This window comes from Pseudomonas sp. AC255 (assembly GCF_979258175.1).
Genome location: NZ_OZ409841.1, coordinates 4,342,011 through 4,457,353 on the forward strand (window position 1 = coordinate 4,342,011; position 115,343 = coordinate 4,457,353).

General features: G+C 59.4%; 90 protein-coding genes, 3 tRNA genes, 1 other RNA gene and 5 pseudogenes (2 of these 99 cut by a window edge). 39 read left to right on the forward strand and 60 right to left on the reverse strand.

Translation table 11 applies throughout. The annotated features are described in order from the left end of the window. From garD to kdgD, 4 genes are all read right to left on the reverse strand, one after another. A protein-coding gene (gene garD / locus ACZZ0K_RS19765; protein WP_252885367.1) for a galactarate dehydratase crosses the window boundary here: on the reverse strand, positions 1–1,125 show its 5' portion. The gene continues 429 nt to the left of window position 1, outside the view; the window shows 1,125 of its 1,554 coding nt (coding positions 1–1,125); it begins with the start codon at positions 1,123–1,125; its stop codon lies beyond the left edge, outside the window. An 11-nt stretch (positions 1,126–1,136) separates the two neighbouring features. Next, on the reverse strand, positions 1,137–2,498 hold the full coding sequence (locus tag ACZZ0K_RS19770) for an MFS transporter (protein ID WP_041477964.1): 1,362 nt from the start codon (positions 2,496–2,498) through the stop codon (positions 1,137–1,139). Between the two features lie 153 nt (positions 2,499–2,651). After that, on the reverse strand, positions 2,652–4,097 hold the full coding sequence (locus ACZZ0K_RS19775) for an aldehyde dehydrogenase family protein (RefSeq protein WP_258707601.1): 1,446 nt from the start codon (positions 4,095–4,097) through the stop codon (positions 2,652–2,654). Between the two features lie 71 nt (positions 4,098–4,168). Then, on the reverse strand, positions 4,169–5,080 hold the full coding sequence (gene kdgD / locus ACZZ0K_RS19780) for a 5-dehydro-4-deoxyglucarate dehydratase (protein ID WP_039759443.1): 912 nt from the start codon (positions 5,078–5,080) through the stop codon (positions 4,169–4,171). A gap of 297 nt (positions 5,081–5,377) precedes the next feature. Between kdgD and ACZZ0K_RS19785 the strand changes: the two genes are divergently transcribed. After that, complete coding sequence (locus tag ACZZ0K_RS19785; protein WP_463559269.1) at positions 5,378–5,758, forward strand: hypothetical protein; 381 nt, start codon at positions 5,378–5,380, stop codon at positions 5,756–5,758. A 3-nt stretch (positions 5,759–5,761) separates the two neighbouring features. On the opposite strand, the gene ACZZ0K_RS19790 is transcribed toward ACZZ0K_RS19785, so the two are convergent. The 4 genes from ACZZ0K_RS19790 to ACZZ0K_RS19805 form a co-directional block, all read right to left on the reverse strand. Then, a complete protein-coding gene (locus ACZZ0K_RS19790; RefSeq protein WP_177327011.1) occupies positions 5,762–6,511 on the reverse strand; it encodes a FadR/GntR family transcriptional regulator in 750 nt (249 codons plus the stop codon). 186 nt (positions 6,512–6,697) lie between these two features. Then, complete coding sequence (locus ACZZ0K_RS19795) at positions 6,698–8,425, reverse strand: ABC transporter ATP-binding protein/permease (protein WP_056782917.1); 1,728 nt, start codon at positions 8,423–8,425, stop codon at positions 6,698–6,700. 96 nt (positions 8,426–8,521) lie between these two features. Further along, positions 8,522–9,082 (reverse strand): response regulator transcription factor, encoded by a 561-nt coding sequence (locus ACZZ0K_RS19800; protein WP_003221630.1) that lies wholly within the window; start codon positions 9,080–9,082, stop codon positions 8,522–8,524. Beyond that, on the reverse strand, positions 9,075–10,337 hold the full coding sequence (locus tag ACZZ0K_RS19805; protein ID WP_016771713.1) for an ATP-binding protein: 1,263 nt from the start codon (positions 10,335–10,337) through the stop codon (positions 9,075–9,077). The genes ACZZ0K_RS19800 and ACZZ0K_RS19805 overlap by 8 nt, the downstream gene beginning before the upstream one ends. A gap of 409 nt (positions 10,338–10,746) precedes the next feature. On the opposite strand from ACZZ0K_RS19805, the gene ACZZ0K_RS19810 reads away from it, so the two are divergent. Continuing rightward, entirely contained in the window at positions 10,747–11,463 is a 717-nt protein-coding gene (locus tag ACZZ0K_RS19810; protein WP_016771714.1) for an SIMPL domain-containing protein, read from the forward strand. A 169-nt stretch (positions 11,464–11,632) separates the two neighbouring features. On the opposite strand, the pseudogene ACZZ0K_RS19815 reads toward ACZZ0K_RS19810, so the two are convergent. After that, a pseudogene (locus tag ACZZ0K_RS19815) lies at positions 11,633–11,994 on the reverse strand (DUF6124 family protein). Positions 11,995–13,259: 1,265 nt separating this feature from the next. On the opposite strand from ACZZ0K_RS19815, the gene ACZZ0K_RS19820 reads away from it, so the two are divergent. The 8 genes from ACZZ0K_RS19820 to ACZZ0K_RS19855 all read left to right on the forward strand — a co-directional run bounded on the left by ACZZ0K_RS19820 (position 13,260) and on the right by ACZZ0K_RS19855 (position 24,019). Continuing rightward, on the forward strand, positions 13,260–14,885 hold the full coding sequence (locus ACZZ0K_RS19820) for an ABC transporter substrate-binding protein (protein ID WP_252868797.1): 1,626 nt from the start codon (positions 13,260–13,262) through the stop codon (positions 14,883–14,885). A 302-nt stretch (positions 14,886–15,187) separates the two neighbouring features. Continuing rightward, complete coding sequence (locus ACZZ0K_RS19825; RefSeq protein WP_463559270.1) at positions 15,188–16,771, forward strand: ABC transporter substrate-binding protein; 1,584 nt, start codon at positions 15,188–15,190, stop codon at positions 16,769–16,771. A gap of 175 nt (positions 16,772–16,946) precedes the next feature. Next, positions 16,947–18,365, forward strand: a complete 1,419-nt coding sequence (locus ACZZ0K_RS19830) for an OprD family porin (protein WP_041477955.1) — start codon at positions 16,947–16,949, stop codon at positions 18,363–18,365. A 77-nt stretch (positions 18,366–18,442) separates the two neighbouring features. Beyond that, positions 18,443–20,038, forward strand: a complete 1,596-nt coding sequence (locus ACZZ0K_RS19835) for an ABC transporter substrate-binding protein (protein WP_024011590.1) — start codon at positions 18,443–18,445, stop codon at positions 20,036–20,038. Between the two features lie 73 nt (positions 20,039–20,111). Next, complete coding sequence (locus tag ACZZ0K_RS19840; RefSeq protein ID WP_016771720.1) at positions 20,112–21,122, forward strand: ABC transporter permease subunit; 1,011 nt, start codon at positions 20,112–20,114, stop codon at positions 21,120–21,122. 11 nt (positions 21,123–21,133) lie between these two features. Then, positions 21,134–22,060 carry an ABC transporter permease subunit gene (locus ACZZ0K_RS19845; RefSeq protein WP_258707600.1) on the forward strand — a complete coding sequence of 309 codons (927 nt, stop codon included), beginning with the start codon at positions 21,134–21,136 and terminating at the stop codon, positions 22,058–22,060. A gap of 10 nt (positions 22,061–22,070) precedes the next feature. Then, complete coding sequence (locus tag ACZZ0K_RS19850; protein WP_016771722.1) at positions 22,071–23,039, forward strand: ABC transporter ATP-binding protein; 969 nt, start codon at positions 22,071–22,073, stop codon at positions 23,037–23,039. Then, positions 23,039–24,019, forward strand: coding sequence for a peptide ABC transporter ATP-binding protein (locus tag ACZZ0K_RS19855; protein WP_071174376.1), 981 nt, complete (start codon positions 23,039–23,041; stop codon positions 24,017–24,019). Before ACZZ0K_RS19850 ends, ACZZ0K_RS19855 begins: the two co-directional genes overlap by 1 nt. A 191-nt stretch (positions 24,020–24,210) precedes the next feature. Here the strand turns inward: ACZZ0K_RS19855 and ACZZ0K_RS19860 are convergent, their stop codons facing one another. From ACZZ0K_RS19860 to ACZZ0K_RS19870, 3 genes are all read right to left on the reverse strand, one after another. Then, positions 24,211–24,474 carry a hypothetical protein gene (locus ACZZ0K_RS19860; protein ID WP_056782908.1) on the reverse strand — a complete coding sequence of 88 codons (264 nt, stop codon included), beginning with the start codon at positions 24,472–24,474 and terminating at the stop codon, positions 24,211–24,213. Positions 24,475–24,633: 159 nt separating this feature from the next. After that, on the reverse strand, positions 24,634–25,815 hold the full coding sequence (locus tag ACZZ0K_RS19865) for an MFS transporter (RefSeq protein WP_463559271.1): 1,182 nt from the start codon (positions 25,813–25,815) through the stop codon (positions 24,634–24,636). Positions 25,816–26,641: 826 nt separating this feature from the next. Then, the gene (locus ACZZ0K_RS19870) at positions 26,642–28,225 is read right to left on the reverse strand and encodes a peptide chain release factor 3 (RefSeq protein WP_039759481.1); all 1,584 of its coding nucleotides are present in this window, start codon (positions 28,223–28,225) and stop codon (positions 26,642–26,644) included. A 448-nt stretch (positions 28,226–28,673) separates the two neighbouring features. Here ACZZ0K_RS19870 and ACZZ0K_RS19875 point away from each other — a divergent pair, with 448 nt between their 5' ends. The 5 genes from ACZZ0K_RS19875 to ACZZ0K_RS19895 all read left to right on the forward strand — a co-directional run bounded on the left by ACZZ0K_RS19875 (position 28,674) and on the right by ACZZ0K_RS19895 (position 33,915). After that, complete coding sequence (locus ACZZ0K_RS19875) at positions 28,674–29,363, forward strand: ABC transporter permease (RefSeq protein WP_172667905.1); 690 nt, start codon at positions 28,674–28,676, stop codon at positions 29,361–29,363. A 20-nt stretch (positions 29,364–29,383) separates the two neighbouring features. After that, positions 29,384–30,277 (forward strand): glycine betaine ABC transporter substrate-binding protein, encoded by an 894-nt coding sequence (locus ACZZ0K_RS19880; RefSeq protein WP_258707598.1) that lies wholly within the window; start codon positions 29,384–29,386, stop codon positions 30,275–30,277. Between the two features lie 13 nt (positions 30,278–30,290). Further along, entirely contained in the window at positions 30,291–30,944 is a 654-nt protein-coding gene (locus ACZZ0K_RS19885) for an ABC transporter permease (RefSeq protein WP_463559272.1), read from the forward strand. Continuing rightward, complete coding sequence (locus ACZZ0K_RS19890; RefSeq protein WP_016771732.1) at positions 30,941–32,098, forward strand: osmoprotectant ABC transporter ATP-binding protein OsmV; 1,158 nt, start codon at positions 30,941–30,943, stop codon at positions 32,096–32,098. Before ACZZ0K_RS19885 ends, ACZZ0K_RS19890 begins: the two co-directional genes overlap by 4 nt. A gap of 653 nt (positions 32,099–32,751) precedes the next feature. After that, the gene (locus ACZZ0K_RS19895) at positions 32,752–33,915 is read left to right on the forward strand and encodes a type III PLP-dependent enzyme (protein ID WP_258707597.1); all 1,164 of its coding nucleotides are present in this window, start codon (positions 32,752–32,754) and stop codon (positions 33,913–33,915) included. A gap of 294 nt (positions 33,916–34,209) precedes the next feature. Here ACZZ0K_RS19895 and ACZZ0K_RS19900 read toward each other — a convergent pair whose 3' ends face one another. Next, entirely contained in the window at positions 34,210–34,965 is a 756-nt protein-coding gene (locus tag ACZZ0K_RS19900) for a tetratricopeptide repeat protein (protein WP_258707596.1), read from the reverse strand. Further along, a complete protein-coding gene (locus tag ACZZ0K_RS19905; RefSeq protein ID WP_024011586.1) occupies positions 34,962–35,642 on the reverse strand; it encodes a Fe2+-dependent dioxygenase in 681 nt (226 codons plus the stop codon). The genes ACZZ0K_RS19900 and ACZZ0K_RS19905 overlap by 4 nt, the downstream gene beginning before the upstream one ends. A 207-nt stretch (positions 35,643–35,849) precedes the next feature. Between ACZZ0K_RS19905 and ACZZ0K_RS19910 the strand changes: the two genes are divergently transcribed. From ACZZ0K_RS19910 to ACZZ0K_RS19920, 3 genes are all read left to right on the forward strand, one after another. Next, positions 35,850–38,165, forward strand: a complete 2,316-nt coding sequence (locus ACZZ0K_RS19910) for a TonB-dependent receptor (protein WP_122508207.1) — start codon at positions 35,850–35,852, stop codon at positions 38,163–38,165. A 235-nt stretch (positions 38,166–38,400) separates the two neighbouring features. Next, positions 38,401–40,929, forward strand: a complete 2,529-nt coding sequence (locus tag ACZZ0K_RS19915) for a sulfite reductase flavoprotein subunit alpha (protein WP_258708186.1) — start codon at positions 38,401–38,403, stop codon at positions 40,927–40,929. Between the two features lie 225 nt (positions 40,930–41,154). Beyond that, the gene (locus tag ACZZ0K_RS19920) at positions 41,155–41,523 is read left to right on the forward strand and encodes an endonuclease domain-containing protein (protein ID WP_258707595.1); all 369 of its coding nucleotides are present in this window, start codon (positions 41,155–41,157) and stop codon (positions 41,521–41,523) included. A 466-nt stretch (positions 41,524–41,989) separates the two neighbouring features. Here the strand turns inward: ACZZ0K_RS19920 and ACZZ0K_RS19925 are convergent, their stop codons facing one another. The 4 genes from ACZZ0K_RS19925 to ptsP form a co-directional block, all read right to left on the reverse strand. Beyond that, positions 41,990–43,531, reverse strand: a complete 1,542-nt coding sequence (locus tag ACZZ0K_RS19925; RefSeq protein WP_258707594.1) for an alkaline phosphatase D family protein — start codon at positions 43,529–43,531, stop codon at positions 41,990–41,992. 114 nt (positions 43,532–43,645) lie between these two features. Next, positions 43,646–45,379, reverse strand: a complete 1,734-nt coding sequence (locus tag ACZZ0K_RS19930) for a PTS fructose-like transporter subunit IIB (protein WP_258707593.1) — start codon at positions 45,377–45,379, stop codon at positions 43,646–43,648. A gap of 11 nt (positions 45,380–45,390) precedes the next feature. After that, a complete protein-coding gene (gene pfkB / locus ACZZ0K_RS19935) occupies positions 45,391–46,332 on the reverse strand; it encodes a 1-phosphofructokinase (RefSeq protein ID WP_150743380.1) in 942 nt (313 codons plus the stop codon). Beyond that, a complete protein-coding gene (gene ptsP, locus ACZZ0K_RS19940; protein WP_150743381.1) occupies positions 46,332–49,193 on the reverse strand; it encodes a phosphoenolpyruvate--protein phosphotransferase in 2,862 nt (953 codons plus the stop codon). The genes pfkB and ptsP overlap by 1 nt, the downstream gene beginning before the upstream one ends. 305 nt (positions 49,194–49,498) lie before the next feature. Here ptsP and cra point away from each other — a divergent pair, with 305 nt between their 5' ends. Both cra and ACZZ0K_RS19950 read left to right on the forward strand, forming a co-directional pair. Then, positions 49,499–50,494, forward strand: coding sequence for a catabolite repressor/activator (cra, locus tag ACZZ0K_RS19945; RefSeq protein ID WP_016771742.1), 996 nt, complete (start codon positions 49,499–49,501; stop codon positions 50,492–50,494). Positions 50,495–50,497: 3 nt separating this feature from the next. Next, complete coding sequence (locus ACZZ0K_RS19950; protein ID WP_258707592.1) at positions 50,498–51,274, forward strand: TatD family hydrolase; 777 nt, start codon at positions 50,498–50,500, stop codon at positions 51,272–51,274. 272 nt (positions 51,275–51,546) lie between these two features. Here ACZZ0K_RS19950 and ACZZ0K_RS19955 read toward each other — a convergent pair whose 3' ends face one another. Then, on the reverse strand, positions 51,547–52,020 hold the full coding sequence (locus ACZZ0K_RS19955; RefSeq protein ID WP_258707591.1) for a hypothetical protein: 474 nt from the start codon (positions 52,018–52,020) through the stop codon (positions 51,547–51,549). 196 nt (positions 52,021–52,216) lie between these two features. Here ACZZ0K_RS19955 and ACZZ0K_RS19960 point away from each other — a divergent pair. Further along, positions 52,217–52,488 (forward strand): annotated as a pseudogene (locus ACZZ0K_RS19960) (TatD family hydrolase); the annotation flags it as partial. Between the two features lie 122 nt (positions 52,489–52,610). Here the strand turns inward: ACZZ0K_RS19960 and ACZZ0K_RS19965 are convergent. From ACZZ0K_RS19965 to ACZZ0K_RS19985, 5 genes and pseudogenes are all read right to left on the reverse strand, one after another. Beyond that, complete coding sequence (locus tag ACZZ0K_RS19965) at positions 52,611–53,540, reverse strand: methyl-accepting chemotaxis protein (protein WP_371915159.1); 930 nt, start codon at positions 53,538–53,540, stop codon at positions 52,611–52,613. Beyond that, positions 53,517–54,608, reverse strand: a pseudogene (locus ACZZ0K_RS19970) (methyl-accepting chemotaxis protein); the annotation flags it as partial. The gene ACZZ0K_RS19965 and the pseudogene ACZZ0K_RS19970, both read right to left, overlap by 24 nt. 275 nt (positions 54,609–54,883) lie before the next feature. Continuing rightward, the gene (gene ampE / locus ACZZ0K_RS19975; RefSeq protein ID WP_041477938.1) at positions 54,884–55,723 is read right to left on the reverse strand and encodes a regulatory signaling modulator protein AmpE; all 840 of its coding nucleotides are present in this window, start codon (positions 55,721–55,723) and stop codon (positions 54,884–54,886) included. Continuing rightward, positions 55,720–56,280, reverse strand: a complete 561-nt coding sequence (gene ampD, locus ACZZ0K_RS19980; RefSeq protein ID WP_122747368.1) for a 1,6-anhydro-N-acetylmuramyl-L-alanine amidase AmpD — start codon at positions 56,278–56,280, stop codon at positions 55,720–55,722. Before ampD ends, ampE begins: the two co-directional genes overlap by 4 nt. Positions 56,281–56,344: 64 nt before the next feature. Beyond that, positions 56,345–58,522 carry a DUF1631 domain-containing protein gene (locus tag ACZZ0K_RS19985; protein ID WP_258707589.1) on the reverse strand — a complete coding sequence of 726 codons (2,178 nt, stop codon included), beginning with the start codon at positions 58,520–58,522 and terminating at the stop codon, positions 56,345–56,347. A 266-nt stretch (positions 58,523–58,788) separates the two neighbouring features. Here ACZZ0K_RS19985 and nadC point away from each other — a divergent pair, with 266 nt between their 5' ends. After that, the gene (gene nadC, locus ACZZ0K_RS19990; RefSeq protein ID WP_056782879.1) at positions 58,789–59,637 is read left to right on the forward strand and encodes a carboxylating nicotinate-nucleotide diphosphorylase; all 849 of its coding nucleotides are present in this window, start codon (positions 58,789–58,791) and stop codon (positions 59,635–59,637) included. An 80-nt stretch (positions 59,638–59,717) separates the two neighbouring features. Here the strand turns inward: nadC and ACZZ0K_RS19995 are convergent, their stop codons facing one another. From ACZZ0K_RS19995 to rlmE, 17 genes are all read right to left on the reverse strand, one after another. Beyond that, positions 59,718–60,017 (reverse strand): DUF6388 family protein, encoded by a 300-nt coding sequence (locus ACZZ0K_RS19995; protein WP_076565788.1) that lies wholly within the window; start codon positions 60,015–60,017, stop codon positions 59,718–59,720. Between the two features lie 232 nt (positions 60,018–60,249). Beyond that, positions 60,250–60,322, reverse strand: a tRNA-Thr gene (locus tag ACZZ0K_RS20000). A gap of 188 nt (positions 60,323–60,510) precedes the next feature. Continuing rightward, positions 60,511–62,616 carry a polyribonucleotide nucleotidyltransferase gene (gene pnp, locus ACZZ0K_RS20005; RefSeq protein WP_024011572.1) on the reverse strand — a complete coding sequence of 702 codons (2,106 nt, stop codon included), beginning with the start codon at positions 62,614–62,616 and terminating at the stop codon, positions 60,511–60,513. 204 nt (positions 62,617–62,820) lie between these two features. Further along, positions 62,821–63,090 carry a 30S ribosomal protein S15 gene (gene rpsO / locus ACZZ0K_RS20010; protein ID WP_016771751.1) on the reverse strand — a complete coding sequence of 90 codons (270 nt, stop codon included), beginning with the start codon at positions 63,088–63,090 and terminating at the stop codon, positions 62,821–62,823. 143 nt (positions 63,091–63,233) lie between these two features. Next, a complete protein-coding gene (gene truB / locus ACZZ0K_RS20015) occupies positions 63,234–64,151 on the reverse strand; it encodes a tRNA pseudouridine(55) synthase TruB (RefSeq protein WP_024011571.1) in 918 nt (305 codons plus the stop codon). Between the two features lie 4 nt (positions 64,152–64,155). Further along, on the reverse strand, positions 64,156–64,557 hold the full coding sequence (gene rbfA, locus ACZZ0K_RS20020; protein WP_258707588.1) for a 30S ribosome-binding factor RbfA: 402 nt from the start codon (positions 64,555–64,557) through the stop codon (positions 64,156–64,158). A gap of 159 nt (positions 64,558–64,716) precedes the next feature. Continuing rightward, on the reverse strand, positions 64,717–67,242 hold the full coding sequence (infB, locus tag ACZZ0K_RS20025; protein ID WP_041477933.1) for a translation initiation factor IF-2: 2,526 nt from the start codon (positions 67,240–67,242) through the stop codon (positions 64,717–64,719). A gap of 27 nt (positions 67,243–67,269) precedes the next feature. Further along, positions 67,270–68,751 carry a transcription termination factor NusA gene (gene nusA, locus ACZZ0K_RS20030; RefSeq protein ID WP_024011569.1) on the reverse strand — a complete coding sequence of 494 codons (1,482 nt, stop codon included), beginning with the start codon at positions 68,749–68,751 and terminating at the stop codon, positions 67,270–67,272. 47 nt (positions 68,752–68,798) lie between these two features. Then, positions 68,799–69,257 (reverse strand): ribosome maturation factor RimP, encoded by a 459-nt coding sequence (gene rimP, locus ACZZ0K_RS20035; RefSeq protein WP_007973115.1) that lies wholly within the window; start codon positions 69,255–69,257, stop codon positions 68,799–68,801. 139 nt (positions 69,258–69,396) lie between these two features. Beyond that, positions 69,397–69,473: transfer RNA gene (locus tag ACZZ0K_RS20040), tRNA-Met, on the reverse strand. 97 nt (positions 69,474–69,570) lie between these two features. Then, positions 69,571–69,656, reverse strand: a tRNA-Leu gene (locus tag ACZZ0K_RS20045). 22 nt (positions 69,657–69,678) lie between these two features. Further along, positions 69,679–70,062 carry a preprotein translocase subunit SecG gene (gene secG, locus ACZZ0K_RS20050; protein ID WP_016771756.1) on the reverse strand — a complete coding sequence of 128 codons (384 nt, stop codon included), beginning with the start codon at positions 70,060–70,062 and terminating at the stop codon, positions 69,679–69,681. Between the two features lie 4 nt (positions 70,063–70,066). Continuing rightward, a complete protein-coding gene (gene tpiA, locus ACZZ0K_RS20055) occupies positions 70,067–70,822 on the reverse strand; it encodes a triose-phosphate isomerase (protein ID WP_041477932.1) in 756 nt (251 codons plus the stop codon). A gap of 65 nt (positions 70,823–70,887) precedes the next feature. Then, complete coding sequence (gene glmM / locus ACZZ0K_RS20060) at positions 70,888–72,225, reverse strand: phosphoglucosamine mutase (RefSeq protein ID WP_041477931.1); 1,338 nt, start codon at positions 72,223–72,225, stop codon at positions 70,888–70,890. 16 nt (positions 72,226–72,241) lie between these two features. Beyond that, positions 72,242–73,093: a dihydropteroate synthase gene (folP, locus tag ACZZ0K_RS20065; protein ID WP_150743386.1), complete on the reverse strand. Its 852-nt coding sequence runs from the start codon at positions 73,091–73,093 to the stop codon at positions 72,242–72,244. 8 nt (positions 73,094–73,101) lie between these two features. Next, positions 73,102–75,009: an ATP-dependent zinc metalloprotease FtsH gene (gene ftsH, locus ACZZ0K_RS20070; RefSeq protein ID WP_016771759.1), complete on the reverse strand. Its 1,908-nt coding sequence runs from the start codon at positions 75,007–75,009 to the stop codon at positions 73,102–73,104. A 202-nt stretch (positions 75,010–75,211) separates the two neighbouring features. Continuing rightward, the gene (rlmE, locus tag ACZZ0K_RS20075) at positions 75,212–75,841 is read right to left on the reverse strand and encodes a 23S rRNA (uridine(2552)-2'-O)-methyltransferase RlmE (protein WP_463559273.1); all 630 of its coding nucleotides are present in this window, start codon (positions 75,839–75,841) and stop codon (positions 75,212–75,214) included. A gap of 101 nt (positions 75,842–75,942) precedes the next feature. Between rlmE and ACZZ0K_RS20080 the strand changes: the two genes are divergently transcribed. Beyond that, a complete protein-coding gene (locus ACZZ0K_RS20080) occupies positions 75,943–76,251 on the forward strand; it encodes a YhbY family RNA-binding protein (protein ID WP_016771761.1) in 309 nt (102 codons plus the stop codon). Between the two features lie 9 nt (positions 76,252–76,260). Here the strand turns inward: ACZZ0K_RS20080 and ACZZ0K_RS20085 are convergent, their stop codons facing one another. The 8 genes from ACZZ0K_RS20085 to grpE all read right to left on the reverse strand — a co-directional run bounded on the left by ACZZ0K_RS20085 (position 76,261) and on the right by grpE (position 86,734). Continuing rightward, entirely contained in the window at positions 76,261–76,665 is a 405-nt protein-coding gene (locus ACZZ0K_RS20085; protein ID WP_463559274.1) for an MFS transporter, read from the reverse strand. Positions 76,666–76,693: 28 nt separating this feature from the next. Continuing rightward, positions 76,694–77,170: a transcription elongation factor GreA gene (greA, locus tag ACZZ0K_RS20090; protein WP_038861135.1), complete on the reverse strand. Its 477-nt coding sequence runs from the start codon at positions 77,168–77,170 to the stop codon at positions 76,694–76,696. Between the two features lie 2 nt (positions 77,171–77,172). Continuing rightward, on the reverse strand, positions 77,173–80,394 hold the full coding sequence (gene carB / locus ACZZ0K_RS20095; RefSeq protein WP_016771764.1) for a carbamoyl-phosphate synthase large subunit: 3,222 nt from the start codon (positions 80,392–80,394) through the stop codon (positions 77,173–77,175). A 124-nt stretch (positions 80,395–80,518) separates the two neighbouring features. Continuing rightward, positions 80,519–81,655: a glutamine-hydrolyzing carbamoyl-phosphate synthase small subunit gene (gene carA, locus ACZZ0K_RS20100; RefSeq protein ID WP_016771765.1), complete on the reverse strand. Its 1,137-nt coding sequence runs from the start codon at positions 81,653–81,655 to the stop codon at positions 80,519–80,521. Between the two features lie 258 nt (positions 81,656–81,913). Further along, positions 81,914–82,717, reverse strand: a complete 804-nt coding sequence (gene dapB / locus ACZZ0K_RS20105) for a 4-hydroxy-tetrahydrodipicolinate reductase (RefSeq protein WP_041477928.1) — start codon at positions 82,715–82,717, stop codon at positions 81,914–81,916. Positions 82,718–82,726: 9 nt separating this feature from the next. Then, positions 82,727–83,851, reverse strand: coding sequence for a molecular chaperone DnaJ (gene dnaJ / locus ACZZ0K_RS20110; protein WP_016771767.1), 1,125 nt, complete (start codon positions 83,849–83,851; stop codon positions 82,727–82,729). Between the two features lie 297 nt (positions 83,852–84,148). Next, positions 84,149–86,065, reverse strand: a complete 1,917-nt coding sequence (gene dnaK / locus ACZZ0K_RS20115) for a molecular chaperone DnaK (protein ID WP_024011565.1) — start codon at positions 86,063–86,065, stop codon at positions 84,149–84,151. Between the two features lie 102 nt (positions 86,066–86,167). Beyond that, positions 86,168–86,734: a nucleotide exchange factor GrpE gene (gene grpE, locus ACZZ0K_RS20120; protein WP_258707586.1), complete on the reverse strand. Its 567-nt coding sequence runs from the start codon at positions 86,732–86,734 to the stop codon at positions 86,168–86,170. A gap of 240 nt (positions 86,735–86,974) precedes the next feature. Here grpE and recN point away from each other — a divergent pair, with 240 nt between their 5' ends. After that, positions 86,975–88,648, forward strand: coding sequence for a DNA repair protein RecN (gene recN, locus ACZZ0K_RS20125; RefSeq protein WP_463559275.1), 1,674 nt, complete (start codon positions 86,975–86,977; stop codon positions 88,646–88,648). Between the two features lie 76 nt (positions 88,649–88,724). Here recN and fur read toward each other — a convergent pair whose 3' ends face one another. After that, positions 88,725–89,129, reverse strand: coding sequence for a ferric iron uptake transcriptional regulator (gene fur, locus ACZZ0K_RS20130; protein ID WP_016771770.1), 405 nt, complete (start codon positions 89,127–89,129; stop codon positions 88,725–88,727). Positions 89,130–89,226: 97 nt separating this feature from the next. On the opposite strand from fur, the gene ACZZ0K_RS20135 reads away from it, so the two are divergent. Beyond that, entirely contained in the window at positions 89,227–89,754 is a 528-nt protein-coding gene (locus ACZZ0K_RS20135) for an outer membrane protein assembly factor BamE (protein ID WP_016771771.1), read from the forward strand. Between the two features lie 61 nt (positions 89,755–89,815). Here ACZZ0K_RS20135 and ACZZ0K_RS20140 read toward each other — a convergent pair whose 3' ends face one another. The 3 genes from ACZZ0K_RS20140 to ACZZ0K_RS20150 are packed head-to-tail and all read right to left on the reverse strand — an operon-like array spanning position 89,816 to position 91,968. After that, positions 89,816–90,130, reverse strand: a complete 315-nt coding sequence (locus tag ACZZ0K_RS20140) for an RnfH family protein (protein ID WP_150636053.1) — start codon at positions 90,128–90,130, stop codon at positions 89,816–89,818. Next, positions 90,123–90,557: a type II toxin-antitoxin system RatA family toxin gene (locus tag ACZZ0K_RS20145; RefSeq protein ID WP_016771773.1), complete on the reverse strand. Its 435-nt coding sequence runs from the start codon at positions 90,555–90,557 to the stop codon at positions 90,123–90,125. The genes ACZZ0K_RS20140 and ACZZ0K_RS20145 overlap by 8 nt, the downstream gene beginning before the upstream one ends. 7 nt (positions 90,558–90,564) lie before the next feature. Further along, on the reverse strand, positions 90,565–91,968 hold the full coding sequence (locus ACZZ0K_RS20150) for a sodium-dependent transporter (RefSeq protein ID WP_016771774.1): 1,404 nt from the start codon (positions 91,966–91,968) through the stop codon (positions 90,565–90,567). A gap of 119 nt (positions 91,969–92,087) precedes the next feature. Between ACZZ0K_RS20150 and smpB the strand changes: the two genes are divergently transcribed. After that, positions 92,088–92,570, forward strand: coding sequence for an SsrA-binding protein SmpB (gene smpB / locus ACZZ0K_RS20155; RefSeq protein WP_007953781.1), 483 nt, complete (start codon positions 92,088–92,090; stop codon positions 92,568–92,570). 117 nt (positions 92,571–92,687) lie between these two features. Here the strand turns inward: smpB and ACZZ0K_RS20160 are convergent, their stop codons facing one another. Next, positions 92,688–93,455: an FCD domain-containing protein gene (locus tag ACZZ0K_RS20160; protein ID WP_016771775.1), complete on the reverse strand. Its 768-nt coding sequence runs from the start codon at positions 93,453–93,455 to the stop codon at positions 92,688–92,690. 263 nt (positions 93,456–93,718) lie between these two features. Here ACZZ0K_RS20160 and ACZZ0K_RS20165 point away from each other — a divergent pair, with 263 nt between their 5' ends. The 8 genes and pseudogenes from ACZZ0K_RS20165 (at position 93,719) to ACZZ0K_RS20200 (ending at position 103,648) form a co-directional block, all read left to right on the forward strand. Further along, positions 93,719–95,413, forward strand: coding sequence for a lactate permease LctP family transporter (locus tag ACZZ0K_RS20165; RefSeq protein ID WP_016771776.1), 1,695 nt, complete (start codon positions 93,719–93,721; stop codon positions 95,411–95,413). Positions 95,414–95,562: 149 nt separating this feature from the next. Next, positions 95,563–96,387, forward strand: a complete 825-nt coding sequence (locus ACZZ0K_RS20170; RefSeq protein WP_463559276.1) for a (Fe-S)-binding protein — start codon at positions 95,563–95,565, stop codon at positions 96,385–96,387. Beyond that, positions 96,384–97,826: pseudogene (locus ACZZ0K_RS20175) on the forward strand (LutB/LldF family L-lactate oxidation iron-sulfur protein); the annotation flags it as partial. The gene ACZZ0K_RS20170 and the pseudogene ACZZ0K_RS20175, both read left to right, overlap by 4 nt. 10 nt (positions 97,827–97,836) lie before the next feature. Beyond that, entirely contained in the window at positions 97,837–98,508 is a 672-nt protein-coding gene (locus ACZZ0K_RS20180) for a LutC/YkgG family protein (protein WP_258707582.1), read from the forward strand. Next, the gene (locus tag ACZZ0K_RS20185) at positions 98,505–101,315 is read left to right on the forward strand and encodes an FAD-binding and (Fe-S)-binding domain-containing protein (protein WP_258707581.1); all 2,811 of its coding nucleotides are present in this window, start codon (positions 98,505–98,507) and stop codon (positions 101,313–101,315) included. Before ACZZ0K_RS20180 ends, ACZZ0K_RS20185 begins: the two co-directional genes overlap by 4 nt. Positions 101,316–101,443: 128 nt before the next feature. Continuing rightward, positions 101,444–101,722 carry a hypothetical protein gene (locus tag ACZZ0K_RS20190; protein ID WP_150743395.1) on the forward strand — a complete coding sequence of 93 codons (279 nt, stop codon included), beginning with the start codon at positions 101,444–101,446 and terminating at the stop codon, positions 101,720–101,722. Positions 101,723–101,820: 98 nt separating this feature from the next. Next, positions 101,821–102,208: a transfer-messenger RNA gene (gene ssrA / locus ACZZ0K_RS20195) on the forward strand. Positions 102,209–102,392: 184 nt separating this feature from the next. Then, positions 102,393–103,648: pseudogene (locus ACZZ0K_RS20200) on the forward strand (integrase domain-containing protein). Between the two features lie 384 nt (positions 103,649–104,032). Here the strand turns inward: ACZZ0K_RS20200 and ACZZ0K_RS20205 are convergent. Both ACZZ0K_RS20205 and ACZZ0K_RS20210 read right to left on the reverse strand, forming a co-directional pair. Beyond that, positions 104,033–105,175: a serine/threonine-protein kinase gene (locus ACZZ0K_RS20205; RefSeq protein ID WP_463559277.1), complete on the reverse strand. Its 1,143-nt coding sequence runs from the start codon at positions 105,173–105,175 to the stop codon at positions 104,033–104,035. Then, positions 105,057–105,608: a hypothetical protein gene (locus ACZZ0K_RS20210; RefSeq protein WP_463559278.1), complete on the reverse strand. Its 552-nt coding sequence runs from the start codon at positions 105,606–105,608 to the stop codon at positions 105,057–105,059. Before ACZZ0K_RS20210 ends, ACZZ0K_RS20205 begins: the two co-directional genes overlap by 119 nt. A gap of 193 nt (positions 105,609–105,801) precedes the next feature. On the opposite strand from ACZZ0K_RS20210, the gene ACZZ0K_RS20215 reads away from it, so the two are divergent. From ACZZ0K_RS20215 to radC, 5 genes are all read left to right on the forward strand, one after another. After that, a complete protein-coding gene (locus ACZZ0K_RS20215; RefSeq protein ID WP_463559279.1) occupies positions 105,802–106,131 on the forward strand; it encodes a hypothetical protein in 330 nt (109 codons plus the stop codon). Between the two features lie 92 nt (positions 106,132–106,223). Beyond that, entirely contained in the window at positions 106,224–107,192 is a 969-nt protein-coding gene (locus ACZZ0K_RS20220) for a DUF932 domain-containing protein (protein WP_463559280.1), read from the forward strand. A 68-nt stretch (positions 107,193–107,260) separates the two neighbouring features. After that, positions 107,261–108,265 (forward strand): YqaJ viral recombinase family nuclease, encoded by a 1,005-nt coding sequence (locus tag ACZZ0K_RS20225; protein ID WP_463559281.1) that lies wholly within the window; start codon positions 107,261–107,263, stop codon positions 108,263–108,265. A gap of 91 nt (positions 108,266–108,356) precedes the next feature. Continuing rightward, positions 108,357–109,289 carry a recombination directionality factor gene (locus ACZZ0K_RS20230; RefSeq protein WP_463559282.1) on the forward strand — a complete coding sequence of 311 codons (933 nt, stop codon included), beginning with the start codon at positions 108,357–108,359 and terminating at the stop codon, positions 109,287–109,289. Between the two features lie 2 nt (positions 109,290–109,291). Then, the gene (gene radC, locus ACZZ0K_RS20235) at positions 109,292–109,789 is read left to right on the forward strand and encodes a RadC family protein (protein WP_460089843.1); all 498 of its coding nucleotides are present in this window, start codon (positions 109,292–109,294) and stop codon (positions 109,787–109,789) included. A 268-nt stretch (positions 109,790–110,057) separates the two neighbouring features. On the opposite strand, the gene ACZZ0K_RS20240 is transcribed toward radC, so the two are convergent. The 4 genes in view from ACZZ0K_RS20240 to ACZZ0K_RS20255 are tightly spaced (at most 4 nt apart) and all read right to left on the reverse strand, a layout consistent with a single transcriptional unit that may run on beyond the window. Next, positions 110,058–111,386, reverse strand: coding sequence for an McrC family protein (locus ACZZ0K_RS20240; RefSeq protein WP_463559283.1), 1,329 nt, complete (start codon positions 111,384–111,386; stop codon positions 110,058–110,060). Beyond that, positions 111,383–113,377 carry an McrB family protein gene (locus tag ACZZ0K_RS20245; RefSeq protein ID WP_463559284.1) on the reverse strand — a complete coding sequence of 665 codons (1,995 nt, stop codon included), beginning with the start codon at positions 113,375–113,377 and terminating at the stop codon, positions 111,383–111,385. Before ACZZ0K_RS20245 ends, ACZZ0K_RS20240 begins: the two co-directional genes overlap by 4 nt. A gap of 4 nt (positions 113,378–113,381) precedes the next feature. Next, positions 113,382–114,077 (reverse strand): M48 family metallopeptidase, encoded by a 696-nt coding sequence (locus ACZZ0K_RS20250; protein WP_272603697.1) that lies wholly within the window; start codon positions 114,075–114,077, stop codon positions 113,382–113,384. Beyond that, positions 114,074–115,343, reverse strand: the final stretch of a protein-coding gene (locus tag ACZZ0K_RS20255; RefSeq protein WP_463559285.1) for a type I restriction endonuclease subunit R. 2,069 nt of this gene lie beyond the right edge of the window; only the last 1,270 of its 3,339 coding nucleotides appear in the window; its start codon lies beyond the right edge, outside the window; it ends in the stop codon at positions 114,074–114,076. The genes ACZZ0K_RS20250 and ACZZ0K_RS20255 overlap by 4 nt, the downstream gene beginning before the upstream one ends.

Below are 115,343 nucleotides of genomic sequence, written 5' to 3' on the forward strand. Positions count from 1 at the left end.
CTCGACAATGTTCGACAACCCGCCCTTCTTGTTGCCCGGCGTGGTGTTGGCACTGCGATCGGCCTCGCCCTTGGCCAGGTAACGGTCGTACCAGTCCATCTCGCGCACCAGCTCTTCGGCAACGGTTTGCGTCTGCGCGCGGGAGGTGAGCAGGTAGATCGCATCGCGCACTTCGGTGACTTCGGAAAACATCACCGTCGCCCCCGCACGCAACAGCAAGTCTGAGGCATAACCCAGCGCCGGGTTGGCGGTGATGCCGGAGAACGCGTCGCTGCCGCCGCACTGCATACCGAGAATAAGCTCGGAGGCCGGCACGGTTTCGCGGCGGCGCTGGTCGAGTTTCTTCAAACGCACTTCGGCCAGGTCCATGATCTGCTCGATCATTTCGGTAAAACCGTGACTGGAATCCTGCAAGCGGTACAGCCACGGATCGCTGAGATCCACCGAGGCATCGTCCTCGTGCATCACCTGCCCGGCCTGCAATTTCTCGCAGCCCAGACCGATCACCAGCGCCTCGCCCCCCAGGTTCGGGTTGCGCGCCAGATTGCGCACGGTACGAATCGGGATGTAGGCGTCGGTCGCGGTAATCGCCACACCGCAGCCATAACTGTGGGTCAGCGCCACCACGTCATCGACGTGCGGGTACTTCGGCAGCAGCTCTTCCTTGATGCGCTTGACCGCATGATCGAGCACGCCGGTGACGCACTGCACGGTGGTGGTGATGCCGAGAATGTTGCGCGTGCCGACAGTGCCGTCGGCGTTGCGATAACCCTCGAACGTGAAGCCTTCCAGCGGTGCCTGCGCATCCGGCACGTCGGTGGACAGCGGCAAGCTGTCCAGCGGCGGCGCGGTCGGCATGCGCAGTTGATCTTCCTTGACCCAACTGCCGCGACGGATCGGCTGCAACGCATAGCCGATAATCTGCCCGTAACGAATCACCGGGCCGCCCTCAGGAATATCCTCCAGGGTGACCTTGTGGCTCTGCGGTACGAAATCCAGCGTGACCAGGCCATCGGCAAACTCGGTACCGGCCGGTACGCCCTGATCGTTGACCACCACTACAACGTTGTCCCGCTCGTGCAGGCGGATGTAGCGCGGCGAGTCGGAATGTTCAATCAACTGCATGACGCCGCTCCTCAGGAATGCGCTTGAGACAAATTGCCGGTGGCTTCATTGCCGCCCTTGGCTGGCGGCTCTTTCAAGACCACACGCTTGATCGGGCCGACGATTACCAGATAGCTGAACACCGCGACCAGTGCGTTGGCGCCGACAAACACCAGCGCCCATTTGAACGAGCCGGTGGAGCTGATGATGTAGCCGATGACGATCGGCGTGGTGATCGAAGCGATGTTGCCGAAGGTGTTGAACAGGCCGCCGCTCAGACCGGCGATCTGTTTCGGCGAGGTGTCGGAGACCACCGCCCAGCCCAGTGCGCCAACGCCTTTGCCGAAGAATGCCAGAGCCATGAAGCCCACCACCATCCATTCCACGTCAACATAGTTGCACGCGACGATGCTGCTCGACACCAGCAGGCCGGCGATGATCGGCGCCTTGCGAGCAAAAGTCAGCGAATGGCCCTTGCGCAGCAGGTAGTCGGAAATCACCCCTCCGAGCACGCCGCCGATAAAGCCGCAAATGGCCGGCAACGAAGCGATGAAACCGGCCTTGAGAATGGTCATGCCACGCTCTTGCACCAGATACACCGGGAACCAGGTCAGGAAGAAGTAGGTGATGCCGTTGATGCAGTACTGGCCCAGATACACGCCGAGCATCATGCGGTTGGTCAGCAACTGACGGATGTAATCCCACTTCGGACCGTCGGACTTCTTGCCCTTCTGATCCATGTCGACCATGCCGCCGTTGTCAGCGATGTGCTTGAACTCGGCCTCGTTGACGCGTGGGTGTTCGCGCGGGCTGTAGATGACTTTCAGCCACACCAGCGAGAACACGATACCGAGGATACCCATGACGATGAACACGTGCTCCCAGCCGAAGCTGTAGACGATCCAGCCCATCAACGGCGCGAACAGCACGGTGGCAAAGTATTGCGCCGAGTTGAAGATCGCCGAAGCGGTTCCGCGTTCAGCGGTCGGGAACCACGCCGCCACGATGCGCGCGTTGCCAGGGAACGATGGCGCTTCGGCCAGGCCCACCAGGAAACGCAGCATGAACAGCGCAACCACTGCCGTGGACATGCCGAATTCTCCGACAAAGCCTTGCAGCACGGTGAACAGCGACCAGGTGAAAATGCTCAGGGCATAGACTTTTTTCGAGCCGAAGCGATCGAGCAGCCAGCCACCGGGAATTTGCCCGGCGACGTAGGCCCAACCGAATGCGGAGAAGATGTAGCCGAGGGTGACGGCGTCAATGCCAAGGTCCTTTTGCAGGCTGGAGCCGGCAATGGCGATCGTGGCACGGTCGGCGTAGTTGATCGTGGTCACCAGAAACAGCATGAGCAGGATCAAATAGCGGACGTGAGTCGGCTTGGAGGATTGCATGCAGATGTACTCCCACTGATTATTTTTATGCGGGTAAAACATTCTTTGGTCTTTGTGGGAGCTGGCTTGCCAGCGATGGCATCAGCGCGGCGTGCCTGCAGCACCGCGTTGCCTGAATCGCTGGCAAGCCAGCTCCCACAGGTATTGCATGTATCAGGAACCGATGTAGGCAGTCTTCACGACCGTGTAGAACTCTTGTGCATAGCGGCCCTGCTCACGGGAGCCGTAGGACGAGCCTTTACGCCCGCCGAACGGTACGTGGTAATCCACACCGGCGGTCGGCAGGTTGACCATCACCATCCCGGCCTGGGAGTAGCGCTTGAAGTGGTTGGCGTACTTCAGCGAGGTGGTGGCGATGCCGGCCGACAAGCCGAATTCGGTGTCGTTGGCCATTGCCAGCGCAGCTTCGTAATCGGCCACACGGACAATGTTGGCCACCGGGCCGAAGATCTCTTCGCGGCTGATGCGCATCGACGCTTCGCTGTCGGCGAACAGCGTTGGCGCGAGGAAGTAGCCCTCGGTGTCGCAAGTCACCACACCGCCGCCGCTGACCAGACGTGCACCTTCGGACTGGCCGATGTCGATGTACTTCATGTCCTGTTCCAGCTGCGCCTGGGAGACCACCGGACCGATGTCGGTGCCGGCCTTCAGCGCGTGGCCGACCTTGATCGACTTCATGCGCTCGGCCATCGCTTCAACGAACTTGTCGTGAATGCCGGCGGTGACGATCAGACGGCTCGATGCTGTGCAGCGCTGGCCGGTGGAGTAGAACGCGCTCTGCACCGACAGCTCGACCGCTTGCTTGAGGTCGGCGTCGTCGAGAATGATCTGCGGGTTCTTGCCGCCCATTTCCAGCTGCACCTTGGCCTGGCGCGAAACGCAGTTGACGGCGATCTGGCGGCCAACGCCCACCGAACCGGTGAAGCTGATGCCGTCGACTTTCGGGCTGTTGACCAACGCCTCGCCAACCACGCGACCGCTGCCCATTACCAGGTTGAACACACCGGCCGGGAAGCCCGCGCGGGAGATGATTTCGGCCAGCGCCCAGGCGCAGCCCGGCACCAGATCGGCAGGTTTGAGCACGACGCAGTTGCCGTAGGCCAGGGCCGGAGCAATTTTCCACGCCGGGATGGCGATCGGGAAGTTCCACGGAGTGATCAGACCGACCACGCCCAGCGCTTCGCGAGTGACTTCGACGTTGACGCCCGGGCGTACCGACGGCACGTAGTCACCGGACAGACGCAGGCATTCACCGGCGAAGAACTTGAAAATGTTGCCGGCGCGGGTCACTTCACCGATCGCCTCCGGCAGGGTCTTGCCTTCTTCACGGGCCAGCAGGGTGCCAAGCTCTTCGCGACGGGCGAGAATTTCCGTGCCGACTTTATCCAGCGAATCGTGACGAGCCTGGATGCCCGACGTGGAGTACGCCGGGAACGCAGCGCGGGCAGCGTCGATTGCGGCGTTGACCTGGGTCAGGTCAGCCTTGGCGTAGTCGCCGATGGTGTCGCTGAGTTCGGACGGGTTGATGTTGGCCGAGTAATCGGCACCGGCGACCCATTCGCCATTGATGTAGTTGTCGTAGCGTTTTGCAGTTGTCACAGGGCAGCCCTCAACTCTAAAAGCCTTCACGCAAAAAGCCGCTGATTGCTCAGCGGCCTCGCTTTTCTCGCTTATTGCGCGCCTTGCTTGTCGATCAGCGCGGCGAGCATTTCGTACTCTTCGCCGGTCAGGTCGGTCAGCGGCGCACGCACCGGACCTGCGTCATAGCCAGCGATTTTTGCACCTGCCTTGACGATACTCACGGCGTAACCGGCCTTGCGGTTGCGGATGTCCAGGTACGGCAGGAAGAAGTCGTCGATGATCTTGCCGACGGTGGCGTGATCTTCGCGAGCGATCGCGTGGTAGAAGTCCATCGCGGTTTTCGGGATGAAGTTGAACACCGCCGAGGAGTACACCGGCACGCCCAACGCCTTGTAGGCAGCGGCGTAGACTTCGGCGGTCGGCAGACCACCCAGGTAGCTGAAGCGATCACCGAGGCGGCGACGGATCGACACCATCAACTCGATATCGCCCAGGCCATCCTTGTAGCCGATCAGGTTCGGGCAGCGCTCGGCCAGACGTTCCAGCAGCGGCGCGGTGAGACGGCAAACGTTGCGGTTGTAGACGACCACGCCGATCTTCACCGATTTGCACACGGCTTCAACGTGGGCGGCAACACCGTCCTGGCTCGCTTCGGTCAGGTAGTGCGGCAGCAGCAGCAGACCTTTGGCGCCCAGACGCTCGGCTTCCTGAGCGTATTCGATGGCCTGGCGGGTCGAACCACCGACGCCGGCGAGGATTGGCACGCTGGTCGCGCAGGTATCGACGGCAGTCTTGATGATTTCCGAGTATTCGCTGGCGGCCAGGGAGAAGAACTCACCGGTGCCACCGGCGGCGAACAGAGCCGAAGCGCCATACGGAGCCAGCCATTCCAGGCGTTTGATGTAGCCCGCGCGGTTGAAATCGCCCTGCGCGTTGAAATCGGTCACCGGGAAAGACAGCAGGCCGGCAGAGAGGATGGACTTCAGTTCTTGTGGATTCATTATTCGAACACCCTGGTAGCAACGTTTTATTGTGAGTGGACCGTTCAGCCTTAGCCGAAGTTGTAGGTCATCGTACAACTTAAAAATAACCGTCAACTGCATTTCATCGTTGGCAGGGCTTTTTTGTCGGACAAGATTGGCTTTTGCGCTTTATGAAATGGCTAAAAGGCTCGCGCTTGACGCGTTCGAGGGCTGAAATATCTGGTCTGGATTCGTTTAATTCTGAGGCGACCTGCGGCTCGTAAAGTACGTCGACTGCCACGAAGGATCGTGGCGGACCACACAAAGGAAGCCGCTATGTCGATGCATTTTGCCGCCCCCACCCTCACCCACGTCGCCCCTGCGCAAGACGATTGCGTGACGCTTCAGCTCTCGCAATTGCCGGACATCCTCACCGTGCAGGTCCCGGATTCCAGCGATTTCGCCGCGAACTGGAGCGTCTACGCGGTCCTCGGCAGCGATGCCGAGGAACCTGAATGGGAAGGTGATGAGGTGGACACTGGCGCCTGGGACGACGCCGAGGATGAAATGGAAAAGTTGCTCGACATCGAGGTGCAGCTGCCGAAAGAGGCATTGCAAACGTACCTGAACCGCGAGGTGGAGCTGCGTTACAAGTTTCGCGATGAGTCGAGCATGGAGCCGTATTCGCTGCCGCTGCGATTGCGCATAGAGGCGTAAGACTCAGCTTCGCTGCGCCTGCGCCTCTTCATGGGCCTGGCGCAGTCTTTCACGGCTATTGGTCAGGTGCAGACGCATCGCCGCACGCGCGGCATCGGAGTCCTGACGGGCAATCGCGTCGTAGATTTCCTCGTGCTCGCGGCTCAGGCGGCTCATGTAGTGCTGTTGATCATCGTGGGCCAGCCGCGCCGAGTTCAGCCGGGTACGCGGAATGATGCTGGTGCCCAGGTGCGTCATGATGTCGGTGAAGTAGCGGTTGCCGGTGGACAGGGCAATTTCCAGGTGGAAAGCGAAGTCCGACGACACCGCATCGCTGGCATGGGAGGCGCTTTCGTTCAAGGCGTCGAGGGCGGCGCGCATGGTTGCCAGTTGCTCGGGACTGCGGCGTTGCGCGGCTAGGCCGGCGGACTCGACTTCGAGGCTGATGCGCAATTCGAGAATCGCCAGCACGTCACGCAGGGTGACAACGGTGGCCGGATCAATGCGGAAACCGCTCGGGCTCGGCGTATCGAGAACAAAGGTGCCGATGCCATGGCGGGTTTCTACCTGGCCGGCGGCCTGCAGACGGGAAATTGCCTCGCGGACCACGGTGCGGCTGACGCCATGGGCTTCCATGATCGCCGACTCGGTGGGCAACTTGTCGCCACGCTTGAGCAGGCCATCGCGGATCTGCTCGCTCAACACCGTCACCAATTCCTGGGCGAGGCTGCGGCGCTTGCGGGGGAGGCGCGGGGTGTCGATCAGCTTTTCCATGGTCTGCATCTTGTCTCGAAAGTTCGGCTTGGCGCCATCATAGCTCAAGCGGGTTGTACGATCACCGGGCAGATCACATTGCCCCACTGTGGGAGCGAGCCTGCTCGCGAAAGCGGTGGTTCAGACGACAGATTCGTCGACCGATATGACCCCTTCGCGAGCAGGCTCGCTCCCACAGGTGGGTGTTCAGACAGTTATGGCCTGTTCGACCAGACGACCGCTGTCGATCCGCACGTGCCGTGGATGGAATCGTTTCAAACTGCTTCGGTGACCGACGCTGACAATGCTCAGCCCCGGAATCTCATCGATCAACGCCTGATACAAGGTCGCCTCGTCCTCTTCATCCATCGCCGATGTAGCCTCGTCCATGTACAGCCATTGCGGTGCGTAGAGAAGCGCGCGGGCGAAGGCCAGGCGTTGCTGCTCACCCGGCGAGAGCATGCGTTGCCAGTGATTGGCTTCATCCAGCCGCCCGACCAGGTGTGGCAGACGGCAAGTTTCCAGCACCTGTGCATAACGTTCCGGCGCGTAGGTGTCGCCCGGTTGTGGATAACTCAACGCTTCACGCAATGTGCCGATCGGCAGATAAGGCTTCTGCGGCAGGAACAGATAACGCGCCGCCGGCAAACGAATATTGCCGTGCCCCGCCGGCCACAAATGCCCCATCGCTCGCAGCAGTGTCGACTTGCCGCTGCCGGACCGCCCGCTGAGCATAACGCGCTCACCCGGTTCAACGGTCATGTCGGCGTCGGTCAGCAGGTGACGACCATCGGCCAGATCGAGGCCGAGGTTGTGCACCTGCAACTCACTGCCCTGGTTCTGCACGTCGATGGCCGGGGTGCGTTGTTCGTTGTCGCTCATGGCCTGACGGAAACTCAGCAAACGATCACAGGTGGCGCGCCACGCGGCGAGATCCGAGTAGGCGGTGATGAACCAGCTGAAATTCTCCTGCACGTTGCCGAACGCCGAGTTGATTTGCATCAGCTCGCCCAGTTCGATCTTGCCGGACAGATAGCGCGGTGCGGCGACGACAAACGGGAAAATGATTGCGATCTGCCCGTAGCCGGAGGTGAAGAACGTCAGGCGCTTGGACACGCGCATGATGTCCCAGAAATTGTGCCAGACCAGTCCGAAGCGATTGCTCAAGCGGCGGTTTTCATTCGGTTCGCCGTTGTACAAGGCGATGCTTTCCGCATTCTCACGCACGCGCACCATGGAAAAACGCAGGTCTGCTTCGAAGCGTTGTTGCTTGTTGTTCAGACCGATCAGACGGCGACCGATCAAATGCGTCAGCCAACTGCCGACCGCCGCGTACAACAGTGCGCACCAGAACATGTAGCCGGGAATCTCGATGCCGAACACTTCGATACTGCCCGACACGCCCCACAAAATGATCGAGAACGACACCAGACTGACAATCGTGCGCAGCAGCCCGAGGCCCAGGCTCAGGGTGTTGGCGGTGTAAGTGTTGAGGTCTTCGGAAATCCGCTGGTCGGGGTTATCGGTATAACCGCCCTGCTCCAGCTGGTAGTAATTCTTGTGGTCCAGCCAGCGCTTGAAGTGCTTTTCGGTCAGCCACGCCCGCCAGCGGATCGTCAGCATCTGCGTCAGATACAACCGATACACCGCGCCGAGAATCGCCACGGTCGCGATGCCGCAGAAATACAGGATCAACTGCCAGAACGCGGCTTCATCCTTTCTCTGCAAAGCGTTGTAGAAATCCTTGTACCAACTGTTGATCCACACCGAGATGGCTACGCTGAACAGCGTCAGCGCAATTACGGCAATCAGCAACGTCCAGGCCTTGCCCTTCTCTTCGCTGCGCCAGTAAGGCGTGGTCATCGCCCAGACCTTGCGAAAAAACTGCCCGCGCACAGCATCGTTGACCGCGGAATATTCAGCGTTCTGATTCATGGATAAGGCTCGATAGTAAAAAGAACGGACACGCGCCGATCATAGATGATCGGCGCGATTCATCGCGAGGGCTGGCGATAGTCGTTCAGCGCAGGTTCAGCGACGCACCGGGCGCTTCTGCAGTTTGCGCTGCAGGGTGCGGCGGTGCATGCCCAGCGCGCGGGCCGTGGCGGAAATATTGCCTTCGTGCTCGGTGAGCACGCGCTGGATGTGCTCCCATTGCAGACGATCGACCGACATCGGGTTTTCCGGCACCAGACTGTCGAGATCGGCGTGCTCAGACAGCAGCGCGGCCAGCACGTCGTCGGCATCGGCGGGTTTGCACAGGTAGTTGCAGGCGCCACGCTTGATCGCCTCGACTGCCGTGGCAATGCTCGAATAACCGGTGAGGATCACCACGCGCATTTCCGGATCGAGTTCCAGCAGCTTGGGCAGCAGGACCAGACCGGAGTCGCCGTCCATTTTCAGGTCCAGCGCAGCGTAATCAGGCAGATCGGCCTGGGCGATGGTCAGGCCTTCTTCAGCGGAACCGGCAGTGCTGACGCGAAAGCCACGACGGGCCATGGCGCGGGCCATGACGCGGGTGAAGGTCGCGTCGTCGTCGACCAGCAGCAGATGCGGCAGTTCTTCGCCTTCGACTTGGATTTCGTCACTCATGTTGGTCTCCTCGGGCGCCGTGGGGCAGGCGCAGCTCGGTGAGCGTGCCGCCTTCCTCATGACTATAGAGTTTCACTGAGCCGCCGGCGCGTGTCACGCTGGCCTTGCTCAAAAACAGGCCCAGGCCGAAACCTTTGCCCTTGGTGGTAAAAAACGGCTTGCCGATCTGCTCGGCGATGGCCAGCGGCACACCGGCGCCGTGGTCGCGAATGCTGATCGTCAAAGTCTCTGCGTCCCAGTCGAGGGTCACCTGGAGATTTTCCGGGCAGGCGTCGGCTGCATTGTTGAGCAGATTCAGCAATGCCTGGGTCAGATCCGGCGGCGGCGCCATGCGCGGCACCGCCCCCTGACCGAGACGCTGGAAGCGATAACTGGCTTCCGGGCGCATCAGGTGCCAGCGGTTCAGCGCTTCGTCGAGCCAGTCGGTAACGTCCTGCATCTCCACCGCCAGACGCCGATTGGCCTCGGCGGCACGGACCAGTTGCTGCAAGGTTTCCTTGCACAGCTTGACCTGATCCTGCAGCACTTTCAGATCGTCCTGCAGCAGTGCATCGGGGTGATCCTGCTGCATTTCCTTGAGCAACACGCTCATGGTCGCCAGCGGTGTGCCCAATTCATGCGCCGCACCGGCGGCCTGGGTCGCAACGGCGAGCAGCTGCTGATCACGCAGCCCTTCCTCCCGGCGGATCGCGCGCAATTCTTCCTGCCGGCGCAGCTCTTCAGCCATACGCGCGGCGAAGAACGTGATGACCGCAGCAGCCAGGGCAAAGCTCAGCCACATGCCGTAGATCTGCAGATTCTCACGGGCGACCGGCAGGGTTTCCAGCGGATAGAAACGCGTCAGCATCAGCGTGTACAGCGCCAGCGCGATACCGGACAGAATCACCGAATAACGCCACGGCAAGGTCACCGCCGCGATGGTCAGCGGCACCAGATAATAGGAAACGAAGGGGTTGGTCGAACCGCCGGAGAAATACAGCAGCGCACTGTGAATCACCAGATCGCAAGCCAGTTGCAGCGCGTATTCGAGCTCGGTCACCGGCCACGATGTGCGCAGGCGCACGGCAGTGAACACGCAGAGCAGAATCGAGCAGCCGAGGGTCATCGCCAGTTGCACCCACGGCAACGGCAACAATTGCAGCCAGTAGGCCAAGCCAACGGAGCCGGCCTGCGCGGCGAGCACCAGGGTGCGGATGAAAGTCAGCCGCCAGAGGTTCTGGCGAGTGGCGGAAGTCAGTTGTACGGGGGCGAGCATGAGCTCTCCTGATGAGCGCTCCAGGCGGATCGCACGGAGTATAACCAACGCGCGGGGTTCAGAGGCGAAAGTGCGGCAAACGACCACATGGCGACGATGGAGAACTCATCTGAGTTGAAGAAAATTCCGAAGGCTATTGGAGATCATTGTGGCGAGGGGATTTATCCCCGCTGGGTGGCGGAGCCGCCCCAAATCATGCGACCTCATTTAACCAGACATACCGCATCAGCCGGATTTGCGCCTGCTGCGCAGCCGATCGGGGATAAATCCCCTCGCCACAGAAGCACTCCCGACTGCGCGCAGGTATCTGTATAGAAGTTGTAACTGGGCGAACCGGATCATAGAAGTTAGAGTCTGATGGTTCACGCAGGCCGCGACCCATCACCTGCGCCTCATTCAAGGAGCCTTCATGCACACATTTCGCCGCAGCGCCGCCCTCCTCGCCCTGACCGTCGGCAGCGTCGCCAGCCTCCCGGCGCTGGCCGCCGATGAGCTGCACTACAACCAGATTTCCCTGCGCGCCGAAGTCAGCCAGGAAGTGGCCCGCGACCAGATGATCGTGACGCTCTACACCGAAGAGCAGAACACCGACCCGGCCAAACTCGCCGCCGCCATCAGCACCACCATGAACAAGGCCACCGCCCAGGCCAAACAAGTCAAAGACATCACCCTGCGCACGGGCAGCCGCAACAGCTATCCGATCTACGACACCAAAGGCCAGAAGATCACCGGCTGGCGCGAACGCGCCGAACTGCGCCTGGAAAGCACCGACTTCGCCGCCCTGTCAAAACTCACCGGCGAGCTGCTGACCGACCTGAAAATGGGCGGCATGGACTTCGCCATCGCCGACCCGACCCGCAAGGCCAGCGAAGACCAGTTGCTCAAAGAAGCCGTCACCGCCTTCAAGACCCGCGCCCAACTGGCCACCGACGCCCTGGGCGGCAAGGGCTACAAAATCGTCAACCTGAACCTCAACAGCAACGGTTATCCACAACCGTACCTGCGCGCGCCGATGATGATGAAAGCCGCGGCCATGGATTCCGCGCCGGTGACGCCTGAAGTTGAAGCCGGCACCAGCCAGGTCAGCATGACCGCCGATGGCTCGATTGAAGTGTTGATGCAGTGATTTGAGCTTGGCTGAATGAAGGACCGGCAATCAGTAAATGGTTGCCGGTTTTTTTGTGCCCGGGTTTTGTAGTGAATGATCCACCGCTTTCGCGAGCAGGCTCGCTCCCACAGATTGAACGCATTTGAATGTGGGAGCGAGCCTGCTCGCGAAGAACGATGACGCGATCTCAAGCGTGCGGATCAACCCGATCCAGCGCCCGATTCACCGCCAGCTCCGCCAGCATGATGATCTGCTGAATCGCCAGCGCCGTATTGCGCTGCGGCCTACCAAGCTGATCGGCGAAATCGCTGGCCAGCGTATTGGCTGAAGCAAGGGACTCACAGGCGTGAGCCAGCAGGCTTTCAGTGTCGATGTCGGGCCGGATCAAAAACATCGTGCTGGGTGGATGGGGTTTGCCGGGTGGCGGGCAGAGATAGAAATCGAGGGCACGCTTGATGGCTTCGCGGTTCTTCGCGAGATCGTCGGCACGCAGCGCGGCTTCAAGGGGGTTGAGGTTTCTTCGGGTGGGTCGGGGACTGGTTTGCTCATGCGCTTCACCTATGAGGTTGAGCCATCTCGATGCCGTTTCTCACACGACGAAGAGGTGGCAGCTTTGTGCGGGGTGAGAAAACCGGTCATAGGCACCCGGCCGGACATAGGCCCGCCCGCACAGAGCCGCCATAACGCACTTGCAGGCAGCAAACTTGCTGGCGGCAATTATGCGGATCTGGGCACTGAATGACTATGAATGTCGGGTTCTCACACCCGATCGCTGAACAACCAGCGACGACCCAAGCCTAGAGAGCGGACGTCCGACGGACAACCTGAAAACCTTGTGGGAAGGTTCTGGCTGTTTCGCAGCGGATTTAAACAGCCAAAAAGCAAACCCTCACCCTAACCCTCTCCCAGAGGGAGAGGGGACTGACCGAGGTGTTTGGGGGAGATACGCCAACGTGAAACTCCGAGTTGAACTCAGGATTTGAAAAACACACAAATCAGCCCCTTCTCCTCGGGGAGAGGGCTGGGGTGCGGGGCAAATCCACAACAAAAATAACGCCGAACACCCGCTCTTCACCACTCAATAGGCCGAGTGTCAGCTTGCCTGCTCTTGATCTTGATCCACCGGCGACGTCGGAAGGCTGAGTGGAGGGATTGATCCGGGCGTGGGAGCGCAGCGACCGTACGACGCAGTCGTACACAGCGAGTGTAGGTGCAGCGAAGCAAACCGGAGCCGCTGCGCCCGGATCAGTCCCGCAGCGAAGGAACCCGAGCCTGCGAGGGCCGAACGCAGGAGCAAGCCTTTTCGGTTACCTTTTTGGCGTTTGAAAAAGGTGACCCGCCGTAAGGGCGGAACCGCAATCCGCAACACCCGCAGAAACGGATATACACCCAAAACCCAAGAGCCTGGTCGGCCCAAAGGCCGCCAAGGTGCCACCAATCGAAACACCCAGTTGCACCAAGTAAAACTCCCCAATCCCTGCCCCAATCCACCCCACCAAAGCCCACCGCGAAAACCCCTCAACCCCGCCCATCCCCAAGGGTATAAATAAGTAACACCAAGCCCCACCCAAGCGCACCCGACACCTCCACCGCACCATTTCAGTGCCCCGAATGCACCGCAAAAACCACCCGCAAACGGTCAAATGCGTCAAAAGTTATACGGATGCGACATTAAGGTACGTTCGTGCCACCGTTTAACGCCGCCGACCGCTCTGGATCTTGCATTGGGTATGGGGCCTGCATAAGTATCCGCAGGCACGACTCACGAGGTCGTACCTCACAACTAAAAAATGACAACAAATCATGAGGCCAACATGCTTAAACACGCGGTCATTCCGTTTCTAGTCGGCGCAGGCTTGTTAGCCTCCGCACCTTTCGCCACCGCTGCGACTAACCTGGTGTTCTGCTCCGAAGGGAGCCCGGCCGGTTTTGATCCAGGCCAGTACACCACCGGAACCGACTTCGACGCCTCAGCCGAAACCATGTTCAACCGCCTGACCCAGTTCGAGCGCGGCGGCACCGCCGTGATTCCTGGCCTGGCGACCAAATGGGACATTTCCGACGATGGCCTGACCTACACCTTCCACCTGCGTGAAGGCGTCAAGTTCCATACCACCCCGTATTTCAAGCCGACTCGTGAATTCAACGCCGACGACGTGCTGTTTACGTTCAACCGCATGATCAACAAGGACGACCCGTTCCGTAAGGCGTACCCGACCGAATTCCCGTACTTCACCGACATGGGGATGGACACCAACATCACCAAGATCGATAAAGTCGACGACCACACCGTCAAGTTCACCCTGAAAGAAGTCGACGCTGCGTTCATCCAGAACATGGCCATGAGCTTCGCCTCGGTGCAGTCCGCCGAATACGCAGCGCAACTGTTGAAAGAAGGCAAGCCTGCCGACATCAACCAGAAGCCGGTCGGCACTGGTCCGTTCGTGTTCAAGAGCTACCAGAAAGACTCGAACATCCGTTACACCGGCAACAAGGATTACTGGAAACCTGAAGACGTGAAGATCGACAACCTGATCTTCGCCATCACCACCGACCCGTCGGTGCGTATCCAGAAGCTGAAAAAGAACGAGTGCCAGGTCACCCTGTTCCCGCGTCCGGCCGATCTGAAAGCGCTGAAAGAAGACAAGTCGCTGAAGATGCCGGATCAGGCCGGCTTCAACCTGGGCTACATCGCCTACAACGTGATGGACAAGGTCAAGGGCAGCAACGAGGCCAACCCGCTGGCTGACCTGCGCGTGCGTCAGGCGCTGGACATGGCCGTGAACAAGCCGCAGATCATCGATTCGGTTTACCAGGGCGCGGGCCAACTGGCCGTCAACGCCATGCCGCCGACCCAGTGGTCCTACGACACCACCATCAAGGATGCCAAGTACGACCCTGAGAAAGCCAAACAGCTGCTCAAGGAAGCCGGCGTCAAGGAAGGTACCGAGATCGTCCTGTGGGCGATGCCGGTGCAGCGTCCGTACAACCCGAACGCCAAACTGATGGCTGAAATGCTCCAGTCCGACTGGGCCAAGATCGGCTTGAAAGTGAAGATCACCAGCTACGAGTGGGGCGAGTACATCAAGCGCTCCAAAGGTGGCGAGAACCAGGCCATGATCATTGGCTGGAGCGGTGACAATGGTGATCCGGACAACTGGCTCAACGTTCTGTTCGGCTGCGACTCGCTGAGCGGCAACAACTTCTCCAAGTGGTGCGACAAGAAGTTCGACGGCCTGGTGAAAGAAGCCAAACGCACTACCGACCAGGGCAAGCGCACCGAGCTGTACAAACAGGCGCAACACGTCCTCAAAGATGCAGTTCCAATGACACCTATCGCTCACTCGACGGTGTATCAACCCATGCGCGCCAACGTGCAGGATTTCAAGATCAGCCCATTTGGCCTGAATTCCTTCTACGGCGTCAGCGTCAGCAAGTAAGACATTGCAACGGCGGCGTTTCTGACGTCGCCGTTGCTTTATCTACCGGGAAAAAAGGAAAAGGCCTACACCCAAATCCGCCGCAGATGATTGCTTCGGTATAGGCGCGTCGACTTTTCCTACGAGCATTAAGGCAATTACGTATTTACTGCCAGAGGCACGGTGCCTACCGTCGCGTACTGACCAGTGTCTGCGTGGGCCACCGGTTTTGCCGTACGTATTTGGATTGAGCTCAATGCGACCAGAAAGTCCCGGGATCGGGATCCAGGTGCATTGCATAACACTAAAAAAGAGGGAGCGTCATGCGCCATACCTTGGTTTTTTCCGCACTGTTGGCCGCCACGTCTGCAAGCTACGCCGCCAGCGACAGCCTGGTGTTCTGCTCGGAAGGCAGCCCGGCGGGTTTCGATACCGCGCAATACACGACGGCCACCGACAACGACGCCGCCGAGCCGCTGTACAACCGCCTGGTGGAGTTCGAAAAAGGCGCGACCAATGTCGTACCCGGTCTGGCAACCAAGTGGGACATTTCCGAAGATGGCCTGAAATACACCTTTCACCTGCGTGAAGGCGTGAAATTTCACACAACCCCTTACTTCAAGCCGAGCCGCGATTTTAACGCCGACGACGTGCTGTTCACGTTCAATCGCATGCTCGATGCGCAACAGCCGTTCCGCAAGGCCTATCCCACCGAGTTTCCGTACTTCAACGGGATGAGCCTGAACAAGAACATCGCCAAGGTCGAGAAGACCGGGCCGCTGACCGTGGAGTTCACGCTCAACAGTGTTGACGCAGCGTTCATCCAGAACATCGCCATGAGCTTCGCCGCCATTCTGTCTGCCGAATACGCCGACAAGCTGCTGGCCGACGGCAAGCCGAGCGACATCAATCAGAAGCCGATCGGCACCGGGCCGTTCGTGTTCAAGAGCTACCAGAAAGACTCGAATATCCGTTACACCGGTAACCCGCAGTACTGGGATCCGAGCCGGGTCAAGCTGAAGAACCTGATTTTCGCGATCAACACCGACGCTTCGGTACGTGTGCAGAAGCTCAAGGCCAACGAGTGCCAGATCACCCTGCACCCGCGTCCTGCCGATGTTGAAGCGCTGAAGGCCGACCCGAAACTGCAACTGATTTCCAAGCCGGGCTTCAACCTCGGCTACATCGCCTACAACGTCCGCCACAAGCCGTTCGATCAACTGGAAGTGCGTCAGGCGCTGGACATGGCGGTGAATAAACAGGGAATTCTCAACGCTGTTTATCAAGGCGCCGGCCAACTGGCCGTCAACGCCATGCCACCGACCCAGTGGTCCTACGACGACACCATCAAGGACGCCGCCTACAACCCGGAAAAAGCCAAGGAACTGCTCAAGGCTGCCGGCGTGAAAGAAGGCACCGAGATCACCCTGTGGGCAATGCCGGTGCAGCGTCCGTACAACCCGAACGCCAAACTGATGGCCGAAATGCTCCAGTCCGACTGGGCCAAGATCGGTCTGAAAGTGAAGATCGTCAGTTACGAATGGGGCGAGTACATCAAGCGCACCAAGAACGGCGAGCACGACGTCAGCCTGATCGGCTGGACCGGTGACAACGGGGACCCGGACAACTGGCTGGGCACGCTGTACAGCTGCGACGCCATCGGCGGCAACAACTACTCCATGTGGTGCGACCCGGCTTACGACAAGCTGATCAAACAGGCCAAGGTCGTCACCGACCGCGACCAGCGCACCGTGCTTTATAAACAGGCCCAGCAATTGCTTAAACAGCAAGTGCCGATCACGCCTGTCGCCCACTCGACGGTCAACCAGCCGTTAAGCACCCGGGTCGAAGGGTTCAAAGTCAGCCCGTTCGGCCGCAACGTGTTCTCGGGTGTCAGTATCGATTAAACCAACCGATTAGCCGCAATGCTGAGGGGAGCCGTCTACTCCCCTCACGCAAGCGCTTTGCCGAAATTCGCCAATCCGGCTTTTTGCAAACGTTTGCGATGTGTGAACGAGTTCTAAACCAATAACCGGCATACCAAAAAAGCCGGGATAAAAAGAAAGTAAAGGAGCTTCACCCATGAAACTGAGCAGCACCGCGATACTGGCCTTGGCCATCAGCAGCATCACCGCTACGGCTTATGCGGAAACCCAGAGCCAGGCGTTCACCCCGGTGACCGTCAACACCAAAAGCGCCCAGGCTGAGGCCACCGGCTTTCTGGAAGGTCAGTCGATTACTGGATCGACGCGTAACTGGTACGCCAACGAAGAACTCAAGCGTGGCGCCAAATTCCGCTATAAACATAACGACACGCTGCAAACCACTGATCGCCGCATCAACTGGGTACAGGGGACCATCATCAAGTACAACTCCGGGTTCACCGAAGGTACTGTCGGTATCAGCACCGAAGTTGCGCTGTACAACGCCATTGCGCTGGAGCGTGATCGCAAAAACCTTGCATCCGGCAACGGCGGCGCTCCGGAAGCCGGTCTCGAGCGCCCAGGCAACAACCGTACACTGACCCGTAACGGCGGTGACGCTGAAGGCCAATGGAGCAAACTGGGCTTGGCTAACGTCAAAGCTCGGGTTTCCAATACCACCCTGACCGCTGGCCGCCAGAACTTCAGCAGCCCGATGGTTGACGTGATCGGCAACCGTCCCCTGCCTTCGAGCTTTCAAGGCGTCAGCCTGCACAGTGAAGAGCTGGAAAACCTGACCTTCGACATCGCGACGTTCGATCAGAACTCGCCGCGTACAGAAGAAAGCCAGCGCAAGTTCCGTTCCGAATACGCTGATTCGATCATTGAAATTGATCACGTCAACACCGCTGGTATTTCCTATCAGCCGTTTGCCAGCCTGAAAACCAGCTTGTGGGCCACTCAAGCTGAAGACATGTGGAAACAGTACTACTTCGGCGCCACCCACGAACTGGGCGACAGCCAGATTCTGAGCCTGACCACCGGCCTGAACTACTACAAGACCGTGGATGAAGGTAAAGCCAAGCTGGGTGACATCGACAACGATACGTACTCGCTGTCCCTGGGTCTGACTCACCAGGCCCATAGCCTGACGTTCTCGTACCAGGAAATTAACGGCAACGAGTACTTCGACTACCTGCACGAAACCAACGGTATTTACCTGGCCAACTCCCTGCTCTCGGACTTCAACGGCCCGAACGAGAAATCCTTCCAAGTCGCTTACGGTCTGAACATGGCTGAATATGGCGTGCCTGGCTTGAAGTTCAACGTCTACAGCGCACGTGGCTGGGGCATCGACGGTACCCACTATAAAGGCGGCGCTTATGACAGCGTGCTGGCGATGGACGGCGAACACCACTACGAATACGGAATCGGTGCTGCTTACGCGGTTCAAAGTGGTCCGCTCAAAGCCACGGCCATCCGCGCCACCTACACTGCGCACCGTGCCAGTGATAATCAGCTGGATGGCAGCATCAACGAGTTCCGTCTCGTAACCACCATCCCGTTCAACATTCTGTAAAAACGCCAACCGACGGCTGACTCATGATGAGTCGGCCGTTCGGTTTTCTGTCTTCAACCGATTGCAGAGGGTTATCGATGAAAATGCTTCCCCTACGTGCGGCCATCGCGGCTGCGTTGCTGAGTGTCGCTGTCGGCGCCTCGGCCAAACCCTTGGTGGTCTGCACCGAAGCCAGCCCGGAAGGCTTCGATATGGTCCAGTACACAACTGCAGTCACGGCGGACGCTGTGGCCGAAACCATCTTCAATCGCCTGGCCGATTTCAAGCCCGGCACCACCGAAGTGATCCCGGCGCTCGCCGAGTCCTGGGACATCAGCGAAGATGGCCTGACCTACACCTTCCACCTGCGCAAAGGCGTCAAGTTTCACACCACCGAATATTTCAAGCCGACCCGCGACATGAATGCCGACGACGTGGTCTGGAGCTTCCAGCGTCAGCTGGACCCGAATCACCCGTGGCACAAACTGTCCAGCGTGGGCTTCCCGTACTTTGAAAGCATGGGCTTCAAGGAACTGCTCAAAAGCGTAGAAAAAGTCGACGACAACACGGTCAAGTTCACCCTGACCCGTCGCGAAGCGCCGTTCCTGGCCGACATCGCCATGGCGTTCTCGTCGATCTACCCGGCCGAATACGCCGACCAGTTGCTCAAGGCCAACAAGACCGGCGATCTGAACAACAAGCCAATCGGCACCGGCCCGTTCATCTTCCAGCGTTACGCCAAGGATGCGCAGGTGCGCTTCAAGGCCAACCCGGATTACTTCCGTGGCAAGCCGCCGGCCGACGCGTTGATTTTGGCGATCGCCACCGACAACAACGTGCGCCTGCAAAAGCTCAAGGCCAACGAGTGTCAGGTCGCGCTGTATCCGAAACCGGATGACATCCCGAGCATCAAGAAAGACAGCAAGCTGAAAGTCGACGAGCTGGACGCGATGACCGTTTCGTACATCGCCATGAACACCCAGCACAAGTACATGAGCGACGTACGCGTGCGCAAAGCCATCGACATCGCGTTCGACAAGGAAGCCTACGTCAACGCGCTGTTCGGCAAGGGCAACGCGTCGGTGGCGGTCAACCCGTACCCGCCGACCCTGCTCGGCTACAACCATGATCTGAAAAACCCGCCACGCGACCTCGACAAGGCGCGCGCGCTGCTCAAGGAAGCCGGGGTTCCGGAAGGCACCACCTTCACCCTGTTCACCCGCAACGGCGGCGGTCCGACCAACCCCAACCCGATGCTCGGTGCGCAGATGATGCAGGCTGACCTGGCGAAAGTCGGGATCAAGATCGACATCCGCGTGATGGAATGGGGCGAAATGCTCAAGCGCGCCAAGGCCGGCGAGCACGACATGGTCTCGGCCGGATGGGCGGGCGACAACGGCGACCCGGATAACTTCCTGACGCCTATGCTCAGTTGCGAGGCCGCCAAGAACGGCGAAAACTACGCACGCTGGTGCAACGAGAAATTCCAGGCACTGCTGGATGAAGCGCGGGCTAAAGTAGATCCGGCCGAACGCGCCGCGCTCTACGAACAGGCCCAAGTGCTGTTTAATCAGGACCAGCCATGGATCAGCATGGCCCATACTCGGATGTTCACTGCAATGCGCAACAATGTAGAGGGCTACCACATCAGCCCTCTCACCACTAATAACTTCGCCACCACCCAGGTGAAGTAGATAAGAAACGCCCGGTGCTCCTGACCTATGGAACACCGGGCACGCCTAACCGGCTGATGAGGTACCACACAAGATGTTTAGTTTTATTGCCCGCCGACTGGGGTTGTTGATCCCCACGTTTTTCGGCATCACCTTGCTGACTTTCGCGTTGATTCGCATGATTCCGGGCGACCCCGTGGAAGTGATGATGGGCGAACGTCGGGTCGACCCCGAAATGCACGCTCAGGCAATGGAACGCCTGGGGCTGAACAAGCCGCTGTATGCCCAGTATCTGGACTACATCGGCAAACTGGCCCAGGGCGATCTCGGTGAGTCGTTGCGTACCCGTGAAAGCGTGTGGACCGAGTTCACCTCTCTTTTCCCGGCGACCCTGGAACTGTCCATGGCCGCCCTGCTGTTCGCTGGCATCCTCGGGCTTCTGGCCGGGGTGATCGCGGCACTCAAACGAGGATCGCTGTTCGACCACGGGGTGATGGGCATCTCCCTCGCGGGCTATTCGATGCCGATCTTCTGGTGGGGCCTGATCCTGATCATGTTCTTCTCGGTGAGCCTGGGCTGGACCCCGGTGTCTGGGCGCATCGACCTGCTGTATGACATCGAGCCGAAGACCGGCTTCATGCTGATCGACACGCTGCTGGCCGATGACGTCGGCGCGTTCTTCGACGCCCTGCATCACCTGATCCTGCCGGCCATCGTGCTCGGCACCATTCCGCTGGCGGTAATCGCGCGGATGACCCGTTCGTCGATGCTCGAAGTGCTGCGCGAAGACTACATCCGCACCGCCAAGGCCAAAGGCCTGTCGCCGTCGCGCGTGGTGTTCGTGCACGGTCTGCGCAATGCGCTGATTCCGGTGCTGACCGTGGTCGGCCTGCAGGTCGGCACGCTGCTGGCCGGTGCGGTCCTGACCGAAACCATCTTCTCCTGGCCCGGCATCGGTAAATGGCTGATCGAAGCCATCGGCGCCCGGGACTATCCGGTGGTGCAAAACGGCATCCTGTTAATCGCCTGCCTGGTGATTCTGGTCAACTTCGTGGTGGACATCCTCTACGGCTTTGCCAACCCACGCATCCGTCATCAGCGCTGAGGTCAATACCCATGAGCACTCCAACATCCTCAGTAGCCGCCGCCACGTCCGCCGTGGATCAAAGCCTGCTGTACCCGTCGCCTTACAAAGAATTCTGGCAAGCGTTCTCAAAGAACAAGGGCGCCGTTGCCGGCCTGCTGTTCATGCTGCTGATCATCTTCTGCGCGATCTTCGCGCCGTGGGTCGCGCCGCATAATCCGAGCGAGCAATACCGTGACTTCCTGCTGACGCCGCCGGCGTGGCTCGAAGGCGGGCAGATGCAGTTCCTGCTCGGCACCGATGAACTCGGTCGTGACCTGCTGTCGCGTCTGATCCAGGGTTCGCGCCTGTCGCTGCTGATCGGCTTGTCGTCGGTGGTAATGTCGCTGATTCCGGGGATCCTGCTGGGTCTGTTTGCCGGTTTCTTCCCGAAAGTGGTCGGCCCGACCATCATGCGTCTGATGGACATCATGCTGGCCCTGCCGTCGCTGCTGCTGGCCGTGGCAATCGTCGCCATCCTCGGCCCTGGCCTGATCAACACCGTGATCGCGATTGCCGTGGTTTCCCTGCCGTCCTACGTGCGTCTGACCCGTGCCGCCGTCATGGGCGAACTGAACCGCGACTACGTCACCGCCGCGCGTCTCGCCGGTGCCGGTCTGCCGCGCCTGATGTTCATCACCGTGCTGCCCAACTGCATGGCGCCGCTGATCGTACAGGCAACCCTGAGCTTTTCTTCGGCGATTCTCGATGCCGCCGCACTGGGCTTCCTCGGCCTCGGCGTACAACCGCCAACCCCTGAGTGGGGCACCATGCTGGCCTCGGCCCGCGACTACATCGAACGCGCCTGGTGGGTAGTAAGTCTGCCTGGTCTGACCATTTTGCTCAGCGTGCTGGCAATCAACTTGATGGGCGACGGCCTGCGCGATGCGCTGGACCCGAAACTCAAGAACGCCGCCTGAGGAGATTCAAATGTCACTGCTAGAAATCAAGAATCTCAACGTCCGCTTCGGCGACAAGACCGCGACCCCGGTGGTCGACGGCCTCGACCTGAAAGTCGACAAAGGCGAAGTATTGGCCATCGTTGGCGAGTCGGGTTCGGGTAAATCCGTGACCATGATGGCGCTGATGGGCCTGATCGAGCATCCCGGCATCGTCACCGCTGACTCGCTCAGCTTCGACGGCAAGGACATGCTCAAACTGAGCAACCGTCAGCGTCGGCAGATCGTCGGCAAAGACCTGTCGATGGTCTTCCAGGATCCGATGACCGCGCTGAACCCGAGCTACACCGTCGGTTTCCAGATCGAGGAAGTGCTGCGCCTGCACCTGAAAATGTCCGGCAAGCAAGCGCGCAAGCGTGCCATCGAACTGCTGGAAAAGGTCGAGATCCCGGGCGCCGCCAGCCGTATGGACGCCTACCCGCATCAACTGTCTGGCGGTATGAGCCAGCGTGTTGCGATCGCCATGGCGATTGCCGGCGAGCCGAAACTGTTGATCGCCGACGAACCGACCACCGCGCTGGACGTGACGATTCAGGCGCAGATCATGGATCTGCTGCTGGCGTTGCAGAAAGAACAGAACATGGGCCTGGTGCTGATCACTCACGACCTCGCGGTCGTGGCGGAAACTGCCCAGCGCGTCTGCGTGATGTACGCCGGTCAAGCCGTGGAAGTCGGTCAGGTGCCGCAACTGTTCGACATCCCGGCGCACCCGTACAGCGAAGCGCTGCTCAAGGCGATTCCCGAGCACAGCCTCGGCGCCTCACGCCTGTCGACCCTGCCGGGCATCGTCCCGGGCCGTTATGACCGTCCGCAGGGGTGCCTGCTGTCGCCGCGCTGCCCGTACGTGCAGGACAACTGCCGCACCCAGCGTCCGGGCCTTGATCCGAAAGCCAACAGCCTCGCCCGCTGCTTCTACCCGCTGAATCAGGAGGTGGCGTAATGGCCGTCGTACTCACCGCCCGCGACCTGACCCGTCACTACGAAGTCTCCCGTGGCCTGTTCAAGGGCCACGCCACCGTGCGCGCGCTCAACGGCGTGTCGTTCGAACTGGAAGCCGGCAAGACCCTCGCCGTAGTGGGTGAGTCGGGCTGCGGCAAATCCACTCTCGCCCGCGCCCTGACGCTGATTGAGGAGCCGTCATCGGGTTCGCTGCAGATCGCCGGCCAGGAAGTCGCCGGCGCCGACAAGGCCGAGCGCAAGCAACTGCGCAAAGACGTGCAGATGGTGTTTCAGAGCCCGTATGCGTCGTTGAACCCACGGCAGAAAATCGGTGATCAACTGGCAGAACCGCTGTTGATCAACACCAAGCTGTCGGCTACCGAACGTCGCGAGAAAGTCCAGGCGATGATGAAGCAGGTCGGCTTGCGCCCTGAGCATTACCAGCGCTATCCGCACATGTTCTCCGGCGGTCAGCGCCAGCGTATCGCTCTGGCGCGGGCAATGATGCTGCAACCGAAAGTGCTGGTCGCGGACGAACCGACTTCGGCGCTGGACGTTTCGATTCAGGCCCAGGTGCTGAACCTGTTCATGGATTTGCAGCAGGAGTTCAACACCGCCTACGTGTTCATCTCGCACAACCTGGCGGTGGTGCAGCACGTGGCCGATGACGTGATGGTGATGTACCTCGGCCGCCCGGTGGAACTGGGTCCGAAGAACGACATCTACGAGCGCCCGCTGCACCCGTACACCCAGGCCCTGCTGTCGGCGACCCCGACCATTCACCCGGACCCGAACAAGCCGAAAATCAAAATCGTCGGCGAACTGCCCAACCCGCTGAACCCGCCACCGGGCTGCGCTTTCCACAAGCGCTGCCCGTACGCGACCGAACGCTGCAGCACGGAAGAACCGCTGTTGCGTGAGCTGGATAATCGGCAGGTGGCTTGCCACTACGCCGAGCAGTTTCTCGACGGCGCGGCATAAGCCACGGCAAAACCCGTAGGAGCTGACGAGTGCAACGAGGCTGCGATCTTTTGATTTTCAGGAGCAAGCTCAAAAGATCGCAGCGTTCCGCAGCTCCTACAGGGAATTGGCGTTGAACCAGAGTTAACCAACCCCCTCCACCTCGATTGCGCATCAGTCGAGGCAGAAGGGGTTTTTCTTTGGCCGGCGATCTATGTCTGGCTATCGCCTTCGTCACCCGGATCATCGGTGTCCGGCTCGTCGGTCGTCGAGTCATCATCTTCGGCGCTGCCACCCTGATTCATATCCCCCGGCTCCGACTCGGATTTGGCAAGCATCAGCCCGCTATGCCCGACCTGCCCATTGAACGCCTGAGATTCGTGATCCTCGCACTCGGCCCACGCCGTTGCGGTGCCGAGGGATAGCATCACCATCACTTTCAACAACATCAAAACCCGTAGCAATCTGCTTTTCATGGCCGACTCCATCCTGTTGCGCTAAGACATGCTTGCCGGACTGGCTCCGAGTGAAATCTAGTTGCGATCCGACCGGCTCACCACTTAGGACGCGACCGCGCAGGCAGAAATGCCATCGACCGCCAGATTGCTTTCGAATAACCCCGATAACCGAAACAGCTAAGCGCCTCGCGTGGCCTGCCAGGTCAGTGGAATGGAGATCAACACCAGCAGCGCGCTCATCTGCCACACACTGTGCCCGCCAAACTGGCCATACAGCTGACCGCTGAGCACCGGCGACAACAGCGCGCTGGCACTCCAGCTCATGAAGAACAGCCCGAAGTACTGACCGCTCTTGCCGCTCTGCGCAAAGTGCATCGCCAGCACATTCAGTGGCGGCATGAACAGCGCCTCGCCCAGCGTCCAGATCAGCGTCGACAGACAGACAAAAGCCAAGCCGGAACCGAACGGCAACATGCCCAGCCCACAGGCCAACAGGACACTGCCAACGAGCATCTGCCAACGCGAGCCCCAACGCTCGACCGCGTGCGATAGCGGGATTTGTAAAGCGATCACCAACAGCGCATTGAGCCCGAACTGCCAGCCGATCGCCTCTGTGCTCAGGTGGTAGTAATCACGCAGATAATTGCCCAGCGTGCTGTAGACCGTGTCGAACGCGATGCCGAGCACGGCCGTCGCCGCCAGCAACCAGAGGAACGGCTTGTCGCGAAGCGGCACGCTCGAGCCATCGGCGGATTCGTCTCCAACCACCAGCACCGGCCGCCGCCACGTTGTGCGCACGAACCACAGCAACGCCAGCATCGTCATCGCCGCACTGGCAAAAAACACCCAACGAAAAGCCGCTTGCGCCAACACCCCACCCGCCACCCCGGCAGCGGCCATGCCGAGATTACGCGCGACCCGACTCAGGGCCTGCGCACGCGAGCGTTGCGCGACTTCGCAATACTCCATGATCAGCCGCTGATGCAACGTCCGAATCGCGCCGTCGATGACACCGCTGAGCAACAACAAAGCGGCCAGCCACGGCACCTGCGTCACCAGCCCCAACAGCATCAGCACCCACACCGAAACGAAAAACAGCGCCGCCGTCAGCCGCGCCGTGCGCACGTGATCACTGAGCCAGCCACCGAGCATCGAACCGACCAGCAACCCAGCGCCATAGGCCGACAGCAACCAGCCGACGGTTTCAATCGCCAGCCCCAGCTCCTGACGCAGGTACAGCGCCATGAACAACTTGACCATGGCGCTGAGGCGGTTGATGAACAACAGAGCCGCGAGGACCCAGGCCATGGGGGTGAAATAGCCGTTGGGGCGCAGGAGTTGGGTCAGTCCTTTGAGCATGTAACGTCCGATGGGCGCGAGGGTTTGATGAACAGTAGACGGCTTGGATTGGAATGTCGTGGGGGTGAGGTCAGCGGAAGTAAAAGCAGAGTATGGCTACGACGTAGAGGGAAAACGCCTTACGGAAAAATCGCCGCGCCCGGATTCAACTTGATTTTTCACGCGGCGTTAAAGATCAAAAGCCCCTCACCCTAACCCTCTCCCGGAGGGAGAGGGGACTGACCGGGTCGCTTGGGCAAGGTACGCCGACCTGAAATACCGAGCCGAACTCGGGATTTGGACAGATCATCAATCGGCCCCCTCTCCCTCGGGAGAGGGCTGGGCGGGCGGCGTTCCGATGAGGGGCGAATCCAACACAGATCCAAAGCAGACCACACGCTTCTCACCACTCAAAACAATGAGCGCAAGCTCGAGTGCCTTTGATCTTGCTTTTGATCCACGGGCGACGTCGGAAGGCTGAGTGGAGGGATTGATCCGGGCGTGGGAGCGTAGCGACCGTTCGACGAAGTCGAACACAGCGGAAGGAGGTGCAGCGAAGCAAACCGTAGCCGCTGCGCCCGGATCAGTCCCGGAGCGAAGGTACCCCGAGCCCCAGCGAGCGGGCCGAACGTAGGAGCTAGCGTTTTTTGCTTACTTTTTTAGGCGCTTGTAAAAAGTAAGTCGCCGTAAGGGCGAAACCGCCAGCCGCAGCCCCCGCAGCAACGGATATTCACCCAAAACCCCAACAGCCTGGTCGGCCCAACGGCCGCCAAGACCAAAAGCGGCAGCCCATAAAAAAGCCCCCAAGGCCTACACCTCAGGGGCTTTCAGAAAAACACCTCAAACCTCAATGATGCTCCCGCGTCGCGCGGAATTTCACATCCGGCCAGCGCTCTTCCATCAACGCCAGATTCACCCGCGTCGGCGCCAGGTAAGTCAGGTGACCACCGCCATCCAGCGCGAGGTTCTCCACCGCTTTGTTGGAGAATTCCTCAAGCTTCTTCTTGTCGTCGCATTCGATCCAGCGCGCCGAATACACAGTGATCGGCTCATACGAACACTCGACCTTGTATTCCTCTTTCAAACGGCTGGCGACCACATCGAACTGCAGTACACCGACGGCGCCAAGAATGATGTCGTTGCTGCGCTCCGGGAAGAACACCTGCGTCGCGCCCTCTTCCGCCAACTGCTGCAGGCCCTGACGCAACTGCTTGGACTTCAGCGGATCACGCAGACGCACGCGACGGAACAGTTCCGGGGCGAAGTGCGGAATACCGGTGAAACCAAGGACTTCGCCTTCGCTGAAGGTGTCGCCGATCTGGATCGTACCGTGGTTGTGCAGACCGATGATGTCGCCAGCGTAGGCTTCTTCGAGCTGTTCACGCTCGGAAGAGAAGAACGTCAGGGCGTCGCCGATGCGCACGTCCTTGCCGGTACGCACGTGGCGCATCTTCATGCCTTTTTCGTACTTGCCGGAGCAGATACGCATGAAGGCGATGCGGTCGCGGTGTTTCGGGTCCATGTTCGCCTGGATCTTGAAGATGAAGCCCGAGAACTTCTCTTCCACCGGCTCGACAGTACGCTCATTGGCCACACGGGCCAGCGGACGCGGCGCCCAATCGACGACAGCATCGAGCACGTGGTCGACACCGAAGTTGCCCAATGCGGTACCGAAGAACACCGGGGTCAGTTGGCCGTCGAGGAATTCCTGCTGGTTGAATTCGTGACAGGCGCCCTGCACCAGTTCCAGCTGCTCGATGAAACGATCGTACTCGTCGCCCAGATGCGCGCGCGCCTCATCGGAGTCGAGTTTCTCGATGATCTTGGTTTCGGTGCGTTCGTGACCGTGACCGGCGGTGTAGACAATGATGTAGTCGTCGGCCAGGTGATACACGCCCTTGAAGTCGCGGTAGCAACCGATTGGCCAGGTGATCGGCGCAGCCTTGATCTTCAGGACCGCTTCGATTTCGTCGAGCAGTTCGATCGGGTCGCGAATGTCACGGTCGAGTTTGTTGATGAAACTGACGATCGGCGTGTCACGCAGACGGCAGACGTCCATCAGCGCAATGGTCCGTGGCTCTACACCCTTACCGCCGTCGAGCACCATCAAGGCCGAGTCCACCGCTGTCAGGGTGCGGTAGGTGTCTTCGGAGAAGTCTTCGTGGCCCGGGGTGTCGAGCAGGTTGATCATGTGTTCGCGATAGGGGAACTGCATGACCGACGTGGTAATGGAAATACCCCGCTGCTTCTCCATCTCCATCCAGTCGGATGTCGCATGGCGATCGGATTTACGGGATTTCACCGTACCGGCCACTGCAATCGCCTTGCCCATCAACAGGAGCTTTTCGGTGATCGTGGTTTTACCGGCATCGGGGTGGGAAATAATGGCGAAAGTGCGGCGTTTCGCGACTTCGGCGGCCTGTTGGGTCATGGGAAATCGCCTGGCGGTGATTCAAAAAAGGGCGGCGAGTATAGCTTAAAAAGTGATCGCCAAACCACCGTCCCTCGGCCGCGCAAAACCCCGTAGGAGCTGCCGAAGGCTGCGATCTTTTGATCTTTTTTCAGCAGCAAAGTCAAAAGATCGCAGCCTTCGGCAGCTCCAACAGGGTGGCCAAATAGTGTCTAACGTGGGAACCTTTTAAAGCACGGAGACGTCCATCCCCTGTTACGAACTTTCGTCAGGGGCTGAAAAATCAGCAAGTTAGCCTGACGAGGCTGCGCTCATGGCTCGCTTTCAGACCGCTTTGCCGGCTCTGAAAAACGGCTACTTTTCGCGAACGACGCTCCCGGCAGCCAAGGCTTGGCATGCCACACGGGACTGCGCTCGCCGACTACAAAAAAGGAGTCCGCCTGTGGCTATCCGCTATGGCAAAGGGCTGATGGGAGGTGCGGTGGTGATCGCGCTCCTGGCCCTGCTGGTCCACTGGATCGGCATCAACACGATCGAACACTACCGCGACGATTTGTTGTTTTACCTGCAAGCTCATCTGATTCTCGTCCTCGCTTCCATGCTGGCCGCCCTTGTCGTGGGCATTCCCGCCGGTATCTTCCTCAGCCGCCCGACCATGGTCGGCCGCGCCGAACGCTTCATGCAAATCTTCAATATCGGCAATACCGTGCCACCGCTGGCCGTGCTCGCGATTGCGCTGGGCATCCTCGGCATCGGCAGTGGCCCGGCAATCTTCGCGCTGTTCCTCGCCTCGCTGTTGCCGATTGTGCGCAACACCTATGAAGGCCTGAAAAATGTGCAGGGCTCGCTGAAAGAAGCCGCTGTCGGCATCGGCATGACGCCGCGCCAAGTGCTGTGGAAAGTCGAATTGCCCAACGCCGTGCCGATCATCGTCGGTGGCGTGCGGGTCGCACTGGCGATCAACGTCGGCACTGCGCCGCTGGCGTTCCTGATCGGCGCCAACAGCCTCGGCAGCCTGATCTTCCCCGGCATCGCCCTGAACAATCAGCCGCAACTGCTGCTCGGCGCCGCGTGCACCGCGCTGTTGGCGCTGTTGCTCGATGGCGTGGTCACCCTCGCCAGCCGTCTCTGGCTGGAACGCGGTTTGCGCCCGTCTTAAGGCTTTGCGAAGGAATATTTATGAAACGACTTAGCTTGATCTTAGGCTGCGTCCTGATGTTCGCAGGAATCGCGCAAGCCGCTGAAAAACCGGTCATCCGCCTCGGCGCCCGGGTCTTCACCGAGCAGACCCTGCTCGCCGAAATCACCGCGCAATACCTGCGCAGCAAAGGCTACGACGCGCAAATCACCGGCGGTCTGGGCAGCAACCTCGCGCGCAGCGCCCACGAAAGTGGCCAATTGGACCTGCTCTGGGAATACACCGGCGTGTCGCTGGTGGCCTATAACCACGTCACTGAAAAACTCGACAGCGCGCAGTCCTACGCCCGGGTCAGAGAGCTCGACGCGAAGAAAGGCCTGATCTGGCTGACGCCGTCGAAATTCAGCAACACCTACGCCCTCGCCCTGCCGAAAAAGGTCGCCGAGGAGTACCCGCAGATCGGCAACATCAGCCAGCTCAACAAAGTGCTGCGCGCCGAGGCCAAGACCAACCACCTGGTGGCGCTGGATACCGAGTTCGCCAACCGCTCCGACGGTCTCGACGGCATGGTCAAGCTCTACGACATGAACCTGACCCGCAAGAACATCCGCCAGATGGACGCCGGCCTGGTCTACACCGCGCTACGCAACGGTCAGGTGTTTGCCGGTCTGGTCTACACCACCGATGGCCGTCTCAACGCCTTCGGCCTGAAATTGCTGGAAGACGACAAGCATTACTTCCCCGACTACACCGCCGCTCCCGTGGTGCGTCAGGCCACGCTGGATGCCAACCCGAAACTGGCCGAACAACTCAAGCCGCTGGCCGAACTGTTCGACGACGAAACCATGCGCCAGCTCAACGCGCGGGTCGACGTCGACCACGAGAGCCCTTCGTCCGTTGCCGCCGATTTCCTGCGCCAGCATCCACTGAATTAAGAGAGGAGAAGTCATGGAATTTCTGAACGCCTTTTCCCATCTCGACTGGCAGCAGGTGATGCACCTGACCTGGCAGCACATCACTCTGGTCGGCATCGCCGTGACCCTGGCGATCGTCATCGGCGTGCCGCTGGGCATCCTGATGACACGCTTTCCCACCCTCGCCGGCCCGCTGCAAGCCGGTGCCACGGTGCTGCTGACCGTGCCGTCGATCGCCCTGTTCGGTCTGCTGCTGCCGTTCTATTCCAAGTTCGGCCAGGGCCTGGGGCCGCTGCCGGCGATCACCGCCGTGTTCCTTTATTCGCTGCTGCCGATCATGCGCAACACCTACCTCGCCCTGACCGGCGTTGAACCGGGCATCCGCGAAGCTGCGCGCGGCATCGGCATGACCTTCGGCCAGCGCCTGCGCATGGTCGAACTGCCGATTGCGGTGCCAGTGATCCTCGCTGGCGTGCGCACCGCCGTGGTGATGAACATCGGCGTGATGACCATTGCCGCGACCATCGGCGCCGGCGGCCTCGGTGTGTTGATCCTCGCCTCCATCAGCCGCAGTGACATGTCGATGCTTATCGTCGGCGCGCTGCTGGTCAGTCTTCTGGCGATCTTCGCCGACCTGTTTCTCCAATGGCTGCAACGCTCGTTGACTCCAAAAGGACTCCTGAAATGATCGAACTTCAAAACCTCAGCAAAACTTTCCAAAGCAACGGCAAAGATGTCAAAGCCGTGGACTCGGTAAGCCTGACCGTCAATGAAGGCGAGATCTGCGTGTTCCTCGGGCCATCGGGTTGCGGCAAAAGCACCACGCTGAAAATGATCAACCGCCTGATCAAACCGACCTCGGGCAAGATCCTCATCAACGGCGAAGACACCACCGATCTCGACGAAGTGACGCTGCGCCGCAACATCGGCTACGTGATCCAGCAGATCGGCCTGTTCCCGAACATGACCATCGAAGAAAACATCGTCGTCGTGCCGAAACTGCTCGGCTGGGACAAACAGAAATGCCACGACCGCGCCCGCGAACTGATGAGCATGATCAAGCTCGAGCCCAAGCAGTATCTGCATCGCTACCCGCGTGAACTGTCCGGTGGTCAGCAACAGCGTATCGGCGTGATTCGTGCGCTTGCAGCTGACGCCCCACTGCTGTTGATGGACGAACCGTTTGGCGCGGTCGACCCGATCAACCGCGAGATGATCCAGAACGAATTCTTCGAGATGCAACGCGCGCTGAACAAGACCGTAATCATGGTCAGCCACGACATCGACGAAGCCATCAAACTGGGCGACAAGATCGCCATTTTCCGCGCCGGCAAACTGCTGCAGATCGACCATCCGGACACCCTGCTCGCGCATCCGGCGGATGATTTCGTCAGCAATTTCGTCGGTCAGGACAGCACGCTCAAACGCCTGCTGTTGGTGAAAGCCGAAGACGCGGCGGACAACGCGCCGTCGGTAAGTCCGGAGACGCCAGTGGCCGATGCGCTGGAATTGATGGACGAGCACGACCGTCGCTACGTGGTGGTCACCTGCGCCGAGAACAAGGCGCTGGGGTACGTGCGCCGTCGCGACCTGCATCGCCAGACCGGCACCTGCGCGCAATTCCTGCGCGAGTTCAACGCCACCGCAGCGTACGACGAGCACCTGCGCATCCTGTTGTCGCGCATGTACGAGTTCAACCGCGCCTGGCTGCCGGTGATGGATGCCGAACGGGTATTCCTCGGTGAGGTGACGCAGGAGTCGATTGCGGCATACCTGAGTTCGGGACGCTCACGGGGGATGAAGACCAGTATCGTCTCGCCGGCTGAGACCGTGGTCGCGTAAACCATCTACGCGGTTGAAACCCGATCCCTGTGGGAGCGAGCCTGCTCGAGAAAGCGCAATATCAGTCGACGCTGATGGCGGCTGTGAAAATGCCTTCGCGAGCAGGCTCGCTCCCACAGGATCTACTTAATTTTGTTGATCTTCACTGGGTGACAAAGAATCTCAACAGCCTCTCCTGCAAGAGCGTCGTCAATTCAGCTTCTTCAAGGTCCAAATCCCCCTTCAACACCCTCTCTCGACGCCAACGTCGCCGATGTTGCCGCTATCATACTTACCTGTGATCTAGCCGACAAAAGCCACGAACGTGCAGATATGTTTAACACTCGAAAATTCGCCGGGAACATCTGCCCGTCATCTCGGTCGGGTAGAAGGAGTGATGAACGCGACGCACGTCAGAAGCGTGCAAAAACGCGACATTTTTAGTTGATCTCGCGCCCCTCACGCCCTAAAGTTCGCGCCGAACGTCCATGCTGGAAACGATCCATCCGGCTCAAGTACTGACGACGAGACAGCGAGGCCAAGGGACAGCTGCACATCCCCAGGCCTTTTTGCTTTCGGCGACATGCCTTGGGAAGTAGGCGAACCAAAGTGGGGATACGGAGGGCGTTCATGCACCCATTGATTAACTTAGTTTGCCAGCAGGAGTCCCCAGCATGTCGATCCAGGTCGAAGACTATTTCGCGCGCGCTACATTCGACAAAATGAAGGCGTTCGCCGACAAACAGGAAACCCCGTTCGTGGTGATCGACACCGCGATGATCGCCCAGGCCTACGATGACCTGCGCGCCGGTTTCGAATTCGCCAAGGTCTACTACGCGGTCAAGGCCAACCCGGCCGTCGAGATCATCGACCTGCTCAAAGACAAGGGTTCGAGCTTCGATATCGCCTCGATCTACGAGCTGGACAAAGTCATAGATCGCGGCGTCAGCCCGGACCGTATCAGCTACGGCAACACCATCAAGAAATCCAAGGACATCCGCTACTTCTATGAGAAGGGCGTGCGTCTGTTCTCCACCGACTCCGAAGCCGACCTGCGCAACATCGCCAAGGCTGCACCGGGTTCGAAAGTCTATGTGCGCATCCTCACTGAAGGCTCGACCACTGCTGACTGGCCGCTGTCGCGCAAGTTCGGCTGCCAGACCGACATGGCCATGGACCTGCTGATCCTCGCTCGCGACCTCGGCCTGGTGCCGTACGGCATCTCCTTCCACGTTGGTTCGCAGCAGCGCGACATCAGCGTCTGGGACGCGGCGATCGCCAAGGTCAAAGTGATCTTCGAACGCCTGAAAGAAGAAGACGGCATTCACCTGAAGCTGATCAACATGGGCGGCGGCTTCCCGGCCAACTACATCACCCGCACCAACAGCCTGGAAACCTACGCCGAAGAGATCATCCGCTTCCTGAAAGAAGACTTCGGTGATGACCTGCCGGAAATCATTCTGGAGCCGGGCCGCTCGCTGATCGCCAACGCCGGTATTCTGGTCAGCGAAGTGGTGCTGGTTGCGCGCAAGTCGCGCACTGCTGTCGAGCGTTGGGTGTATACCGATGTGGGCAAGTTCTCCGGCCTGATCGAAACCATGGACGAAGCGATCAAGTTCCCGATCTGGACCGAGAAGAAAGGCGAGATGGAAGAAGTCGTCATCGCCGGCCCGACCTGCGACAGCGCCGACATCATGTATGAGAACTACAAGTATGGCCTGCCGCTGAACCTGGCGATTGGTGATCGTTTGTACTGGTTGTCGACCGGTGCGTACACCACCAGCTACAGCGCGGTCGAGTTCAATGGCTTCCCGCCGCTGAAGTCGTTTTACGTTTAAGAGGCAGCGGCAAGTTTCTAGCTGCTAGCTGCAAGTGAAAAGCCCACGAATTTGTGGGCTTTTTTGTGGGTGTTCGGCTGGGGAGGTTTTTTGTACTAGATACCATAGCCCCTCACCCCAGCCCTCTCCCGAGGGAGAGGGAGCCGACCGAGTGGTCTTCCGTCCGACATCGACCTGAACCACCTTGGCGATTATGGATTCGGCAAAACCATTGCAGGTCGGCGTACCTCCCAAGCATCCCTCGGTCGGTTCCCTCTCCCCCTGGGAGAGGGCTAGGGTGAGGGCTCGGCGGTTTCAGCCGCGCTGCAACTCTGCATACCGAGCGGCATACCGACTAGCCATCGCCTGAATTCGCAAGCCTGTCGCATCAGCCAGCGTCTGGCTCGCCACCCGCAGAAAATTAAGATTGCCCCCGGCCAAGGCTTTCTCAAGCCAAACAACCGCTTCATCAATCCGCCCCTCATCCGCTAAAACTGCAGCGAAACTGAACTGCCCACGAAAATCCCCTCCCTCAGCCGAACGCCGATACCAGTCACGCGCCGCCAGCGGATCCGCCGGACACACCTGCCCTTCCTCCAGATAGCGCCCCAGCAGGTTCATCGATTTCGCATGGCCCAACTCAGCTGCACGCCGGTACAACGCCAGCGCCTGCTGATGATCAACCGTCACCCCGCGCCCGGTGGCCAGTAGATTGGCAAGGTTGTACATCGCCCAGTCCAGCCCCGCCTCGGCAGCGATTCGATAATGCTGCGCCGCGACCGAGGCATCCGCCGCACAACCCCAACCATGCTCATGACAACGCCCGAGCATGTTGCGCGCCATCAGATGCCCGCGACCGGCGGCGATGCCGAACCAGCGCAATGCAAGCGGTTGATCCTGCGCGATGCCCTGACCGTCCAGCAGGATCTGCCCAAGCAGCGCCTGCGCTTCAACCTCGCCCTCGCCTGCCGCCAGCAAGATCGCCTGCGCAGCGCGGGCGGGACTTTCGCCGAGCATGGCGCGCAGCTGTTCACCGTTGAGAACTTCCTCGCGGCGCAACTGGAAACTCATACCTCGACCCAGCGCCGCAGCAAGTTGTGATAAGTGCCAGTGAGGCGGATCAGCGAAGGGTGATCGGGAACGTCCTGGGTCAACTGCTGAATCGCCCCGTCCATTTCGAACAGCAACGCGCGCTGGCTGTCTTCGCGCACCAGGCTTTGCGTCCAGAAAAACGAGGCATAACGCGCACCACGTGTGACCGCATTGACCTTGTGCAAACTGGTGCCCGGATACAACACCATGTCGCCGGCCGGCAGCTTCACGCGCTGGGTGCCGTAGGTGTCCTGAATCTCCAGTTCGCCGCCGTCGTAATCTTCCGGCTCGCTGAAAAACAACGTAGCCGACAAATCGGTGCGCACCCGCTCGATGCTGCCCTTGGGCTGGCGCACGGCGTTGTCGATGTGAAAATCGAAACTGCCGCCGGCCGTGTAGCAGTTCACTAGCGGTGGGAAGACTTTGTGCGGCAGTGCGGCGGACATGAACAGCGGATTCTTCCACAGCCGCTCGAGCATCGCCGCGCCGATTTCCTTGGCCAGCGGGTGGCCTTCGGGCAGTTGCAGATTGTGCTTGGCCTTGGCCGACTGGAAGCCGGCGGTGATCTTGCCGTCGGCCCAATCCGCCTGCTCCAGCGCCTGGCGGATGCGCTGCACTTCGTCTTTTGCGAACAGCCCGGGAATGTGCAGCAGCATGGCGATGTCACCTGATGGCAAGAAGGCGGCAATGGTATTGATTCTTATTGACCGTGTAAAACCCGCAAGACGAATGAACGGGCAGAAACCGTAAGGGCAAATTGTAAAGAATGTAAATTCAATGCGAATAACAATGTTTCGCAATTGATACGAATACCTGTTTACCCTATATTCCGCCGCCTCAAATCCTTGGGGAGGGGAATAAAAATGGCACGTCAACACGCACAATTACCGGTCAGTTCACCACGTCTGCTCGCCTCGGCAATCGGTGTCGCAATCACCGCCGGCTCCGCTGGGCAGATGGTCTTCGCGGCGGAAAAAACCGAGAGCAAAACTTCCGGCAACGCCATTGCCCTGGACGCCACCGCCATCACCGGTGAAGCCCAGGACTCGACCTCCTATCAGGTTGAAAAAGCCTCCTCCCCCAAGTACACCGCGCCGCTGGTCGACACCCCGCGCTCGGTCACCGTCATCCCGCAACAAGTGCTCAAGGACACCGGCGCGCTGAATATGCAGGACGCCCTGCGTACCGTGCCGGGCATTACCTTCGGTGCTGGTGAAGGCGGCAACCCACAGGGCGATCGCCCGTTCATTCGCGGCTTCGATGCTCAGGGTGACACTTACCTGGACGGCGTGCGCGACACCGGTTCGCAGAGCCGCGAAATCTTCGCCGTGGAAAACATCGAAGTCAGCAAAGGCCCGAACTCGGCGATTGGCGGTCGCGGCGCGGCCGGCGGCAGCATCAACCTGGTGAGCAAGAAAGCGCACCTGGGCAACTCGTTCGACGGCGGCTTCACCTACGGCTCCGACCAGACCCAGCGCTACACACTCGACGGCAACTATCAGTTCAGCGACAGCGCTGCCGGCCGTCTCAACCTGATGAGCCACGAGAGCAACGTCGCCGGTCGCGACAAGGTCGATTACGACCGTTGGGGCATCGCGCCGTCGCTGGCCTTCGGCCTGGGCACCGATACCCGCGTCAACCTCGACTACTACCATCTGGAAAGCAACGACACCCCGGACTCGGGCATCCCGTACACCATTCCCACCGGTGGATCGGCCGCACGCACCAAGTCCAATCCGGACAAGCCATACGCCGGGGGCGATCACGACAACTTCTATGGTCTGGATCGTGACTTCCGCAAGGGCCGCACCGACACCGCGACCTTCGCCATCGAGCACGACCTCAATGATGCGCTGACCATCAAGAACACCCTGCGCCACGGCAGCAGCATGCAGGATTACATCCTCACCCAGCCGGACGACAGCAAGGGCAACGTCAACAACGGCAGCGTCTGGCGTCGGGCCAACACGCGGGTGAGCAATACTGAAACCACCACCAACCAGACCGACCTGTTCGGCACCTTCTACGTGGCCGGTTTCAAGAACAGCTTCTCCACCGGTGTCGAATACACCCGTGAGCAGAGCGAGAAATCCTCGTACAACGTCAACACCGACACCACGCCGCGCACCAGCGCCGTCACCACCAACTGCAACCCGGGCCTGATCGGCGCCGCCAGCGGTTACAACTGCACCTCGCTGTCGAACCCGAATCCGAACGATCCGTGGAACGGCGCAATCTCGCGCAACTACGCCGGCACCGACACCCAGGCCGACACCTACGCGCTGTACGTGTTCGACACGCTGGAATTGTCCGAGCAATGGCTGGTGAACATGGGCCTGCGCTACGACCACTTCGACACCGACTACAAAACCTACAACGCCGCAGGGACCACCACCTCGAAGGGCGATGACACCAGCGAATTCGTCACCGGCCAGTTCGGCGTGGTCTACAAGCCGGCGGAAAACGGCAGCATCTACGCCTCTTATGCGACCTCGGCGACACCGCCGGGCAACACCTTGGGCGAAGGTCAGGAAGGCAACCCGCTGGGCGGCACACCGGATCGCAGCGGCAACCTGCTGAGCAGCGACATGGAGCCGGAAACCACCAAGAACTACGAGATCGGCACCAAGTGGGATCTGCTCAATGATCGCCTGTCGCTGACCGCCGACATCTTCCGCACCGAGAAGGAAAACGCTCGCGTGCAAGTCGATACCAGCTCTTACGAGAACGCCGGCAAGACCCGCGTGCAAGGCTTCGAACTGTCGGCCAGCGGCAAGATCACCGACAAATGGCAAGTCTTCGCCGGTTACGCCTTCATGGACAGCGAACAGGTTGATGGCGGCCCGCTGGGTCGTGCCAACGACGGCAACGATCTGCCGAACACACCGAAAAACAGCGCCAGCCTGTGGACCACGTACCAGGTCACGCCAAAGCTGACGATCGGTGGTGGCGCGTTCTACGTCGACGACGTCTACGGCAGTGTCGCCAACACGACGATGGTCGATTCGTACGTGCGTTACGACGCGATGGCGGCCTACAAGCTGACCAAGAACGTCGACCTGCAACTCAACGTGCAGAACCTGACCGACGAAACCTATTACGACAAAGCCTTCTCGACCCACTTCGCCAATCAGGCGGCGGGACGCACGGCGCTGTTGAGCACCAATTTCCACTTCTGACCGATGTGAATACCTGTGGCAGCGAGCCTGCTCGCGAAGGCAATCTTTCAGCAACATCGATGCTGACTGACACACCGCTTTCGCGAGCAGGCTCGCTCCCACAGGGAATGCGCCGCGAGGCTCGGCCCCGTTCATTCAGTTGAACGGGGCTTTTGTGTGTTACGCAAAACGCTTCTTGATAACCCACGGCATAATGCGCGCCGTGATGACAATTTCCGAACGGACGGCGAGTGACGTGTTGAAGAAAACCCTGTTCCAGTTGCACTGGTTTTTTGGCATCACTGCAGGGCTGGTGCTGGCCCTGATGGGCATCACCGGCGCGGCCTATTCGTTTCAGGACGAGATCCTGCGCGCGCTGAATCCGTCCGTTCTGCAGGTGGAAAAGCAGGTCGCCGGCGTGCTGCCACCAGTGGAACTGGTGGAACGCATTGAAGCTGCGTCCGGCAAGAAAGTCGCGATGCTCTGGGTCGAGACCGACAGCGGTCACGCCGCACGGGTGTTCTTCACCCCGCCCAAGGGCGAACGACGTGGCGAAATGCGCTACTTCGACCCGTACACCGCCGAGTTCAAGGGCGATGCCACCGGCCAGGACTTCTTCGGCCTGATGCTGCAACTGCACCGCTTCCTCGCCATGGGCGATACCGGGCGCAACATCACCGGCGCCTGCACCTTGATGCTGCTGTTCTTCTGCCTCTCCGGCCTTTATCTGCGCTGGCCACGCCAGTGGAACAGCTGGCGCGTGTGGTTGACCCTGGACTGGAAAAAGAAAGGCCGCGCGTTCAATTGGGATCTGCATTCGGTGGCCGGCACTTGGTGTTTGCTGGTGTATCTGCTGCTGGCGTTGACCGGCTTGTCATGGTCGTACGAGTGGTACAACAAGGGCCTGACCCGACTGCTTTCCGACGCGCCGCAAAACGAACGCGTGCGCGGCGGTCGCGGCCCGGCGCCGGAAGGCCCGGCACCGACCGCCGACTACGCAGCGATGTGGAGCAGCATCTACAGCGCTGCCGGCCCGGGTCTGGCCGCGTACAACATTCGCATGCCGGCGGTGGCCGGCCAGCCGGCGACGGTGTTCTACCTGCTCGACAGCTCGCCCCATGACCGCGCGCTGAACCAGATCACCCTCGACCCGGCCACCGGCGTGGTAAAACGCGTCGACCGCTATGCCGACAAAAGCTTCAAGGCCCAACTGCTGACCAGCATTTATGCGCTGCACGTGGGCAGCTATTTCGGCCTTGTCGGGCGCATCATCGTGACGATCGCGGCGGTGTGCATGCCGCTGTTCTTCATCACTGGCTGGCTGCTGTATCTGGATCGTCGGCGCAAGAAAAAGCAGATCAAGGATGCCCGCCAGGGCCTCGCGCAACCGTCCACCGAGGCTTCGGCCTGGCTGATCGGTTTCGCCAGTCAAAGTGGTTTCGCCGAACAATTGGCGTGGCAGACCGCCGGGCAATTGCAGGCCGCCGGGCTGCCGGTCAACGTGCAGCCGCTGGCCAATCTCAGCGAACAGGATCTGCGGGATTCCAATAACGCGTTGTTCGTGGTCAGCACCTTCGGCGACGGCGAAGCGCCGGACAGCGCCCGTGGTTTCGAACGCAAAGTGCTGGCCAAGGCCTCGACACTCGACAACCTCAACTACGCCGTGCTCGGCCTCGGCGATCGGCAGTACGCGCACTTTTGTGGCTTCGCCAAACGCTTGCATCAATGGCTCGGCGAGCACGGCGGCAAGACGCTGTTCGCCCCGGTGGAGGTCGACAGCGCCGATCCCTACGCGCTGCGTCACTGGCAAACGCAACTCGGCCAGCTCACCGGACAGGCACCGAGCGAAACCTGGCAAGCGCCAAGCTACGACAACTGGACGCTGCTCCGTCGCGAACTGATGAACCCCGACAGCAGCGGCGCGCCGGTCTATCTGCTCGGCCTCAAAGCCCCGGACACCCGCAGCTGGCTGGCCGGTGACCTGGTCGAAGTGCTGCCACGCAATTGCCCGTGGGCGATCGAACATTTCCTCGACGGCCTCGGCATCCGTGGCGAAACTCAGGTGAAGGTCAACGGCATCGACGAGCCGCTGGAAGTGGCCCTCGCCTCACGCCAACTGCCCGAACACCGCGCGCATCTGGTCGGCCTGCATGCGCAGTCGCTGGTCGACGCGATGGTGCCGCTGGCCATGCGCGAATACTCCATCGCCTCGATTGCCGCTGACGGCGTGCTGGAGCTGATCGTGCGTCAGGAACAGCACAACGACGGCAGCCTCGGCATAGGCTCCGGCTGGCTCACCGAGCATGCGCCTGTGGGCGGCAGCATCAGCCTGCGCGTGCGGCGCAACAGCGGTTTCCACCTGCCGAACGAACCCGTGCCGATGATCCTGCTGGGCAACGGCACAGGCCTCGCCGGCCTGCGCAGCCTGCTCAAGGCACGCATTGCCGATGGTCAGCAACGGCAGTGGCTGCTGTTCGGCGAGCGCAACCGCGAGCACGACTTCCTCTGCCGCGCCGAGCTGGAGGAATGGCTGGTCAATGGCGATCTGGCGCGGCTGGATCTGGCGTTTTCGCGGGATCAGGCTGAGAAGGTTTATGTGCAGGATCGCTTGCGTGAGTCGGCGGATGAACTGAAGAAGTGGTTGGCTGGTGGTGCCGTCATTTATATCTGCGGCAGCCTTCAAGGGATGGCCTCAGGCGTAGACCAGGCGCTCAACGATATCCTCGGCAGCGCCGAAGTCGAACGCCTGATCGAACAGGGCCGCTACCGCCGGGATGTTTACTAACGCCTGCGAAAACCCCCTCACCCTAGCCCTCTCCCAATGGGAGAGGGGACCGACTGGGGGATGCTCGAGATCGACGCCGACCTGAGCGTTCTTCACTGAATCCATAGCCATAATCACCTCGGTCGGCTCCCTCTCCCTCTGGGAGAGGGCTGGGCGGGCGGCGTTCCGATGAGGCAAATGGGCTACTGTTAAATCTCCACTCAACTTCACAAGGACCGTGAAGCCATGCCAAGCCGCCCTACCCTCGCCCAATTCGCCCGCCACTTGCGCACCAACCAGACAGATTGCGAACACCTGCTCTGGCAGCGCCTGCGTTCCCGGCAGATAGCCAACCTGAAATTTCGCCGACAGTTTCCATGTCCGCCGTTTGTGCTGGATTTTTATTGTGTAGAGTTGAGATTGGCGATTGAGCTGGATGGTGGTCAGCATTATGAGACGGCCCGGGTGCTTCACGATCGGCGCCGGTCGAACTTCCTGTCTCAACAAGGCATCGACGTCGTGCGATTCAGCAATCTTGAGGTGCTTCAGCAGATGGATGATGTGTTGGAGCAGATCATCAGAATTGCGGCAGAGCGGAAAATGCCCTCACCCTAGCCCTCTCCCAGAGGGAGAGGGGACTGATTGGGGGATGCTCGAGATCGACGCCGACCTGAGCGTTCTCCACTGAATCCAAAGCCACAATCACCTCGGTCTTCCAGGTCGATGCATGACGCAAGACACCTCGGTCGGCCCTCTCCCTCCCAGAGGGAGAGGGGACTGATTGGGGGATGCTCGAGATCGACGCCGACCTGAGCGTTCTTCACTGAATCCAAAGCCATAATCACCTCGGTCTTCCAGGTCGATGCATAGCGCAAGACACCTCGGTCGGCCCTCTCCCTCCCAGAGGGCGAGGTGACTGATTGGGTGATGCTTGAAATCGACGCCGACCTGAGCATTCTTCACTGAATCCAAAGCCACAATCACCTCGGTCTTCCAGGTCGATGCTTAACGCGAGACACCTCGGTCGGCTCCCTCTCCCTCCGGGAGAGGGCTGGGGTGAGGGGCTTTTGATCCAGCGTGATTAAACAGGCTGCAACTTCTGCTCAAACACTGCTACACCATCCAGATCCCGCAACACCACGCTCATCTCGCCGCTCTGCCCTTCGATATTCACCTCACCAAAAAACTGAAACCCGGCAAACGGCGAAGTGTTCTGTGCGGGCGGTGCTTTCTCGAACACCACCTCTGGGCCAAACGTCTTGTCCAACGGATTCGGCCCGAAACTGCCGGCGTTCAACGGTCCGGCAACAAATTCCCAGAACGGTTCGAAATCCTGAAACGCCGCGCGGTCCGGATGATAGTGATGCGCCGCGCAGTAGTGCACGTCCGCCGTCAGAAACACGAAATTGCGCACCTGCTGCGCGCGCAGGAATCCGAGCAGCTCGGCGATTTCCAGCTCTCGCCCCTGCGCCGGGCCGGGGTCGCCGTTGGCCACGGCTTCCCAACGCGCAACGCCCGGACTGACCTCGCCGTCCGGCACGCCAAGGCCGATGGGCATGTCGGCGGCGATGACTTTCCACTGCGCCTTCGATGCCTGCAATTCACGCTTGACCCAGTCCAGCTGCTCGCGGCCGAGAAACGGTTTTGCCGCGCCAAGGTTGGCATCGTTGGCTTCGCGATAGCTGCGCATATCCAGCACGAATACGTCGAGCATCGGCCCGTAGCTGAGCTTGCGATAAATCCGCCCGCCGCCGTCCGCCGCTTGCAAACGCATCGGCGCATATTCTAGCCACGCCTGCCGCGCGCGGCCGACCAGCTTGTGGATATCTTTCTCCTGATAGCGTTCATCCAGCTGCTTGCCCGGCGACCAGTTGTTGACCACTTCGTGGTCGTCCCACTGCCAGATCTGCGGCACTTCGGCGTTGAAGCGGCGGATGTTTTCGTCCATCAGGTTGTAGCGATAGTTGCCGCGATAATCGTCGAGGGTCTGCGCGACTTTGCTTTTGGCTTCAGTGGTGACATTGCGCCAGATGCGCCCGCTTTCTGTGGTCAGTTGCGCGGGCACCGGGCCGTCGGCGTAGATGGTGTCGCCGCTGTGAATAAAGAAGTCCGGCAGGCGCAGGCGCATGGCTTCGTAGATGCGCATGCCGCCGATGTCCGGGTTGATCCCGAAGCCCTGGCCGACGGTGTCACCGCTCCAGACAAAACGGATGTCGCGTTTTGTCGTTGGCACGCTGCGCAGATGGCCGAACCACGGTTCGCTGGCGACGCCGCTCTGGGCATCTTCGAAGTGCACGCGATAGAAAATCGCCTGGTTGGCCGGCAGGCCGGTGAGTTCGACGCGGGCGGTGAAATCGCTGCGCGCATCGGCCAGTGGCGAGACGAATTTGCGCGGGTTGCCGAACAGGCTGCCGGTGTCCCACTCGACCACCATGCGCGCCGGCCGATCGCTGCGGCTCCAGATCATCGCGCGGTCGCCGAGCAGGTCGCCGGACTGCACGCCGTCGGTGAGCTGCGGACGATCCTTGACCGAGGCAATCACCGCCGGCGCCAGCCCCGGCAGCAACAGCCCGGCGCCGACCGCTTGCATGACGCGACGCCGACCGAGATTGAAATCGCTCATGGTGTTCTCCCTGCAAAAGGGAAAACTTAAGCACGGGTGTATGAATCCGCTATGACAATGCAGACTCCTGTGGGAGCGAGCCTGCTCGCTCCCACAGGGATTTGGTGTTGTCGGTCAGGCCTTGGCGGGCTCCAGCGGTAGCTCGACAGCCTCAGGCCGTTTGAGCAGCGCATACACCACCGCCGTAACCAGGCTCCCCGCAACAATCGCCAGCAGATACAGCAGCGCATGGTTGATCGCATTGGGGATCGCCAGCACGAACAAGCCACCGTGCGGCGCCATCAGTTTGCAGCCGAAGTACATCGACAAGGCACCGGTCAGCGCACCGCCAGCGATGCTCGCCGGGATCACCCGCAGCGGGTCTTTCGCGGCAAACGGAATCGCCCCTTCGGAGATAAAGCACAGGCCCAGCACGAAAGCCGCTTTGCCGGCCTCACGTTCAGTCTGGGCAAACTTGCGCCGGGCAATGAACGTGGCGATGCCCAGGCCAATCGGCGGCACCATGCCGGCCGCCATGGTCGCGGCCATCGGTGCGTAACTCTGCGAGGCCAGCAGCCCCACCGAAAACGCATAGGCAGCCTTGTTGATCGGCCCGCCGAGGTCGACGCACATCATGCCGCCGAGCAACACGCCGAGCAGAATTGCGTTGGTGGTGCCCATGCTGTCGAGGAACTGCGTCAGCGCGGCGAGCATGCCGGCGACCGGTTTGCCGACCACGTAAATCATCACCAGACCGGTGACCAGACTGGCCAGCAACGGGATGATCAGAATCGGCTTCAACGCCTCCAGGCTCTGCGGCAATGTCACATAGCGGGCGATGGCTTTGGCGGCATAACCGGCAATGAAACCGGCAATGATCCCGCCGATGAACCCGGCGCCCAAGGTGCCTGCGAGTAGACCGCCGATCATCCCCGGCGCAAGGCCCGGGCGGTCGGCGATCGAGTAGGCGATGTACCCGGCCAACAGCGGCACCATCAATTTGAACGCGGTTTCGCCGCCGATCTGCATCAGCGCCGCCGCCAGCGTGCCTTCTTCCTTGTACGCGGTGATGCCGAACACGAATGACAACGCAATCAGCAAACCACCCGCCACCACCATCGGCAGCATGTACGACACACCCGTGAGCAGGTGCTTGTAGACGCCGGTTTTCTCGGACTTGGCCGAAGCCTTGCCGTCGCTTGCCGCACTTTCTACAGCGCCTTCAGCCAAGGCTTTTTTCAGCGTCGCTTCGGATTGCTTCAGCGCAACGCCAGTGCCGCAGCGATAGATTTTCTTGCCGGCGAAACGCTCGGTGGCGACGTCGATATCCGCCGCCAGCAGGACCACATCGGCCTCGGCGATGGCCGTTGCGCTGAGCGGGGTTTTCGCGCCCACCGAGCCTTGGGTTTCGACCTGCAATTCATAGCCCAGACGCTTGGCAGTCTGCTGCAACGCTTCGGCGGCCATGAAGGTGTGGGCGACACCGGTCGGGCACGCGGTGATAGCAACGATGCGCGGCGCACGCGCTGTATCGATCGCTGGTTCGACTTCGCTCGCCACGAAGACTTCGGCTTCTTCAGCACCGCGACGCAACACCGCTTCGACATCCTGCAAGGCCTGCGCCGGAGCAATCTGGAACACGCGCTTGCCGACAAACCGACTCATGTCCACCGCGCCAGTGGTGACCAGCAAGACCCACTCCGCCGCTTCAATGGTGGCGGCCGACAATTCGCGTTCCGGGTGCGCTGGATCGACCACTTCGACGCTGGTGCTCCAGCCCTGACGCTGCGCCGCTGCATCGAGCAGACGCGCGCACAGGACGCTGGTGACCATGCCGTTCGGGCAAGCCGTAACAATGGCTAACTTCATCACAAACCCTCTTATTGTTCTGTCAGGGGGCGCACGCGCACGCCCTGTTCGAGCTGCGCCAGTTGCGCAGCGTCGTTGATGCCAAAACCGATCTGGGTCACCGCCATTGCCGCAATCGCGGTGGCGGTGCGCAGGGTTTGCTCCGGCGTATCAGCACTGAGCAGACCGTGGAGCATGCCAGCCAGCAATGAATCGCCGGCACCGACCGTGCTGGCCACGCTGACTTTCGGCGGCGAGGCATGCAGGGCCGAGCCGACACTGAACCAGTTGACCCCGTCAGCGCCGTGAGAGATCACCACGTGCTCGATGCCTTGCGCATGCAAACGTGCGGCGGCTTGTGCTTCGGCGATCGGCGACACCACTTCGCAGCCGAGGGCGTGGGCCAATTCTTCGGTGTTCGGTTTGATCAGCCAGGGGCTGGCCTGCAACGCGGCGCGCAAAGCCTCACCGCTGGAATCAAGGGCGACTTTCAAGCCGAGCGCGTTCAGCCGTTCAATCAGCTCGCGCAACCATTGCGCAGTGACGCCACGCGGCAGACTGCCGGCGACCACCACCGCATCGTGCCCCGGTGCGATCTGCAGCAAGCGATCAAGCAAAGCTTGCTGCGCCATTGCATCGACCATTGGCCCCGGACCGTTGATGTCGGTAATGCGCCCGTCCTGTTCGGCGACCTTGATGTTGCTGCGCGTCTCGCCCGGCACGCGGATGAACGCGTCGATAAAACCACGCTTGGCGAACAGGGTTTCGAACGCTTGCAGATTGTCTTCGCCGAGAAAGCCGCTGACGGTGACCTGATGGCCGAGGTCCGCCAGCACCTGGGCGACGTTGACGCCTTTGCCCGCAGCGTGGGTGTGCATCTCCTCGCTGCGATTGACCTGACCGGCATCCAGCCGCGACAACTCGACGGTGAGGTCGAGTGCCGGGTTGAGTGTCAGGGTGAGAATCTTGGCCATTACAGGGCCTCCACTAATGCGCGCACTTCATTCGCGCTGCCCACGGCCAGGGCCTGTTGAGCGAGGGTTTGCGCCTGGGGCAGGCTGAGTTCACGGATGCGCGCCTTGACTTCGGCAATGCTGCGCCCGGACACGCTGAGCTCGTCGACACCGAGGCCAACCAGCACCGGCACCGCCAGCGGATCCGCCGCCAGCTCGCCGCAGACACCCACCCATTTGCCATGGGCATGGGCGGCACGCACGGTGATGTCGATCAGTTGCAGGACCGCCGGGTGCAAGCCGTCCGCTTGTGCAGACAGCGTCGGATGACCACGGTCGATGGCCAGGGTGTATTGGGTCAGGTCGTTGGTGCCGACGCTGAAGAAGTCGACTTCCTTGGCCAGTACCGGCGCGAGCAATGCGGCGGACGGCACCTCGATCATGATCCCCAGTTGCAGGTCGGCGACTGGAATTTCCAGACGCAGGCGTTCGGTCATGTCACGGGCTTGGCGCCACTCTTCGACGCTGCCGACCATCGGGAACATGATCCGCAGCGGACGGTTGTCGGCCGAGCGCAGCAAGGCGCGCAGTTGCGCTTCCATGATCTGCGGCCGCTGCAGGGTCAGGCGAATGCCGCGCACGCCGAGGAACGGGTTTTCTTCCTTGGCGATCGGCCAATACGGCAGCGGTTTGTCGCCGCCGACGTCGAGCGTGCGCACCACCAGCGGCCGTCCGGCCAGACCATCGAGGACGCGACGGTATTCGGCTTCCTGGGTTGCCTCGTCCGGTGCCTGCGGGTGGGCCATGAAAATCAGTTCGGTGCGCAGCAAGCCAATGCCTTCAGCGCCCTGCTCCACCGCGCTGGTCACCCCAGCGCTTTCGCCGATGTTGGCGAACACTTCGACGGCGTGGCCGTCAGTGGTGTGCGCTGGTTGATGGCGCTGTTCGGCGGCGATCTTCAGGCGTTGCTCGCGGGTGTCTCGTTCTTCGGCGGCACGCTTGAGGGTCGCGGCATCGGCGTCGACATGCAGACGGCCACGCTGGCCGTCGAGCAACAGCGGCGTGCCCGGCTCGAGCAACAGCACCGCCGCACCCGCGCCGACCAGTGCTGGAATACCGAGGGCACGGGCGACGATGGCGCTGTGCGCGGTAGCGCCGCCGCGCGCGGTGAGAATCCCCGCAACCCGCGCAGGATCCAGACGCGCGACATCGGACGGGCCGACTTCGTCCATCACCAGAATGTACGGTTGCTCAGGTTCGTTCGCGGTCTGCACGCCACACAGCTGCGCCAGCACCCGGCGACCGATGTCGCGCAGATCGGCGGCACGCTCGGCGAGCAAAGCGTCCTGCAGCGATTCCTGCTGTTTGGCGGCGGCTTCGATCACCGCCATCCAGGCCGCTTCGGCGCTTTCGCCTTGCTTGAGGCGGGTGTCGACTTCGTCGGTCAGATCCGGGTCGTCGAGCATTTCCTGGTGAGTGATGAAAATCTCGCGGATGGCTTTGGCTTTGCTGCGCTCGATCAGGCCCTGAATGTCGCGGCGCACGTCGCTCAGGGCTTGCTTGAGGCGCTCGCGCTCGATGGCCGCCGACTCGCCGCGCAACGGGTAATCGATGGCTTGCAGCACCTGAATGTGCGCAGGGCCGATGGCGATGCCCGGTGCGGCAGGAATCGCCTGCAACAGGCTGCCGGAGGCCGGCGCGATCAGCACTTCGGCGATGTCGGCGATCACTTCGCGCTGCTGACTCACGGCCGGCAGCGGCTCGACTTCCTCACCGAGGCCTTCTTCAATCGCCGCGAGCAGGGCCGGCAAGGCATCGGCGGCGATGCTCGGTTCGGCAATCAGCTCCAGCACCTGACCGCGGCGTGCGCCGAGGCTCAGCAGTTTGCTCAGGCTCTTCACCGATACGGCGCTGTCCTGGCTGTCGACGATGCGCACGCGAATTTCGCCGTCAAAACTCTTCGCCAGTTGCGCAAGAATCTTCGCTGGTCGTGCGTGCAGACCATGGGCGTTGGCCAGGGCAATACGCGCACTCGGCCAATCGGCCGGCAGCTCACCGCCGAGCACTTCGAGGACTTTGCGGCTGCTGGTGGCGCGGCCCAGTTCGTGGCCACGACCTTCGATCAGCAACGCGCACAAACGCTCGAGCAGCGCCTGATGCGCTTCGCCCAGACTCGCCAGGCAGAAGAGACCGCTAAGCGGCTGGCCGAGGTAGCGCATCGGTTTGTCCGGGGTGACGAACGCCAGCCCCGGACGCTTCACGGTCTGCTCGCTGTGCAGCCACCACAGGCCATCACCCAATGGCAGCGCTTCGACTTGCTGCAACACGCCGGCAAAGCCATTGCTCACACATTCGGCCTGACGCAGCAGACGTGCGCCGCGCCAGACCAGTTCTTCGAAATCGTCGGCCGACACGCCGAGGCCGATCATCTGCGCGTCCAGCGCCAGTTCCTGCGGCGCGCCTTGCAGCAGCTTCAGCAGCGCTTCGGGCGAGCTGGCGCGACGCAGGGCCTGGCCCAGATCGGTCTCGCCGAGGGCGCGGGTCAGCAGTTGCAGCAGGCGCAGGTGTTCATCGGATTTCGCCGCGATGCCGATCGCCAGATAAACGATCTGGCCATCGCCCCAATCGACGCCGTCGGGAAACTGCATCAGGCGCACGCCGGTGGCGAATACCTGATCGCGGGTTTCCGGCGTACCGTGGGGAATAGCGATGCCTTGACCGAGAAAGGTCGAGCCCTGGGCTTCCCGGGCCTGCAGGCCGGCGAGGTAGCCGTCGGCTACCAGACCATCGGCAACCAGATGACTGGCCAGCAATTGCAGGGCAGCGGGTTTATCCACGGCCGACTGGCCCATGGATATCTGCTCTATAGTGAGCTCGAGCATGCGATCTCCTTTTTGGCGCAGTTCAACGCCAGGTATTGTTTTGAATGGTTCACAGCTTAGGCGCTCTGCCGCGCTTTTCAGCGGCAGTTTTGGCGGTTTCACGGCAGGACCGGCCAAAGGCGTCTAAAACGTAGAAAATACGCTTGCTGAAACGTTTAATCTAGATTGATCGGCACGTTACTCGATAATGTCTCATCCTTGAAGTCCAACTGGTCGGATCTGCCCAGGCAATAAGTCGACTGCCCTTATCGGGTAGGATTGGCGAAAATGTCGCGGCATGCTCGAAAAAACAAGGAAATACCGGGTTGAAACTCAGTGATATCGCGCGGTTGGCCGGCGTCTCCGTCACCACCGCCAGCTACGTCATCAACGGCAAGGCCGAACAGCAACGCATCAGCAACGCGACCGTCGAGCGCGTGCGCGCGGTGGTCGATCTGCACGGCTTCACGCCCAATCCGCAAGCGGCCGGCCTGCGCAGTCGGCACACGCGCACCCTGGGCTTTATCCTGCCGGATCTGGAAAACCCCAGTTACGCGCGGATCGCCAAGTTGCTCGAACAAGGCGCGCGGGCTCGCGGCTATCAATTGCTGATCGCCAGCTCCGACGATGCGCCGGACAGCGAGCGCCAGTTGCTGCAACTGTTCCGCGCGCGTCGCTGCGATGCGCTGATCGTTGCCAGTTGCCTGCCGGCCGGTGATGACAGCTATCGCCAGTTGCAGGCCAAGGGTCTGCCGATCATCGCCATCGACCGGGTCATGGAACCGGAGCATTTCTGCTCGGTGATCAGCGACGACCGCGAGGCCAGCCTGCATCTGACCCAGAGCCTGCTCGATCCGCAGCCAAAGCAGATCGTGCTGCTCGGCGCACGCCCGGAGCTGAGCATCAGCCAGGAGCGTGCTGCCGGTTTCCGCGCAGCGCTCAAAGATTTCAAAGGTGAGGTGCTGGTCGAGCACGCCGAGTCGTTCAGCCGTGAGTGCGGCAAGCAATTAATGGAAGAACTCCTGCAGCGTCTGGGGCATTTGCCTGACGCGCTGGTGACCACTTCCTACGTACTGCTGCAAGGCGTGTTCGATGCGCTGCATGATTTCCCGCTGAAATCGCGGCCGCTGCGCTTGGGCACGTTCGGCGACACGCAGTTGCTGGATTTCCTGCCGTTGCCGGTCAACGCCATGTCCCAGCAACACCAATTGATCGCCGACAAGGCCCTGGAACTGGCCCTGGCCGCCGTGGAGCAGGACGACTACCAACCGGGCGTGCAAGCCATTGCGCGAACTTTCAAGCAGCGTATTCATCGGGACTGAAGCGTGGAGCTGATCGACAGCCACACCCACCTCGACTTCCCCGACTTCGACGCCGATCGCGCAGAGTTGCTGGCCGAAAGCCGCGCTCTCGGCGTGCGGCGCATCGTCGTGCTGGGCGTGCATCAGGGCAACTGGCAACGGGTGTGGGACCTGGTGCAGAGCGATGCCGACCTGTATGCGGCGTTCGGTCTGCATCCGGTGTTCCTCGATCAGCATCGCTCCGAGGATTTGCACGCGCTGGGGGACTTGCTGACACGGTTGCGCGGGCATCGGCAGTTATGCGCGGTGGGCGAAATCGGCCTCGATTATTTCATCGAAAACCTCGATCGCGAACGGCAACAGGCGTTGTTCGAAGCGCAGCTGCAACTGGCGGCGGACTTCGGGTTGCCGGCGCTGATCCACGTACGCCGCAGCCACGCAGCGGTGATCGCCACGCTCAAGCGCTTCAAACTCAAACGCGCCGGCATCATCCACGCCTTCGCCGGCAGCCGCGAAGAAGCGCGGGAATACATCAAGCTCGGGTTCAAACTGGGTCTCGGCGGCGCACCGACCTGGCCGCAGGCGTTGCGCATGCATCGGGTCCTGCCGGAACTGCCGCTGCAATCGGTGGTACTGGAAACCGACTCACCGGACATGGCCCCCGCCATGTTCCCCGGCCAGCGCAACAGCCCGGCGCATCTGCCGGCGATTTGCGCGGCGCTGGCCGAGCTGATGAATATCACGCCTGAACAACTGGCCAACGCCAGCACCGCCAACTGCTGCGAAGTCTTCGGCTGGTAACACCGCAATCCCCTGTGGGAGCGAGCCTGCTCGCGAAAGCGGTGTGTCAGTTACAGCTATTTTTCAGACAGACCGCTATTACGAACAGGCTCTCCCCTACATTCTAGATTGTGCTAAATGATGTAATCACTTAGTGCTTTCAGCACACTACTGCGAATCTTCGATATTCCAATAAGTTCAAGGAATTTGACCAAGACCACAAAGCGGAGGGCACAGAACAGCACATACCACGGCCAAAGTTTGATTTAACCTGTCTACTTCTAAACAGCAAGTCACTTTCCGGGAAAAGTATAGTAGACGGAATTCTCCCCGCTCTCATCAAAGAAAGGAAGATCAAAATCAAACCTGACATACACTCGAGCTTTTTTATTTGCCCCTACATACCCTCCGACAGCCCACTTGTTCCACTTATCGTCCTGTCGCATATTGTCTTCAGAATCTTCACCCCACCATTGAACATCATCAAAACTGAAATGTATGTTGGCCTTATGCCTTCCAAAATAATCTGGATCATTAATTGTGTACTCTGTGGAATAACAGTAAAAAATACTTCCATCGCTACTCCACCAATATCTGTATCTTATTTGTCCCCGGTAAGCTCCCCTGACCGCATGAAGCTCCCCGTCATATAAAGTCGCGTTCTTGCTAAGCCTTTCAAAATTCTCTTTGGTGATAGTATTTTTGTTAGAAACGTTCTCTACACCAGGCGCAGGTCTGCCACCGGAAAATCTGTTACTTGCTTTCATGATCGCTCCTTAAAACATAGTAAAGACAAGATGAAAATAGGTCGGGTCGTTCAGGCCAATTTAGTAAATCCGATTGACCCAACTCGTCCTACTGTAAAACCTGACAGTCCCGACGAGCGGCTTCACTCAGCCGTGCCGAAATCAAGAATCTACGAAGATGCTTGCGCTGAACGCGAAAACGGAAAACTGCGATGGGTTTCTAGATAGCGAGCGAGGAGGCAGGGTAATACATCAAGCGGGACTCAAACTGGGTCTCGGCTGTGCAACGACCTGCCGGAACTGCCGCTGCAATCCGTGGTGCTGGAAACCGACTCACCGGACATGGCCCCCGCCATGTTCCCCGGCCAGCGCAACAGCCCGGCGCATCTGCCGGCGATTTGTGCGGCGTTGGCCGAGTTGATGAATATCACGCCTGAACAACTGGCCAACGCCAGCACCGCCAACTGCTGCGAAGTCTTCGGCTGGTAACACGTACCCGGGTAGGAGCTGACGAGTGCAACGAGGCTGCGATCTTTTGATCTTCAGAGGCAAAGTCAAAAGATCGCAGCCTCGTTGCACTCGTCAGCTCCTACAGAGGGATGATGTGGGATTCAGACGCGAAACGCGCTGATCAGTTGTTTGAGTTCAACCACCTGCGCCGACAGCGCGCGGCTGGCATCTTCGGTCTGGTGCGCGCCTTGCGCCGTGCGTTCGCCGGCACGGTTGATCTCGACGATATTCTGGTCGATGTCGTGGGCCACGGCGGTCTGCTGTTCGACGGCGGCGGCGATCTGCTGGTTCTGATCGACGATCATGCCCACCGCGCCAAGGATGTTTTCCAGCGCCTGCTGGACCTTCTCCGACTGGCCCACCGTGCCGTTGGCCATCTGATGGCTGACGCCCATGGCCTTCACCGCCGCGCCGACGCCGCCATGCAGTTTGGCGATCATCTGCTCGATTTCTTCGGTCGATTGTTGGGTGCGTTTGGCCAAGGTGCGTACTTCGTCGGCGACCACGGCAAAACCGCGCCCCTGCTCGCCGGCTCGCGCGGCTTCGATCGCCGCATTGAGCGCCAGCAGGTTGGTCTGTTCGGCGATGCTCTTGATCACCTCAAGCACACGGCTGATCGACTGGCTGTCGCTGGCCAGTTGATTGATCACCAGCACCGACTGATCGATTTCGCTGGCCAGCGCGGCAATGCTGCCCTGCTGCGATTCCACCAGCCCGCGTCCGCTGAGGGTTTCGTCGTTGACGCTGTGGGCGCTGCTCACCGCAGCGGCGGCACTGCGAGCGACTTCCATTGAGGTCGCCGACATCTGGTTCATCGCCGTCGCCACTTGTTCAATCTGCGAGCGCTGCCCGGCCACGGCCTGATTGCTCTGCGCCGACACGCTCTCCACCTGCCCGGCCTGGCGCTCGACCTCACCCACGGTGTGGCCCACGCGTTCGATCAAGTCGTGAATCTTCTTCACCGTACCGTTGAACACCTCGCCCAACTCGCCCAGTTCATCACGGCTGCTGGCCTTGAAGTTGACGGTCATGTCACCGGCCGCGACCTTGTCCATCATCGCGCCCAGGCTTTTCAGGGTGGTCCGGGTCGAGGCGTAGAAACCGCCATAAAGATAGAAAATCAGCACAAACACCACCGACAGCGCAGAGGCTTGCAGAATCATGTGCGTGCGGTTCTGCGCCAGACGCTGCTGCAACTGGCTGTCGAGAAATTTCAGCGTGGCCTGATTGAGCTGGTAGGTGTGTTCCATCAGCCCGGTGACCTGATCGTAAAATGCCTGCCACGGCGCATCGAGGGTGTCGGCCATCACCACTTGTTCTTCGAACAGCTCGCTGGCCTGCTTCAGCGAGGCCTTGCTGTTCTCAGCCTGCGCGCTAAGGGATTCACGCGCGGCACTGCTGGAACCGAGGGCGTCCTGCAGTTTCAGGGCGTACTCGGCCTGGAGCTTTTCGATCTGCACCAACAACTCGTCAAAACGCGTGCTCGAGGAACTGTTGAGAAAGCCCTGGCCCAACGAATACGAACCCATCGCCCGGCCTTCGCCGAGGGTTTGCGTGACGCTGGGGGTGATCAGCGTAACCAGTTCGCTGAGCTGACGAATGTCGCTCTGGTTGTCGCGGCTCAACCCGGCCTGACTGGTGATGATCTGGCTGAAAATCTGCGCACTGGCCAGCAACTTGCCGATCAACGCGCTTTTGCTTTGCAGCGAGCTCTCCGCTTGCTGGGCCTTGAACGCGGCGATCATTTCATCGCGCTTGGCCTCGAATTGCTTGATCTGCTCGGGGTCTTCGGTCATCGCCGTCAGCCCTTCGAGGCGCGCGAGCAAAGCCTGCTCCAGCGTCTGGATCTGCGCTTCGACATTGCCGGCCTTGCCGGACTGGCCGAGGGTGACGTCGATCTGCACCAGATTGTTCAGGGTCTCCAGATCCCGGCGCAGGTTCAGGCTGCTGCCCAGCAGGTCGAGGCTTTGCAGTTCGACGCGTGTGCCCTGAAATTCGCGATAGGAATCGCGTACCAGATAGAAATTGGTCACCAGCATCGGCACCAGGAACAGCACGCTGATCAGGCTGAACTTCATGCCGAAGCTCAGACGGTTCATCAGCGAGACGGCGGGATAGAGCAAGCTCTTCACTGGAAGTCTCCCTTGGTTTTTCTTGTTTTTATTGGCAGGCGCGGGACGAGAGCAGATAGCCACTATCGGGCGCTATCTCTGTATAGCGTAAATCGGCGGGAGGTTTTGTAACTTAAGGTTAATGGCAATGCAGTGATCGCCAAATCAAAAGCAAAAAGATCGCAGCCTTCGGCAGCTCCTACAGGGAAATGCGTTCCAAGGTAGGAGCTGCCGAAGGCTGCGATCTTTTGATCTTGCTGTAATCAGTGAACCAGAACCGTCCACAAGGCAAACCCGGCATACCACAGCACCGCCGCACGCAGCAGCAGTTCCCACAGGCAATCGAGGGTGTTGATGCCGTCCGGGCCGACCACTGGCGGTGGAACTTCCCCGGCTGCCAGGCCGACCTTGTTGATCAACTGCGCAGCGCTGATGTTCCAGTTGAGCAGCTCATGCAGCATCACTCGGCTGACCGCAACGAAGTTGCCGACCAACGCAAGACTTGCCGCCAGCAAACGCACCGGCACCCAATCGAAAGCGTGACGCAATTGCGCAGCACGCTCGACCAGCGCCGGATTGCAGCCGTGCTCTTCGGCCAGCGCCAGCAAACGATAGGCCAATGCCGCCACGGGGCCGAGAAGGAAGTACCAGAAGATCACCGCGAAGAAACTCTGATAGGCCTGCCACAGCAGATGCCCTTGCACCCGCTCGAGCAACTGCTCGCCGTTGTCGGCGCAGATATCCAGGTCGCGCTTGGCGACGTGCGCCGCCGCTTGCAGATCCTCACGGCGCCAGGCATCGCGGAACGGGCCGAGGCCGCCGAGCAGATCGCCGCGTCCGAGGCTGTAGATCACCACCAGCAAATGCACCGGCAGCGCCAGCAAACCGTAAGCCACAGGTTCCAGCACCAGCAGCAACAGCGCCAGCAACGCCACCGGGAACAGCACCAGAATCGTCAGCACCAGCCACGGTTGCCTGGCCAGCCGTTTGCTGTTTTCGAGTTTGTGCAGTTCGCGGATCCATCCGCCGTCGCGTTGAAGCCGATGGCGCAGGGCCGAAAACTTCTCGATCCACAGCGCCAGCAGTAACACCAGAAAACTCATTGTCCTTCCTCTTTTGCCAGGGCGGCGCGGTAGCGTGCCCAGTCGAATGCCGGTCCCGGATCGGTCTTGCGCCCCGGCGCGATATCGCTGTGGCCGCAGATGCGCTGATCGGTGATCGCTGGAAAGCGTTTCTGCAACTGCCGGGTCAGCGCAGTCAACGCGCGATATTGCTCGTCGGTGAACGGCAGATCATCGGTGCCTTCCAGCTCGATGCCCACGGAAAAATCGTTACAGGTTTCACGACCCTCGAACATCGAAACGCCGGCATGCCACGCCCGTTCCAGACAGGAGACAAACTGGGTGACCTTGCCGTCACGTTCGATCAGAAAATGCGCCGAGACACGCAGGTCAGCGATGCCTGCAAAGTACGGGTGTTCAGTGACATCCAGACGATTCTGGAAAAATTCCTGCACCTTGCCCGTGGCGAATTGCGCCGGCGGCAGGCTGATGTTGTGGATGACCAACAGGGACACTTCGCCCGCCGGGCGCTCATTGAAGTTGGGCGACGGGCAGATCTGCACGCCATGACACCACCCGCTCGCGGGATCCAACTGCATACCGATTCCTTTAACGCCGACCATGTGGGCGCCCAGTATGCCGCGATCCGCCCCCACCGTGCGATCACTTGCCGCGATTGAGTCGCCGCAGGTCGCCCAACACCGATTCCAGTGCGCGGTCGAACAGCAAGGTGTCATCCAGTGCGCGCGCGACCCCACGGCTGAAAGCCAAGGCGAGGTCGGTGCGGCTGTGTTCCAGCACTTTCGTCCCGGTGCGGTCGACGAAGACATATTTGCCGGTCTCTTCGATGATCGCGGCGAGTTTGCAACGCAAGGTCTGTTCGTCGTCTGCGTCGAACACCACCCAGTGGCCCACACGCAACTGCTCGACCTGAGACAGACCGGCAGCGTCTTGCGCCAGGCGCGGCGCCGGGGTGGCTGCCGTCTGGCCGGCACTGTGCTGCAAGAGCTCGGGAGTAACTTCGATCAACGGCATGACGCTGTGATCGGCATCGTCGGAACGCTCCAGCACGCGCACGTGCAGAGCCTCCAGCTCACCGAAAAATTCACTGGTGGCAAAGGGGTCGAACGCGGTGCTGCTCAGGCCATCGCGCAGCGACTTGAGCAAACCCGGCACCAGTGCCAGCAGGCGCAGGCTGGATTCGCCGTCGTCATGGCGCTGCACGCTCCAGACCAACTGTTCCATGGTCTGCACATCGGCATGCCATTCGGCGGACTGATCGCCGTGCTTGAGGCAGGTCAGCAACAACACTTTGCTCCAGGCCTGCTGGACGAAACTCACCACCGTCGCCGGCAGCACTTTGCCCAGTAGCGCCTGTTGCAACGCCTGCGCGACACGCCGCTGAGCCAGCTCGGCCTTCGCCCGGCCTTCCTCGGCGTCCCGCAAGCGTTGTTCCAGCAGTTCGGTGCGGCGGCGCTCTTCCTGAGTGAAGGCGAGGAAGTCGGCGAGCAGTTCGGAGAAGATCGCCGGGTCGTCGACAAACTCGCTGAGCAAGCGCTGTACCACTTGCTCGATGCGCACATAGAGGTTGTCGCGCTCAGCGCCGTCGCAATCGCTCCAGCCCATTGCGGCCTCGGCGATTTCGTTGAGCAGGCGCCGCGCCGGGTGCGTGCTGCGGCTGAAGAAACTCTTGTCCAGCACCGCAACCTTGAGCATCGGAATCTGCAATCGACCGATCAGCGCCTTGAGCGCATCGGGCACATTGCGATCGTCGAGGATGCAGTCGAAAACCATGGCGATCAGGTTGATCACATCTTCGTCGGCAGTCGCGACAACGCGTGAGCGGCCACTTCGGACGCTGACTCGGGTCAGCAACTGTTCGAGCTGATGACGCAGATCGAAATCTTCCTGAGCCTCCAGCGCCGGTACGTATTGCTGCAAGTGCGACAACAACCGCAGCAGGTCGCGGGTGTTGATCGGATGCGCCGGGGCGCCGGGCTCCAGGGTCGGTGTGACGCGGCCGCGGACCTGGGCGAGCAATTGCTGCATCGCGGCGAACACTTCCTCGATGCCTTCGTCCGCTGGCGGCTCGTCGAGATCTTCAATCAATGTGTCGCTGTCCGCAGGCTCGACCATGCGACGAGCCACTGCGGGTTTCAGATGTGGCAACACGCCGGTGGCGAGCAACAACTGATTGGCCTCGCCATACAACTGTTCGGTGTCAGCCAGCACATAGCGTTCGAACAGCTTGAGCAGGATCAGCTTGACCTTGATCTCGACGCCGAGGTTACGCCCGGCCTGCAGGAAATATTCGCAGAGCATGGCCGGACTCAGCGGGTTGTGCTGATCGTCCAGACGCTTGCCGAGCATCGAGCTGAAGCGTGCGGTCAGTTGGTCGAGAGCGAAGCCGTCGCGCTTGAGCACACGGCTGACCATGGTCTGCACGGCCACGGTGCGCTCCATGGCATCGGTGCGCGGCGCCGACTCTTCGACCACCGGCGTGCGTGGCAGGGTGTTGGCGGCGGGGTCGTATTGGGTAAGGCCGGCGAAGGCTTCGAAAAACAGCTCGAGAAAGCCACGCTCGATGTTCTTGCGTTTGAGGCGCAGGTCGCGCATGGCTTCGAAAAAGATGTTCTGATCGACGTCGTTGCGCGCCCGGTCGGCCATTTCGAACAGCGTGTCGTCGGCGTTATCGAACAGCTCCTGCAAATCGTGGCGCAGCTGCTGCGCAGCCTTGTCGCGAACCTGCAGCAGAATCACCGGCAAGCGGGCAAGCGGCGAGTGGTCCGCCAGATCGGCAGTCGCCCGGTGCAAAGGCACCACTTTCCCGTCGTTGCGCATCCAAGCCTCCTGGAACGGTGATTCGGTTCGTCGCTTTGACACTGCCCAACTGGACTCGTTCGTCAAAGCCATGACGTCAAATACAAGGCGGATTATCTGGCAAAACAGGCCAGCGATGCTATAGGCCTCAGGGTTTCCCCTATACGCCATACACCTCGCACTCAGCGCAGGAAAATCGACCAGATGCGTCAGGCACGAACGTTCTCGCCTTGGGTTGGCTCGCGCCCTGCCCCTATAATCGAACCACTTTGTTTGTGGAGTCCGTTATGCCGAATCTACGTCTCGCCGATCTGACCGCCGAAATCGAAAACAACGTGCGCCGTGCGTTGCTCGAAGACGTCGGCAGCGGCGACATCACCGCGCAACTGATCCCGGCCGAACGCCTGGCCAAAGCCACCATCATCACCCGTGACGACGCCGTCATCTGCGGCACCGCGTGGGTCGATGCGGTGTTTCGCCAGCTCGATCCGCGCGTGGCGGTGCATTGGCAAGTGGTCGACGGCCAGCGGGTCAAAGCCAATCAGCCGCTGTTTCACCTGGAAGGCCCGGCGCGCTCACTGCTGACCGGTGAACGCAGCGCGTTGAACTTCCTGCAGTTGCTGTCCGGCGTAGCGACGCGCGCGCAGTACCTGGCGGACTTCGTCGGCGAGACGCAGGTCAAGTTGCTCGACACGCGCAAAACCCTGCCCGGCCTGCGGATGGCGCAGAAATATGCGGTGACCTGCGGCGGCTGCCACAACCATCGCATCGGTCTCTACGATGCCTTCCTGATCAAGGAAAACCACATCGCCGCCAGTGGTGGCATCGCCGAAGCCGTGGCCGCCGCACACAAGATCGCCCCGGGCAAACCGGTGGAGATTGAAGTGGAAAGTCTTGAGGAGTTGCAGCAAGCGCTGGAAGCCGGCGCCGACATCATCATGCTCGACGAACTGAGCCTGGACGACATGCGCGAAGCGGTACGCCTGACCGCCGGCAAGGCGAAACTGGAAGCCAGCGGCGGCATCAACGAAAGCACGCTGCTGCCGATCGCCGAAACGGGCGTGGATTACATTTCGATCGGTGCGATGACCAAGGATGTCAAAGCGGTGGATCTGTCGATGCGACTAAGCCTCTAAACGCAGCGGCAAGCGGCAAGCTGCAAGGCAAGCGACTCTGCTTTGACTTGCAGCTTGTAGCTAGAAGCTCGCAGCTGCTCTTATACGACGAGATTGTTCATCTCGCAGTACTCTTCCCACTCGACACCCAATACTTCCGCCGCTTCCTTGTGCAGCACGAGGCGCTGCGCCTCGAACTCCTCTGGCGTGCTCGTGTACTTGAGGGTCAGCTCCCACGGCTGCAAGCCCTGCGCTTCGGCTTCGTCTTCGAAGGCCCACTGGATCTGGTCTTTTTGATCATCGGGACTCAGGTCCTTGATCTCATCCTTCAGGTCCGGCACATCCAGAAGGTATTTTTCCAGCGCTTGTTCGTGGCGTTGCTCTTGGGTCAATTCAGTCATGGGGTTCTCGCTGATCTTAGGAATGGAGGATGGATCTGGATCATCAAGGATCTCTCTGACGCGGACTGGCCGGCCTTCGGAACCATTCGGGATCATCTGAAAACTGCTAAGCGATGCTCATGCAGGCACCGAATATAGGACGTTTGCATGACGAATTACACGGCTCTTTACATCTCTTGCACAAAAAGCTGACCTGCGGAACATGAATCGATGTGGCGCGCTGAGGAGTCGGTGCCCGAGACAGGAATCGAACCTGCGACCTTCGCGTTACGAGTGCGCTGCTCTACCGGCTGAGCTACACGGGCGGTGGGCTAAACCTAGCACCGGTCTCGAGCTGCGGCAAATTTGTGGGTTGTCTGATGGTTTTCTTTTGAGAACCACATTTGTGGCGAGGGGATAAATCCCCTCGCCACAATTTCTTTATTTCAGATAAAAAATGCCCCCGCCGTTTGCACGGCGGGGGCATCTTCATTGCGCTAAAGCGTTGGGGTGATTAAACGCCCGAAGCCTTGGCAGCTGCCACGTCTTTGATGGACAGCTTGATACGGCCGCGGTTGTCCACGTCCAATACCAGCACTTCCACTTCCTGGCCTTCTTTCAGGATGTCGGTCACTTTCTCAACGCGAGCGTCGCTCAGCATCGAGATGTGCACCAGACCGTCCTTGCCCGGCAGGATGTTGACGAATGCGCCGAAGTCGACGATGCGCTCAACCTTGCCGACGTAGATCTTGCCGATCTCGGCTTCTGCCGTGATGCTCAGAACGCGCTGACGAGCAGCTTCTGCGGCATCCTTGGTTTCGCCGAAGATCTTGATCGAACCGTCGTCTTCGATGTCGATCGAAGCCTTGGTTTCTTCGCAGATCGCACGGATGGTCGCGCCACCTTTACCGATAACGTCACGGATCTTGTCGGTGTCGATCTTCATCGCGATCATGGTCGGAGCGTTGGCCGACAGTTCGGTACGCGACTGGCCAATGATCTGGTTCATCTGACCGAGGATGTTCAGGCGCGCTTCAAGGGCCTGGCCCAGAGCGATTTCCATGATCTCTTCGGTGATGCCCTTGATCTTGATGTCCATCTGCAGCGCAGTAACGCCTTTGGCGGTACCGGCTACCTTGAAGTCCATGTCGCCCAGGTGATCTTCGTCGCCGAGGATGTCGGTCAGGACGGCGAACTTCTCGCCTTCTTTAACCAGACCCATGGCGATACCGGCTACCGGTGCCTTCATCGGTACACCAGCGTCCATCAGTGCCAGGGAAGCACCGCACACGGAAGCCATCGAGCTCGAACCGTTGGATTCGGTGATTTCCGATACCACGCGGATGGTGTACGGGAACACGTCAGCGGCTGGCAGCATGGCCGAAACCGAACGACGGGCCAGACGGCCGTGACCGATTTCGCGACGACCGGCGCCACCCATGCGACCACACTCGCCTACCGAGAACGGCGGGAAGTTGTAGTGCAGCATGAACGGGTCTTTCTTTTCGCCTTCCAGGGTGTCCAGCAGTTGCGCGTCACGGGCGGTGCCCAGTGTTGCAACAACCAGTGCCTGGGTCTCGCCACGGGTGAACAGAGCCGAACCGTGAGTCTTCGGCAGAACGCCGACTTCGATGTTCAGCGGACGTACAGTCTTGGTGTCGCGACCGTCGATACGTGGCTTGCCGTTAACGATGTTTTCGCGAACGGTGCGGTATTCGATTTCGCCGAAGGCTGCTTTGACTTCAGCAGCGCTTGGCTGGCCTTCCTCACCGGACAGCTTGGCGACCACTTGGTCCTTCAGCTCACCCAGGCGAGCGTAACGGTCGGCCTTGATGGTGATGGTGTAAGCCTGGGAAATCGCTTCGCCGAACTCGGCACGGATAGCGCCCAGCAGTTCGGTGGCTTCTGGCGCAGGAGCCCAGTTCCAGGTTGGCTTGGCGGCTTCGGCAGCCAGTTCTTTCACAGCGTTGATCACAACCTGGAATTCGTCGTGAGCGAACAGTACCGCGCCCAGCATCTGGTCTTCGGTCAGCTCTTTGGCTTCCGATTCAACCATCAGCACGGCGTCGGAAGTACCGGCAACGACCATGTCCAGGCTCGAAGCGGCCTGCTGCTCGTAAGTCGGGTTCAGCAGGTAGCCGGTGCTTTCGTGGAAAGCCACGCGAGCGGCGCCGATCGGGCCGTCGAATGGAATGCCGGAAATGGCCAGGGCAGCCGAGGTACCGATCATCGCAGCGATGTCCGGATCGGTCTTCTTGCTGGTGGAAACGACGGTGCAGACAACCTGCACTTCGTTCATGAAGCCTTCTGGGAACAGCGGACGGATCGGACGGTCGATCAGTCGGGAAGTCAGGGTTTCTTTCTCGGAAGGACGGCCTTCACGCTTGAAGAAACCGCCAGGGATCTTACCGGCAGCGTAAGTCTTTTCCTGGTAATGAACGGACAGAGGGAAGAAGCCCTTGCCCGGATCGGCTTGCTTTGCACCGACAACAGTCACCAACACGCTGACGTCGTCGTCAACGGTGACCAATACTGCGCCGGAGGCCTGACGGGCGATACGGCCTGTCTCGAGGGTAACGGTCGATTGACCGAACTGGAATTTTTTGATTACCGGGTTCACGGTGTCCTACCTTCTTTGTGGCTCTTGGGGGAAACGGTTTCTTGCGAATTCTTGGGCAATCTCGGGAATCGGCCCGATGGCAATTGTCCGGGTGCTACAGGTAAAGCCATGCTGCAGATAAAACTTGAGGCTGGGAGCCTGCAAGACGCCAGCGGAAAACCGCTGACGCCCGACAGACCACCAACCTCATAGCGCAATCGCTGATTAGCGACGCAGACCCAGGCGAGCGATCAGCGCGGCGTACCGGCTTACGTCCTTGCCTTTCAGGTAGTCCAGCAGCTTGCGACGCTGGTTAACCATGCGGATCAGACCACGACGGGAGTGGTGATCTTTACCGTTGGCCTTGAAGTGACCTTGCAGTTTGTTGATGTTGGCGGTCAGCAGTGCAACCTGCACTTCTGGCGAACCAGTGTCACCAACAGCTTGCTGGTAGTCAGCAACGATTTGAGCTTTTTCTTGAACGTCGAGAGCCATGAGGCAATCCTTCCTTATCAGGAAACTGTTTCAGGGAAACAGCTTCAACAGGCCAGGGACAAATCCCTGTATCTATAAATGAGTAGTGACCATGCCTGTTAACAGCCACACTCGCCGGCCCGCTTAACGCAGACCGGTTCCGGTCATTCTGACCGAATCAAGCGACGCGGCGCGATACGCCCGTCTTCGCTCACTTCACCGATACCGATGAAGCGACCATTGTGATCCTGTACTCGTACCATGCCGAACTTCGGTGCATCCGGGGCACGTACCGGCTGGCCGTTGAGCCAGTAGAACGCGCTCGCTTCCGAGAAGTGCAGCAACGGCCAATCCTGCAGGCCGCTGTCCGATGGCATCAGGAAGCGGTCGACCGCTTCATTGCCGCCTTCGGCATGTACCGCTTCCAGCTCTTCGAGGGTCACGGTCTGCGCCAAGGTGAAAGGCCCGGCCTGGGTCCGGCGCAATTCTGCAACGTACGCACCACAACCGAGTTGCTCACCGATATCCTCCACCAGGGTGCGAATATAGGTGCCCTTGCTGCAGTCCACCGCAAGCCGCGCAGTATCGCCTTCGAAGGCCAGCAATTCCAAGCGCGCAATAGTAACAGAACGCGGTTCGCGCTCCACTACTTCGCCTGCACGTGCCAGTTTGTACAGCGGCTGGCCATCACGCTTGAGTGCCGAGTACATCGGCGGTATCTGACTGATTTGCCCACGAAATTTCGGCAGAACCGCTTCGACATCGGCGCGACCAACGGTCACCGGACGCTCCTGCAAAACCTCGCCTTCGGCATCGGCCGTGGTGGTGGTCTTGCCCAGTTGCGCCAGAGTCTCGTAGCCCTTGTCGGAATCGAGCAGGTATTGCGAGAACTTGGTCGCCTCGCCGAAGCACAGCGGCAACACGCCGGTGGCCAACGGGTCGAGGCTGCCGGTGTGCCCGGCCTTTTCGGCATTGAGCAGCCAGCGCACCTTCTGCAATGCCGCGTTAGAGGTGAACCCCAACGGCTTGTCTAGCAGAATGATGCCGCTGACGTTACGACGGATACGTTTGACCTGAGCCACCGAATTACTCCTTGGTGTCTTCAGGTGCAGGAGCGGCAACGTGCTGATTGTCTTCAGCGACGGCGCGCTCGATCAGCGCCGACAGATGCGCGCCACGCACGACGGATTCGTCGTAGTGGAAGTGCAGTTGCGGCACGCTGCGCAGCTTCATTTCGCGGGCCAATTGCATGCGCAGGAAGCCTGCGGCGGCATTGAGCACCTTGATGCTTTGCGCGATGTCTTCAGCGTTGTCCTGACCCATCACGGTAATGAAAATCTTCGCGTGACCGACGTCACGGGACACTTCCACAGCGGTGATGGTGACCAGGCCGACGCGCGGGTCTTTGACTTCGCGAGGGATCAGCTGCGCCAGCTCGCGCTGCATCTGATCGCCGATACGTTGGGTACGGCTGTATTCTTTTGCCATGATTTGTTACCTGTTACTGCCCAGCGGTGAAACCCGCAAGGTCTGAAAGCGGCAAACGCCCGGCCTGACAAAAGCCAGACCGGGCGTTGCGTTTAGAGTCCGGACGCTGTGCCGTGCATTTGCATGCTACGGCCCATCGTGGCCCTTGAAGTGCGCGAGTCAGAGGCTGCGAGCAACCTGAACCTTCTCGAAGACTTCGATCTTGTCGCCGACTTTGACGTCGTTGTAGCTCTTCACGCCGATACCGCATTCCATGCCGGCACGTACTTCGGAAGCGTCATCCTTGAAGCGGCGCAGGGATTCCAGCTCGCCTTCGAAGATAACGATGTCTTCACGCAGTACACGGATCGGACGGTTACGGTGCACAACACCTTCGATCACCATGCAACCGGCGATCGCGCCAAACTTCGGCGAACGGAACACGTCACGCACTTCGGCGACACCCAGGATGTTCTCGCGAACATCGCTGCCGAGCATGCCGGTCAGGGCTTTCTTGACGTCTTCGATGATGTCGTAGATCACGTTGTAGTAACGCATATCCAGACCTTCCTGCTCGACGATCTTGCGAGCGCCGGCATCGGCACGCACGTTGAAGCCGAACAGTACAGCGTTGGAAGCCAGTGCCAGGTTGGCGTCGGATTCGGTGATACCACCGACACCGCCACCCACGACGCGCACTTGTACTTCGTCGTTGCCCAGGCCATTCAAGGCACCGTTCAACGCTTCCAGCGAACCACGGACGTCGGATTTGAGGACGATGTTGAGCGTCTTCTTCTCGGCCTGACCCATGTTTTCGAAGATGTTTTCCAGCTTGCCGGCGTGAGCGCGAGCCAGTTTGACTTCGCGGAACTTGCCTTGACGGAACAGAGCCACTTCACGGGCTTTCTTCTCGTCGGCAACCACGCTCATCTCGTCGCCAGCGTCCGGCGTACCGTCCAGGCCGAGGATCTCGACAGGGATGGATGGACCGGCTTCCTTGATTGGCTTGCCGTTCTCGTCGAGCATGGCACGTACACGGCCGTAGTTCGAACCGACCAGGACCATGTCGCCTTGACGCAGCGTACCGTCCTGAACGAGCACGGTTGCCACCGGGCCACGACCCTTGTCGAGACGCGATTCAACCACCACACCACGGCCAGGAGCCGACGGTGTAGCTTTCAGTTCGAGAACTTCGGCCTGCAGCAGAACGGCTTCAAGCAGCTCGTCCACGCCAGTACCCATCTTCGCCGAAACCGGTACGAATGGCGTGTCGCCACCCCAGTCTTCGGAAGTCACGCCGTGAACCGACAGCTCGCTGCGGATGCGATCGAGATCGGCGCCCGGCTTGTCGATCTTGTTCACTGCGACCACCAGCGGCACGCCAGCTGCCTGAGCATGCTGAACCGCTTCGATGGTTTGCGGCATCACGCCGTCGTCCGCTGCAACCACGAGGATCACGATGTCAGTCGCCTTGGCACCACGGGCACGCATTGCGGTAAACGCAGCGTGACCCGGGGTGTCGAGGAAAGTGACCATGCCGCGATCAGTCTCAACGTGGTATGCACCGATGTGCTGGGTGATACCGCCGGCTTCGCCAGCAGCTACCTTGGCACGACGGATGTAGTCGAGCAGGGAAGTCTTACCGTGGTCAACGTGGCCCATTACGGTCACGACTGGTGCACGGGAGAACGACTCACCTTCAAACTTCAGGGACTCGGCCAGGGAATCTTCCAGAGCGGTGTCGCTGACCAGGGTCACTTTGTGGCCCAGTTCTTCGGCTACCAGTTGAGCAGTTTCCTGATCAAGCACCTGGTTGATGGTCGCTGGGGTACCCAGTTTGAACATGAACTTGATGATTTCAGCCGCTTTGACCGACATCTGATTGGCCAGATCGCCAACCGTGATGGTCTCGCCGATCTGCACATCACGCACGACAGGGCCGGTCGGGCTCTGGAAACCGTGGGCGTTGCGTTTCTTCAGCTTGGCCTTGCCGCGACCACCACGACGGAAGCCATCGCTTTCTTCGTCGGTAGTGCGTGGCGCCACACGTGGTGCCGGCGCTTTTTCTTTGACCGATGCGCGATGCGGAGCGTTTTTGCGCTCGCCATCACCGCCACCGCTGCGACGATTGTTATCGTCGGCACGTGGCTTGTCCGGACGGCGCTGTTCGTTCTGCTTGTTGCGAACGTCAGCCGATGGAGCAGGAGCAGCAGCCACCGGTGCGCTTTCGCGAACAGGTTCGGCAGCAGCCGGTGCCGCAACGGCGTCGCTGGCAGCGGTTTGCGCAGCAGCAGGCTGGCGACGCGCTTCTTCTTCGGCGCGTTGCTTGGCTTCTTCTTCAGCCTTCTGACGGGCAGCATTTTCTACTGCGCGACGCTCATCCAGTTCACGCTTGCGCTCGGCTTCGATTTCTTCCGGGCTGCGCTGTACGAAAACTTTCTTCTTGCGAACTTCAACGCTGATGCTCTTGCTACCAGCCACACGCAGGGTGCTGGTGGTTTTACGCTGCAGCGTGATCTTGCGTGGTTCTTCCACTTTCGCCTTGTGACTGCTCTTCAAGTGAGTCAGCAGGGATTGCTTCTCACTGTCAGTCACATTTTCGTCGGCGGCGGTGTGCGGCAGACCTGCCTCACGCATCTGCTGCAACAGGCGCTCTACCGGTGTTTTGACCTCATCGGCCAGTTGTTTCACCGTGACTTGCGTCATGCACTTCTCTCCTCAGGCCGCGCCTAATTACTCGAACCAGTGGGCTCGGGCGGCCATGATCAACTTGCCGGCACGATCATCGTCAATGCCGTCGATGTCGAGCAGGTCGTCAATAGACTGCTCGGCCAGGTCTTCGCGGGTAATTACGCCGCGCACCGCCAGTTCCATCGCCAAATCCTTGTCCATACCCTCAAGCGAGAGCAGGTCTTCGGCCGGATGGGCGTCTGCCAGCTTTTCCTCAGTAGCGATGGCTTTGGTCAACAAGCGATCCTTGGCGCGAGCACGAAGCTCGTTGACGATGTCCTCGTCAAAGCCGTCGATGTTGAGCATTTCCTCCACCGGTACGTAGGCAATCTCTTCCAGGCTGGTGAAGCCTTCATCTACCAGCACCTGAGCCAGTTCTTCGTCGACTTCCAGCTCGTCGATGAAGTTGCGCAGGATGTCGCCGGTTTCTGCTTGCTGCTTAGCCTGGATGTCCGATTCGGTCATCACGTTCAGGGTCCAGCCAGTCAACTGGCTCGCCAGACGCACGTTCTGACCACCGCGACCGATGGCCTGAGCCAGATTGTCTGCGCCAACGGCGATGTCCATGGCATGGGCATCTTCGTCAACGATAATTGCCGCAACCTCGGCCGGGGACATGGCGTTGATCACGAACTGGGCCGGGTTGTCGTCCCACAGCACGATATCAACACGCTCACCGCCCAACTCACCCGATACCGCCTGGACGCGCGAACCGCGCATACCGATGCAGGCACCTTGCGGATCGATGCGCTTGTCCTTGGAACGGACGGCGATCTTGGCGCGCGAACCCGGATCACGGGAGGCGGCCATGACCTCGATGAGGCCTTCGGCGATTTCCGGCACTTCGATACGGAACAGCTCGATCAGCATTTCCGGCGCGGTACGCGACAGGATCAGCTGCGGGCCGCGGTTCTCGGTGCGGATTTCCTTGAGCAGCGCACGCAGACGCACGCCGACACGGAAGGTTTCGCGAGAAATGATGTCTTCGCGGGCCAGCAATGCTTCAGCATTGTTGCCCAGATCGACGATCACGTTGTCGCGGGTAACTTTTTTCACGGTGCCGGAGATGATTTCTCCCAGGCGCTCGCGATAGGCGTCAACCACTTGAGCGCGCTCGGCTTCGCGAACTTTCTGCACGATGACCTGCTTGGCAGTCTGTGCAGCGATGCGGCCGAACTCGATGGATTCGATTTTCTCTTCGACGACGTCACCGACCTTGGCACCAGGATGCGTTTCGGCAACCTTGCTTGGCCAGGTCTCGATGGCCGGATCGTCGAGATCATTCTCTTCGACGACCGTCCAGCGACGGAAGGTTTCGTAGGAACCGGTGTGGCGGTTGATCTCCACACGCAGGTCCACTTCGTCTTCAAAACGCTTTTTGGTAGCAGTGGCCAGAGCCAGCTCCAGCGCTTCAAAAATTACGCTTGCCGGTACACCCTTTTCATTGGATACCGACTCAACAACCAGCAGTACTTCTTTGCTCATCGTACGCCTCGCCTTTCGCAAGCCATTGGATCCGCGGGATCCGCGTCTCAGTCAAAACTGGGAATAATGTTGGCCTTGTCGATCATATCGATCGGCAACAGGAACTCGTGGTCTTCTACCTGCACCACGACGTCCTGCTCTTCTACACCGCGCAGAAGGCCCTGAAAGTTGCGTCGTCCTTCGAAAGGCGAGCGCAGCTTGATCTTCACTTGTTCACCGGCAAATTTGGCAAACTGCTCAAGAGTGAACAGCGGGCGCTCCATGCCAGGCGAGGAAACTTCAAGGGTGTATTCAACGGAGATCGGATCTTCAACATCCAGAACGCCGCTGATCTGACGGCTGACAATGGCGCAATCGTCCACCAGCACGCCACCCTCTTTATCGATATAAACGCGCAACATCGAGTGACGACCCTGAGCCGAAAACTCGATACCCCAGCATTCATAGCCCAGGGCCACGACCACCGGGGCCAGCAAGGCCTGCAACTCTTCTAGCTTGCTCGACACCTGAACCCCCTAGTGCATGATATGTGCATGCTTTGCAAAATAAAAAAATGGGCATAACGCCCATCCTTGAAACGCCGTCGAACAGCGGCGTTGAAAGTATCCAGCTAACAAAAAGCCCCTTAAAAGGGGCTCCTTAAACTGGTTGCGGGGGCCGGATTTGAACCGACGACCTTCGGGTTATGAGCCCGACGAGCTACCAGACTGCTCCACCCCGCGACAAAGCTGGGGCGGAAGTATACGACCGATCCCTTTTAGGGTCAATGTAACCTTCCACCTGCAAGAAAGCCCGCAACAGCGGGCTCTCCTGACTAATTGGTACCGAGAAGGGGACTCGAACCCCTACACCCTATGGGCACAACCACCTCAAGGTTGCGTGTCTACCAATTCCACCACCTCGGCAATACTACGCTTGAAACTCTTCTTACTTCTGCTCTTGAGCTGGAGGCACGTCAGTCGCTGGAGTAGCCGACTTTTGCTCTTGAAGCACCGGGACATCATCAGAAGCCGGTTGTTGCTTAGGCACTTCCAACACTGCTGGATCTGGAAGACCTGCTTGAGTCAGCTGATGAGCTTTCTCTTTAGCAAAGTAACCTAACCCCAAGCTGGTTATGAAGAAACCGGCGGCAAGTATAGCAGTAAACTTACTAAGAAAGGTAGAGGAACCTTGGCTTCCGAACACAGTATTTGAAGCACCTGCTCCGAAAGACGCGCCAGCGTCCGCACCCTTACCCTGCTGCAGCAAAACCAGAGCAACTACGCCCAATGCACCCAGCAGATGAAAAACGACTACGACTGTTTCCAGCATTTTTTCAGTTTCCCGCGGCGCGACAGATCGCACCGAACTCATCTGCATTCAGGGAAGCTCCACCAATGAGCCCCCCATCGATATCCGGCATGCCGAACAGTTCGACCGCATTGGCCGCCTTCACGCTGCCGCCGTATAGAAGCCGCACACCTCGTGCGACTTCAGAATTCTCTGCCGCCAACTGCTCGCGAATGGCCTTATGCACATCCTGAGCCTGTTGCGGCGTTGCAGTCAGCCCGGTACCAATGGCCCAGACCGGCTCGTATGCAATCACTGCCTTGGCAAAGGCACCGACACCCAGCTCCTCGATGATGCTGCCCAGCTGACGCCCGACAACTTCAAGAGTTTTTCCGGCTTCGCGCTGCTCGAGGGTTTCCCCTACACACAACACCGGAATCAAGCCACATGCCTGCGCCGCTGCGAACTTGCGATTCAGCATCCCGTCTCGCTCGCCGAGAATCTGGCGGCGTTCGGAGTGCCCGACAAGCACCAGGGAACAACCTGCATCCACCAGCTGGCTGGGAGCAATCTCACCAGTCAACGCACCTTGCATGGCTTCCACCGCAGAATTCTGCGCGCCGACCGAAATCGACTTGCCTTTCAAGCCATCAATCACTTGATTGATATACAAGCAAGGCGGGAACACCGCGACATCAACACCGCTAGGCAAGGCCAGATGACGAAGGCCGTTGATCAGCTCAGCGACGCTGGCGCGGGTACCGTGCATCTTCCAGTTACCAGCTACCATAGGGCGACGCATGCTGTACCTCGTCGGTCAAAGTGGGCGCAGATGTTACCCAACACAATCATGGCTTGCAAGCCGTATCAGGCAGAAACTTCGGTTACCAGTTTTGCCAGCTCTTCGGCATAGCCGCGAACCTGGTTTTCGTCCTCGCCTTCGACCATTACGCGCACCAGAGGCTCTGTGCCGGACTTGCGCAGAAGCACGCGACCGCGCCCCGCCATCGCCTGAGTTACACGGGCACTGGCTTCCTTGACAGCCGGATGCTCCAGCGGACTTTCACCGCCGCCAAAGCGAACGTTGATCAGCACCTGAGGGCACTTGCGCAACGCCTGCCGCGTTTGCGCCAAGCCTTCGTTGCGGGATTTCAGAGCCATCAACACTTGCAAGGCCGCGATGATCGCGTCGCCCGTGGTGGTGTGATTGAAGCAGACCACATGCCCGGAGTTTTCCCCACCAACGAGCCAGTTGCGCTCTTGCAGTTCGGCAATCACGTAGCGGTCACCGACATTGGCGCGAACGAACGGGATCGACAAATCCGCAAGGGCCAGTTCGAGACCAAGATTGCTCATCAACGTACCGACGACGCCACCCTGCAACTTGCCACGCTCATGCAAATCGCGGGCAATGATAAACAGCAGGTCGTCACCATCAACAATGGCGCCGGTGTGATCGACCATCAATACCCGATCGCCATCACCGTCGAAGGCGATACCCAGGTCCGCATGCTCAGCCAGAACGGCGGCCTGCAATGGCCCCATATGCGTGGAACCGCAGTTATCGTTGATGTTCAACCCATTCGGCTGGGCAGATAGCACGACAACTTCGGCACCCAGCTCACGGAAGACGCTCGGTGCAACCTTGTAAGTCGCACCATGCGCGCAGTCGATGACGATCTTCAGGCCGGCGAAATTGGAGCCAGTAGGAACGCTGCTTTTGCAGAACTCGATGTAGCGACCCGATGCATCATTGATTCGCGACACCTTGCCGATCTTGCTCGACTCGACGACGGTCATCGGCGTGTCGAGCAATTCTTCGATCATCAACTCCAACTCATCCGGCAGCTTGGTGCCTTTACCGGAGAAGAACTTGATGCCGTTGTCATCATGCGGGTTGTGCGATGCACTGATCACGATACCGGCTTCAGCCTGGAACGTACGCGAAAGATAGGCGATGGCAGGCGTCGGCATCGGGCCGAGCAGCATCACATCGGCGCCCGCCGAGGTCAGCCCGGCCTCGAGTGCCGATTCGAACATATAACCGGAGATCCGCGTGTCCTTGCCGACCAGCACCTTGCAGGCCCCCATCTTGCGGAAAGCCATACCAGCCGCCCAGCCGAGCTTGAGCATGAAGTCAGGCGTGATCGGGTATTCACCAACACGACCGCGAATGCCGTCGGTACCAAAATATTTCTTGCTCATAAGTGCTCCATCATTCTTATTCGGCTGATTCAACGGCCGCGATCATTCGCACAACATCGACGGTTTCCGCCACATCGTGGACGCGCAATATACGTGCGCCTTTAACTGACGCCAGCGCCGCCAGCGCCAGTCCGCCGTGCAGGCGCTCGCCCACGGGACGGTTCAACGCGTGGCCAATCATACTCTTGCGCGAAACACCTACCAGCAATGGCCGTCCCAGCGCATGCAGAGCCTCCATGTGTTTGAACAAGCTTAGATTGTGCTGCAGGGTCTTGGCGAAGCCGAAGCCGGGATCAAGAATGATCCGCTCGGCGGGAATACCCGCCTGCGCGCACTGTTCCATGCGCTCGGCGAGAAACTCAGCGACCTCGCGAGTAACATCCTGATACTGCGGATTATCCTGCATATCGCCCGGTTCGCCGAGCATGTGCATGAGGCAGACCGGCAATCCGGTAGCCGCCGCCGCATCCAGCGCGCCATCGCGACGCAACGAACGCACATCGTTGATCAGGCCGGCACCGAGCCGTGCGGTTTCGCGCATGACTGCCGGGGTGGAAGTATCGACCGAGATGATGACATCCAACTCGCGATTGATCAGCTCGACAATCGGCGCGACGCGCTCGAGCTCCTCCAGAGGAGAAACCGCTCGCGCGCCTGGCCGGGTCGATTCGCCGCCGACATCAATCAGCGTCGCGCCAGCCAGCACCATGGCTTCGGCATGGCGCAGCGCCGCATCGAGCTGGCTGTAGCGGCCGCCGTCGGAAAAGGAATCAGGAGTGACATTGAGAATGCCCATGACATGCGTCTGGGCCAAATCAAGAACCCGGTTGCCGCAAGGCAACCGGGTCAGGGACTGTACAGAAGTCATTTCAAGCCTTAAACGTCAGCAGCCGGACCGCCAATCGGTTTTTCCGGACGCTCATCCTGCACGACAGGCGGCGGAGGCGTACCGGTGCCACCCGACCAGTCGCGAGGTTCGCGAGGCGTGCGGCCGGCCATGATGTCGTCAATCTGCTCGGCATCGATGGTTTCGTACTTCATCAGCGCATCAGCCATGGCATCCAGCTTGTCACGGTTATCCGTGAGGATCTGCTTGGCGGTGCCGTAGCACTGATCAATGATGCTGCGCACTTCGGAGTCGATCAGTTTGGCTGTCTCACCGGAGAAGCTGGCAGCCTGACCACCACCACCGCGACCGAGGAACACTTCGCCTTCTTCTTCGGCGTACATCAGCGGACCGAGTTTTTCCGACAGACCCCATTTCGTCACCATGTTCCGGGCAATCTGACTTGCACGCATGATGTCGTTGGAGGCCCCGGTAGTCACACCATCGAAGCCCAGGGTCATTTCTTCAGCGATACGGCCACCGTACAACGAGCAGATCTGGCTGATCAGCGCACGCTTGGACAGGCTGTAGCGATCTTCTTCCGGCAGGAACATCGTCACACCCAGCGCACGACCGCGCGGGATGATCGACACTTTGTAGACCGGATCATGCTCGGGAACAACGCGACCGACAATGGCATGGCCAGCTTCGTGGTAGGCCGTGTTCTGCTTTTCTTTCTCGGACATGACCATGGATTTGCGCTCGGCGCCCATCATGATCTTGTCTTTCGCCAGTTCGAACTCTTTCATCTCGACGATGCGTTTGCCGCTACGTGCAGCGAACAACGACGCTTCGTTGACCAGGTTTGCCAGGTCAGCACCCGAGAAGCCCGGAGTACCACGTGCGATCACTGCCGGAGCAACGTCGTCGCCCATTGGCACTTTGCGCATGTGCACTTTCAGAATCTGCTCGCGACCGCGAATGTCTGGCAAGCCAACCACCACCTGACGGTCGAAACGGCCCGGACGCAGCAGCGCAGGGTCGAGTACGTCCGGACGGTTGGTCGCAGCAATCACGATGATGCCGTCATTCATTTCGAAGCCGTCCATCTCCACCAGCAACTGGTTGAGAGTCTGCTCACGTTCGTCGTGACCGCCACCCATGCCGGCGCCACGATGGCGACCTACGGCATCAATTTCGTCGATGAAGATGATGCAAGGGGCGTGCTTCTTGGCCTGCTCGAACATGTCACGGACGCGGCTGGCGCCGACACCGACGAACATTTCGACAAAGTCGGAACCGGAAATGGTGAAGAACGGCACTTTCGCTTCGCCGGCAATCGCCTTGGCCAGCAAGGTTTTACCGGTACCCGGCGGGCCGACCATCAGCACGCCGCGCGGAATACGACCGCCCAGACGCTGGAATTTGCCCGGATCACGCAGGAACTCAACCAGCTCGCCGACTTCTTCCTTGGCTTCGTCGCAACCGGCAACGTCAGCCAAAGTGGTTTTCACCTGATCTTCGGAGAGCAGGCGTGCCTTGCTCTTGCCGAAGCTCATCGGCCCGCCCTTGCCACCGGCACCACCCTGCATCTGGCGCATGAAGAACATGAACACCGCGATGATCACCAGGATCGGGAAGCTGGCTACCAGAAGCTGAGTCCAGATGCTTTGCTGTTCAGGCTGCTTGCCTTCAACCACAACGTGATTGTCGACCAGATCGCCGATCAGGCCATTGTCCTGAATTGCCGGACGAATGGTCTTGAAGCTGTCGCCATCGGTGCGCTTGCCGGTAATCACATAGCCGTCAACGGCTACGCGCTCGACCTTGCCATCCTTGACCTGCTGGATGAAGTCGGAATAGTTGAGGGTCTGCGGCTCGTTAGGGCTGGAGAAGTTGTTCATCACCGTCACCAGGACTGCCGCGATGATCAACCACAGGATCAGATTCTTTGCCATATCGTTCAATTAACTACCCTCTGAAGCAAGCTCCGCTACTGGCGCGCGCTTCGCATGATATTCACCGGCCTAACTTACTACATTACCTACAACTCTGGCAGGCGCCGTCTGTAACCCTTTGTGAAACACTTTCTACACAATATTCGCTTATGCCCGCAGAGCGAAATATGAAAAACCTATCGCCCTGCCGAAAAACCTCGTTTTACGCATCACCACCGCGATAACCCCAGGCCAGCATGTACTGCTCACGGGAGCTGCCACGGGAAGAGTCTGGCTTGATCATCTGGATCTTGTCGAATTTCTTCCGAGCATCCTTCAGATAAACGTCGAAGCCCTCGCCCTGGAAAATCTTGATGACGAAGTTGCCACCGGGCTTGAGGATCCGTTCCGCCAGGTCCAGCGCCAGCTCGCACAGGAACATGGCCTTGGGCATATCCACTTCGGGCGTACCACTCATATTGGGGGCCATATCGGAAATCACAAGGTCCACCTGCGAATTACCCACGGCCTCCAGGATGTCAGCGAGCACCGAGTCCTCCGTGAAGTCGCCCTGGATAAAATGCACGTCCGGAATGCTGTCCATTTCCAGGATGTCCGAAGCGATCAGACGCCCTTGGCCACCGATGAGCCGACTGGTCACCTGGGACCAGCCACCCGGCGCCGCGCCGAGGTCGACCACGCTCATGCCCGGGCGGATCAATTTGTATTTTTCCTGGATCTCGAGCAGCTTGTAACTTGCACGCGAGCGGTAGCCATCCTTCTGCGCCTGCTTCACATAAGGATCGTTGACATGTCTTTTCAGCCAACCAAGGCTTGTCTTGGAACGCGCCATTGGGCACCTCGATGATTAGGGTCGTGATTAGTTGGGCGGATCCACGAACCCTCGGGTAAAATGGCCGCCATTTTACAGAATCCAGACGAAAGGGTCAGATTATGCCGCTCACTCCAGAGCAGAAGAAACAGTACAAATCCATCGGCCACCACCTCAAACCAGTGTTGACGGTGGCGGACAACGGTTTGACTGAAGGTGTTTTAGCCGAACTTGAACGCGCCTTGGCCGATCACGAGCTGATCAAGATCAAGCTCAATATCCTTGATCGCGAGTCGCGCCTCGCGCACATCGCCGAGCTGTGCAAGGTCGGCAAAGCGGACCTGGTTCAGGTCATCGGCAAGATGGCTCTGGTCTACCGCAAGAACTTCAGCGCCAACAAGCAGCTGTCGAACGTTCATCGCTTCAAGTGATGCGCAGGGTCAAGGGTGTGCTTCGCGCACCCTGCCACCCCATCCCGGCACCGGCTGCATGACCAGCACCAGCCCGGAAAATCCCAGCACCAGATAACTGAATACATGCCAGCGCTGCGCATCCGGCCAGCCGACACGCACAGCGACATACATCGCGCACGCGCACAACGCCATCAACAACACCTGCCCGCGAAAATCCCGCCATAGACTGGCAAGCCCCTCGGCCTGTACCAGCACCAAAGCCTGAATGATCACGCACAGAGCGGCGAATCCCACCACCAGCACTTCGAAAGCACTGGCCACTTCATCGATCAACAGCGGCGCCAGACCGATCCGGCCCAGCGCCGGCTGCAAACCGACATGAATCAACCATAGGCCACCGACCCAAAGCATCTGGGTCAGTTGCCAAAGCATGGCGCCCGCATGCAGCGGGCGCCTTCTTTCAGATGTGACGAACTTCGACAATCTCGTACTCGATCACGCCGCTTGGCGTTTTGACGGCGACAACGTCACCCTCTTCCTTGCCAATCAAGGCGCGGGCCAGCGGCGAACCGACGGAGATCTTGCCGAGTTTGAAGTCAGCCTCATCCTCACCCACGATGTGGTAAGTGACGCTTTCATCAGTCTCGACGTTGGCGATCTCGACGGTGGTACCGAAAATCACTTTACCGGTGTGAGGAATGGTCGTGACGTCGATGATGACCTGATTCTGAATCCGGCCCTCGATATCACGAATACGCGCTTCGACCATGCCTTGCTGTTCGCGGGCAGCATGGTATTCAGCGTTTTCCTTCAAGTCACCCAACTCGCGGGCCGTACCGATGTCCTGGCTGAGCTTCGGACGGACGACCTTGGTCAGGTGAGCATGCTCCTCTTCCAGGGCGCGAGCGCCCTGAACAGTCATTGGGTACTTGGTTATGCTCATGCCTTCAATCCTGCGTGTAGATCCTGCAAGCGGCGCACGGTCTTTTCCGGACCGAACTTCAGCGCTTCGCAGATCGCTTCGCCCGCAGCAATAGTGGTGGTGCAGTAGATCTTGTGCTGCAGGGCGTTGCGACGAATGGAGTACGAATCGGCGATCGACTGACGACCTTCGGTGGTGTTGATGATCAGCGTGACTTCGTCATTCTTGATCATGTCGACCACGTGCGGACGACCCTCGGTCACCTTGTTCACGCGGCGCACTTTCAGGCCTGCGGCTTCGATCAGCTTGGCAGTGCCGGCAGTGGCGACCACTTCGAAGCCCAAGTTGATCAGATCACGGGCCACGCCTGCAACCAGTGGCTTGTCGTCATCGCGCACGCTGATGAACGCGGTACCGCCGGTCGGCAGAACTTCGCTGGCACCCATCTGCGCCTTGGCGAATGCTTCGCCGAAGGTGTCGCCGACGCCCATCACTTCACCGGTCGACTTCATCTCTGGGCCGAGGATCGGGTCAACGCCAGGGAACTTGGCGAACGGGAACACCGCCTCTTTCACGCTGTAGAAGTTCGGGATGATTTCCTTGGTGAAGCCGATTTCCTTCAGGGTCTTACCGGCCATCACGCGCGCAGCGATCATGGCCAGGGAAACACCGATGCACTTGGAAACGAACGGTACGGTACGCGAGGCGCGCGGGTTGACTTCGATGACGTAGATGTCTTCGCCCTGCAAAGCCAACTGCACGTTCATCAGGCCGACAACGCCCAGTTCCAGAGCCATTTTCTTGACCTGTTCGCGCATCTCGTCCTGGATGTGTGCCGGCAGCGAGTACGGCGGCAGCGAGCAAGCGGAGTCACCGGAGTGAACGCCCGCCTGTTCGATGTGCTGCATGATCGCGCCGATCACTACATCTTTGCCGTCGCAGACCGCATCCACGTCCATTTCGATGGCGCAGTTGAGGAAGTGGTCGAGCAGCACCGGGCTGTCGTTGGAAACTTGCACCGCGTCACGCAGATAGCGCTTGAGTTCGTCTTCCTTGTAAACGATTTCCATCGCACGGCCGCCCAGCACGTAGGACGGGCGCACCACCAGCGGATAACCGATCTTCGCCGCAGCACGAACGGCTTCGTCTTCGCTGCGCACAGTGGCGTTTGGCGGCTGACGCAGGTTCAGACGCTCGACCATTTGCTGGAAGCGCTCACGGTCTTCGGCGCGGTCGATGGCGTCAGGGCTGGTGCCGATGATCGGCACGCCAGCAGCTTCCAGTGCGCGAGCCAGTTTCAGCGGAGTCTGGCCGCCGTACTGGACGATCACGCCTTTCGGCTTCTCGACGCGGCAGATTTCCAGTACGTCTTCCAGGGTTACCGGCTCGAAGTACAGACGGTCGGAAGTGTCGTAGTCGGTGGAAACGGTTTCCGGGTTGCAGTTGACCATGATGGTTTCGTAGCCGTCTTCGCGCAGGGCGAGAGCAGCGTGAACGCAGCAGTAGTCGAACTCGATGCCTTGGCCGATACGGTTCGGACCGCCGCCCAGAATCATGATTTTGTCGCGACCCGACGGCGCGGCCTCGCACTCTTCCTCGTAGGTCGAGTACAGGTAAGCGGTGTCGGTAGCGAACTCGGCGGCGCAGGTGTCAACGCGCTTGTAGACCGGGAACACTTCCAGCTTCTGACGATGCGTACGCAGGTTTTTCTCGGTGACGCCCAGCAGTTTCGCCAGACGCTGATCGGAGAAGCCTTTGCGCTTGAGCTTGAACATCAGGTCGCGGTCGATCGAGGACAGACCGAGGGTCTTGACCTTCTCTTCGTCCTTGATCAGGTCTTCGATCTGCACCAGGAACCACGGGTCGATCATATTCATGCCGAAGATGTCTTCGACCGACAGACCGGCGCGGAAGGCGTCAGCCACGTACCAGATACGCTCGGCGCCCGGCACGGTCAGTTCGCGCTTGAGCACGCTCATGCTGTCCGGGTTGCTCAGATCGAGCTTCTCGTCCAGACCGCAAACGCCGACTTCCAGACCGCGCAGGGCTTTCTGCAGGGATTCCTGGAAGGTCCGGCCGATGGCCATGACTTCGCCAACCGACTTCATTTGCGTGGTCAGGCGCGCGTCAGCCTTGGCGAACTTCTCGAAGGCGAAGCGTGGCAGCTTGGTGACGACGTAGTCGATCGACGGTTCGAAGGACGCCGGGGTCTTGCCGCCGGTGATGTCGTTCGACAGCTCGTCGAGGGTGTAGCCCACAGCCAGTTTGGCCGCGACCTTGGCGATCGGGAAACCGGTGGCTTTCGAAGCCAGTGCCGAGGAGCGCGAAACACGCGGGTTCATTTCGATCACGACCATACGGCCAGTGTTCGGGCAGATACCGAATTGAACGTTGGAACCACCGGTCTCGACGCCGATCTCGCGCAGTACCGCCAGCGAGGCGTTACGCAGGATCTGGTATTCCTTGTCGGTCAGCGTCTGGGCTGGAGCTACGGTGATCGAGTCGCCGGTGTGCACGCCCATCGGGTCGAAGTTTTCGATCGAGCAGACGATGATGCAGTTGTCCTTTTTGTCGCGGACAACTTCCATCTCATATTCTTTCCAGCCGATCAGCGATTCGTCGATCAGCAGCTCTTTGGTCGGCGAAAGGTCCAGACCACGGGCGCAGATTTCTTCGAACTCTTCACGGTTGTAAGCGATACCGCCACCGGTGCCGCCCATGGTGAAGGACGGACGGATGATGCACGGGAAACCGAGGGTTTCGAGAACCGCGTTGGCTTCTTCCATGCTGTGGGCGATGCCGGAACGCGGGCACGCCAGGCCGATGGATTTCATCGCCTTGTCGAAACGCGAACGGTCTTCAGCCTTGTCGATGGTGTCGGCGTTGGCACCGATCATCTCTACGCCGAACTTCTCGAGAACGCCTTCGCGCTCCAGGTCCAGGGCGCAGTTCAGGGCGGTCTGGCCGCCCATGGTTGGCAGCACGGCGTCCGGACGCTCTTTTTCGATGATCTTGGCCACGGTCTGCCACTTGATCGGTTCGATGTAGGTGGCGTCGGCCATGTCCGGGTCGGTCATGATAGTGGCCGGGTTGGAGTTCACCAGGATGACGCGGTAACCCTCTTCGCGCAGGGCCTTGCAGGCCTGGGCGCCGGAGTAGTCGAATTCGCAGGCCTGGCCGATCACGATCGGGCCAGCGCCGAGAATCAGGATGCTTTTAATGTCTGTACGTTTTGGCATGGTTTGTCACTCAAATCCGCAGGTCAGTCGGCAAGCCGTCTTGATCGATTTCTGAAGTCCCGAAGGGGCCGCCGGAACCGGGGCCGCCCTCGAGGGCTTCTCTCTACAGTCTCAAGGCGAACGCTTAGCGTCGCTTGGCCATCTCGTTGATGAAGCGGTCGAACAGTGGCGCGACATCGTTCGGGCCAGGGCTCGCTTCAGGGTGACCCTGGAAGCTGAACGCGCTCTTGTCGGTGCGCTCGATGCCTTGCAGGGTGCCGTCGAACAGCGATTTGTGGATCGCGCGCACGTTGGCTGGCAGGGTGGCTTCGTCTACCGCAAAACCGTGGTTCTGGCTGGTGATCATCACCACGCCTGTATCCAGATCCTGCACCGGGTGGTTGGCACCATGGTGGCCGTGGCCCATTTTCAGGGTCTTGGCGCCGGAGGCCAGAGCCAGCAGTTGGTGGCCGAGGCAGATGCCGAATACCGGCGTCTCGGTTTCCAGCACTTCCTTGATCGCCTGGATCGCGTAGTCGCATGGCTCCGGATCACCAGGGCCGTTGGACAGGAACACGCCGTCCGGCTTCAGCGCCAGCACATCGGCGGCTGGAGTCTGCGCCGGCACCACGGTGACGCGGCAGCCGCGCTCGACCAGCATGCGCAGGATGTTGACCTTGACGCCGTAGTCGTAGGCGACCACGTGATATGGCAGCTCGGAAGCTTCGATGGTCGCGTGGCTGTCGGTTTTCAGATCCCAGACAGTCGAGCGCCATTCGTATTGGGTCTTGGTGCTGACGACTTTCGCCAGGTCCATGCCCTTCAGGCCCGGGAAGCCTTGCGCAGCGGCGATGGCTGCTTCTTCGGAGATATTGTCGCCGGCCATGATGCAGCCGTTCTGAGCGCCTTTTTCACGCAGGATGCGGGTCAGGCGACGGGTGTCGATACCGGCGATTGCCACCACGTTGTTGGCTTTCAGGTAATCGGACAGGGACATCGTGTTACGCCAGTTGCTCGCTACCAGCGGCAGGTCACGGATGACCAGGCCAGCGGACCAGACGCGGTCGGACTCGGCGTCTTCCGGCGTGGTGCCGGTGTTACCGATGTGCGGGTAAGTCAGGGTAACGATCTGTTGGGCGTAGGAAGGATCGGTAAGGATTTCCTGATAGCCGGTCATTGCGGTGTTGAACACCACCTCACCAACGGTCTGACCGTCGGCTCCAATGGCTTCGCCGCGAAAAATGCTGCCATCAGCAAGGGCGAGTATGGCTGGCTTAGTCAAGAAGACCTCCCGTAAATAACGCATGAAAGGGCAATCGCAGGTTGTAAAAAAGCGGAGTGACGTATGGACACGTCACCCCGCTTCTTCACTGAAATTATTCTGCGCGCTTTTAGTGGACACACTAAAGCTGTAGCTTACAGAAAAGGGCGTTTTTGGTCCACCGCTAAAGAGCCTTAAAGGCCGGAGAATGCGACAGGTCGTCGCCAAGCGGTAAAAACCGGCGCAAAACGGGACGTTTGCGCCGGGTTCAGCAACGACTCAACGCAGGTCGAGCACGTCTTGCATGTCGTACAGGCCCGGCTCGCGACCATCCAGCCACAGCGCCGCACGCACCGCGCCCTTGGCGAAGGTCATGCGGCTCGATGCCTTGTGGGTAATCTCGACGCGCTCGCCATCGGCAGCGAACAGCACGGTGTGATCACCGACGATATCGCCAGCACGCACGGTGGCGAAACCAATGGTTTCACGCTCACGCGCACCGGTCTGGCCTTCACGACCGTAGACCGCGACCTTCTTCAGATCACGCCCCAGGGCATCGGCAATCACTTCACCCATGCGCACCGCGGTACCGGACGGAGCATCGACCTTGTGGCGGTGATGGGCTTCCATGATCTCGATATCGACATCGTCTCCCAGCACGCGCGCAGCGGTGTCGAGCAACTTCAGGCACAGGTTGACGCCGACGCTGAAGTTGGCGGCGAAGACGATCGGAATGTCCTTGCCCGCATCGGCCAGCAATTGCTTCTCTTCAACACTGAAACCGGTGGTGCCGATGATCATCGCTTTGCCGTGCTTGCGGCAGAACGCGAGATTCTTCAGGGTCACGGTCGGGTGAGTGAAGTCGATCAACACATCGAACTCTTCAACCACACGATCCAGATCACCGGACAGCGGCACGCCGATACGGCCCAGCGCTGCCAGCTCACCGGCATCCGCACCGACCAGCGTGCTGTCGGGACGATCGACCGCCGCCGTCAGACCGGCGCCCGGCGTCTGCTGCACCGCTTCAATCAGGGTCTTGCCCATGCGCCCGGCGGCGCCCATCACTGCAATACGTCGCATGCCGACTCCTTACAAATCGCCGAAGAAACGCTTCACACCGTCGAACCAACCGGTGGTTTTCGGCGAGTGGCTGTTGTCGTCGGCCAGGGAGCTGCGGAATTCTTCCAGCAGTTCACGCTGACGACGGTTGAGGTTGACCGGCGTTTCCACAGCGACACGACACATCAGGTCGCCGGCACCGCCGCCACGCACTGGCGCAACGCCCTTGCCGCGTACGCGGAATTGCTTGCCGGTCTGCGTGCCTTCAGGGATTTTCAGTTTGACGCGACCGTCGAGGGTCGGAATCTCCAGCTCGCCGCCCAGTGCAGCGTCGACGAAGCTGATCGGCACTTCGCAGAACAGATGCTTGCCGTCACGCTGGAAGATGTCGTGTTCGCGCACATTGATCACAACGTACAGGTCGCCAGTCGGCCCGCCCTGGGTACCCGCCTCGCCTTCGCCGGACAGACGAATGCGGTCGCCAGTATCAACACCGGCAGGCACTTTGACCGACAGGGTTTTGTACTCTTCGACACGACCGTCGCCGTGGCAGGAGTCGCACGGATCGGAAATGATCTTGCCCTGGCCATGGCAGCGCGGGCAGGTCTGCTGCACCGAGAAAAAGCCCTGCTGCATGCGCACCTGACCGATGCCGCCGCAGGTCGGGCACGTCGTCGGCGACGAGCCTTTCTTGGCGCCGGAACCATCGCACGGTTTGCAGTTGACCAGTGTCGGAACGCGGATATTCACCGACGTACCGCGCACCGCTTCTTCCAGATTCAGCTCCAGGGTGTAGCGCAGATCGCTGCCACGCTGAGCGCCGCCACGGGCACCGCCGCGACCGCCACCGAAGAAATCACTGAAGACATCGCCGAAGATGTCCGAGAAGTTCTGGCCACCGAAACCGGCACCGCCGCCACCCATGCTCGGATCGACGCCGGCATGACCATACTGGTCGTATGCCGCGCGCTTGCTGGCGTCGGACAACACTTCATAGGCCTCGTTGGCCTCTTTGAATGCTTCTTCGGAAGCTTTGTCGCCGGGATTACGGTCGGGGTGGTGCTTCATGGCCAGACGGCGATAGGCCTTCTTCAGGTCCGCTTCGCTCGTGCCCCGCTCGACACCCAATACTTCGTAATAGTCACGCTTTGCCATAAGTTCTTTGCACTCTTAAGGACGTTCGGCAAACCCCTCCTGAGCCTCGCCAAACTCGTTGAGCCCCCATTAAGGCCCGGACCCAACTCACGTCAATTCAACGATCCTGGTCTTGATTGATGCGGTATCTGCGGCGCGAAAAGCAGGAGCATTCCCGGCCATACCGCCAGCATCCGAACGGTGTCGCATGCTGTAAAAATTCGCGTATTCCAGATACGCCAACGCGGGAGGCAAGCTCCCGCGCGGCGACATCCTACCAGTCACCGCCGCAAGGCAGTCAACCGGGCGACCAACAACTTACTTGTGGTCTTTGACTTCTTCGAACTCGGCGTCGACAACGTCGTCAGCCTTCTCAGCCGATTCGCCTTGCGGGGCCGCGCCATCAGCTGGCTGAGCCTGTTCGGCGTACATCTTCTGAGCAACCGGAGCGGAGACTTTCGACAGCTCTTCAACCTTGGCTTCGATGGCAGCCTTGTCGTCGCCTTTGACGGCGGCTTCCAGAGCAACCACTGCAGCTTCGATTGCAGTCTTCTCTTCGGCGGTGACCTTGTCGCCTGCGTCAGCGACCATCTTGCGAGTCGAGTGCACCAGTGCATCACCCTGGTTACGGGCAGCGGCCAGTTCTTCGAACTTGCGGTCTTCCTCGGCATTCGCTTCGGCGTCACGCACCATGCGCTCGATTTCTTCGTCGGACAGACCGGAGTTGGCCTTGATCACGATCGACTGGGTCTTGCCGGTAGCCTTGTCTTTCGCGCCGACGTGCAGGATGCCGTTGGCGTCGATGTCGAAGGTCACTTCAATCTGCGGCACGCCACGTGGAGCTGGTGGAATGTCGGCCAGGTCGAACTTGCCCAGCGATTTGTTCTGTGCGGCTTGCTTGCGCTCGCCCTGCAGAACGTGAATGGTCACAGCACCCTGGTTGTCATCGGCAGTCGAGAACACTTGCGATTTCTTGGTAGGAATCGTGGTGTTTTTCTCGATCAGCGCGGTCATCACGCCACCCATGGTTTCGATACCCAGGGTCAGCGGGCTGACGTCGAGCAGCAGCACGTCTTTCACGTCACCGGCCAGAACAGCGCCCTGAATCGCAGCACCCATGGCAACGGCTTCGTCCGGGTTGACGTCTTTACGCGCTTCTTTACCGAAGAAATCGGTAACCAGCTTCTGTACCAGCGGCATACGAGTCTGACCACCGACCAGAATCACGTCGTTGATCGCGCTGACGTCGATACCGGCGTCTTTCATGGCAATGCGGCAAGGTTCGATGGTGCGCTGAACCAGGTCTTCAACCAGTGCTTCGAGCTTGGCACGGGAGATTTTCACGTTCAGGTGCTTAGGACCGGTCGCATCTGCAGTGATGTACGGCAGGTTGACGTCGGTCGACTGAGCGGACGACAGCTCGATCTTGGCTTTCTCAGCGGCTTCTTTCAGGCGCTGCATGGCCAGCGGGTCACCTTTGAGGTTCATGCCGCTTTCTTTCTTGAATTCGTCAACGAGGTAGTCGATCAGACGAATGTCGAAGTCTTCACCGCCGAGGAAGGTGTCACCGTTGGTGGCCAACACTTCGAACTGGTGCTCACCGTCAACTTCAGCGATTTCGATTACGGAAACGTCGAAAGTACCGCCACCCAGGTCATAAACGATCACGGTGTGATCGCCCTTGGCCTTGTCCATACCGTAAGCCAGAGCGGCTGCGGTTGGTTCGTTGATGATGCGTTTTACGTCCAGACCAGCGATGCGGCCGGCGTCTTTGGTGGCCTGACGCTGGCTGTCGTTGAAGTAGGCCGGAACGGTGATCACCGCTTCGGTCACTGCCTCGCCGAGGTAGTCTTCGGCGGTCTTCTTCATCTTCTTCAGAATTTCAGCCGAGATCTGTGGCGGTGCCATTTTCTGGCCGTTCACTTCTACCCAGGCGTCATTGTTGTCAGCCTTGACGATCTTGTAAGGGACCATCTGGATGTCTTTCTGCACAACTTCTTCGTCGAAACGACGACCGATCAGACGCTTTACCGCGTACAGGGTGTTGTGCGGGTTGGTTACAGCCTGACGCTTGGCCGACTGACCTACCAGAATTTCGCCATCGTTGGCGTAAGCGATGATCGACGGCGTGGTACGCGCGCCTTCAGCGTTTTCAATAACTTTGGCTTTGCCGTTTTCCAGCACGGAGACGCAGGAGTTGGTAGTCCCCAGGTCGATACCGATAATTTTGCCCATGTTCACTCTCCCGAAACTTTGGATTTTGTTGCCGCAGCAGTGGTGGCTGACTGCGGTAGCACTTAAACGCTTGACTTCTAAATGGGGGCCTTGCGGCTAATTTCAAGCCTGCTCGTCAATCGAAGGCGAAACCGGTGCCGGCGCCTTGCTGACCACGACCATCGCCGGGCGCAGCAGGCGACCATTGAGCTGGTAGCCCTTCTGGAAAACCTTCAACACGCTATTCGGCTCGACGTCGGCACTTTCCTGCATGGCCATCGCCTGATGGTGAACGGCGTTGAACGGTTCGCCATGCGGATCGATCGCTTCAAGCTGGTAGCGCTTGAGGGTGTCGTGGAACATTTTCAGGGTCAGCTCGATGCCTTCGCGCATCGGACGGATGCTTTCGTCGTCCGGGCTCGACAGCTCGAGGCCGCGCTCCAGGCTGTCGACGATCGGCAGCAGGTCGCTGGCAAATTTCTCAAGGGCAAACTTGTGCGCCTTCTCGACGTCCTGCTCGGCACGGCGGCGAACGTTCTGCAGATCGGCAGCAACACGCAGAGACTGATCCTGCGCGGCGGCCAATTGCTCTTCGAGCACTTGCACACGGGTCGCCAGGTCGTCACCCGAACCTTCGGGCACCTGATTGGCATCTGGGTTTTGCGTATCTACTGTCTGTTCGTCAGCCATAGAATTCTCCTTTCAATTTCGTCCGCGAGCCTGACTCGCGCTTCTGCCCCGATATATGGGGCCGCAAAATCAGGCTTCAAGGGCTGAAAACAATTGTCCCTACAAAAAAGTGCTGAATACTCATTCTTGAATGCGCTAAGAAAACTCTCTGACCAAGCAAATCGAGCTAAGGGTGGGCATTGTCAGGCCTGAACAAAACACTGTATAAATAACCAGACCTCAAGCCTGGGAGCTGCCTTTATGCTGGTGCACCTGTCCGTACACAACTACGCCATCGTTGAACATCTCGATCTCGAACTTGATCGCGGGATGAGCGTGATCACAGGGGAAACCGGCGCCGGCAAGTCGATCATGCTCGATGCCCTGGGCCTCACCCTGGGTGATCGCGCCGACAGCGGCGTGGTTCGCCCGGGCGCTGATAAAGCCGACATTCTCGCCACCTTCGATCTCGCTGATATCCCTGAAGCCAGCGCCTGGCTGGCCGAGCGCGATCTGGAAAACCACGGGCCTTGCATCCTGCGCCGGGTCATCACCTCGGAAGGTCGTTCGCGCGGCTATATCAACGGCACGCCCTGCCCGCTCGGCGACCTCAAAGCCCTCGGCGAGCTGCTGATCGATATCCACAGCCAGCACGAACATCAGTCGCTGCTGAAGACCGACACCCATCGCCGCCTGCTTGACGAGTACGCCGGTGCCACCGATCTGGCGCGTCAGGTGCAGCTTGCCGCGCAACGCTGGCGTCAGACCCGCCAGGAACTGGAGCGGCTGTCCAACTCCGGCGACGAACAACGCGCACGTCATCAGTTGCTCAGCTATCAGCTTGAGGAATTGGAGAACCTCGGCCTCGGCGAAAATGAACTGGAGCAACTGGAGCAGGAACACAAGAACCTGACCAACGCCGAAACCTTGCTGGGCATATGCCGGCAAGTGGTCGAGCAATGCAGTGAAAGTGATTCAGGGAATGTCCTGAATGCACTGACCGCCAGCCTCAATCGTCTGTCCAGTGTGAACAGCTCGGTGGGGGCGCTGGGTGAAGCCAGCAGCCTGCTGACCAGCGCACAGATTCAGGTAGAAGAAGCGGTCGGCGAGCTCAACCGCTTCCTCGACAACTTTGATGCCGACCCGGCTCGCCTGCAATACCTGGAAGAGCGCCTCGACGCGATCTACACCCTGGCGCGCAAACACCGGATTCAACCGACCGAAGTCGGCGAGATGCAGCAAAAGCTGCTCGATGAAATCGAAACCCTCAACGCCAACGATGAATCCATCGAACGCCTGGGTGAAGAACTGGCGTCCTACGCCCGCCACTATCAGGAGAAAGCGCGCGAGCTGAGCGACCTTCGTCATCAAGCTGCCGGTAGCCTCGCCAGTGCAGTGGAGCAGGAAATCCAGCGCCTGGGCATGCCCGGCGGCCGCTTTACCATCGAACTGAAAGCCAACAGCAGCGATGAGTTGCTGCCGAACGGGCTGGAACAGGTCGAACTGCTGGTCAGCGCCAACCCCGGCCAACCGCTCAAGGCGCTGGCAAAAGTCGCCTCCGGTGGTGAGCTGTCGCGGATCAGTCTGGCGATTCAGGTCATTACCGCCCAGACCTCCCGCGTGCCGACCCTGGTGTTCGACGAAGTGGACGTAGGTATTGGCGGTCCGACTGCCGAGATTGTCGGCCAGTTACTGCGCCGTCTCGGTGATCGCGGCCAGGTCCTGACCGTGACGCACTTGCCGCAAGTGGCGGCGCAAGGGCATCAGCATCTGTTCGTGCACAAGGTTCGCGACGAGAAGGCGACTCACACCGCTGTCGCGAAGCTGACAAAGAACGAGCGCATCGAAGAAGTCGCGCGCATGCTCGGCGGCATCGATCTGACCAAGGAATCCCTGGCTCATGCGAAAAAAATGGTGGTGACCGCCAAGGCGTAACAAATAGTAGAAAGCACGAAGGCGACCCTTGGGTCGCCTTCGCTCGTTTCGCGAATGTGAAATTCGCGCGACATGCTTACTTTTTCTTGCGCACGTACAGCACCAGGTTGTGATCAACCATTTCGAAGCCATGCTTCTCGACGATCGATTTCTGAAGTTTTTCGATTTCTTCGTCGAAGAATTCGATCACTTCACCCGATTCCACGTTGACCATATGGTCGTGGTGGCCACCGTCAGCCAGTTCGAAGACCGCGTGGCCGCCGTCGAAGTTGTGGCGGACCACGAGGCCGGCCGCTTCGAACTGGGTCAGTACACGGTAAACCGTGGCCAGACCAACGTCCTCACCAGCTTCCATCAACGCCTTGTAGACGTCCTCGGCACTCATGTGGCGCTGCTCGGTAGAGTCGAGCATTTGCAGGATCTTGACCCGTGGCAGGGTCACTTTGAGGCCGGCTTTGCGTAGTTCGCTATTTTCAACCATGGTCAGCTTTCTCGCGATGCTGCTTCGCAGCTTCTCTTAATGCGGGTATGATCGGCGTTTACGTTGTCCCAGCCAAGATAGTGGAAGTCGCCCACCGATGCAAAACACCAAGCTCTTGCTAACCAGTTTCACCTTTGTGGGACTGCTCGCACTCGCCGGTTGTTCATTCCCCGGGGTTTACAAAATCGACATCCAGCAGGGCAATGTCGTCACGCAGGACATGATAGACCAGTTACGCCCGGGAATGACCCGGCCGCAAGTACGGTTTATCATGGGCAACCCTCTGCTTGCCGACACGTTCCATGCCGATCGCTGGGATTATCTGTACAGCCTGCAACCGGGTGGCGGTGAACGCCAGCAGGAACGAATCAGCGTTATCTTCAACTCCAACGACCAGCTTGTCAGCCTGTCCGGTGACTTCATGCCCGGCGTGAGCCGTGATGAAGCCATTCTCGGCAAGGACAGCGGTACTACCGTGACCGCGCCTGCTGAAAACGCCGACAAGCCAGAAGCCGAGAAGCCAGCCAAACCAGGCTCCTTGCTGGATCAGATCCAGAAGGACGTCGATGGCGTGGAAACCGTACCGGTTCCGACACCAGAGCCGCTGGACACCTCGCCGCAGTAATAGGCGAGGCAATAAAAAACCCGGACATTCCGGGTTTTTTATTGCCTGCCGTTTGGCCTGATCAAGAATTGCGTGCTTTGGCCTCGGCAGCCTTGGCCGCACGCAAACGTCGAACTTCTTTGGGATCAGCCAGCAGCGGTCGATATATTTCGATCCGGTCGCCCGCCTGAACAGGGCGAGAATCCGCGTCAGCCACGACCTTGCCAAAAATCCCCAGCGGGCACTGCGCCAGATTCAGCTCAGGAAACTCGGCCGCGATGCCCGATGCGTGCACCGCAGCCCGAATGCTAACGCCTTCAGCTACGCTGATCGCACGCATAACCTGGCGATCAACCGCTGCGTACACGACTTCTATCTCGATCACCGGCTCAACCATGCATCTGCTTGGCGCGCTGGCAGAAAGCATCCACCAACTGATTGGCCGCCTGATTGAACAACGGCCCCAGAGTTGCGCGCACCAACGGCCCGGCATAATCGAACGACAGATCCAGACTGATCTTGCAGGCCTTCTCGTTCAGTGCCTTGAATACCCAGATGCCGTGCAACTGAGTGAACGGGCCTTCTTCAAGATTCATCTCGATCGACTGCCCCGGCACCAGCGTGTTGCGCGTGACGAAATGCTGACTGAGGCCACCCTTCGCGACGCCGACACTGGCGCGCATGTGTTCCGGCGAGCTTTCCAGCACTTCAGCCTCCGAGCACCACGGCAGAAACTCCGGGTACCGCGCGACGTCGTTGACCAGGTCGTAGAGAAACTGCGCCGGGTACGGCAGGAGCGCGGATCGTTGGATATGTGTCGTCATGTAAGCGTTACTTCCAGAGCTGAGCGGCAAAGACTACAAGAATGCCGATAGGCGCCACGTAGCGCATCAAGAACAGGGACAGAGCAAACAGAACCGGGTTACGGATGGACAATTCATCCCGCACCGCTTCACGCCCCATCACCCATCCCGCGAACAGCACGAAACACAAGCCACCGAGGGGCAACATGATCCGCGAGGTGAAGAAATCGATCACGCCAAAGAAGTCGAGACCGCTCTGCGCACCCCATTGATAGAGGCTGAACGCCCCGCCTTCGTTCACGAAAAACTTGGCTTCCTTCCAGATATTGAAAGAAAACACCGTGCCCAGACCAACGAACCAGCAGGTGAACGCAAGCCAGAACGTGACCCAGATGCGGCTGATTTTAGTGCGTTCAACCAGGTAAGCCACCATTGGCTCAAGCAGCGAAATCGCCGAACTCCACGCTGCCACCGCGACCAGCACGAAGAACACCACGCCCATCAACTGGCCGAAAAATACATTACCAAAAGCAAATGGCAGGCTGACGAACATCAGTCCCGGACCTTCGCTTGGGTTCAGGCCAGCAGCGAACACAATCGGAAACAGTGCCAGACCAGCGACCAGCGATACGAAAGTATCCAGCAGCGCAACGCCGACCACCGTGCCCGACAGCGAAGTGTTCTTCGGCATGTAGGCGCCGTAGATCATGATCGAACCAACGCCGACGCTCAGCGAGAAGAATGCGTGCCCCATCGCCGGCAGCAGACCGTCGAGGACTTTTTCCGGGTGGAAGTCGAACATGAAATGCACGCCTTCCATGAAATGCCCGGTGGTCATGCTGTAACCCAGCAGCACCAGAATCATCACGAACAGCAGCGGCATCATGATCCGCAGGCTGCGCTCAAGCCCGGCGACCACGCCTTTGGCGATCACGAAGGCCGACAGCAGCATGAAAATCGTGTGCCAAAGTGTCAGGCGCCATGGATTGGAGATGACATTGCCGAAATAGGCACCGACCTGATCGGCCGTCGCGCCCTGGAAATCGCCACGGCCCATGTCGACGATGTAGTCCAGCGACCAGCCGCCGACCACACTGTAGAAAGACAGAATCAGCAGGGCCGTGATCATCCCGGCGAACGCGCCCCACGACCATTTGGCCGAGTGCCCGGCTTCCAGTGCCAGCACCTTCAGGGCATTCGCCGGACTTTGCCGGGCGCGCCGGCCGATCAGGGTTTCCGCGAGCATGACCGGCACGCCGATGAGTGCGATGCACGCCAGGAACATCAGCACGAAGGCGCCGCCGCCGTAGACCCCGACCATGTAGGGGAACTTCCAGATACTACCCAGTCCCACGGCCGAACCGGTCGCGGCGAGTATGAATACCCAGCGGCTAGCCCAACTGCCGTGGACAGAAACCTTGTCTGTCGACATCGTTTATCACGCCCAAGCGTTAGAAAAAGAGGCCGCATTGTCCGGGATTCACTCAACCTGCTCAAGCACGCAGCAACACCGTAGCCGACAGCCGAACAACTCCATATAATGCCGCCCCTATGGCTAAACAGAAGAAACACCCAACAGGGACCATCGCGCAGAACAAAAAGGCGCGACACGATTACTTCATCGAGCACAAGTTCGAGGCTGGTCTGGTCCTGGCCGGCTGGGAAGTAAAAAGTCTGCGGGCGAGCAAGTTGCAGCTGGTCGACAGCTATGTGCTGCTCAAGGACGGCGAAGCATGGTTGCTCGGCAGCCACATCACGCCGTTGATGACCGCAAGCACTCACGTCATCGCCGACCCGGTGCGCACGCGCAAACTGCTGCTCAACCGCCGCGAGCTGGACAAGCTCGCCGCCGCCGTGCAGCAGAAGGGTTACGCCTGCGTCTGCCTGTCCTGGTACTGGAGCAAGCACATGGTCAAGTGCGAGATCGCTCTGGGCAAGGGCAAGAAGGAATACGACAAGCGTGACACCGAGCGCGAGCGCGATGCCGGTCGTGAATTGCAGCGTGCGGTGCGCAACAAGGGCAAGGAAGACTGATCTTCCTCCTTTAGCGCCAATTCGCGAGCAGGCTCGCTCCCACCTTGGAATGCATTTCAAAGGTGGGAGCGAGCCTGCTCGCGAAAGCTATTTCAGCATCAACACAAACACACCTGATCACATCCCCTTGCGCCGCTCCGCCCGAGCCATGCGCTGCACCTCTTGACGCACCTCTTCCAGCACCTCCTGCACATACAAAATATGTCGGCTGGACACTTCCCGCGCCTGCTCCGCACGCCCTTCGATAATCGCCAGATACAATTCCCGATGCTGCGAGATCAGCATGTCGCGGGTTTCCGTGCGCTGTTTGTACATGCCGCCGATGTTGGTCACGACATTGCGCTTGAGCAGATCGAACAGTCCGCGAATGGTATGCAGCAACACCGCGTTGTGGCTGGCCTCGGCAATCGCCAGATGAAACTTCGCATCCGCCGCGCCCTCTTCCGCCCGGCTGACTTCTTCGTGACGCGAGTAGCAATCCTGCAGCTCTTCGAAGGCAGCAGTCAGGCGTTCACGATCGACATCGGTGGCGCGCAATGCGGCGTAGTAGGCGCACGATGCCTCCAGGGTGTGCCGGAATTCGAGCAAATCACGTTGCGCTTCGGGATTGCTTTCAAGCAATTGCAACAGCGGATCGCTGAACGTCGAACCCAGGCCTTCCACCACATAATTGCCGCCGCCCTGGCGACTGACCAGCAAGCCTTTGGCCGCCAGCTTCTGAATTGCCTCGCGCAACGACGGGCGTGATACGCCAAATTGTTCGGCCAGCGTGCGCTCGGCCGGCAGACGTTCGCCCGACTTCAGCGTGCCCTCGAGGATCATCCCCTCAAGGCGCTCGACAATATCGTCAGACAAACGGCGCTGACGTATCTGATCAAAGCCCATAACTCATTTCTCCACGATCCCGACCGCTCGCCGGGGTGTCTATTCTGGCCTATCCGCACGCCGCCGACACCTGCCAGACACCACTTCGCCAAAGCGGATCAGTTGCTGTGTGCACCGCATCTTCGACGAAAGTTTCAGAGCGGCAAATTGACACACCGACATCAAGGCTTTTACCCTAGCCGACAGCGCTTGTAAATTGGTCTTACCAATTATCCAAGATTGCTCACAGTGCCTGACCAACAACAATTAGGGGCCACCCCACCATGCAAACCTGGCAACAGCTCTACAGTCCGCTCGGCAGTCTTGGCGTCTCCGCTCTCGCGGCCGTCATTCCCATCGTGTTCTTCTTTCTCGCCCTGGCGGTGTTCCGTCTCAAAGGCCATGTGGCCGGCAGCATCACCCTCGCGCTTTCGATTGCCGTGGCGATTTTCGCCTTCCAGATGCCAGTGGACATGGCCTTCGCCGCCGCTGGTTATGGTTTCGCTTATGGTCTGTGGCCGATTGCCTGGATCATTGTCGCGGCAGTGTTCCTCTACAAGCTGACGGTGAAGAGCGGTCAGTTCGAGGTCATCCGCAGCTCGGTCCTGTCGATCACCGATGACCAGCGCTTGCAGGTGTTGCTGATCGGTTTCTGCTTCGGCGCATTTCTGGAAGGTGCCGCCGGATTCGGCGCGCCGGTCGCGATTACTGCCGCACTCCTTGTAGGACTGGGCTTCAACCCGCTGTACGCCGCCGGCCTGTGTCTGATCGCCAACACCGCTCCGGTGGCGTTCGGCGCGCTGGGGATTCCGATCATCGTTGCAGGCCAGGTCACTGGCATCGACGCCTTCAAGATCGGCGCGATGACCGGTCGCCAGCTGCCACTGCTGTCGCTGTTCGTGCCGTTCTGGCTGGTGTTCATGATGGACGGCCTGCGCGGTGTGCGCGAAACCTGGCCGGCCGCGCTGGTGGCAGGTCTGAGTTTCGCCATCACCCAATACTTCACCTCCAACTTCATCGGCCCGGAACTGCCGGACATCACCTCGGCACTGGCCAGCCTGATTTCCCTGACCCTGTTCCTCAAGGTCTGGCAACCACGTCGCGCCGCCGGCCAGCACATCGTTGGCGCCGTATCCGCTTCGGTGGTCAGCGCCAGCGTCGGCGGTTTCGGCCAGAAGCGCACCACCGTGGCTTCGCCCTACAGCCTCGGGGAAATTTTCAAGGCGTGGTCGCCGTTCCTGATCCTCACTGTGCTGGTGACGATCTGGACGCTGAAGCCTTTCAAAGCGATGTTCGCCGCCGGCGGTTCGATGTACAGCTGGGTGTTCAACTTCGCGATTCCGCACCTTGATCAACTGGTGATCAAGACTGCGCCAATCGTGGCCAACCCGACCGCCATTCCAGCGGTGTTCAAACTCGACCCGATTTCCGCCACCGGAACGGCGATTTTCTTCTCCGCGCTGATTTCGATGCTGGTACTGAAGATCAATTTCAAAACTGGTCTTACCACTTTGAAAGAGACCTTCTACGAACTGCGCTGGCCAATCCTGTCGATCGGCATGGTGCTGGCATTCGCCTTCGTCACCAACTACTCCGGCATGTCCTCGACCATGGCCCTGGTGCTGGCGGGTACTGGTGCGGCGTTCCCGTTCTTCTCGCCATTCCTCGGTTGGCTGGGCGTGTTCCTCACCGGTTCGGATACGTCGTCGAACGCGCTGTTCAGTTCGTTGCAAGCGACCACCGCCCACCAGATCGGCGTCAACGACACCTTGCTGGTGGCGGCCAATACCAGCGGCGGCGTGACCGGCAAAATGATCTCGCCGCAATCGATCGCCGTGGCCTGCGCCGCGACCGGTCTCGTCGGCAAGGAATCGGATCTGTTCCGCTTCACCCTCAAGCACAGCCTATTCTTTGCAACGATTGTCGGTTTGATCACCTTGGCTCAGGCCTACTGGTTCACCGGCATGCTGGTGCACTAAGACTACAAGAAGCATGGAAATAACCGACGCCGGCCCGTGATCCGGCGTCAGCAATTCACCACCGGGTCTGTAAGGCTGCTGAAAGCAATGCGCTTTATATTCGGCAGCCGCAGCAGACGGATAACCGGGCCTACCCGGAGACACGCCTGATGAGCGAGCTTTTTTACAACGCTGTGCCGAACGCGACCCGCGTGGCACCGCCACTGCCCGAACCTCGGCAATACCCCAGCGAGAAACCGTCGCGGGTCTACCTGTTCGGCACGTGTGTGGTCGACCTGTTCTACCCCGAAGCCGGGATGGACGCGATCCATCTGCTGGAGCGCGAAGGGATCCGGGTCGAGTATCCGCAGGGGCAGAGTTGCTGCGGCCAACCGGCCTACACCTCGGGTTACACCGAGCAGGCGCGGGCGGTAGCGCGCTCACAACTGGCGCTGTTTGCCGGGGATTATCCGGTGGTAGTGCCCTCGGGTTCCTGCGCCGGCATGCTGCGCGAGCATTACGCCGACTTGTTCAAGGACGAGCCGGAAACGTTGAAACAGGTGCAGGCCCTTGCGGCTCGCACTTATGAGCTGGCCGAGTTTCTGCTGTTCGTCTGCAAGGTGCAGCTCAAGGACAGCGGCGAACCGTTGAAAGTCGCGCTGCACACCTCGTGTTCTGCACGCCGCGAAATGAACACCCACCTGCACGGCCGCGAGTTGTTGGCGCAGTTGAGCAATGTGGAGCGGGTCAATCACGACCACGAAAGCGAATGCTGTGGCTTCGGTGGGACATTCAGCGTCCGTATGTCAGACATTTCCGGCGCGATGGTGGCTGACAAGACCCGTGCGTTGAAAGAATCCGGCGCCCACAAGGTACTGAGTGCCGACTGCGGCTGTTTGATGAACATCAACGGCGCGCTGGAGAAACAGCAGGAAGCGTTACGCGGGCAACATCTGGCGAGCTTCCTCTGGCAGCGAACCGGAGGTGCACAATGAGCACCTCAACGATTATTCCTACGGTCGCCGTAGAAGAAGATTTCCGCACCCGGGCACACAATGCCTTGGGTGATCAGCAGCTGCGGAACAACTTCCGCACTGCCATGGATTCACTGATGACCAAGCGGGCAGCGGCTTTCAGCGATGCCCACGAAAGAGAACACTTGCGCGCACTGGGCAATTCGATCAAGGCCCGCGCGCTGTCCAAGTTGCCCGACCTGCTCGAGCAACTGGAACAGAACCTGACCCGCAACGGTGTGACAGTGCACTGGGCGGAAACGGTGGACGAAGCCAATGGCATCGTCTTATCGATCATCCGCGCTCACGAGGCGCGGCAAGTGATCAAGGGCAAATCGATGGTCAGCGAAGAGATGGAGATGAACCATTTCCTCGAGGCTCGGGACATTGAATGTCTGGAGTCCGACATGGGGGAGTACATCGTCCAGCTCGACCACGAGAAGCCTTCACACATCATTATGCCGGCGATCCACAAGAATGCCGGTCAGGTCGCGTCCTTGTTCCACGACAAACTTGGCGTGGAATACACCAAGGACGTTGACCAACTCATTCAGATCGGTCGCAGGGTCCTGCGGCAGAAATTCTTCGAAGCCGACATCGGCGTCTCCGGCGTCAACTTCGCCGTGGCCGAAACCGGCACCCTGCTGCTGGTGGAAAACGAAGGCAACGGGCGCATGACCACCACCGTTCCCCCGGTGCATATCGCCGTTACCGGCATCGAAAAAGTCGTGGAAAACCTGCGCGACGTGGTGCCGCTGCTGTCACTGCTGACGCGTTCGGCGCTGGGCATTCCGATCACCACTTACGTCAACATGATCTCCGGCCCGCGCAAGGAACATGAACTCGACGGCCCGCAGGAAGTGCATCTGGTGTTGCTCGACAACGGTCGCAGCCAGGCCTTTGCCGACAGCGAATTGCGCCAGACCCTGAATTGCATCCGCTGCGGCGCCTGCATGAATCATTGCCCGGTTTACACCCGCGTCGGCGGCCACACCTATGGCGAGGTCTACCCGGGGCCGATCGGCAAAATCATCACCCCGCACATGGTCGGCCTGGCCAAGGTCCCGGACCACCCGAGCGCGTCATCATTGTGCGGCGCCTGCGGCGAAGTCTGCCCGGTGAAGATTCCCATCCCGGCGATCCTGCGCCGTCTGCGCGAGGAAAACGTCAAAGCCCCGGACACGCCGAATCAGGTGATGCGCGGTCAGGGCAGCAAGTATTCGCGCAAGGAGCGGTTTATCTGGAACGCCTGGGCCAGACTCAACAGCTCGCCGACGCTGTACCGCTTGTTCGCTTTTTTCGCCACGCGCCTGCGCGCCCTTACGCCGAGCAACGTCGGCCCATGGACGCAAAATCACAGCGCACCAAAACCGGCCGCGCGTTCGTTGCATGACATGGCCCGCGAGCATCTGGGCAAACAGGAGAGCGTCGATGAGCGCCAAGCAAAATATCCTCGGCAAGCTGCGGAAAAGTCTGACCGGCACCACGCCAATTGCCGACAACTTCGACGTCGATCTCGTCACCCAGCCCTACACCTACAGCGCCGAGCAACGCATCCCGCAACTGCGCAAACTGATGGAAGCGGTGCACACCGAAATCCACCTGACCTCGGGCGCCGAGTGGCCGGCATTACTGGCGCAACTGCTGCGCGACCGCCAGTTGCCGAGCCTGCTGATCGCACCGACCACACCGCACGGGCAACGCATCACACAGCACTGGGTGAATAATCCCGACCTGCCTGCACTGAAATCCTACGACCGGCCAATGGAAGCGTGGAAAGCCGAGCTGTTCAACGACACCCCGGCCAGCCTTACCGGCACCCTCGGTGCCATCGCCGCGACCGGCAGCCTGATCATCTGGCCAACCCGTGAAGAACCGCGCTTGATGAGCCTGGTGCCACCGGTGCATTTCGCCCTGCTCAAGGCCAGCGAAATCCGCGACAACTTCTATCAGGTGCAACAGGAATTCGAATGGGCACAAGGCATGCCGACCAATGCGCTGCTGGTCTCCGGCCCGTCGAAAACCGCCGATATTGAACAGGTGCTGGCGTATGGCGCGCATGGCCCGAAAGATCTGGTCGTGCTGATTCTGGAGGATCAATGAGTCTTCCTGCTGCGTTCCTGCGTGATGCCGAGCGACTGATTCCAGCAGACCGGCGCTTCGACGATCCGCTGTCGACCCTGGCCTTTGGCACCGACGCCAGTTTCTATCGACTGATCCCAAAACTGGTGATCCGCGTCGAGTCTGAAGACGAAGTGGTGGCGCTGCTGCAACTGGCCCAGCGCGACAAGGTGCCGGTGACCTTCCGCGCTGCCGGCACCAGCCTGTCCGGGCAGGCGATCAGCGATTCCGTGCTGATCGTGCTTGGGGATAACTGGAACGCCCGCGAGATTCGCGGCCAGGGCGCGCAAATCCGCCTGCAACCGGGAGTGATCGGCGCGCAGGCCAACGCCTGGTTGGCACCGTTCGGACGCAAGATCGGCCCGGATCCGGCGTCGATCAATGCCTGCAAGATCGGCGGCATCGTCGCTAACAACGCCAGCGGCATGTGCTGCGGCACTGCGCAGAATACCTATCACACATTGGCCGGAATTCGGCTGGTGCTGGCCGACGGCACGCGCCTCGACAGCGAAGACCCTGCCAGCGTCGCGGCATTTCGCTCCAGCCACGGCGACCTGCTCGAACGCTTGGCGACATTAGGCCGCGAGACCCGCGCCAACACCGAACTGGCCGCAAGAATTCGCCACAAATACCGTCTGAAAAATACCACCGGCCTGTCGCTCAACGCCCTGGTGGATTTCGACGAGCCTGTGGATATCCTGAGCCACCTGCTGGTCGGCTCCGAGGGCACCCTCGGCTTTATCAGTGCGGTGACTTACGACACCGTCATCGATCACCCGAACAAGGCCTCGGCGCTGATCGTGTTCCCTGATGTCGAAACCTGCTGCAACGCGGTGACCGTGCTGAAAAGCCAACCGGTATCCGCCGTGGAACTGCTCGACCGACGCAGTCTGCGCTCGGTGCAGGACAAAAAAGGCATGCCCGCTTTCGTACAGCTTCTGTCGGAAAATGCCTGCGCGCTGCTCATCGAATCCCGCGCCGCTTCGTCGACATTGCTGCGGGAGCAACTGGCGCAAATCATGGCGTCCCTGCGCGATTTCCCCGTCGAGAAGCAGGTCGACTTCACTGAAGACCCGGTGGAAAACGCCCGCCTCTGGGCCATCCGCAAAGACACCTTCCCCGCCGTCGGCGCCGTGCGCAAAACCGGCACCACAGTGATCATCGAAGACGTGACCTTCCCGGTCGAACAACTGGCCATCGGCGTCAATCGCCTGATCGAGCTGTTCGACAAACATGCCTACGACGAAGCGATCCTTTTCGGACACGCACTGGAAGGCAATCTGCACTTCGTCTTCACCCAAGGCTTCAACAGCCCGGAAGAAATCGCACGCTACCAAGCGTTCATGGACGACGTCGCGCAACTGGTCGCCGTGGAATTCGGCGGCTCGCTGAAGGCCGAACACGGCACCGGCCGCAACATGGCGCCGTTCGTGGAACTGGAATGGGGCAGCGACGCCTATCAACTGATGTGGCAGCTCAAACGCCTGCTCGACCCCAACGGCATTCTCAATCCGGACGTGGTGCTCAGCGAAGATCCGCAGATCCACCTCAAGCACCTGAAACCGCTGCCGGCGGCGGACGAAATTGTGGACAAGTGCATCGAGTGCGGTTTCTGCGAACCGGTCTGCCCATCGAAAGGCCTGACCCTGAGCCCGCGCCAGCGCATCGTGATCTGGCGCGATATCCAGGCGAAAAAACGCGCCGGCGTCGACACCACCGAACTGGAAAAAGCCTTCGACTATCAAGGCATCGACACCTGCGCCGCCACCGGCCTGTGCGCGCAACGCTGCCCTGTAGGCATCAACACCGGCGAGCTGGTGAAAAAGCTCCGTGGCCGACACGCCACGCATCATAAAACCGCTGACTGGATCGAAGGAAATTTCGCCAAAACCCTGCAAGGCGCACGCTTCACCCTGCATGTCGCCAACGGCGCGCGGATGATGCTCGGCGCACCGCGTCTGGCGAAGTTGTCGGCGACGCTGACGCGCTTGTCCAAAGGCCAAGTGCCGTTGTGGACCAACGCCATGCCCCAACCGGAAAAAGCCATTCGCTTCAGCCCGAGCGTGGCCGACGAGCGCCCGCGCGTGGTTTATCTGGCGGCGTGCGTCTCGCGGGTCATGGGCCCGGCGGCGGGCGACAAAGAACAGATGTCGCTGTACGACAAAACCCGTGGCCTGCTGGAAAAGGCCGGTTACCAGGTAGTCTTTCCCGACAATCAGGACAACCTCTGCTGCGGTCAGCCGTTCGCCTCCAAAGGCTACGCCGAACAGGCCGAACACAAACGTCAGGAGCTGATCAGCGCACTGCTCCACGCCAGTCGCGGCGGCCTCGACCCGATCTATTGCGACACCAGCCCATGTACGTTGCGGCTGGTCCAAGACATCGGCGAAACACGACTGGATCTGTACGATCCGGTGCGCTTCATCCGTACGCATCTGCTGGATCGTCTGGACTTCACACCCCAGGAAGCACCGATTGCCGTGCACGTGACCTGCAGCACTCAGCACTTGGGCGAAAGCCAGGCGCTGATCGATCTGGCGCGCAAATGCAGCAACACCGTGGTGATTCCCGAAGGCATACATTGCTGCGGATTTGCCGGCGACAAAGGCTTCACCACACCAGAGCTGAACAGCCATTCGCTGCGTACGCTCAAGGACGCCGTGCAGCACTGCAGCGAGGGCATTTCCACCAGCCGCACCTGCGAAATCGGCCTGACCCAGCACGGTGGCATCGACTACCACGGGCTGGTTTATCTGGTGGATCGGGTGACACGCGCGAAGGCTGTCTGAAAAAAATAGAACTCTTGAGCGAGACGGCAATCCACAGAACAGGCCCCGACAAATCGGGGCTTTTCCTCCATTCGGTGGCTCGCCCAGCGGTCAGCGAAGCCTGGATCCCTCAGTTCAAGGAGATACACATGAAGCGTTCTGTACTGTTAGGTCTGTTCGTTACTGCCTCGATGATGGCGTCCACTTCGTTCGCCGCAGACAAACCTGCCGATCTGTGCGATGCCAACATCAAAGAGATCAACAATCTCAAAGCGCAGCTGGCATCGTCGCCGGAAAAAACCCAGATGGTTGAAACCAGTCTGAGCAAGGCCAATGCACTCAAGGCTCAAGGCAAAATTGATGACTGCGTGGCAGAAACCTCGCAAACCAAACTGGAGCTGCAAAAAGCCAGCGGCACCAACAACTGATGAATGCTGATGGGCCAACCTGCGGGTTGGCCTCGTCGGCAGATTGACGTACACTGTGCACGCTTGTTGCCCGATCAGATTCACCGGGCAATGAGTTCGGGGCCGTTTAGGATTCGACGCCGGTTGCGAAACTCTAGGTGCATGCCGACTTGGTAACAGAAGTCGTAAATCCACTGTTGCAACTACTTATAGTTGCCAATGACGACCAATACGGTGTTGCTCTCGCTGCTTAATTGCAGCTGACAATACTCCTGGTACCTTCGGGTCCAGCAATCATCAGGGGATGTCTGTAAACCCGAAATGATTGTCATATAGAACAGAATCGCCGTGCAGTACGTTGTGGACGAAGCGGCTAAAACTTACACAACTCGCCCAAAGCACCCTGCCCGTCGGGTCGCTGAGGGTTAACTTAATAGACACGGCTACGCATGTAGTACCGACAGCGGAGTACTGGCGGACGGGGGTTCAAATCCCCCGGCTCCACCACTTCATCATCTAAAGACGTCCACGGACGTCTTTTTTTGTGCCTGAAATCCAGTAAATACGGGGCTTTCAGCGCCATCAGGGTCCGTCAGCGTCCATAGACATCCATGCAAACGTGTATTCCAAGTGGTATTCCAAGCTCTCAGCTGGTAATTTTTGGAATACATAAACAGCATTGGAATACACCATGTGCGCTCAAGCCACGCGCCTTTCAGACATGAAAGTCAAAGCCGCCAAGCCTAAGGAAAAGGACTACACACTCACGGATGGCAACGGCCTTCAGATGCGAGTGAGAATCAATGGCTCGAGACTATGGAATTTCAACTACATTCATCCTGTGACCAAAAAACGGATCAACATGGGACTAGGTACCTTTCCCGAAGTAAGCTTGGCTCAAGCACGCAAGCGAACCGTTGAGGCGAGGGAGCTCGTCGCTCAGGGGCTGGACCCGAAAGAGCAGCGCGATGCGGAGCGGCAAGCGAAAAAGCAGCCACAGAACACACTTTCGAAAACGTGGCGACGACGTGGTTCGAGCTCAAAAAGGATTCAGTCACCCCAGCTTATGCCGAAGATATTTGGCGCTCGCTTACGCTGCACATTTTCCCAGACCTCGGCACCACACCGATCTCAGCCGTCACCGCCCCGAAGGTAATCAATTTACTCAGACCCCTTGAAACCAAAGGCAGCCTCGAAACCGTTAAACGGCTGACACAGCGACTCAACGAGGTCATGACCTATGGGGTCAATTCGGGACTGATTCATGCAAACCCGCTCAGCGGGATTCGTTCCGTCTTCAAAAAGCCCAAGAAGAAAAACATGGCGGCGCTCCCGCCCGATGAGCTGAAAGAGCTCATGGTGACAATCGCCAATGCCAGTATAAAAAGGACTACTCGCTGCCTAATCGAATGGCAGCTCAACACCATGACCCGACCAGCAGAGGCAGCTACCACCCGCTGGGCTGACATCGACATCGAGAAGAAGATCTGGACGATTCCAGCTGAGCGCATGAAGAAACGCCGCATACACATCGTGCCGTTAACAGGCCAGGCTCTAGCCCTGCTTGAAGCAATCAAGCCCTACAGCGGACATCGGGAGTACGTGTTCCCTGCAGACCGTAATCCTCGAACCCACTGCAACAGCCAGACCGCCAACATGGCGCTAAAGCGTATGGGCTTTGAAGGGCGCTTAGTCAGCCATGGGATGCGCTCAATGGCTAGCACCATCCTCAACGAGCACGGTTGGGATCCTGAGTTGATTGAGGTAGCGCTCGCCCACGTCGACAAGGACGAGGTTCGCAGCGCCTACAACCGCGCAGATTACATCGAACGCAGGCGCCCGATGATGGCTTGGTGGAGCGAGCACATTCAGGAAGCAGCGAGCGGGAACCTGTCGGTGTCAGCACTCAATCAGAATCATGACCGCAAAGTCGTTTCGATACGGTAACAATGGACAGCTTTCGACTCACAGCAGCCGGTAGAGGCTGCTATAAAACCAGGGGAGACATTAGGAGTCGAAAAGCTTGGTATCGAGCTACTGTCGCTCAGCTATGGAAAAACGCCGCCTTCTCTTCACAGGAAAGCGGCGTTTTTGTGGCCTCCAGGCTGGCTGGAGGCTTCAGACAGTCTGAAGCCAAGACTAAAGTGAGCGGCATCAGTCATCGACAGGGCGTTGATTACAAGTCGGACTTTATCCGGCGCTTGACGAAGTGACCATAGACCTCAAACTCAAATTCAATCTTCGGCTTTGACTCGGAATCCTTGGGTCGAGGGGGAGACGAAAGAGACTCTCGGGTTTTATAAGTTTTCCTGTCATTGCGTATAACACGCATCAGAATTTCCTCAGAAACCTCTTGATAGCAGCAGTGGTCAATCCACCACATGACTCTTTTACCTTAGACCATTTACCTGTAGTAGTCTTCTTTTGAGCGACGGACGTGCCAGCTCCGTCGACCTCCAGCAGGTATTCGTGGGTTGGCGTGACTTTATGCCAGCGACGGACACCATTGAGACTCTCATACACCCAATCGAGCGTGTTGTCGTCTATCTGGGCCAATTCGTTCGCGACATCCAGTGCTGACTGATATCTCTGGGCGCGGTCGACCTTTAGGCACTTTTCCACTATTGATTTCAGGCGCGACGGGATGTGCTCAAGAGACAATCGCCGTGGAAAAGCTTCAGCCAGAATCGCATTTCTGAACTCGTCAAAAGAGCCAAAAGCTGCAATCTGAGAATTGAAATCAGCTTCACCGATAATCAGTCTATAGATTGTCAGCCCCAGCTGATAAATATCATACTGGCTTGTGAACTCGGCGTCTGTGAAATACTCAGGTGCCATGTGTTTGGTGTACATCTGAGCAGGGGTCGCCGTGTAGTCTAACCCCATTGCTTTAGCGAGCCCAAAATCGGAAACTAAGGCCTCCAGCCTATCTGAAAGCAAGATATTGTCCGGCTTTATATCAAAATGGATTAAGCCCTTCGAGTGGATATTATGCAGACCAGAGCAAATCTGAATAGAGAACCTAACAACTTCCCTTACGGTAAGGGACTTGTTCTTTGCAAAGTCCTTCAAAGAACCATTTTTATAATAGGGCAGTGCTAGGTAAATGTTTTTTTCACACGCGCAGGCGTACTGAATTTGAACAACATGCGCATGTGCGGCTTTGTACAGAGATCTAGACTCCGCGAAGAACGCGTCGCTATCCTCAAATTTATCCCGAGCCATTTCTTTAATTACTAACTCGGCATCCAAATATTTATCATGCGCGATGTAAGCCTTGGAATTTTTACCATCCTGGCCAATCTCCTTCGTGTACTCGAACTCGACTTGCGCACGACTATAAATACCGTACATATCAAGCCCCCATTGCGCAGAGAGTTGCTTCGCGCTCAGTTTTAGACAAGTCACCCCAGCCTTCAAAGCCTTCGAAACTTGCATCCCCATCAACCAAAGGCTTGAACTGATTTCGTTCAATTCCAACTCTTGATGCAATACTTGAGATCTGGCCTATGTAGTAACTTCTTACATTACTACTCGCGAATGCTTCTTGGATAACACCCTCAATCTGAACACGCTCAATAGAAATACTCTGCGCCGCGGGTTCAAGAATTCGGATACCCGCCTCGGAAATCTCGTACTCCCGAAGCACATCGAGCAAATTGAGCCGAATATGTTTGAGCTGTTCAGGAACCCCAAGTGATTTAGGAATACATATGCTCCCAACATTCACTACTTCGTCTCGCTCGGAATCAAACACGCAATAAACGACTTCAGTAGGTGACGCTCGCACTCCGATCTTCACAATATTAATTCCCTTCAATTTTCTAGCGGATAATTTCCGTTTAACGCGATCCAACATGGGCACGGCGGACAGAGCCCCTTCGTATTTACCAGAAATTTTAGACACAGACCAGTTCACATAGTGCAAATTGCCAAAATCGATGAGTAATTCGCTCCCTGAATCGCCCTTAGTTTCTTAAGCACAATGATCGGCTGCTTTCGCTCGCCTCCGAGAGTAACGGTTCGATACAGCTATTCGATTCGAAAAAATCTCAGTCCTACATAACCACCTTGACTACACCACCAAGGAGGTTTGCCCCATGTCATTGCAGTGTCCTCGCTGTCATTCCCCCAAAGTCGCTTCTTTCCATCACGCCATGAAAGTCGGCGCGGCCATCGGCACCGTGGGTGGTGCTGCGCGCGGCGTCAGTGCTGCGCTGGCTGGAGGCCAAACGGGCGCGCTTATTGGCGCTATCGCCGGCCCTGTCGGTATCACCCTCGGTTCGGTATCGGGTGCCATCCTCGGCGGGTTGGCCGGTGGTGTCGGCGGCTGTGCTCTTGGCGCACAACTGGGTGAGTCGCTCGATCGCCACGTCCTGGCCCACAACCTCTGCTTGCTATGTGGCCACCGTTTCAATCTCCCGACCTAACCAAGTCAACTTCCCTTCTACTTATTACGACCGGACGCTGCTGCGCTGTGCGTGGCGCTTTATGCCGGCTTGCACCTAAAGGAATTACAACCATGGCTCATCTCGTCGAAACTATGGCCTATGCTGGCGAAACTCCCTGGCATGGCCTGGGCAATCAGCTCACTCAGAAGCAACCCGTCGAAGTTTGGCAACGCGAAGCCGGCATGAACTGGGAGATCCAGGAAAGCCCGGTTCATTTCAAATCAGAGACCGCCGGCCACCTGGGCGCGATCCATTCCTTCCCCGAGCAGAAAGTGCTATTCCGCTCGGACACCAAAGCACCGCTGTCGGTGGTTTCCAAGCGCTACCACACCGTGCAGCCGCGAGAGGTGCTGGAGTTCTACCGCGATCTCACCGAGATCTCCGGCTACGAGCTGGAGACTGCAGGAGTACTCAAGGGCGGTCGCAAGTTCTGGGCGCTGGCGCGTACTGGTCAAGGTGCTGCGCTCAAGGGTAACGATCAGGTCAACGGCTACCTGCTGCTGGCCACGTCCTGCGACGGCACCCTGTCTACCACGGCAACACCCACCACCGTGAGGGTGGTCTGCAACAACACATTGACCATCGCCTTGGACGGCACCAGCCGCGCGATCAAGGTGCCGCACAACACCCGCTTCGACCCGAAGGCAGTAAAGAAGCAGCTCGGCATCGCCGTCTCGCAATGGGACGGCTTTATGTACCGCATGCGTGCGCTGGCCGAACGCAAAGTGCAATGGCATGAGGCGCTGGGCTTCTTTATGAGCGTGCTGTGCGAGACTAATCCGACCGGCGCACTGCCGGAGGTACTTCCCAACGAACGCGCTCTGCGAAAGGTTCAGGAGTTGTACGAAAGTCGCGGCCGAGGCAGTCAGCTGGACTCGGCTCGCGGTACCGCCTGGGGCCTGCTCAACGCCGTAACCGAGTACGTCGACCACGAACGTCGCGCCCGTAGCAACGAGTACCGCATGGACTCGGCCTGGTTCGGCCAGGGCGCGCAGATAAAGCAACGCGCGCTGGATGCAGCGCTGCAGCTCGCCACCTAATCCTCATCCCCCTCGCGCCCGGTCAGCCTTGTGCTGGTCGGGCTTTTTTATGTCTGCAGGTAAATACCATGAAAACAACGTCATTGAACGGCAGCACCAGCAAAAAACGCCCTGCCCTGCGACTGATTAGCACCAAGGAGCTGCCGCGCGAGGATTGGCTGCAGATACGCAAGCAAGGCATCGGCAGTTCGGATGCTGCAGCTGCGGTTGCTCTGAACCCCTATAAATCGCAGCTGGAGTTGTGGCTGGAGAAAACCGGCCGAGATACCACGCTGCCGAAGGCCGATCCCCACGATGAGGAAAGTCCGATGTATTGGGGCAACATCCTGGAGCCCATAGTGGCCTGGCACTACAGCAAGCGAAGCAAGAACAAAGTACGCCGCATCAACGCGGTGCTGCAGCACCCGGATCCTGAACTGCCCTGGATGCTGGCCAACATCGACCGCGAGGTGATCAGTGCCCGCGATGTGCAGATCCTCGAATGCAAGACCACCGGCATAAATGGGGCACGCCTCTGGAAAGAGGGCGTGCCCGAGTATGTGCAGTTGCAGGTGATGCACCAGCTCGCCGTTACCGGCAAGCAGGCGGCAGATGTTGCGGTGCTGCTGGGCGGCCAGACGCTAGAGATTCATCGCATTGAGCGGGACGAGCAGATGATCGCTCGCCTGATCGAGCTGGAGCGCAAGTTCTGGCATTACGTGGAGACCGATACGCCACCACCGGCCGATGGCACGGCTTCCGCCGAAGCGGCCCTGCGCTGCCTCTATCCGGAGGACAACGGCCAGGTCGTCGACTTCAGTAGCCATGCCGGGCTGACTGCAGCCTTCGTCGAGCTCAAAGCCTTGCGCCAATCGATTGCTGACAAGGAAAAGCGCGAGGCCGAACTAAAGCAGATGCTGCAGCAGGCCATGGGCGATGCCAGCCGAGCAGAGTTTACCAACGGCTACGTCTCTTGGCGCAAGGCCAAGGACGGCATCGGTCTCGATGTCGCACAACTGCTCCAAGACAAGCCGTACCTGCAGGCCAAGTACCCGCTGCTGAAACCCGGTGCGCGGCGCTTCATGGTCGGCTGATTTCAACCTCTCCCAACCATTCCCTCCCCTTGGCCTGTCCATGCAGTTCGCAGTGCGTGGCTGGCCTTTTTTCATTTTCAGGAGAACTACGATGCTCAAAGGTCTGGCTATCACGCCCCCAGTGCTTGGACGCATCTCCATCGGTAAGGTCGTCGAGAAGAACGCCAAACGCCTGCCGGAGAAGGATGACCAGTTCACCATCACCTCCCAGGTACAAGGCAAGGACGGCTGGTTGCTGCACCCGCTCAATTATGAGTTGCGGCAGGGCAAGGAAGACAAGCTGCGCAGCATCCCGGTACGCCTGCTGTTCAACGAACCGGAGCTGAACTTTCGCGCCGACTACACCTTGTTCGACCGGCAATCCGGGCGACCCATTTGTGTTGGCAATGGCGAAACCTGCAAGCGCGTCACCCAGGACGGCATGCAGTCGCTGCCCTGTCCCTCTCCGGATGCTTGTCCCCTGGCCAAAGGCGGTACCTGCAAGCCCTACGGCCGACTGAACGTGGTCATTGGCGATGAAGATCCGCTGGGCAGTTTTGTGTTCCGTACCACCGGATTCAACAGCATCCGCACCCTGGCAGCACGCCTGCAGTATTTCCAAGCCATCTCAGGAAACCGCCTGGCCTGTCTGCCGTTAGAGTTGCGTTTGCGCGGAAAATCGACACGGCAGAGCCATGGCACGCCGATCTTCTACGTAGACCTGACGGTACGCGGCAGTATGGACATGACGGAGGCGCTGCAAGCCGCCAATGAGCTGGATTCACAGCGGCAAGCAGCAGGCTTCGATCAGGCCGCATTGGATGAAGCAGCACAGCGCGGCTTCGGCAATGGCGCGTTCGAGGACAGCGAGGAAGACGTCGGCGTCATCGTCGAGGAGTTCTATTCCGTCGAGAATGGCAGCGAGCCACCATCCCCCAAACACACACCGCAGCCGTCGGGCAAACCCAGTCTGGCGGAAAAGCTGGAAGCCAATGCCAACACCAATCCCTTAACGCCTAACAGCGGCCCCCAGCCCTGGAGCTGAACATGCGCTTGCACAAACTCAAGGCCGGTGAAAGCACCGGCACCTACCTGATCGAATCACCGGTCACCGAAACCGACATCCTGCTGATGGCCCACCAACTAGCAAGCCAGCGCCTAAGTCGCGGTCGCCGACTCACCGAGCCCAAACAGGTTTTCAGCCACCTGCAAACATTACTTGCCGGCTACGAGCATGAAGTGTTCGCTTTACTGCTGCTGGATAGCCGACACCGAGTGATCGCCCTCCGCGAACTATTCCGAGGCACTGTGGATGATGCCATCGTCTACCCCAGAGAGGTCGTCAAGGTCGCCCTGGCAGACAATGCCGCTGCTGTCATACTGGTGCACAACCACCCTTCTGGTGATCCCGAACCGAGTCAGGCCGACCATATACTGACCGGCAAATTAAGGGATGCCCTGAATATGGTTGGCATCTGCACACTTGACCATATCGTGGTAGGCCGCGAGGGCTGTGTATCGCTGGCTGAGCGGGGTCAGCTATGAAGCAGTCGATCAATGAGGTGTTCCGGCTACTGACCGTAGTCATCATGTTCACCAGCATTTTCGCCGGCTGCGTGACCGCATTAGCATTGATGATTCTGGTAGTGCGGCTTCCGTTATTGCTGGCAGCTGTGCTGTTGGCATGTTGGGTCTTCAGCCGACTGCAACGATCTTCACGCTAAAGTCTGTAGAAGCCAGGACGAGCAGCCAAAAGGCTAGCCGTCCTGGCTTTTACAAATCTTTTCTTTTTTCTGCTTAACGCAGCAGCCGACTAAGAAACCTCTTGCCTCAGAGTTAGGTCGTTCATAACCGACCGGATAAAAAAGTCATTGAGCGCAGGTGAAGTGGGAAGCATCAACTGCCGACTTTTCAGGCAAAACGGCAGCACCCAGAGCCGCATCCCATTGGTTTTGGGAAAATCAAAAACTGGCAGTGGATCGTTGAAAGCGTCCGTCTTCGGGTAGATCAATACGATGTCCCCGGTGCCATCCAGGTAGTGGTGACCATAGGCGTACAGCTGATAGAAGTCTGCCTGGCTAAGTTGGTATTTCTCGCGCCCGTTCTTCTTCGCCGAATCCAGTAGCTTCCACTTCGTGTCCAGGACCAAGTGTGTGGTTTGCTTCTGCTTTACTAACAGGTCGGGCTTCAAGCGGAACCATCGCTGATCGCCGTGCGCAACGAGGTGCTGGCTGCTTGCCTGTGCCTTCAGAACGAAATCATCGCGTAATTGCCTCGCCAAGTGCTTCTCGACATAGGCCTCGAACACCGCCTCCATAGGAAACAGCAGCGACGGTGCATGATGCTTTCCCATTCCAGAGATAGGACTGAGGCCCTGCAGGATCAGCTTCGCCCAGTCCAGTGCAGACTCGTAATAGCCCATACCTCGATCCAGTCTGATCCGCTGAATATCCAAGGGAACATCAACTGATAGCGGAACATCCGTGAAGACGAAACCGAGTTCGCGAGCGACACGCTGGCTCTCTTGCGATCTGCACAGAGTGAGCACATGGCGAAGCGCCGTGTGAATCAGTCGGTTCTCTGCGCGGTCCTGCGAAAACTCGTCATGCTCAGTGAAGAACCGATCTCGCCTGATCAAATTCTGGGAGATCTGTCGCGCCACTAACAACCGGCCACGAAGTGCAAAGAGGTTGTCCTGTCGCGCGACATAGTCACTGCGCAGCCCGCGCTTGATCAGCGAACCGACGGCCAACAGGAATTGCCGGATGAACACCTCCAGGAGAGGCATGCGTTCAGCGACCAAGTCTGCATTGGCTGTTTTGATGTGTCGAAACCCGGCCAGGCACTTCAACATCTCGATGAGGAGTGCACGCGCTTCATCAGGTGACGTATTCCTTCCTGTCTTTGGCAGTACCTCGATCTGGAATCCGCATGGGGCACGAATAACGCCGACATAGCTGGTGACCTGAATAGCGCGCTGGCCCTTCAGTTGGGTCGGCTTGAGCCAGCCAGGGGCATTTTCATCACTTCTAAGAGACTGTGTGTCCAGCCATGCGAAGACACGCTTTGGCACAGTAAGCCCGACCGCTCCGGCCTTTGCTTCGACGACCTTGTCGAACTCAAAGATCGTCAGGGAATTCATTCGGCGGTCACGTCAGGTTTGACTGCATAAATGCCGACATACGCGTCTGGCTCATCAAGAGCAGCAGCGTTCAATTGGTAGCGAGAACGAATCGCGTACTGATCCAGCTCGTGCTCACGGCCAAAGAGCGCCAGTAGATCCTCTTCGCGGCCGATTTCATGCACGAACTGATGCTCCTGCTTCGGCTTCTGGTTATCCCCCAGGACCAGTCGAATCTTCTGCCAGTCCTCGAAAAAATACTCCTCCAGCAGCGGAATGATCTTGTTCTTGAATACGGCCTTCAGCTCATTGAATCTATCGGCTTCTGGCAGATCTTTGAATCGCGTGAAGTAGGCATGCCCCACGGTGTGGTCACGGTCGTACAGGGCCTCGATCCGCTTGTTCAGCATGGTCAGCAACTGCTCGATGTTGATGTCCACGCCGTTGTGGGAGACGCTGGTGCCTGCCAGAACCGAGGGCTTTGGCATTGACTCAATGAACTCGAAGCGACGGCGAAGCGCGGTGTCGACCAGTGCCAATGATCGGTCTGCTGTGTTCATGGTCCCGATCACATCAACATTCGAAGGCGCGCTGAAACTCTCTGCGGAGTAGGGCAGCGTCACAGCGACGGGATACTTGGCACCCTCGCGCTTGTCCACTTCCACGAGTGTGATGAGTTCGCCGAAGATCTTGCTGATATTCCCTCGATTGATCTCGTCGATCACCATCGCGTACTGCCGAGACGGGTTCTTGCGCGCCCGGTCGCACAATCTCAAGAAGGCTCCAGGTTTGATCTCGTAGCGCACCTCACCATCTGACGCGGCGGCTGGCTCACTGTCCGCCGCGCGCTTTTTGCCACGCTTGGCGATCACGGGGCGCAGGCCCTCGACAAACTCCTCGTACCCGTAGGACTGATGGAAGGTGACGAACTCGTAGCGCTCGCCGTACTCGGCATCGGTGTAATCCGACACGAGCAGAGCTTGCAGGTCGAATGTCTTGCCGGTGCCGGGCGGGCCGTAGTAGATGACGTTTTTTGGTGGCTTGTCGCTTTTGGGCTCGTCTTCAATGTCGTAGTCATCGGGCCAGTAGCCGTTGCGCCCCGCGCGCGGTCCGAGCTTGGCCGGCCAACTGCCTTCATCTTTGTCAGCAGCTTCGAAGAGCTGAACCAGCTCGCTGGTGAGATCGGTTTGCTCAAGCTCATCCAGCCCAGCAAAGGCAGACCAACTGACCCGGATGCTATCTTTGCGCAAGAACAGCCATCCGACTGGCCCGCCTTTGATCGCTCCCTTTTCCTTACGTCCGAAGCGTAGCTGGCTGTTGGTGGCCCGAGTGAACCACCAGTCCAACCCCATTTCGTTGACTGCACGGGCAAGTCGCCCGAATAGCTCTGTCGTCGTGGCGGTCCACAGTGGTTGGCGTTCGACGAAATCCTCGTGCCCCTGGAAGTGCGTCAGCAGGCTTTCGTTGTCGGCATCAGCAGACAGCCCCAACTGATCAGCCAGATCGTCGTAGCTGATTTTGAAGTTCTTGATAGCCTCCGCGCTCCAGTCGACCAGCGCAGTAAAATCAAGTGCGAGACCGTCGTCGGCAGACTTGATGGCCACAATGGGCGAAGACTTCAGCGGCCCTCGAATCTGTTCGTACTTCTTGCGCAATACCGGGTCATCGACCTTGATATCTACCAGATCAATTTTGACTACAAAACCAAGGTCGGCATCGATTCCTACGGTGTAAGCCAGCCCCTCAGGTGCGTTGTTTGACGGGTAGATCCGGGCCCAGTTGTAGGGAATGAATTTCTTCTGCCATTGATCTGTGGGCTTGCGAACGGTCTTGGTCCAACCATCCGTAAAAAGTTGCTCTTGCAGCGCCTCTGCCCACTGCTTGGTGACGTCGTATGCCTGCCCCAGCTCCTCGTAGACGCGCTGCTGCTCCGGGTTGGTCTTGTCATAGACCGTCCCCTTCCACTTGTTCAGCAGCTTGAAATGGTCATTGTTGAAATAGTTCTGTGCCATCGTCTCAAATCCCTTCTACGTCTATGCCGTGTTCTGCCAGCCAGATCTTTCGCCGCTCGAAATCGGGCAAAGCGCGTTCGACCCGCTGCCAGAACTCTGGCGTGTGATGCGGTTGATGCAGGTGCGCCAGTTCATGCACCACTACGTATTCGGCAATACGCGGGGGCAACAGGATGGTCTTCCAGTGGAAGTACAACCAGTCGCCTTTGCCGCATGATCCCCAGCGGTAGCCCAAATCCTGCACCTTCACACCAACGGGCCGGACCTCCATGCGTGCCACGTAGTCCTGCACCTTGTCCCACAGCCAAAGCTTGGCCCGGGCGCTGTACCACTGAACCAAATGGGCCCGTGCGGTCTCGACCAGGTCGCGGCGCAACATGAAGCGGCCATTCAGCAGTTTTAAAGCCGTGTCCTGCTCATCCACCAATCGCAGTCGGTAGCTGCGACCCAGGTACAGAAAGCCCTCGCCATCGACGTAGCTCTTGGTCGGTACCGCCTTTTGCAGTCGATCCTTCTGTGCCAGCTTGGTGTAGATCCAGAAGCGTTTCTCAAGGACGAACTCGCGCAGACGTTCCTCTTCGACATCCGGCGGTGCCGACAGCACCAACTCACCGCTGCGATCCACGGTGATCTGCAGCGTTCTGCGCCGACTGCTGGGTTTCAGCTCGAAGGAGAGGTCGTCTACGGTCAGCACGCTCATGCCTTGGTCAGCCTCTCATGGTTGGCGCGGGCCAATTCCAGCACGCGATCTTTCAGGGCGGATACATCACCAGGCGCAACCAGACGGGATGTGCGGAGCGTTCTGAAGATGCGCGCCCCCAAAGCGTCTTGCGCTGGCCGCTTGTGCGGCTCCCAGAAGGTGTCAGTCAGTTCGCCAGCAATCATGTCGACCAGCTCCACGGTCAGGTCGCGGATCTTCAGCAACTGCTCATCACTCGGGCGCTCGGTGCCCACCACGGACTCCAGCAGCATGCGCAGGAAGGGCACGTAGTGTTCAGGCATGTCGGGCAGGCCCGCGTCATCGCTGGAGGCACCCGTGCGCATGTCGCTGATGATCTTCTGCAGCGCCGCAATTAGGTCATCCCACTGATCCGCCAGCGTCTTAAGGATCTCGTTCAGTCGCTCACTGAGCTTGCGAAACAGCACCGGGTCCTCATCCAGATGTTTGCGGATGTGAGAGCGAATGGCGTGTTCCATCTCAGACGCCTTGGCGCGGTCATTCGCCTGGCGCGACAGATGCGTGTCGAACTCCGCGTCAGTCAGCGCAATCGGCGGAATCTTGGGATCGACACCCAGCGAAATCACATGGTCGTCGATCAGCTTGCGGACCTTGGCGCCTACGTCCTTGCCTAGAACCGGCGTGTCCTTGTAGCGGTTGCGGGCTCGGGCGTAGATGTACGAGAGAGTCTTGGCATCCTTTGAGAAGGGCAGGCCCTCAGGGCGCGGCAACACCATGTCCAGCGAACCTAGGAACTGCTTGAGCTTGACGGTGAACTCAGCTCGTAGCCGTTCGTCAGCAAGCACTTCAACGCAGGTCTCAACGTCTTCGAGTGACTCGATGTCGCGGCTGCGGAACAGGTCCACCACACGCAGGTGTCGGTCGCGCAGTGCCGGCACTTCGTCTTTCAGGCTCTGCAGGGCACCCTGGATGTCCTCATCGGAGTAGGCCGCCAGTGCTTCTTTCAGGTGCTGGGCGACGCCGTAGTAGTCCACCACGATGCCGCAGCGCTTGCCGAACCCAGTGCGGTTTACGCGGGCAATGGCCTGCAGCAACTCGGCCTCGCGGATCGGGCGGTCGAGGTACATCACGCCTTCAATCGGCGCATCGAAGCCGGTCAACAGCATCGACTTCACAACCAGGAAGGCTAGCGGATCGGTCTTCTGTGGCTTGGCGTGGAACAGCGGCTTCTTGAAGCGCTTGATCCGCGTCTCGTTGGCTGCCAAGTCCGTCCATTGCTTCCAGGCC

Bases quoted from the DNA above. Each gene is read 5' to 3' on its own strand.
- ACZZ0K_RS19770 (WP_041477964.1), bottom strand. From the start codon at position 2,498: ATGCAATCCTCCAAGCCGACTCACGTCCGCTATTTGATCCTGCTCATG.
- kdgD (WP_039759443.1), bottom strand. From the start codon at position 5,080: ATGAATCCACAAGAACTGAAGTCCATCCTCTCTGCCGGCCTGCTGTCT.
- ACZZ0K_RS19785 (WP_463559269.1), top strand. From the start codon at position 5,378: ATGTCGATGCATTTTGCCGCCCCCACCCTCACCCACGTCGCCCCTGCG.
- ACZZ0K_RS19790 (WP_177327011.1), bottom strand. From the start codon at position 6,511: ATGGAAAAGCTGATCGACACCCCGCGCCTCCCCCGCAAGCGCCGCAGC.
- ACZZ0K_RS19795 (WP_056782917.1), bottom strand. From the start codon at position 8,425: ATGAATCAGAACGCTGAATATTCCGCGGTCAACGATGCTGTGCGCGGG.
- ACZZ0K_RS19800 (WP_003221630.1), bottom strand. From the start codon at position 9,082: ATGAGTGACGAAATCCAAGTCGAAGGCGAAGAACTGCCGCATCTGCTG.
- ACZZ0K_RS19805 (WP_016771713.1), bottom strand. From the start codon at position 10,337: ATGCTCGCCCCCGTACAACTGACTTCCGCCACTCGCCAGAACCTCTGG.
- ACZZ0K_RS19810 (WP_016771714.1), top strand. From the start codon at position 10,747: ATGCACACATTTCGCCGCAGCGCCGCCCTCCTCGCCCTGACCGTCGGC.
- ACZZ0K_RS19820 (WP_252868797.1), top strand. From the start codon at position 13,260: ATGCTTAAACACGCGGTCATTCCGTTTCTAGTCGGCGCAGGCTTGTTA.
- ACZZ0K_RS19825 (WP_463559270.1), top strand. From the start codon at position 15,188: ATGCGCCATACCTTGGTTTTTTCCGCACTGTTGGCCGCCACGTCTGCA.
- ACZZ0K_RS19830 (WP_041477955.1), top strand. From the start codon at position 16,947: ATGAAACTGAGCAGCACCGCGATACTGGCCTTGGCCATCAGCAGCATC.
- ACZZ0K_RS19835 (WP_024011590.1), top strand. From the start codon at position 18,443: ATGAAAATGCTTCCCCTACGTGCGGCCATCGCGGCTGCGTTGCTGAGT.
- ACZZ0K_RS19840 (WP_016771720.1), top strand. From the start codon at position 20,112: ATGTTTAGTTTTATTGCCCGCCGACTGGGGTTGTTGATCCCCACGTTT.
- ACZZ0K_RS19845 (WP_258707600.1), top strand. From the start codon at position 21,134: ATGAGCACTCCAACATCCTCAGTAGCCGCCGCCACGTCCGCCGTGGAT.
- ACZZ0K_RS19850 (WP_016771722.1), top strand. From the start codon at position 22,071: ATGTCACTGCTAGAAATCAAGAATCTCAACGTCCGCTTCGGCGACAAG.
- ACZZ0K_RS19855 (WP_071174376.1), top strand. From the start codon at position 23,039: ATGGCCGTCGTACTCACCGCCCGCGACCTGACCCGTCACTACGAAGTC.
- ACZZ0K_RS19860 (WP_056782908.1), bottom strand. From the start codon at position 24,474: ATGAAAAGCAGATTGCTACGGGTTTTGATGTTGTTGAAAGTGATGGTG.
- ACZZ0K_RS19865 (WP_463559271.1), bottom strand. From the start codon at position 25,815: ATGCTCAAAGGACTGACCCAACTCCTGCGCCCCAACGGCTATTTCACC.
- ACZZ0K_RS19870 (WP_039759481.1), bottom strand. From the start codon at position 28,225: ATGACCCAACAGGCCGCCGAAGTCGCGAAACGCCGCACTTTCGCCATT.
- ACZZ0K_RS19875 (WP_172667905.1), top strand. From the start codon at position 28,674: ATGGGAGGTGCGGTGGTGATCGCGCTCCTGGCCCTGCTGGTCCACTGG.
- ACZZ0K_RS19880 (WP_258707598.1), top strand. From the start codon at position 29,384: ATGAAACGACTTAGCTTGATCTTAGGCTGCGTCCTGATGTTCGCAGGA.
- ACZZ0K_RS19885 (WP_463559272.1), top strand. From the start codon at position 30,291: ATGGAATTTCTGAACGCCTTTTCCCATCTCGACTGGCAGCAGGTGATG.
- ACZZ0K_RS19890 (WP_016771732.1), top strand. From the start codon at position 30,941: ATGATCGAACTTCAAAACCTCAGCAAAACTTTCCAAAGCAACGGCAAA.
- ACZZ0K_RS19895 (WP_258707597.1), top strand. From the start codon at position 32,752: ATGTCGATCCAGGTCGAAGACTATTTCGCGCGCGCTACATTCGACAAA.
- ACZZ0K_RS19900 (WP_258707596.1), bottom strand. From the start codon at position 34,965: ATGAGTTTCCAGTTGCGCCGCGAGGAAGTTCTCAACGGTGAACAGCTG.
- ACZZ0K_RS19905 (WP_024011586.1), bottom strand. From the start codon at position 35,642: ATGCTGCTGCACATTCCCGGGCTGTTCGCAAAAGACGAAGTGCAGCGC.
- ACZZ0K_RS19910 (WP_122508207.1), top strand. From the start codon at position 35,850: ATGGCACGTCAACACGCACAATTACCGGTCAGTTCACCACGTCTGCTC.
- ACZZ0K_RS19920 (WP_258707595.1), top strand. From the start codon at position 41,155: ATGCCAAGCCGCCCTACCCTCGCCCAATTCGCCCGCCACTTGCGCACC.
- ACZZ0K_RS19925 (WP_258707594.1), bottom strand. From the start codon at position 43,531: ATGAGCGATTTCAATCTCGGTCGGCGTCGCGTCATGCAAGCGGTCGGC.
- ACZZ0K_RS19930 (WP_258707593.1), bottom strand. From the start codon at position 45,379: ATGAAGTTAGCCATTGTTACGGCTTGCCCGAACGGCATGGTCACCAGC.
- pfkB (WP_150743380.1), bottom strand. From the start codon at position 46,332: ATGGCCAAGATTCTCACCCTGACACTCAACCCGGCACTCGACCTCACC.
- ptsP (WP_150743381.1), bottom strand. From the start codon at position 49,193: ATGCTCGAGCTCACTATAGAGCAGATATCCATGGGCCAGTCGGCCGTG.
- ACZZ0K_RS19955 (WP_258707591.1), bottom strand. From the start codon at position 52,020: ATGAAAGCAAGTAACAGATTTTCCGGTGGCAGACCTGCGCCTGGTGTA.
- ACZZ0K_RS19965 (WP_371915159.1), bottom strand. From the start codon at position 53,540: ATGACCGTCAACTTCAAGGCCAGCAGCCGTGATGAACTGGGCGAGTTG.
- ampE (WP_041477938.1), bottom strand. From the start codon at position 55,723: ATGAGTTTTCTGGTGTTACTGCTGGCGCTGTGGATCGAGAAGTTTTCG.
- ampD (WP_122747368.1), bottom strand. From the start codon at position 56,280: ATGCAGTTGGATCCCGCGAGCGGGTGGTGTCATGGCGTGCAGATCTGC.
- ACZZ0K_RS19985 (WP_258707589.1), bottom strand. From the start codon at position 58,522: ATGCGCAACGACGGGAAAGTGGTGCCTTTGCACCGGGCGACTGCCGAT.
- nadC (WP_056782879.1), top strand. From the start codon at position 58,789: ATGCCGAATCTACGTCTCGCCGATCTGACCGCCGAAATCGAAAACAAC.
- ACZZ0K_RS19995 (WP_076565788.1), bottom strand. From the start codon at position 60,017: ATGACTGAATTGACCCAAGAGCAACGCCACGAACAAGCGCTGGAAAAA.
- rpsO (WP_016771751.1), bottom strand. From the start codon at position 63,090: ATGGCTCTCGACGTTCAAGAAAAAGCTCAAATCGTTGCTGACTACCAG.
- rbfA (WP_258707588.1), bottom strand. From the start codon at position 64,557: ATGGCAAAAGAATACAGCCGTACCCAACGTATCGGCGATCAGATGCAG.
- infB (WP_041477933.1), bottom strand. From the start codon at position 67,242: ATGACGCAAGTCACGGTGAAACAACTGGCCGATGAGGTCAAAACACCG.
- nusA (WP_024011569.1), bottom strand. From the start codon at position 68,751: ATGAGCAAAGAAGTACTGCTGGTTGTTGAGTCGGTATCCAATGAAAAG.
- secG (WP_016771756.1), bottom strand. From the start codon at position 70,062: ATGCTGGAAACAGTCGTAGTCGTTTTTCATCTGCTGGGTGCATTGGGC.
- tpiA (WP_041477932.1), bottom strand. From the start codon at position 70,822: ATGCGTCGCCCTATGGTAGCTGGTAACTGGAAGATGCACGGTACCCGC.
- glmM (WP_041477931.1), bottom strand. From the start codon at position 72,225: ATGAGCAAGAAATATTTTGGTACCGACGGCATTCGCGGTCGTGTTGGT.
- folP (WP_150743386.1), bottom strand. From the start codon at position 73,093: ATGACTTCTGTACAGTCCCTGACCCGGTTGCCTTGCGGCAACCGGGTT.
- ftsH (WP_016771759.1), bottom strand. From the start codon at position 75,009: ATGGCAAAGAATCTGATCCTGTGGTTGATCATCGCGGCAGTCCTGGTG.
- rlmE (WP_463559273.1), bottom strand. From the start codon at position 75,841: ATGGCGCGTTCCAAGACAAGCCTTGGTTGGCTGAAAAGACATGTCAAC.
- ACZZ0K_RS20080 (WP_016771761.1), top strand. From the start codon at position 75,943: ATGCCGCTCACTCCAGAGCAGAAGAAACAGTACAAATCCATCGGCCAC.
- ACZZ0K_RS20085 (WP_463559274.1), bottom strand. From the start codon at position 76,665: ATGCTTTGGCAACTGACCCAGATGCTTTGGGTCGGTGGCCTATGGTTG.
- carB (WP_016771764.1), bottom strand. From the start codon at position 80,394: ATGCCAAAACGTACAGACATTAAAAGCATCCTGATTCTCGGCGCTGGC.
- dapB (WP_041477928.1), bottom strand. From the start codon at position 82,717: ATGCGACGTATTGCAGTGATGGGCGCCGCCGGGCGCATGGGCAAGACC.
- dnaJ (WP_016771767.1), bottom strand. From the start codon at position 83,851: ATGGCAAAGCGTGACTATTACGAAGTATTGGGTGTCGAGCGGGGCACG.
- dnaK (WP_024011565.1), bottom strand. From the start codon at position 86,065: ATGGGCAAAATTATCGGTATCGACCTGGGGACTACCAACTCCTGCGTC.
- grpE (WP_258707586.1), bottom strand. From the start codon at position 86,734: ATGGCTGACGAACAGACAGTAGATACGCAAAACCCAGATGCCAATCAG.
- recN (WP_463559275.1), top strand. From the start codon at position 86,975: ATGCTGGTGCACCTGTCCGTACACAACTACGCCATCGTTGAACATCTC.
- fur (WP_016771770.1), bottom strand. From the start codon at position 89,129: ATGGTTGAAAATAGCGAACTACGCAAAGCCGGCCTCAAAGTGACCCTG.
- ACZZ0K_RS20135 (WP_016771771.1), top strand. From the start codon at position 89,227: ATGCAAAACACCAAGCTCTTGCTAACCAGTTTCACCTTTGTGGGACTG.
- ACZZ0K_RS20140 (WP_150636053.1), bottom strand. From the start codon at position 90,130: ATGGTTGAGCCGGTGATCGAGATAGAAGTCGTGTACGCAGCGGTTGAT.
- ACZZ0K_RS20145 (WP_016771773.1), bottom strand. From the start codon at position 90,557: ATGACGACACATATCCAACGATCCGCGCTCCTGCCGTACCCGGCGCAG.
- ACZZ0K_RS20150 (WP_016771774.1), bottom strand. From the start codon at position 91,968: ATGTCGACAGACAAGGTTTCTGTCCACGGCAGTTGGGCTAGCCGCTGG.
- smpB (WP_007953781.1), top strand. From the start codon at position 92,088: ATGGCTAAACAGAAGAAACACCCAACAGGGACCATCGCGCAGAACAAA.
- ACZZ0K_RS20160 (WP_016771775.1), bottom strand. From the start codon at position 93,455: ATGGGCTTTGATCAGATACGTCAGCGCCGTTTGTCTGACGATATTGTC.
- ACZZ0K_RS20165 (WP_016771776.1), top strand. From the start codon at position 93,719: ATGCAAACCTGGCAACAGCTCTACAGTCCGCTCGGCAGTCTTGGCGTC.
- ACZZ0K_RS20170 (WP_463559276.1), top strand. From the start codon at position 95,563: ATGAGCGAGCTTTTTTACAACGCTGTGCCGAACGCGACCCGCGTGGCA.
- ACZZ0K_RS20180 (WP_258707582.1), top strand. From the start codon at position 97,837: ATGAGCGCCAAGCAAAATATCCTCGGCAAGCTGCGGAAAAGTCTGACC.
- ACZZ0K_RS20185 (WP_258707581.1), top strand. From the start codon at position 98,505: ATGAGTCTTCCTGCTGCGTTCCTGCGTGATGCCGAGCGACTGATTCCA.
- ACZZ0K_RS20190 (WP_150743395.1), top strand. From the start codon at position 101,444: ATGAAGCGTTCTGTACTGTTAGGTCTGTTCGTTACTGCCTCGATGATG.
- ACZZ0K_RS20215 (WP_463559279.1), top strand. From the start codon at position 105,802: ATGTCATTGCAGTGTCCTCGCTGTCATTCCCCCAAAGTCGCTTCTTTC.
- ACZZ0K_RS20220 (WP_463559280.1), top strand. From the start codon at position 106,224: ATGGCTCATCTCGTCGAAACTATGGCCTATGCTGGCGAAACTCCCTGG.
- ACZZ0K_RS20225 (WP_463559281.1), top strand. From the start codon at position 107,261: ATGAAAACAACGTCATTGAACGGCAGCACCAGCAAAAAACGCCCTGCC.
- ACZZ0K_RS20230 (WP_463559282.1), top strand. From the start codon at position 108,357: ATGCTCAAAGGTCTGGCTATCACGCCCCCAGTGCTTGGACGCATCTCC.
- radC (WP_460089843.1), top strand. From the start codon at position 109,292: ATGCGCTTGCACAAACTCAAGGCCGGTGAAAGCACCGGCACCTACCTG.
- ACZZ0K_RS20240 (WP_463559283.1), bottom strand. From the start codon at position 111,386: ATGAATTCCCTGACGATCTTTGAGTTCGACAAGGTCGTCGAAGCAAAG.
- ACZZ0K_RS20245 (WP_463559284.1), bottom strand. From the start codon at position 113,377: ATGGCACAGAACTATTTCAACAATGACCATTTCAAGCTGCTGAACAAG.
- ACZZ0K_RS20250 (WP_272603697.1), bottom strand. From the start codon at position 114,077: ATGAGCGTGCTGACCGTAGACGACCTCTCCTTCGAGCTGAAACCCAGC.